A 115343-nucleotide genomic window follows, 5' to 3' on the forward strand; every position below is an offset into this window, starting at 1 on the left:
GCGCCTGCCCCTGTCCGGGACCGGGTGATGACCAATGACTGTGCCGGCCAATTGCTGCGGACCGGCCGGGCACATCCCTCACCTCGTCGACTCGATGAAGGCCGTTGCCGCCCAGCGGCCATCCCTTGTGCCATGCCTCTCCGGTGTGCCATGTCCTTCCGCCAGCCACCCTTCCTCGTCGTCCTCCTGGCCGCCTTCCCCGCCGAGGCAGAAAGAAAGCTCCACGGTCAGGCGGCGTTGCCACCGTCGACGACCAGGTCGGCGCCGACCATGGACGCGGCGTCCGGTGATGCCACGTACAGGACGGCTGCCGCGATCTCAGCGGTGGAGGAAACCCTGCCCAGCGGCGATGAGGCCGCTGTCCGGGCGTCGCGGTCGGCTTCCGTCTCACCCGGCCGCAGCGACATGGTGGTGGCGGACGCGCCGGGGCTGACCGCGTTGATGCGTATCCCGTCGGCGATGTGGTCCAGAGCCGCGGCCCGCGTCAGGGCGGAGACGGCCGCCTTCGTGGCGATGTAGCCGGCCGCACCAGGGACACGCATGTGCGCACCGAGGTTGGAGGCGATGTTGACGATCGCGCCACCGGTCGGCTGTTCGCGCATCCGGGCGATCTCGGCCTGGAGACTCAGGAGTACACCGGTGACGTTGCTGTCGAGCAGGGCGCGCCAGTCCTCCTCGGGGAGATCGGCCAGGGGCGCGCCGCCCCGGAAGATGCCCGCGTTGTTGACGGCGACATCCAGGCTGCCGAAGTGCTCGACGGTCCTTCGGACCAGGGCCCTGACGTCCGCGGAGGGGGTCACGTCCGCGGTGAACGCTGCTGCGGTACCGCCCTCCTTCCCGATCAGGGCGACCGTCTCGTCGAGTGGTGCGGCAGTACGCCCGGCGGCGACCACCGAGGCCCCTTCGGCGGCGAAGGCGAGAGAGACCGCCCTGCCGATACCGGAACCCGCGCCGGTGACGAGGACGGTCCTACCGGTGAAGCGTGCGTCCATGACGATGTCTCCCTGTGCTCAGTACTCGGTTACCTGGTACGGGTGTTGAGGAACGCGGCGCCGACAGGAGCAGCCGTGAGCAGCGCCGAGGAGGACCAAGCAGTCCCGGCGGAACGGCATTTCGCGGCCGGTACGGGACGGCGGCACGTTGGGCGGAGTGGGCGTGGAGATCAGCGGCATGCGCACAGCGCCGAGCAGTGTGAGGGCGGGACCGGGCAAACGCCCGTCCGCGTGGCTGCGGCCGCGGTGCTCCAGGTCTGCGTGCCGGTCATCCCTCCCCTTCCTGTATTCTTGACCGAACATTCCGTAATTTGCCCCTGGAGACCCTCTCGCGAGGGCGCGTCACTCAGTCCAGCAGCTCCAGCGCCTGCTCGGCCGCGTCCCGCACCAGGCCCGGGTCGTTCGACGCCTTGCCGACCACCCGGAGCCCCTGCATGAGCACCAGCAGCATCCGCGCGAGCGAGCGCGGATCGCGGGCTTCGGGCAGCTCACCCTGTGCGCGGGCCCGTATCAGCGCCGAGTGCAGCAGGGTCTCGAGATGACTCCAGCTCGCCTCGACCCTGCGGGCCGCCGCCATGTCGTGCGACCCCAGCTCGGCGGCCGTGTTGGTGACGAAGCACCCCCGCAGGCGCCCATCCTCGGCGCTCGCCTCGACCGCGAATCGCCGCACCACCGTACGCACGGCGGGCAGCGCGGGGCCCGGCTGGGACAGTTCGGACAGAAGGCCCGGGTCACGGTTCTCGTTGTACCGGTCCAGCGCTTTCAGGTACAGGTCGTGCTTATTGCCGAAGGTGGCGTAAACGCTGGCCCGCCCGACGCCGAGATGCTCGACGAGGTCCGCCATCGAGGTCGCCTCGTACCCGCGCTGCCAGAACAGCTCCAGGGCTGACTGCAGTGCGGCTTCCGGGTCGAATTCCTTGGTCCTGGCCATGCCTGGACTCTAGATAATAGTGGAACGAACGGTCAAGTATTTTCTGACCGGACGGTCCACAGGAACTGGACGGTCCCCAGGAGAAGAGAGGGGAGTAAGTACCGGTGAGTCAGGACCTACTGCGGCGCTCGCCGGTCGTCGGTGGGCCAGGTCACGACATATACCGGCGGCGTCGGCAGTTCCTACGTATGCGGGCGGCGGTTGCTTCGTCCGCCGGGCAACGGGGCTCCACGCCGGCTCGGACAGTGACACGTCGGCCGGCGCGCCGAACGCCGTGATCACACAGAACAGCGACACGTCGCCGTACGGCGGCGAGCCAGCGCCCCGGCGATGACCAGCAGCAGCACACCACCTGCCGCGTACCGGAGTACTGACGGGCCGACCCTGACCAGCCCGTGGCGCGACGTGGCCCTGGGCTCGGCCGGCGCGGATACCGGCGGCCGGTGCTCGCGTCCCGCGCTGAGCACTCGCGCCGGGCTCACGGACGCGGGTGCGGGTGCGGCCGTGAACTGTCGTACCACCGAAGGGCTTCCGGTGGCTGACGCCACGATGTCCCTCAGGTGGGCGCTGGATACAGCGGCGGCGGCTTCCAGCACATCACCGCCTGCCGCACTCCGACCGGTCGTTGCACGGGACGGGGTCCATGGCCTGTACGAGCACCGCTCGCCCGGAATCCGGATGTATTCGGGGGCGCGCCAGGTGTCCGCGTCGTTGATCACCGCACCGGTCGGCGGCGCCCCGTGGGAGCGTCCTTCCCCCCGTGTGGTGTGCGACCGCGAACCGGGGATGAGACCGTGCCGGGCGAGTGGCGGCCCGCCGTCGGTGTCACCGCTGCCCGCCGCGGTCAGCAACGCGGTGGGGTGGTAGTCCTCAGGCCCGGTCAGCACACTGGGGGTGTGCAGTGCGACGTGGTAACCGTGCCCGGCGGGGTCGCCACCACCGGCCAGTGCCAGGTCGCGCTCGGTGGGAGCGGCGGCCGGGCACATGGCACAGGCGGTCACGGAGACAAGACTCGTGCGGCTCATGCCCGGCACGTTAAGCACACGATTCACGGCCGATCGGAGTGTCGGGCCTGTCGGGCGCGAACGCCCTCCGCACGGGTGTGCCGGGTCCGCCGGATGGCCGCCGCACCAGCGGCCATGGAGCGCCAGCACACCCCTTCCACCCGCGAGGGCAGCACAGCGTGGAAGGGGAGCCGCCTTCCACCGTTCAGGGCCGTCGGCCCGGAACCGTGACCGGCCCCGCCTCTCCCACCGCCCTTGAGGAGTTGTGGCGCACCACCCACTACGGTCTGGCCGGTACCCCCGGCGTGGGCAGGAAGCCGGTTCGGTGGAAGTAGGTCAGATAGCGGTTCAGTACCTCGTCGGTCAGGGGCGGCCGGTGGACGCCCACGGCCGCTGCGGCCTCGGCTGTCCGGCGGGAGTCGAAACGGCGTCGGTCGCTCACCTCGTGCCGGGGACGGCCCTCGTCGCCGAGGAACAGCTGCGCCGCGTTGTCGGGTCGCGCCGCGACGCGGGCCTGCCACTCGGCCGCGGGGACGGTTCGCAGCTCGTGGCCGAGTCCTGCCGCCGCTTCGAAGACGCGGTCCAGGCCCGGCGCGTCCGGATTGGTGAAGTGGTAGGTCTGCGCACCGCCGGGGCCGGACACCGCGAGCGCCACCACCGCGGCGCTCACGTAGTCCACGGGCACCCAGTCGGTCGACCCGTACGGAAGGTCGGGCACCGCTTCCGCCTGGAGGCACCCCTTGATGAGCTGCCACAGCAGGTCCCGGTCCTGGCAGGCGCCGGTGGCGGTGTCCCCGCTGATGCGGCCGGGCCGGTGGACGGTCACCGGCAGGCCGCGTTCGCGGGCCAGGCCGACCAGCCCCTCGGCGACCCACTTGCTCTGCGCGTACCCGTCGGGCAGGCGGTGCGCCGGACCCGTCGGGGTCGACTCCGTGATGGTGACGTCGCCGGGCGCCGGAGCGTGGACGCTGGTGGTCGAGATGTAGTGCATCCCGGGTGAGCTGGAATCGGCGAGCAGCCGCAGCAGTTCCTCGGTCCCTGCCACGTTGGGGGCGCGCACATCACCGTACGCGGCGGCGAAGTTGACGCGCGCCCCGTTGTGCAGGACGAGGCCGAGCCTGCGGACCAGGGACGCCCTGTCCTCGGGAGCCAGCCCGAGCCCCGGAGCCGCGAGGTCGCCCGGGACGGGGTTGACCAGGTCCGCGTACCGCGGGCGCCACAGGCCGTAACGCTCCATGTTGGCGCGCAGCCGGTCCGCCGCCCGGTGCGTGTCCTCGGCCCGTACGAGGCAGTCGACCGGCCCTTCGGTGGTCTCGATGAGGTCGCGCAGGAGGAAGGCGCCGAGGAAGCCGGAAGCGCCGGTCAGAAGGGGCCGGGCGGACTGACGGACGGACCCGCTCGCGGGGGCGGGCACCCGGCCCGCGCCCGCACGGCCGGTGCGCGAGATATCGGCGGACAGCCGGACCTCGGCGGTGAGGTCGGGCGCTGCCGCGTGTTCCCCGCCGGCGACTTGACCGTGCTCCTGGTCCTGCTCCCCCGCCGTGCCTCCCAGCAGCCGGTCGACGCCCTCGACGGTCGGCGCCGCGAACACCGCCCGCAGGGAGGGACGTCGGCCGCACCGTTCTCCGATCCGCCGCGCCAGGGTGACGGCGAGCAGCGAGTGGCCGCCGAGTGCGAAGAAGTCGTCCGTGACCCCCACTTCGGGCATCCCGAGCGTCTCAGCGAACACCTCGCACAGGACGCGCTCCCGCTCGGTACGCGGTGCACGGCCCCCCGCCGGTGCCTCACGTCGGGGAGCGGGCAGGGCGCGCCGGTCGGTCTTGCCGTTGGGAGTGACGGGCAGGGCGCCCAGACTCACGTGGGCGGCGGGGACCATGTGGTCGGGCAGGGTCGCGGCGAGATGCGCGCGCACCTCGGCCTCGTCGGGCCCCGGCGCACCGGCCGCGGCCACGGTGTACGCGACGAGACGCCGGTCGCCGGGCCGGTCCTCGCGGACGGCGGCGCAGGCCGCCGCGACGCCGGGCAGCGCGCTCAGCGCCGCCTCGATCTCACCGAGTTCGATGCGGAAGCCGCGGAGTTTGACCTGTTCGTCGACCCGCGAGACGTAGACGAGCTCCCCGTCGGCCGTCCAGCGCGCCAGGTCACCGGTGCGGTACATGCGGCCGCCGGCACGGTCGAACGGGTCGGCCACGAAGCGGGACGCCGTCAGGGCGGCCCGGCCGTGGTACCCGCGGGCCACTCCCTCTCCGGACACGTACAGCTCGCCGGTGACACCGGGCGGGACGGCTGCCAGCCGGTCGTCCAGGACGTGGACCCGGGTGCCGTTGACGGGTGCGCCGATGGGCACGGTGCGCCCGGGGGCGAGCGGCCCGTCCGCGTGCTGGAACGCGCTCATCGTGGCGCAGACGGTGGTCTCCGTGGGGCCGTAGGCGTTGACGAGGAACCGGTCGCGGGCCCAGGCGTGCACCAGCGCGGGCGGGCACGCCTCGCCGGCGAGGACCATGGTGGCGCCGGCGGGCAGCGAGCCGGGCGGCATCACCGCGAGCGCGGCGGGCGGCAGGGTGAGGTGGGTGATGCCCCGCTCACGGACCAGAGCGGCGAGAGTGGGGCCGGGCAGCAGGGCGTCGCGTTCGTCGATCTCCAGGCAGGCCCCGGAGAGCACCCCCATGCACAGCTCCCAGAACGCGGCGTCGAAGCTGACGGACGCCATGTGCAGCACCCGGCTTCCCGGCCCGACGCGCAGCCGTTCGCTCTGGGTCCTCGCCATGGCCCCGGCGCCCCGGTGGGTGACCACGACGCCCTTGGGGCGGCCGGTCGACCCGGACGTGTAGATGACGTACGCAGGCTGCGCCGGGAGCAGGGCCGGGACGTGACCGGCCGGGGCGGCGGCGCCCGGCACAGCGCCCGTGGCGTCTCCTGCACCGTTCCCGAGGTCACCGGCGTACAGATACGGCACGGCGGACTCCGGCAGGCGGCGGTGGATGCCCGGTGTGGTGAGGAGCAGTCGCGGCGCAGCGTCGTCGAGCATGTAGGACAGGCGCTGGGCCGGGTAGTCGGGGTCGAGCGGCAGGTAGGCCGCGCCCGCCTTGAGAACGCCGAGGAGGGCCACGACGAGGTCATGGGTACGGGGCAGCGCGACGGCCACCCGGTCCTCCGGGCCGATCCCCCGGGCGACGAGGTCGCGGGCGAGGGCGTCGGCCCGGACGTCGAGCTCGCCGTAGGTGAGGGTGGTGTCCGCGTCGCGGACCGCGGGGGCTTCGGGGGTGCGCCGGACCCACTGCCCGAAGAGCGCGGGGACCGTCGATCCGGGCAGGCTCCCGACGGGCCCGGTCCCCCAGTCCGCGGCACGGGCCCGTTCGGCTGCGGTGAGCACGTCGTAGGTGCGCAGCGGGCGGCCGGGGTCGGCGGTGACCGCGCCGAGCAGCAGGACGAGCCGGTCGGCGAGGTCGCGGACGGTGGTCGCGTCGAAGAGTTCCGTCGCGTAGTCGACGACGGCCCGCATACCGCTGGGTGCGCCGCTGTCGTCGTACGTCTCGGCGAAGGTGAACGACAGGTCGAACTTGCTGACCCCGGCGTCGACCGGCATGCCGGTGACGGTGAGGCCCGGCAGGTCGGCGGCGGCGGGCGCGTGGTTCTGCAGGACGAGCATGGTCTGGAAGAGCGGGTGGTGGTTCTGCGAGCGCGCCGGGTTGAGCAGTTCCACCAGGCGCTCGAAGGGCACGTCCTGATGTGCGTACGCGGAGAGGTCGAACTCCTTCACCCGGTCGAGGAGTTCGAGGAACGTCGGGTCGCCCGACAGGTCCGTGCGCAGCACGAGGGTGTTCACGAAGAAGCCGACGAGGTCCGCGGCCGCCTCGTCGGTGCGCCCGGCGACGGCCGTGCCCAGTGGGATGTCGTCGCCCGCGCCGTGCCGGGAGAGCGCGAGGGACAGTGCGGCCTGGAGCACCATGAAGACGCTGCTTCCGCTGGCGCGGGCGAGGTCCGTGACCCGCCGGGCGGTGGCGGGGTCGACGGCGAAGTCGTAGGTGGCTCCGGTGTGCCGGGGCACCGCGGGGCGCGACCGGTCCCACGGCAGCTCGACCATCTCCGGCAGCCCTGCCAATGCCGCCTTCCAGTGCGCGAGTTGACGGGCGATGAGGCTTTCCGGGTCGTGCTCGTCACCGAGCAGGCGCCGCTGCCACAGCGTGTGGTCGGCGTAGTCGACGCGAAGCGCGGGCAACACGGGTGCCTCACCGCGGACACGGGCCCGGTAGGCGGCGCCCAGATCGTGGACCAGGGGCGCGAGGGACGTGCCGTCGGCGGCGATGTGATGGATCACCAGCACCAGGACGTGGGCGTCGTCGGCCAGTCGCAGCAGGGTCGCCTGGAGCGGAAGCCGGTTCTCGATGTCGACCGGTTCGGCCGTGGCGGCTCTCACCCGGTCGGGGAGCTTGCCCTCCTCGACGGTTTCCACGGTGAAGGCAAGGCGCACGTCTTCCGGGGCGGTGATGTGCTGGCGCGGCCCGTTCTCGTCCTCGGGGAAGACGGTGCGCAGCGCGGCGTGCCGGGTGACGACGTCGTGCAGGGCCCGGCGCAGCGCTTCCGCGTCGAGCGCCCCGTCGAGGCGTACGGCGAAGGGGATGTTGTACGTGGCGGACGGGCCTTCGAGCCGGTGGAGGAACCACAGCCGCTGCTGGGAGTACGACAGCGGGAGCGCGGCGGGGCGCTCCCGCGGGACGAGCGCGGGCCGGGCGGGGCGGCCCGCGTCCTTGAGGGCTGCGGCGAGCGCGGCGACGGTGGGGTTCTCGAAGAGGGTGCGGATCTCGGTCTCGGTGCCGAGCGCCGTGCGCACGCGGCCCACGAGGCGGGTGGCGAGCAGCGAGTGGCCGCCGAGGGTGAAGAAGTTGTCGTCGCTGCCGACGCGGGCCACGCCGAGCACGTCGGCGAAGAGCCCGGCGAGGATCTCCTCGTGTGCGCCGTGCGGCGGCCGGCCCGGCGCACCGGGTGCGGCGGCGGGCGCGGGCAGGGCCGCCCGGTCGACCTTTCCGTTGCCGGTCAGCGGGAGCGCGTCGAGCGGCTGGATCGCGGCCGGCACCATATAGGCGGGCAGCCGGCGGCCGAGGTGCGCGGCGAGCAGGCCGGGCTCGGGGGTGTGCCCCGGTGCGGGGACGACGTACGCGGTGAGGGTGCGGTCACCCGGCAGGTCCTCGCGGACCATGACGCAGGCGGCACGTACGGAGGGATCGGTGAGGAGCGCCGCCTCGATCTCGGCGGGTTCGATGCGGTGACCGCGCAGTTTGATCTGCTGGTCGGCGCGCGCCACGTAGTGCAGTGTGCCGTCGGCTGTCCGGCGGACGAGGTCGCCCGTGCGGTACATGCGGCCCCCCGCGCGGTCGAACGGGTCGGCGACGAACCGGGTGGCGGTGAGGGCGGGCTGCCCCAGGTAGCCGCGCGCGACGCCGGCGCCCGCGACGTACAGCTCGCCCTCGGCCCCGGCGGGTACGGGACGCATGGCCGCGTCCAGGACATGGGCGCGCACGCCGTCGAGCGGCCGGCCGATCGGGGGCACGCTGCCGGGGGCGCCTTCGGGGCGGACGCGGTGGAGGGTTGCGAAGGTGGTCGTCTCGGTGGGCCCGTAGATGTTGAGGACGGTGGTGTCGGGGTGGGCGGCCGCGACTCGCTGGTGGACGCCGGGTGCGGCGGCCTCGCCGCCGGCCGCGGCCAGGCGCAGCAGGCCGAGAGCGCCGGGGTCGGTCTCGGCGATGACGTTGAAGAGGGCTGTCGTCAGGAACGCGGCCGTCACGCCGTGCCGGGCGGCGAGGTCACGGAGCACGGCGGGCTGCAGGGGGCCGTCGGGGGCGACAACCACGCTTCCGCCGTTGAGGAGGGGCGCCCAGATCTCGAAGGTGGAGGCGTCGAAGACGTAGGCCGAGTGCAGCAGGACGGCGTCGGCGACGCCGTCGTCCCACGTCCGGTCGGCCGCCAGAGCGGTGATGTCGGCATGGGTGACTCCGACGCCCTTGGGCAGACCGGTGGAGCCGGAGGTGAACATCACGTACGCGAGCCGGGCGCCGCCCGTGACGGCGGGGAGGGCTCCCGGCGTTGCCGGTGCGCCCTGCCCGACACGGCCCGCGGTGTCGACCGTCAGCACCGCCACGTCCGGGCCGAGTGCGCGTACCCAGGGGTGGGCCCGGGTGGTCCCGTCGACGATCAGGGTGCGCAGCGCGGCGACCCCGGCGACCCGGCCGAGCCTTTCGGCGGGCCAGCGCGGGTCGAGGGGCACATAGGCGGCCCCCGCGCGCAGGGCCGCCAGCGAGGCGGTGACCAGGGCGGCCGAGCGGCCCATGAGCACGCCGACACCGTCCTCGGCGCGCGTCCCGAGCCCCACCAGGCATCCGGCCAACTCATCGGAAGCAAGTTGCAGTTGGCGATAGCTCAGCTGCTCCCCCGCGCCGGAGACGGCCGGCGCGTCCGGGTGGCGGGCGGCCTGCCGGGCGAAGGCCTCGGGGACGCTCATGCCCCCTTCGGGGAGGACCAGTTCGGCGCCGCGCCCCTGCGAGATCAGCGTCTCGCGTTCGCCGTCGAGGAGGACGGGGACGGTGTCGGCGCGGCGGTCGAGCCCCTGCGCCATCTCCGTCAGCAGGCGCCGCACGCGGGCTACCGTACGGGCCACCTCGTCGCGGCCGAGGGCGGCGGCCCGGTGACCGAAGGTGATCCGGAGGGAGTCGCCGGGAGCGATGGTGAGGGTGAGCGGGTAGTGGGCTGCGTCCGTGCCGCTGAACCCGGTGACGGCGATGCCGGGCAGCTGCTGCTGGGCGGTGCGCAGGGCTTCGGCGTCCATCGGGTAGTTCTCGAACACGGCCAGGGTGTCGAAGAGTTCGTCCAGGCCGGTGACTCCGCGGATCTCGGTGAGCCCCACATGCTGGCTGCCGAGGAGGCGGCCCTGCTCCTCCTGGAGCCGGGTCATGAGCGCGGCCAGGCTCTCGCCCGGCACCGGGCTGAGCCGTACCGGCACGGTGTTGATGAACAGGCCGACCATCGACTCGATACCCGGGACCTCCGGTGGCCGCCCGGAAACGGTGGTGCCGAACACGACGTCGGGGCGCCCGGTGAGGTGTGCGAGTACCAGTCCCCAGGCGCCCTGGACCAGGGTGTTGAGGGTGAGCCGGTGGGCGCGGGCCGTCTCCCGCAGCCGGTGCGTCGTGGCCGCGCCCAGGTCGAGTACGAGGGTCTCGGGCAGTTCCCCGGCGCCGGTCGCGTCCGCGCCGCGCCGCCCGGCGAGCAGGGTCGGCGCCTCGATTCCGGCGAGAGCGGTGCGCCAGGTGTCCAGGGCGGCGGAGTGGTCCTGCTGCGCCAGCCAGGCGAGGTAGGTGCGGTAGGGGGCGACCCGGGGCAGGGTGCTGTCGTCGCCCCGGTGGGCGTACAGCTCGAAGAGCTCCCGCACGAGAAGCGGCATCGACCAGCCGTCGAGCAGGATGTGATGGCTCGTCATGACGAGCCGGTAGCGCTGCGGCGCGGTGCGCACCAGTGTGAACCGCATCAGCGGCGGGGTACTGAGGTCGAACCGGCGAGTGCGGTCGGCGGCGAGGAAGGCAGCGAGCCGCTGCTCCACCGTGTCCGTACCGTCCGCCACGGACAGGTCCAGCTCCTCCAGCGGCACCGGCACCTCGGCGGCGACGGCCTGTACCGGCTCGTCCAGGTCCTCGTGCAGGAAGCCGACCCGCAGGTTGGCGTGGCGCCGCAGCAGCCCGCCGACAGCGGCGTGCAGCGCGGGGGCGCTGACGGGCCCTTCGAGGTCGAAGACGAACTGCGCGGTGTAGACGTCCACTGCTCGGGAGTCGTACAGCGCGTGGAAGAGCATGCCTGCCTGAAGCGGCGTCAGCGGCAGTACATCCTCCAGCTGGAACCCGGTCACTTGCGTCCACCCCATCTGTTCTGCAGTCGGTCGATCTGGGCCTGGTTGAGCGAGACCAGGGGAAGGTCGGACGGTGTGTAGCCGCCCGCGTCGGGTCGTTCGGCGTGTTCGGCGATGGCGCGCAGTGCGCCGCCGAACAGGTCCGAGAGGGCGCCCACGTCCTCCTCCTTGAGGAGGTCGCTGGGCCAGGTCCACCGGGTCACCAGGCGCGGGCCGTCCGGCAGGTCCTCGGTGTGCGCGTTGATGTCGAGTACGTGGTGGACGGACATGTCCGGGTCCTGGCTGCGCGGCCCGCCGCCGTCCAGGAGTACGTCCCAGTCGGCGCCACCGCCCCCGTCGGATGTCTCGTGCGAAGCTGCGTACCGCCCCAGGTAGTTGAAGCCGATCTGAGGTTCCGCTCCGGTGGCCAGCCGGGGGCGGGTCGCCGGGTTGAGGTGGCGCAGCATCCCGAAGCCGACACCCCGGTCGGGCACGGCCCGCAACTGCTCCTTGACCCGCTTGACGGCGCGTTCCACCAGAGCCCCGTCGAAGCGTCCGGGGTCGCGGGCGTCGACGGGTCCGGGGTCGAGACGTACCGGGTAGAGGCTGGTGAACCAGCCGACCGTACGGGACAGGTCGATGTGGTCGGCGATCTGCTCGCGGCCGTGGCCCTCCAGGTCGAGGAGAACGGCGGTGCCGTCCGGACGGGGCCCGCCGGGGCCGGCGGTCCGTTCCTCGCGCCAGGCGCAGACGGCGAGCGCGAGGCCCGTGAGCAGGACGTCGTCCACTCCGGCGTGGAAGGCTCCGGGGGCTGTGGTGAGCAGTGCCTTCGCCCAGGTGGCGGGCAGGTGGGTGACCAGGGTGCGCGTCCCGTCCGCGGTGTCCAGGTCGGGGTCGAGCGGCCGGTAGGCGAGCTGAGGGTCCGAGGTGGCCAACGCTGTCTGCCACAGCGGGATTTCGGCCGCGCGGGAGGCACCGCGCGCCTGTGACGCGAGGAGTTGTGCCCAGCCCCGGTAGGACGTGGTGACGGCGGGCAGCACGGCTGCCGCGTCGGGGCGCTCGTCCGTGCCCGCGCCGTCGGTGAGCGCCTGCCATGCGGTGGCGAGGTCCGCGGCGAGGATGCGCCAGGAGACCGCGTCGACGGCCAGGTGGTGCACCACGAGCAGCAGACGCCCGCGCGCGTGCGGACCGGCGTCGCACCAGACGGCCTCGATCACGTTCCCCTGTGCGGGCCGCAGCCGTGAACGGGCCTGCTCCCCGGCCGCGGTGACGGCGGCCCGGGTGGCGTCGGCGCCGAGCCCTTCGACGTCGACACGGGTGAAGCGGCGGCGGGCCTGCACCGCGCCGGGCGGCAGAGCTTCGAGGACCGGCTCTCCCCCGGCCGGCCGGGCGACGCGCAGTCGCAGCATGTCGTGGTGGTCGACGAGGAGTTGGAGAGCTGCGACCAGGATGCCCTCGTCGGCGCCCGCGGGGGTGCGGAGCACCCCCGACTGGTTGTAGCCGTCAGTGGCACCGGGCCGCTCCAGGAGCCAGGCCGCGATGGGTGTCGGCGGCATCTCGCCGGTGCCCTGTTCGGCCGGCGCAGCGCTGTTCCCGTCGAGCGCGGTCGCGACGGCCGCGATGGCCCCGGGGGTGCGGTGGACGAAGACGTCGCGCGGGGTGACGCCCAGACCGGCCTCGCGGACCCGGCTGACGAGCTGGATGGAGAGGATGCTGTCGCCGCCGAGCGCGAAGAAGTCGTCGTCCGTGCGGACGTCGGGGGCCCGCAGGACGGAGGCGAACACGTCGCACAGGACGCGTTCCTGCGCGGTGCGCGGCTGCCCGCCCGGCCGGCCGGTGGCAGGGCGCGCCGGGGCGGGCAGAGCGCGCCGGTCGGTCTTGCCGTTGGGCAGCAGGGGCAACGCGTCGAGCGTCACGAAGACGGCGGGCACCATGTACGGCGGCAGGGCCGACGTCAGCCGGGCGCGCAGTTCGCCGTCGGCCGGGCAGGCGGCGGCGCCGGCTCGGCCCGGAACGGTGTAGGCGACCAGACGCCGCTCGCCCGGCTGGTCCTCGCGGACGAGGACGCAGGCCGCGCAGACTCCGTCGACGGCGGTGAGGGCGGCCTCGATCTCACCGGGTTCGATACGGAAGCCGTTCAGCTTGACCTGGTCGTCGGCGCGGGAGACATAGCTGAGCAGCCCTTCGGAGTCCCGCCTGACGAGGTCACCCGTGCGGTACATGCGGCTTCCGCGGGTTCCGTACGGATCGGCCACGAACCGCCCGGCGGTCAGACCGGGGCGTCCCAGGTATCCGCGTGCGAGGCCGTCGCCCGCGACGTACAGCTCGCCGGTGACGCCCGGCGGCACCGGCCGGAGCCCGGCGTCGAGGACGTAGGCGCGGGTGTTGTCGACGGGACGGCCGAGCGGCACGGTCCCCTCCTCCGCGGCGGCCCCGGTCTCCCCGCCCCGGTGGTGGTGGGCGGTGGCGTCGATGGTCGTCTCGGTGGGCCCGTACAGGTTGTGCACCTGGGTCCGCCAGGTTTCCCCGACGCGCTGCGCCAGGGACCGCGGCAGCGGTTCGCCGCCGCACAGGACGGCCCGCAGGGCCGGGGGCGCCTCGTCGGGGCCGGTCTCGGTCAGGATGAGCGACAGGTGTGAGGGCACGAACTGGGCGATGGTCGCGCCCACTTCGCGCATCCTGGCCAGCAGCCCGGCCGGGTCGTGGTTGGCGGCGGGCGGCACCGGGCAGGTGGAGCCGCCGTGCAGCAGCGGCAGCCAGGTCTCCCAGACCGAGGCGTCGAAGCTCGGTGAGGTGCGCGCGAGCACGCGGTCGTCGTCGGTGAGTCCGAGGTGTTCGGCCATCCACGCCATGTGGTTGGTCAGCGATCCATGGGTGACGACGACGCCCTTGGGGCGGCCGGTGGAGCCGGAGGTGTAGATGACGTACGCCGCGTCGCGCGGGTCCGGCGCTGCGGCGGGAGGCGCCGTGCGCCCGGTGGACCATGCGGCCCGGTCGTCGAGGGAGAGGCAGGGCAGCGACAGGCCGAGCCGTGCGGTACGTGCCGTGCCGTGGGTGAGGAGCAGCACCGGGCGGGCGTCGTCGAGCATGTGGGCGATACGCGCCTCGGGGTACTCCAGGTCGACCGGCAGGCAGACGGCGCCGGCCCTGGCCACCGCCAGCATGGCCACGGCCTGGTCGGCGGTGCCCTCGACGGCGAGAGCGACGAGGTCGCCGCGCCCGATACCCCGGCTGTGCAGATGATGCGCCAAGTCACCTGCGAGGACGTCGAGTTCGCTGAAGGTGAGGCGCCGGGCGCCGTCCCGCACAGCGATCGCGCCGGGGGTACGGGCGCACTGCGCGAGGAACGCCTCGGGGGCCGTGCGCGCCGCCACCGGCCGCACCGCCCCTTGTGCGGCGCGCTCCAGGCTCCGCAGTTCGGCCGGTTCCAGAACGCCGACGGCATGGACGCGCGCGCCGGGGTCGGCGGCGAGGGCGGCGAGCAGCCCGGTGAGCCGGGTGGCGAGGCTGTGCGCCGTCGCGGGCAGGAAGAGTTCGGTGGAGAACTCCAGGACGCCGTCGATACCGGAGGGCCGGCCCGCGCCGTCGCGTGTCTCGGTGAAGGTGAAGGTCAGGTCGAACTTGCTGATGCCGGTGTGTACCGGCTGTTCGGTCACCGTGAGTCCGTGCAGGTCGAGCACCGTGTCCGCGTGGTTCTGCAGGACGAGCATGGTCTGGAACAGCGGGTGGTGGTTCTGGGACCGGTCCGGGCTGAGTACATCCACGAGACGCTCGAACGGCACGTCCTGGTGGGCGTAGGCGGCCAGGTCGAACTCCCGCACTCTGTCGACCACTTCGCCGAATGTGGGATTTCCGGTCAGGTCGGTGCGCAGGACGAGGGTGTTGACGAAGAAGCCCACCAGATCGTCCAGGGCTTCGTCGGTGCGTCCGGCGACGGCGGTGCCCAGCGGGATGTCCTCACCCGCGCCGTGCCGGGACAGGAGCACCGACAGCGCCGCCTGCAGCACCATGAAGAGGCTGCAGCCGCGGGCACGGGCAAGATCCGCCAGGGCCCGGTGGGTGTCCGCGCCGACGGGGAAGGCGAACGCGTCGCCGCGGTACGCCGTGACAGCGGGGCGCGGGCGGTCGCACGGCAGATCGAGCAGGGCGGGTGCGCCGGCGAGTGCGGTGCGCCAGAAGTCCAGCTGGCGGGCGGCCTGGCTGGACGGGTCGTCCTCGGAGCCGAGCAGCGCGCGCTGCCACAGCGTGTAGTCGGCGTACTGGACGCCCAGTTCCGTCCAGCCGGGCTCCACGCCCTCGACGCGCGCCCGGTAGGCGTCCCCGAGGTCGCGGGCGAGCGGGGCGAGGGACCAGCCGTCGCCCGCGATGTGGTGGACGATCAGCACGAGGACGTGGGCCTCGGCGCCGAGGCGCACCAGCCGCGCTCGAACGGGGAGTTCGGCGCTCACATCGAAGGTGTGCGCCACCTCCGCGGTCAGGACCTCGTCGAGACGGGCCGGCTCGGTGTCGCGGGGCGTCAGGTCGAGATCGGCGCCACCGGCGTCGAGGACGAGCTGGCGCGCCACCCCGTCGGTGTCGGGAAAGACGGTGCGCAGGCTCTCATGGCGTTCGACGACATCCGCGAGGGCGCTCTCCAGCGCGTCCGCGTCGAGCGGCCCGTCCAGGCGGAGCACCAGGGGCACGTTGTACGTGGCACTGGGCCCCTCGAACCGGTTGAGGAACCACAGGCGCTGCTGCGCGAAGGACAGCGGCAGCGGATCGGGGCGGCTCCCGGCGCGCTCCAGCGGCGTCCTGGCCGCTTCGGCACCGTCCAGCGTGGCGGCGAGCGCGGCCGGAGTGGGGTGCTCGAAGAGGGCCTTGACCTGGACCTCCACCGCGAGCGTGGTACGGATGCGCGCGGCGAGGCGGGTGGCGAGCAGGGAGTGGCCGCCGAGGGCGAAGAAATCGTCGTCGGCACCCATCCCGTCGAGGCCGAGTACGTCGGCGAAGAGGCCGCAGAGGATCTCCTCGCGCGCGGTGCGGGCGGCGCGGCCGCGGGCCGGAGCCTGCTGCCCGGGTGAGGGCAGCGCACGCCGGTCCACCTTGCCGTTGACAGTCAGCGGAAGCGCATCCATCAGGACGAACACGGAGGGCACCATGTAGGCCGGCAGGGACCGGCCGACGGCAAGGGCGAGTTCGCCGGGCTCGGGGTGCGCCCCGGCGGCGGGCACCACGTACGCGACGAGCCGCCGGTCGCCCGGGGCGTCCTCGCGGACGACGGCGAAGGAGTCGGCGACGCCGTCGCAGGACGCCAGCACCGACTCGATCTCGCCGAGTTCGATGCGGTAACCGCGCAGCTTCACCTGGCTGTCGGCGCGGTTGACGTACGCGATCTGCCCGTCGCGGGTCCACCGTACGAGGTCGCCCGTGCGGTACATGCGCCCGCCTGCCGGGTCGAACGGGTCGGCGACGAAGCGCGCGGCGGTCAGGCCCGGAAGCCCGGCGTACCCGCGTGCCACCCCGCGTCCTGCGAGGTACAGCTCGCCCACGACGCCCGGCGGAACCGCGCCCAGGGAGCCGTCGAGGACGTACAGGCGCATGCCGTCCAGGGCGCGCCCGATGGGCGGCGGGCCGGACGGCAGATCGGCCGGCACGTCGTACCGGGTGGCGAAGGTGGTGGTCTCGGTGGGCCCGTACACGTGGAGTACGCGCACGCCGGGCGCGGTGCCGGCCACCCGCTGCATCGCGTCGGGCGATGCCAGCTCGCCGCCCGCGCAGACGAGCCGGAGGCCGGCGAAGGCGCCCGGATCGGTGTCGGCGATCACGTTGAACAGTGCTGTCGTGAGGAAGACGGCGCTCACTCCGTGCTCATGGACGGCGTCGCCGAGGACGCGCGCCTCCAGGACGCCCTCCGGCGCTACCACGACGCGGCCGCCGTTCAGGAGCGGAGCCCAGATCTCGAACGTGGAGGCGTCGAAGACGTACGCCGAGTGCATCAGGACCGCGTCGGCCGCCCCGCCCTGCCAGGACGAGTCGGATGCCAGCGCGACCACGTCGGCGTGGGTGACCCCGACCCCCTTGGGCAGGCCGGTCGAGCCGGAGGTGAACATCACGTAGGCGAGGGCCCCGGGGCCCGGCACCGCGGCCGGACTGCACGGCTGCCCGTGCGGGCCCCGCAGGATCCGGCCGAGCCGGTCCACGACCAGGACGGGAATCCGGCGCGCCGTCGCGGTCACCCAGGGGGAGGCGAGGGCGTCCTCGTCGACGACGAGGATCCGCACATCCGCGACACCCGCGACCTGTTCGAGCCGCTCCGCGGGCCAGCGCGCGTCCAGCGGGACGTAGGCCCCGGCCGCACGGACAGCGCCGACGGACACCGACACCACGGCGGGCGACCGGGTGAGCAGCACGCCGATCCCGGACTCGGGGCCGGCGCCGAGGCCCGCCAGGGCGCGGGCGAGACCGGCGGAGATCCGGTCGAGTTCGGCATAGGTGAGGGCGGTGTCGCCGCCGGTGACCGCCAGGGCGTCCGGTGTGCGGCGCGCCTGGGCCGCGAAGAGTGCGGGCAGGGTGGCGTCCACGGCGGGTGCGGGCAGCGCGCGGCCGGCCCCCCAGTGTGTGACACGGGTGTGTTCGTCCGGCGTCATCAGGTCGTAGTCGTCCACGGGCCTGGCGGGGTCGGCCGCCACCTGCGCCAGGAGGCGCACCAGCCGGTCCGCGAGGGCTTCGGCGGTGCTCCGGTCGAAGAGCGCGGTGGCGTACTCGATCCCGGCGGTCAGGCCGCCCCCGTCCTCCTCCTCGTCGAAGGCGAAGGTGAGGTCGAACTTGCTCAGGCCGTTGTGGACCAGCCGGGCGTCCACGGTGAGGCCCGGCAGCTCCGGGCGGACGGCGTCCTGGTTCTGCAGGACCAGCATCGTCTGGAACAGCGGGTGGTGGTTGCGCGCCCTGACAGGGTTCACGCTCTCGACGAGACGCTCGAAGGGAACGTCCTGGTGCGTATAGGCGGCCAGGTCGAACTCCCGTACTCTCAGCAGGAGTTCGCGGAAGGTCGGGTTGCCGGACAGGTCCGTGCGCAGGACCAGTGTGTTGACGAAGAACCCGACCAGATCCTCCAGCGCTTCGTCCGTCCGCCCGGCCACCGGCGAGCCGAGCGGGATGTCGTCACCCGCGCCGTGCCGGTGCAGCAAGGTGGCCACCGCCGCCTGCAGCACCATGAACAGGCTGCTGCCCGACTCCCGTGCCAGACGGAGGAGTTGTGCGTTCAGGGCGGGCGGAACCTCGAAGGTGTGGACGGCTCCCGCCGGGTCGGTCGTGACCGGGCGCGGCCGGTCGAGCGGCAGGTCGATCAGTCCGGGCAGGCCCGCGAGCGCGGTGTGCCAGTGGTCGAGCTGCCGGCGCAGAACGCTCTGCGGCGCGACACCGTCGCCCAGGGCGTCGTGCTGCCAGAGCGTGTAATCGGCGTACTGGAGCGGGGTCCCGGCCGCCGGCTCGGGCTCCCGGCCCGCGAGACGGGCCCGGTAGGCGTCGCCGAGATGGCGGGCGAGCGGAGCGAGGGACCAGCCGTCGCCCGCGATGTGGTGCAGGACGAGCACCAATACATGGTGGGCCGGCGCGGAGCGCAGGAGCAGGGCACGCAGCGGCGGGTCCGCCATGACGTCGAACGGCTCCCGCACGGCGGCCACGACGGCTGCCTCCAGGTCGGTCGGCGCGGTGCTGACGACCGGCAGGCGGGGCATGGCCGCGTCGGAGGAAAGAATCAACTGGTGCGGCGCGCCGTCCCGTTCGGGGAACAGGGTGCGCAGCGACTCGTGCCGCTCCACGACGTCGCGCAGCGCGGCGCGCAGCGCGTCCGCGTCCAGAGCGCCGCCGAGTTCGAGGACGAGCGGGATGTTGTAGGCGGAGCTGGGGCCTTCGAGCCGGTTGAGGAACCACAGGCGCTGCTGGGCGAAGGACAGCGGCAGCGGGTCGGGCCGCTGCGCCACGGCCGCCACCGGCGACCGGGTCAGGCCCGGTGCGTCGATGACGCGGGCCAGGCCCGCGACGGTGGGGTGCTCGAAGAGGGTGCGTACGGCGATCTCGGCGCCCAGGACGGTGCGGACGCGGCTGACGACGCGCATGGCGAGGAGCGAGTGCCCGCCCAGGTCGAAGAAGCTGTCGTGCGGGCTCACTCGCGGCTGGTGCAGGACGTCGGCGAAGATACCGGCGAGCAGGTCCTCGCGGAGGGTTCGCCGCCCTCCGCCCGCAGCGGTGTCGTCGGGGCCCGCGCCGGGCTCCGGCAGTGCGCGCCGGTCCACCTTGCCGTTGGGCAGCAGCGGAAGGTCGTCGAGGACGACGACAGCGCCGGGCACCATGTAGTGCGGCAGGGTCTCGGCGAGCGCGTCACGCAGCGCGACGGGGCGCAGAGCCTGGTCACCTGTGACGGCGTAGGCGACGAGGCGGCGCCTGCCGGGCGCGTCCTCGCGGATCACGGCGCACGCCGCCGTGACGCCGGGGCGCGCCAGGAGCGCCGCCTCCACCTCCCCCAACTCGATGCGGAAGCCACGGAGTTTGACCTGGTCGTCGGCGCGGGACACGTAGTCGAGGAGGCCCTGCCCGTTCCACCGCACGAGGTCGCCCGTCCGGTACATGCGTCCGCCCGTGGCGTCGAACGGGTCGGCGACGAAGCGCGCGGCGGTCAGCCCCCGGCGGTCCAGGTAGCCGCGGGCGAGGTTGGGGCCCGACAGATACAGCTCGCCCGTGACGCCCTGGGGTACGGGCCGCAGGCGGCCGTCGAGTACGTAGGCGCTCATGGCGTCGACGGGGCGGCCGATCGGCACGGTCTCGTACGGGGTGACGGAGCAGGCGGTCCCGCCGCTCCCCGGACCGCCGACCCGGTGTGCGGTCGCGTCGATGGTCGCCTCGGTCGGCCCGTAGAGGTTGTGCACCTCGGCCCGCCACAGCTCGGCGACGTCGTCGGCGAGGGCGCGTGGCAGCGGTTCGCCGCCGCACAGTACGGCGCGCAGGCCTGGAAGCGGTGCGGCATGCGCCGCTTCGGTGAGGACGAGGGTCAGGTGGGACGGGACGAACTGGGCGACAGTGACCCCGAACCGGCTCATCCAGGAGACCAGGGCGCCGGGCTCCGTGTTGGCGCCGTGCGGCAGCACGCAGACCGCTGCGCCGTTCATCAGCGGGAGCCACAGCTCCCACACGGAGGCGTCGAAGCTGGAGGAGGTACGGGCGAGGACCCGGTCGTCCGGCGTGATCGCCAGGTGCCGCGCCATCCAGGCCATGTGACTGGCCAGGCCGGCGTGGGTCACGACAACACCCTTGGGACGGCCCGTCGAACCGGACGTGTAGATGACGTAGGCCGGGTCGGTACGGCAGGGGGCGCCGGGCAGAGGCGTGGTGGGGCCCGTGGGCCGGACGGACGCGTCGTCCAGGGCCAGCCACGGCACGTCGCAGCCGGGCAGCTCCGCGTGGGTGTCCGCGGTGGTGAGCAGCAGCACGGGACGGGCGTCGTCCAGCATGTGGCGCACGCGCGCGGGCGGGTACTGCGGGTCGACGGGCAGGTAGGCGGCGCCGGACCGCAGGACGGCGAGCATGGCGACGACGGTGTCCACGGACGGCGGCGCCGCGATGGCCACTCGCTCCTCACGGCCCGCGCCGCGCTCACGCAGGACGTGGGCGAGGGCGTCGGCGCGTGAGTCCAGTTCGGCGTAGGTGAGGCTGGTGTGCGCGTCGCGCACGGCGACAGCGTGGGGGGTGCGCGCCGCTGTCTCCCGGACCGCTTCGGGGACGGTACGGGCGGGCAGCGGGAGCTCGGCGCCGCGCCCCTGGGCGAGGAGGTGGTCCCGTTCGTCCGGCGCGAGCAGGTCCAGCTCGCTGATGGTGCGGGCGGGGTCGGTCACGGCCAGGGTGAGTACACGGGCGAAGCGGGCGCACAGGGCGCGGGCGGTGGCGGCTTCGAAGAGGTCGGTGGCGTACTCCAGGTAGCCGCCGATGCCTCCGGTACCGGAGGCGGTGGGGCAGGCGGAATCCGTACCTTCGGTGACTTCGGTGACTTCGGTGACTTCGGTGACTTCGGTGACTTCGGTGAGCGAGAACGTCAGGTCGAACTTGCTGCCCCCGCGGTGCCGGGACCGGTCGTGGACGGTGACACCCGGCAGATCGAGCTCCGCCCGCTCCTGGTTCTGCAGCACCAGCATGGTCTGGAAGAGCGGGTGGTGGTCGCCCGACCGCTCGGGGTTGAGGGCCTCGACGATCCGCTCGAAGGGGAGGTCGCCGTTGCTGAGCGCGGCGATGTCGAACTCCTTGACCCGGTCGAGGAGTTCACCGAAGGACGGGTCGCCGGACAGATCCGTGCGCAGGATGACGGTGTTGACGAAGAACCCGACCAGATCGTCGAGTGCCTCGTCGGTGCGTCCTGCCACCGCCGTGCCCAGCGGGATGTCGGGCCCGGCGCCATGGGCGTGCAGTGTCACGGCGAGCGCCGCCTGGAGCACCATGAAGGGGGTGCAGCCGACGGAACGGGCGAGCCGGGTGAGCGCGGCGTGCGCGGGAGCGGGCAGCTCGAAGGGGACGGCGCCGCCCCGGTGGCTGGGTACGGCCGGACGGGGCCGGTCGAGGGGCAGGTCCAGCAGATCGGGTGCGCCGCCCAGCGCCTCCTTCCAGAAGGCGAGCTGGCGTGCGGCCAGGCTGTCCGGGTCACCGTCGTCGCCGAGCAGCCGCCGCTGCCAGAGGGCGTAATCGGCGTACTGCACCCGCAGCGGGGCCCAGTCGGGCGTGGCCGTCCGCCCGGTCCTGGCGCGGTAGGCGGCGCCGAGGTCACGGCTGAGCGGGGCGAGGGACCAGCCGTCGGCGACGACGTGGTGCAGGACGAGGACCAGGATGTGCCGGGCGGGGTCCAGGCGGAGCAGATGGGCGCGGACGGCGGTCTCGCCCGTGAGGTCGAAGGGCGCTGCGGTCAGCCGGCCCACCCTTTCGTCGGACCAGGCGCCGGCGTCCTCTCCGGCCGGGAGCGGCTCGACGACGAGCGGGACGAGCGACGCGGCGTCACCGGCGTCGAGTGCCTCCTGCCGGGCGACGCCGTCGTGTTCGGCGAAGACGGTGCGCAGGCTCTCGTGGCGGCTGACCACGTCGGCCAGGGCGCCCCGCAGGGCATCCGCGTCCAGCGGGCCGCCGAGTTCGAGTACCAGCGGAACGTTGTAGCTGTCGCCCGGGACCTCCACCCGGTTGAGGAACCAGAGCCGCTGCTGCGCGAAGGACAGCGGTACCGCTTCGGGCCGCGGCTGCGGGGAAAGAGCGGGCCTGGCCGCCCCGGCGGTGTCGAGCACTGCGGCCAGGGAGGCGACCGTGGGGTGATCGAAGAGCGTGCTCAGGGCGAGTTCGGCATCCAGGGCGGCCCGCACCCGGGCGGTGAGGCGGGTGGCGAGCAGCGAGTGGCCGCCCAGCGAGAAGAAGCTGTCGTCGATGCCGACCGAGGCCACACCCAGGACGTCGGCGAACAGCCCGGCCAGGACCTCCTCGTAGGCCGTGCGCGGGGCGCGGCCCGTGGTGGTGACGGCCCGGGGGGCGGGCAGGGCGCGGCGGTCGATCTTGCCGTTGGGGTTCAGGGGCAGCACGTCGAGGGGTACGAACACGGAGGGCACCATGTACGCGGGCAGGGCGCGCCCGGCCCGGCGGGCCAGGGCGGAGGCGTCCGGCCGGGTCCCGGCGGCGGGCACCACGTAGGCGACGAGCCGGCGGTCACCGGCCGTGTCCTCACGGACCATGACGCAGGCGGCGCGCACATCGGGGTCGGCGAGCAGGACGTTCTCGGTCTCGGCGGGCTCGATGCGGAACCCGCGGATCTTGACCTGCCCGTCCACGCGCCCGACGTACTCGACGGCGCCGCCCGCGGTCCAGCGCACGAGGTCGCCGGTACGGTACATACGGCCACCGTCCGCGCCGTACGGGTCGGCGACGAACCGGGTGGCGGTCAGGGCGGCACGTCCCTGGTAGCCGCGGGCCACGCCGTGGCCACTCACGTACAACTCCCCCACGACGCCGGGCGGCACCATGCCCAGGGCGTCGTCCAGCACGTACAGGCACATGCCGTCGAGAGCCCGGCCGACGGGCGGCACGCCCGCGGTACCGGCGTCGACCGGATGGCGGGCGGCGAAGGTCGTGGTCTCCGTCGGACCGTACACGTGCAGGACACGCGTGCCGGGCGCGGCGGCGGCCACCCGCTGCATCAGGTCCGGGGTCGCGGCCTCACCGCCCGCGGCGACCAGGCGGAGCCCGGCGAACGCCACCGGGTCCGTCTCGGCCACCACGTTGAACAGCGCCGTCGTCAGGAACAGCGCGGTCACCCCGTGCCGGTCCACCATGTCGTGCAGGACACGTGCCTCCAGCACGCCGTCGGGCGCGACGACCACCCGGCCGCCGTTCAGGAGCGGCACCCAGGTCTCGAAGGTGGAGGCGTCGAAGACATAGGCCGAGTGCAGCAGCACCGCGTCGGTGACGCCGCCGCCCCAGGTGGTGTCGGCGGCCAGCGCGAGGACGTCGGCGTGGGTGACACCGACGCCCTTGGGCAGACCGGTGGAGCCGGAGGTGAACATCACGTAGGCGAGCTGCCCGCCGCCGTTCACGCGTGGCAGCGGCCCCGGCCGGGGCGGAGCGCCGCTCAGGACCCGCCCGGTTCTGTCGACGACGACCAGCGGCAAGGTGCGGGCCGCCTCCCGCACCCATGGCCGGCCGGCGGTTGCCTCGTCGGCCACCAGGGCGCGGACACGGGCGACTTCGGTGACGCGGGTGAGCCGTTCGGCGGGCCACGCGGCGTCCATCGGGACGTACGCCGCGCCCGCTCCGGCCGCGCCGAGCGTGGCGGCCACCACGGCCGCGGAGCGGCCCACGAGGACGCCGACACCGTCCTCGGCACCGAGCCCCCACCCGGCCAGGGCGCCGGAGAGGTCCGCCGACACCGCTGCCAGCTCCCGGTACGAGAGCGTGACGGCGCCGTCCACCAGCGCAGGGGCGTCCGGTGTACGGCGTGCCTGCGCAGCGAACGCATCCGGCAGAGTGGACGCCACGCTCTCCGGCGGCAGGCCGGTACCGCGCCCCTGGGCTCGCAGAGCCCCGGCGGTGGCCGCGTCGAGGAGCGGCAGGGCCTGCAGGGGGGTGTCGGCGTCCGCTTCGGCCAGAGCCGACAGGAAGGACACGACGGCCTGCTGGTGCAGCCGCACGTCCTCGGGGCGGTACAGCTCCGGATTGGCGTCGAAGCCGATCAACGGCCCTCTGCCCTCGGACCGTTCGGAGACGAAGAGCGACACATCGTCGACGGGGCCGATGGACAGCACCCGCGAGGCGCCGGGGCTGCCGGCGAAGTCGAGGTCGTAGTCGTAACCCATGATGTTGACGACGACACCGGCCAGTCGGGCCGCGTCGTCGGCCATGTTCAGTTCACGGGCCAGCTGTTCGCGGGAGAAGCGGCGGTGCCGCAGGGCGCCGCGCATCTCGGTGGCGACGGCCCGCACGAAGGCGCCGACCGTCATGCCGTCGCTGATGGACAGCCGTAGCGGCAGGATGTTGGCGGTCATGCCGACGATGTGCCGCAGCCCGCCGTGACGGCCGTTGGAGGCGAGACCCACGGTGATGTCGCGGGTTCCGGTGACGCGGCCGGTGTAGGCGGCGACCGCGCTCACAAGGACTGCGGTCCAGCTGGTGCGATGCGCGGACGCGAGCCGGCGCAGGCCGTCGAGGACAGCGACGGGCAGGGTCTCACCGGTGTGCAGCCGGGCGTCCGGCCCGTCGGCGACGGCCGGAGCCGGAGTGTCGGTGCGCCTGCGGATGAGCGGCCTGCTGCCGTGTGCGTCCGCTTCGTCCCCGCCGGGGGCCAGGTCCGCGAACTTGCCGGTCCAGTAGGCACGGTCGGCCTCGTAGCGGTCCGAGTTGCGATAGGCCGCCTCGTCCGCGACGAGATCGCGCAGCGCCGCGGCGGGCTGCCCGGCCGCGCCGAGGTCCTCACCGCGCACAGCGCGCCCGTAGAGGTCGGCCACGGCGCGGGCGAAGACCGCGCCGCCGAGGCCGTCGGCCGCTATGTGGTGAAAGCGCACGTACCAGTAGTGCAGCCGGCGGTCGAGACGCAGCAGCGCGAAGTGGTGGTGCGGAGCGTCGAGCCTGTCGACCGTGGCCATGTCACCGGCCAGGTAGCGCTCCGCCGCGGCAGCGGGATCGCCGGCTCCGGTCAGGTCGACCACGTGGAGCCGGCTGGGGCCGTCCGGCGGACGGCGGACGACCCGCTGACGGACGGTGTCGCCTCTGACGGTGAACTCGGTGTTGAGGCTGTCGCACAGGTCGACGGCCCGGTCGAGCGCTGCGGCGAATAACGGCTCGTCCAGGTCGCCACGGATCTCGAAGCATTCGCCGATGTTGTATTTGGGGCTGTCCGGGTCGACCAGTTGCCCGTACCAGACACCCTGTTGTGCCGGGGTGATTTCGAAGAATTCTTCGGGAACTACGCGTGATGAGACGGAGCCATTTTCGTGCATGCCGATCCACACCTTCGAGGAGAGTTTTCGGGACGGCGAAGAAGGCGTAACGAAACGACCACGCCGGTGCAGCACCCATCGCCGACGACGGTCCGGGTGAAAGCGGAGAAGGACATCGCCGTGCCCATGGCATCAGGCACCGACGGGGGCCCGCCGGCATGGAATCCGGCAGGGCACTCCGCTGTCTTCGCGCATTGATGATGCGCCACGCGGCAGTTCACCGTTGGTTCATGAAAGCCACATGAGCACTAATCAGCGAGGCATGACCGAATACCGTCCCCACCTGATCGATTCTGCTCAAACAAGGAGCGAGGTCGATCAGATGGGGGCGTCGGCATCCACCCGACCTGGGGCGATGCGCGACACCTCGACGGCTCGGCCGCCGGCCTATCCGGCGTCGGCCTCCATCGCCCGCACCAGACTGGCGGGCCGCATATCGCTCCACGCGCCTTCGATCGCGTCCAGACACTCCTGACGCGACCCCTCCGGGCCATCGGCACGCCAGCCGCCCGGAATATCAATATGCGCGGGCCACAGTGAGTACTGACCCTCACCATTCACCAGCGTCACGAACCGTCCCGACTCGTCATCGAAAGGATTGGCCACGACCGTCCCCCCACCTGTTTTCGCACTTTCCACGGCATGTTCATCATTTACTTCCGGGCACGCTGCACCGATCACTTCAGCCGCACCGCCGAACCACCCGCCCCCCGGCGTTTCGATCTCGACCATGCGGAACGGAGATACGTTACGCCTCCGGATATCGGCGACAGCCGAGCCAGGCTTCCCCTGACTCCGCCCGTTCATGCCAATCACACTAGAGGACCTTCGGTGGCCGGTGATGCCAATTCGCCCCATTACTTATGGGTACTAAATCGAACAGCAACCGGAGAGATGCGCCTGAGACATATGCCAACTCGCCCTCGGTGGAAATATCCAGCCACTCCATGTCGATTTTGCCCTGATATCGACATATACGAACCGCGTGAATCCGGATAACCGCGGGCGGGTTCCCGCAGACTCTGTGACACACAGCGATTGGATCGCGCTCCCATGCGCCGGGCGCGCGCCCCGCCCTGCCCCACGCCCGCGCGAAGTGCCGGGTGGCCTTCGCCGTTCGTCAGGTCCGGCGCCGGCCAGGCTGCTCCCCGTGCCGGACGGCACGGAGAGCAGCCCGTCCGTGGCGGCAGCCCCGGGTCAGAGGAGCTGCCAGAGGTGGTCATCGGTGCCGTTGTCGTCGAACTGAACGACGCGGGCGCTGTCGGCGGTGGACATCTGGTCAACGCCGAGAACCTTGCCGGAGTGACGGTTACGGATACGGAACCAGCCGTCGGCGTCGGGGACGAGCTGCCAGAGGTGGTCGTCCGTGCCGTTGTCGTCGAACTGAACGACGCGGGCACTGTCGGCGGTGGACATCTGGTCAACGCCGAGAACCTTGCCGGAGTGACGGTTACGGATACGGAACCAGCCGTCCCCCTCGGCGATCAATCCCCATTCGTGGTCGTCCGTACCGGTATCACCGAACTGCACGACCTGCGCACTGTTGGCCGTGGACATGGCGTCGACACCGAGGACCTTGGCCGAGTGCCGGTTACGTATCCGGTACCAGCGGGCGGCGAGCCACGGCTCCCCGTCCGGGCCGGCCGTGGGGAACGACGTGATGCGCAGCCGCGCCGCCCCCATCGGGACGAGTGTGATCTCCTCCACGGGCTCGGCGCTGCGGGCGGGGCTGTTCTGGAGCGGTGTGACGACGTGCTCGTCGTCCGCCGTCCACTCCGGGATACGGCGCGCCCGAGCCGTCATGGACAGCGGGGTGCCGTCGAGGGTGAACGGATTGGCGTCCCCGGCAGGACGGCCGCTCCGGGGGCGCAGCGACGCGGCCGGATCCATGTCGTCCAGGACGAGGCCGTAGTTCCAGGGGCCAGTCGCGTGCACCGCGTACTCCGGGAACTGATCGGTGCCGCCGATGCGCTCGTACGCCTCACCGATCCGCAGGGAGTAGGTGAGCGGCCCTCGGTCCACGGTCACGGCGTCGTGGTTGTGCTCCCAGGTGCGGACCGCGGTCTTCTGCGGGAAACGCAGGGTCACCCGGTCGCCGTCGGCCCAGGTGCGTTCGACTCGGGTGAAGGCAGGTCCGGCCGGGGCGTTCACACCCTCCCCGTTGACCTGGATCTGCGGGCTGTCGCACCAGGCGGGGACACGGAGCACCAGCGGGAAGCTCAGCGGCCCCGGTGCCTTCAGGGTCAGCGTGACCGTGTCGGTGAACGGGTAGCCGGTCTCCTCGGTGAAGGTGACCTCGGTGCCGTCGGCGACCTTGGCGGTGACCTCGCAGCTCGCGTACATCGCGGCGGCGAGGCCTCCGTCGGGGGTGGCGAGCCACAGCTCTTCGGTGAAGTACGGCCAGCCCATGCCGTAGTTGTGCGGGCAGCAGCGGTACTGGTCGACGCCGGGCAGGAACGCCTGCATGGCGAAACCGTTCTGGAACTGCCGCTGCGTCTTGGGGACGTTGTCCAGGTCGACGCTGTTGGCGCTGGTGATGTAGTGGGTCGCCCTGCCCGAGGGGTCGAGGGAGGCGGGCAGGGAGTTGAAGGCCAGTTCCTCGCAGCGGTCCGCCCACAGCGGGTCACCGGTGATCCGGGTGAGCAGTTGGTGGCTCGCCATGAACTCGACGATCCCGCAGGTCTCGAAGCCCTGCCGGGCGTCGCCGTGTGCGGGGCGTGCGTTCTCGTCCCCGGCGAAACCGCCGCCGGGGAACTGCCCGTACTGGTCCATGGCCTTTCCGTATGTCCCGTACGTGTCGCGTGTGTCGTCGGCCGAACCGCTGCGCACCGCGTACTGGGCAGGTTCACGGAAGCCCTGAGCGATGTTCACGTTGTGGAGGCTGACCAGGTTGTCACCCCAGTCCGCCCCGTTCGCGTGCATCTTGTCGGCGAGGTCGAGGAGGAAGGTGTCGCCGGTGCGGTTGAAGAGCCAGAAGGCGCTGTCCAGTGCGTCGCCGCAGCGCAGCGAGACCCAGCTGGTGCTGAAGGCGCCCGGCCCCTGCGCGTTCATGTAGCGGAAGAACTTGCTGAGGAACGGGATGACGCGGGTGTCACCCGAGTACTCCTGCCAGGAACGAAGAGCCTGGATCAGGGGGAGGAAGGGCCAGAAGTCCGGGCCGCCGTTCAGCGACGTACGCAGGGACTTCGGGCCGAAGAAGCCGTCGGACTGCTGGGTGGCCACAATCGCGTCGAACCAGCGGCGCACGGCCGCCAGCGCCTTGGCATCGCCCGTGACGATCGCGAGGTCGGTGTATCCGCGCAGCCAGTACGGGACCTCTTCCCAGCCGCCGAGGTCGGGGCGGACCCATCCGGTGGCCGTGAAGTCGAGGAAGTGCGAGAACTCCTCGTAGCGGCCGCAGAGTCCGTCCAGCTGGAGCTTCAGCTGTCCGGCCAGCCAGCCGCGCGCGGTGACACGGCCGGGCGGGAGCCTGAGGAAGGCCGTCGGGTGGAGGGGGGCAGCGTTGGGCGCGTAGTGGCCGCCGTGTGCGGGGCTCGACCGGTGTCCGGCCGCGGTCGCCGTAGTGGCCCAGCGGCTGCCGGCCACCGTCGTGGCCACGGCTGCGGCCAGCGCGCCGGTCATCAGCTGTCTGCGGTCCAGGGGCATGGGGACTCCTTCTCTCAGTGGGCCGCACGGGGCTCCGGCGGGCGGCCCATGGCGCATGGGGGCTGCCAGGCGCCCGAGGCGCTCGGCAGGGAGCGGCACCGATGACGGGGAGGGAGCGCGACGCCATCCTTCCAACGTTGGAAATCGGATAACGGCGTCATGACAGCACGCCGTCAAACGGCTGTCCAGGCATGCGGCAGCAACTCATGGGCCGGGGGCCGCTCCTGGGCGGTTCCCGGCTCCGGGCCGGGAACCAGGCCGCCCGGCTGGGGCTCGGAGTGCGGATCGACGAGGAGCTGCGGGAGGCGGACTTCGGGGCCTGGGAGGGTCTGGCGTACGCCGAGGTACAGCAACGCTGTCCGGACGCGCCGTGGCTGCGGTCCCCGGCGGCCGCTCCTCCGGGCGGTGAGTCCCCCGACGACGTGGCGGACCGGGTGGGCCCGGCACGGGACGAGCTGCCGGGCACGGTACGCGGGGAAGACCGTGCTGGCCGTCTCGCACGTGGTGCCGGTGAGGCGGCTGATCCGGCCTCCGCCCGGCGCGCCGGGCGGAGTCGCTGCTCCGCATCGAGGTCGCACGGCTTCGGTGCCGGATGTCCCGTACTACGCGAAGGGAAACGCGTCTGTGCGCTCGCTCAACGAGACGTCGCACATGCGGTGAGTCCACAGCCTCGGGCAGGACCGGGAAGTAAGGAGCGGTGGCCCGTCCTGGCCGCGCGGTACGGACCGCGGCCCGGACGGGCCGGGCGGCCGTCCCGGAAGTGGCGGAGCCTTCCGCAGGGGCCCTGTACGAGCACCGGCCGGACCACGGCGCCGTCGCCTCCGTGCCCGGCGTCGCGATCACCGGCGCTCAGGATCCGAAGGGTTCGCCGCCTCCTGCCTCTCATAGGAATCTACGAGAGGGGCCGACCGACCAGCCAACTCCTTCATGGCTTCGGTGACTGCCCCCGGCGGAGCCCGGCGGATGTACTTGCGCTATTCCGTTAACAGCACGTGAACGACGCACGGAAGGGACAGCGGAGGTCTCCTGATGAGCACCCTGACTTCTCCCGCCCGTACCCGGCGGGGCCTCAATGAACCGGTCACCGGTGGGGCCGGCGCCGGGCCGCGCCCCTGTGCGGGGCCGGGCCCGGCCGCGATGGAGGAGATCGGGGCCTTGAGGAGCAAGATCCGCGACCTGTCGTTCACCGCCCACCTGTCCCCGGCCTTTCCGGACACACCGCCGATGCGGAATGTGGCCGGAAGGGCTGTCCCTCGCCCACCGCACAGCGTGCGGGGTTACGGCGAGCCGCCCGCCATTTCCGCCACCCCGGCGGTCGTGAACGCCATCCGCCATGCAACGGGGCTGAACCTGACCCACACACCGGTCCCACCGGAACGCACGGCCGGCCCCCGGCCGCGCCGATCCCACACAGGTGTCGCCGGCCGGGCCGGTCATGAGGCGGCACCCGCGTAGCCCCACTTGTTGCCCCGGTGTCCGCCCGTGCGGTGTCTCGCACAGGCAGCCCAGCCGGGGAGTCCCGACCGTCTGCAACAAAGGAGTGACCATGACCGCGCACGCCCAAGAGAAGAGCATCCAGGAACTCGAGCGCACCTGGATGGACGAGGCCATCAGCCTTGCCACCACCAGCGTGCAGAACGGCGGCGGACCGTTCGGCACGCTGATCGCCAAGGACGGCGAAATCGTCGCGATCGGGAACAACAAGGTCACGTCGAACCTGGACCCGACGGCCCACGGCGAGGTGACCGCGATCCGTGCCGCCTGCCAGAAGCTGGGCACCTTCTCGCTGGACGGCTGCGTCCTGGTCACCTCGTGCGAGCCGTGCCCGATGTGTCTCTCGTCCTCGCTGTGGGCGCGGGTCGACCGGATCATCTTCGCCGCTGACCGGCATGACGCTGCCGTGGCCGGTTTCGACGACCGCAAGTTCTACGAGCTGTTCGAAAAGAAGCCCGCGGAGCTGTGGCCGCTCGCGATCGCGCAACTGGACATGCCGAACCGTACGGCGCCGTTCGACGCCTGGCTGGCCAAGTCCGACCGCGTCGATTACTGAACACCCGGTTCACCGCGCACTCGCGTCGGGTGGAGCGATACCCGCTCCGTAGAAGCCTCAGGACTCACTTGCCGAGACCTGGGGCTTTTGCTTTTCACTCGGCACGCCGGGGGCGGCGCCGCGACCGTGAGCACCAGGCGAACCAGCCGGGGCGCGACACGGGCTACTCCAGGCGGGGGGACCATGCGGGGCGCCGAAGTGCGCCGGCCGGTCCTGCCCGGTGAGGCGGGCGTCCGCCGGGCCCCGCCGGCGGCGGCGCCTGCCGGGGCGAGGGCCCCGTACATGCCGAAGGGGCGCCCCGCATACGTGCGTTCGCACGAGCGCAAGGCGCCCCTTGGCGCACCCCTGACGGGGTCCTGGCCGGGAATCAGTTCCCGTCGGCCTCGAAGGTGAGCAGCAAGTCGGCGGCGACGCTCACGGCGATCGTCGCGGGTTCCTTGCCGGTGATGTCGGCCATCCCTATCGGAGTCTTGACCCGATCGATGGTGGCGTCGTCGAAGCCGCCCTCGGTCCGGAGGCGCTTGCGGAACCGCACCCACTTGGCAGCCGACCCGATCAGCCCGATGGAGCCGAGGTGGGTGGTACGCAGGGCGGAGTCGCACAGCGCGGCGTCCTCGGCGTGATCATGGGTCATGATCAGGATGTGGGTGCCGCGCGGCAGCTCCTCCAGCACCTGCTCGGGCAGCAGCGGTGTGTGATGCACATGCACCTGCGCCACCGCGTCGTCCAGCACGGCGAGCCGCTCCTTGCCGAGCATCTCGGAGCGGGTGTCGATCAGATGGAGGTCGAGGTCCTGACGGGCCAGGATGCGCGCCAGTTCCAGTCCGACGTGTCCGACGCCGAAGACCGCCACGGCCCGCACGACCGGCAGGGGTTCGAGCAGCACCGAGACCGTGCCGCCGCAGCACTGGACGCCGTGCTGGTTGGTCACTTTGTCGTTCAGGGCGAAATCGATGAGCTCCAGCTCAGGCTTGGCCGCGGCGATCATCTCCCGGGCCCGGTCGATCGCGACGGCCTCGACGTTGCCGCCTCCGATCGACCCCCACGCGTCGCTCTGCCCCACCACCAGTTTCGCACCGGCGTCGCGCGGGGCATGGCCGCGCACGGTCGCGACGGTCACCAGCACACCGGACTCCCGGCGTGCCCGCAACCGCGCGACCGCGGCGACCCACGTCATGTCAGGCACCGCTCAACGCTGCTGCGTCGGTACGGACCTTGCCGTTGGACTTGCCGTTGGAGGCGTGCCCGTTCGCGGCGGCGTGGCCGTTGGAGGCGAATCCGTCGAGGCTCTGACCGTTCTGCAGGGCAGTACCCCGGCGGGCCTCCTCGATGGCCCAGTACACCGCTTCGGGTGTCGCGGGAGAGGCCAGCTCCACGCCGACCCCACCGGGGCCGAAAGCGGCGGCTGCCTGCCGGAGCGCCTCCCGTACCGAGAACGCCAGCATCAGCGGAGGCTCGCCCACTGCCTTGGACCCGTAGACCGCACCCTCTTCGGTGGCGTTCTCCAGGAGCGTGACGTTGAACTCCTCGGGCATCTCAGAGAAGCTCGGCAGCTTGTAGGTGCTCGCTGCCTGGGTCTGCAGCCGGCCGCGGTTCGGCCCGTCGGAGGAGTCCCAGCGCAGCTCCTCGAGCGTCAGCCAGCCCGCGCCCTGCACGAACCCGCCCTCGACCTGACCGATGTCGATCATCGGCGAGAGGCTGTCGCCGACGTCGTGCACGATGTCCACCCGCCGGATGCGGTAGGCGCCGGTGAAGCCGTCGACCTCCACCTCGGTCGCGGCGGCACCGTTGGCGAAGTACTTGAACGGGGAACCCCGGAACGACTTCGCGTCCCAGTGCAGTCCTTCGGTCCGGTAGAAACCGGACGCCGACAGCTGGACCCGCTGGAAGTACGCGGAGTGCACCAGGTCGTCCCAGGCCACTTCCGCGTCGCTGCCCAGGGCGCGCGCGATGCCGTCGACTATGCGTACGTCCGAGGCGTTCGCACCCAGCTTGGTGGCGGCCACCTGCAGCAGCCGCTCGCGCAGCTGCTCACAGGCGTTCTTGATCGCCCCACCATTGAGGTCGGCTCCGGAACTGGCCGCGGTGGCGGAGGTGTTGGGCACCTTGTCGGTGCGCGTCGGGGCCAGGCGGACCTTGTGCAGCGGGATGCCCAGCGTGGTCGCGGCCACCTGCATCATCTTGGTGTGGAGGCCCTGGCCCATCTCGGTGCCGCCGTGGTTGATCAGGACGGAGCCGTCCTTGTAGATCAGCACCAGCGCGCCGCCCTGGTTGAAGGCGGTGAGGTTGAACGAGATGCCGAACTTGATGCCGGTGATCGCGAGTGACCGCTTGACGTTCGGATGCGCGGCGTTGAAAGCGGCGATCTCGCGGTTGCGATCGGCGACGTCGCCGACCTTCTGCACCTGCTCCCAGACGGTGGCGATCCGGTCGGCCTGGGTGACCGGCTGTCCGTACGGCGTCGTCTGGCCCTGACCCGGCTGGTAGAAGTTCCGTTCCCGCAGCTCCATGGGGTCCAGTCCGAGCTGCGGCGCGCAGCGGCCCAGGATGTCCTCGATCACCAGCATGCCCTGCGGTCCGCCGAAGCCCCGGAAGGCGGTGTTGGACACCGTGTTGGTCTTGGCGATCCGACCGGCGACGCGGGCGTTGGGGATCCAGTAGGTGTTGTCGATGTGGCACAGCGCTCGGGCGAGGACCGGCTCCGAGAGGTCCAGGCTCCAGCCGCCGTCCGCGACCAGGGTGGCGTCCAGGGCCTGGATGCGGCCGTCGGCGTCGAACCCGATCTTCCACTTGGAGTGGAACCCGTGGCGCTTGCCGGACATCGTCAGGTCCTGAGTCCGGTTGAGCCGGAACCTGACCGGCCGGCCGGTCAGCTTGGCGCCGAGTGCGGCGATGGCCGCGAATCCGTGCGGCTGCATCTCCTTGCCGCCGAAGCCGCCGCCCATCCGCAGACACTGCACGGTCACCTCGTGGGCGGACACGCCGAGCACGTGCGAGACGATTTCCTGGGTCTCCGACGGGTGCTGGGTGCTGCTCTGGATGAACACCTGGCCGTTCTCGTCGACCAGGGCCAGCGCCGCATGCGTCTCGAGATAGAAGTGTTCCTGCCCGGCGAACTGGAACTCGCCGGAGATCACATGCGCGGAGTCCGCGAAGCCGGCGTCGATGTCGCCGGCCACCATCAGGGGCTGGGCTCCGTGATAGCTGCCCGCCTCGATCGCGTCCTGAAGCGTGACCAGGGAGGGCTTCTCGTCGAGTTCCACCTCGACGGCCGCCGCACCGAGCCGGGCAGCCTCCAGGGTCTCTCCGAGTACCCAGGCGACCGCGTGGCCGTGGAACATGACCTCGTCGGGGAACAGCGGTTCGTCGTGCTTCATACCGGCGTCGTTGACACCGGGCACGTCGGCACCGGTCAGCACGCGGACCACGCCGGGCACGGCGAGCGCGGGCTCGGTGCGCAGCGCCGTGATCCTGCCGTGGGTCTTCATGACCTGGACCGGATAGGCGTGCAGCACGTCCTTGGTGCGGTAGACCAGGTCATCGGTGTACAGCGCGGTACCGGTGACGTGCTGGACGGCACTCTCGTGCGGCATCGAAACACCGACGACAGGCTTTTCGGGGCGTTCGGACAGATGACTCATGACGACACCGCCTCAGTGGTTTGCGCGTACAGCTTGAGCAGGCTCTGGCCGAGCATCGCGGAACGGTAGAGGGAGCTGGCGCGATGATCGCTCATCGGTGTGCCCTCGCTCCGCAGCTCCCGGGCCGCGGCCTCGACGGTCCCCGCCGTCCAGGGCTTGCCCTCCAGGGCGGCCTCGGTGGCGAGCGAGCGGATCGGGGTGGCAGCCACGCCGCCCAGACCGATGCGTGCCTTGCGGACGATTCCGTCCTCGATGTCCAGCGCGAAACCGACCGCCACGCTGGAGATGTCGTCGAAACGCCGCTTGGCGATCTTGTGGAAGGCCACGACCGGCGACAGTGGCAGCGGGATGCGCACCGCGCGGATCAGCTCATCGGGACGCCGCACACTCTGCCGGTACCCGGTGAAGTAATCCGCCAGCGGGACCTCGCGCTCACCGTCGGCGTCGGCGAGCACCAGCGATGCCTCCAGCGCGAGCAGCACCGGCGGGCTGTCACCGATGGGAGAGCCGGTACCCAGGTTGCCGCCGAAGGTCGCACCGTTGCGGATGAGCCGCGACGCGAACTGCGGGAACAGCTCCGCCAGCAGCGGGACATCGCCGTCGAGACGGCGTTCGATCTCGGTGAGTGTCAGCGCCGCACCGATCAGAATGGAGTCGGATTCGACGCGCAGCTCCCGCAGTTCGGGCAGCCGGTCGATGGCGACCACGCAATCCGCCCGGCGGGAGCGGATGTTGACCTCGACGCCGTAGTCGGTGGATCCGGCGACCACCACCGCGTCGGGCCGCTCACGCAGCAACTGCAGTGTTTCGGCGAGCGTGTTCTTCCGCAGGAACGAGCTGCCGTCCTGGGTGTATTCGGTGGCGACCGGTGCGGGCGGGGACTGCTCGCGGCGCTGCGCGAGCGGGTCCTCGTCGGCGGGCGCACCGACGGCGAACGCGGCATCGCGAATGGGGCGGTAGCCGGTGCACCGGCACAGGTTCCCGCTCAGCGCGTGCAGGTCGAAGCCGTTCGGACCGTGCTCGGCGTCGCCGCTGCCCGCCGAGTCCGCGCCGTCTGCCGGCTCCTCGTGCGCGCAGCGGTTGGGCCGGTAGTACTCGGCGGCCATGCTGCAGATGAATCCCGGGGTGCAGTAGCCGCACTGGGACCCGCCGCGGACCGCCATCTCCTCCTGCACGGGGTGCAGGGCGACCGGCGTGCCGGGGTCGCCGACGGTGGCGAGCCCCTCGGAGGTGATGATCTCCTGACCGTCGAGAGCCGCGGCCGGGACCAGGCAGGCGTTGACCGACACCCAGTCGGTGGGCTTGTTCACCCCGGGGCGTGCCACCAGGACCGAACAGGCACCGCACTCACCCTCGGCGCAGCCCTCCTTGGTCCCGGTGAGGCCACGCTCACGCAGGAAATCCAGCGCTGTGATGTGGGGTGCAGCCGGTGATATCGGCGCTTCTTTCCCATTGACCGTGATCCGCGCCGCTACCATGACAGACCTTCGCTTCCGTGCATGACCGGTCGATTCATCATGTTCGCCAATTTCAGGCAGCTTTCTGTGTTCAGAGCGCCACGTGAACGGAGCGGGCGCAGCAAGGCACGCGACAGCGACGTGCCGGAATGTGGTGACGGGAAACCCCGGAATGTGCCGCGAGCGGGCACATCAGAACGGCGTGATTCAGCAGCCGTGCGCGATCCGGCCCGGAACCCAGGCTGTGCACTGGGCGAGGCGACCAAGGTCAGAGCTGGTGTACATCCGCGGGTCGCCTCCTTCCGGGAAAAATATGGACCTACAACTACCGCAAACTAGTGGCTCGGACCATAGAGGTCAATAGGTTGACCTCTATCTCCCCAGAATCGATCGAATTCGACCTCCCACGAAGCGATCGCTTTCGGCTTTAGAGGTCCGGTTTAGAGGTCCGGACGCCATCACCGGACGGCCGAACGCACGGCGGCCCGGCCCGCAGCCTGCCGTCGCACCGCCGCCACCAGCTCCGGGCCGCGCCCTTCCGCACACCGGCCGATGCGCTCCGGACCGGGACCGAGGGAGCAGGATCGGCCACGGTGCGCCGTACAGGCCCGCGGCGCGCTGCGCCACGAGTGCCGCGCCGCATGACCCGCCCGCTCCTGCCGAAGCCCGGAGCGTCTCCGCCGGCCTGTGCGCCGTCCGGCCAGTACGCCTGCCCCCGAATGGAGCCCGTGCACCCGCGGAACGCCGGAGCCCGGCCCGTGGCACGGGACGGCACAGCTGCCCGACAGCCGGCGACGGTCCCGCTCCCCCTGCGGAGCGGGACCGTCGCCGCGCCGAGCGGGACCGTCGCCGCGCGGCGGAGCGGCCGGGGCCCCTGCGGCCGGGGCTTCCCGGAGCGCTGTAATGCCCGAGTAACGGCGGCTCTCTAGCGTCCGGACTCCCCCGTACCGTTCCTGGAGGAGCACTCCGATGCACCTGCCCCCACCGCCCTGGCGCAGACGCACAGTCCGGGCGGCGGCCGCCTTCACCGCGGCCGCCCTGCTGACCGCGCTGCCCCTGGCCGACACCGACGCTGTCGCCGCCCCGTCGGCCAAGGTCGACCCCGCACTCTCCGCCGCCGTTGCCGAAGCGGGCGACACCTCCTTCTTCGTCGTCCTCAAGGACCAGGCGGACCTGTCATCCGTCCGGAAGCAGCAGACCCATGCGGCAAAGGCAAGGGCTGCCTACGGCGCGCTGACCGCGCACGCCAGAAAAAGCCAGAAGTCGATCAATTCCTTTCTCGACAGAGCGAAGGCCGGCCACCAGGACTACTGGATCGCCAACGCCGTCAAAGTGACCGGTGGGCAGGACCTGGTCGATCAGCTGGCCAGGCGTTCGGACGTCGCGCGCATCGTCAAGGAGCAGCACTACAGGCTCGACGACATCGAGACCGCCGACAAGAAGATCAGCGCCTCGCGCACGGAGTCCTCGGCCACCGGTGACGATGGCACGCCCGAGTGGGGTGTCGCGGACATCAAGGCCGACCAGGTGTGGAAGCAGTACGACGACCGGGGCGAGGGCATCGTCATCGCCAACGTCGACTCGGGTGTCCAGTACGACCACCCGGACCTCGTCGCCGGCTACCGGGGCAACAACGGCGACGGCACCTTCACCCACGACTACAACTGGTACGACGCGACCGGCCAGTGCGGGACGAGTGGTGTCCCGTGCGACAACAACGGTCACGGCACCCACACCATGGGCACAATGGTCGGCAAGAACGGCATCGGCGTCGCGCCGAACGCGAAGTGGATCGCCGCCAAGGGCTGTGAGACCTCGTCCTGCTCCGACGAGTCGCTGCTCGCGGCCGGCCAGTGGATCCTCGCCCCGACCGACCACAACGGGCAGAACCCGCGCCCCGACATGGCGCCGAACATCGTGAACAACTCCTGGGGCGGCGGGGACACGACGTTCTACGAGGACATCGTCGACGCCTGGAACTCCGCCGGCATCTTCGAGGCGTTCGCGGCCGGCAACGACGGTGACGGGACCACCTGTTCCACCGCGCACGCCCCGGGCTCACAGGCACCCGCCTACGGTGTCGGCGCGTACGACTCGTCCGGCGCGATCGCCTCCTTCTCCGGCTTCGGCCCGTCCCTGGTCGACGGTTCGATGAAGCCGGACATCGCCGCGCCGGGTGTCGACGTCGAGTCCACCTGGCCCGGCTCGTCGTACAACACCGAGTCCGGTACCTCGATGGCCACGCCGCACGTCGCCGGCGCGGTGGCCCTTCTGTGGTCGGCGGCGCCGTCCCTGATCGGCGACATCGACGCGACGCGCAAGCTCCTCGGCGAGGGCGCGCGCGACGTCGACGACACCCACTGCGGCGGCACCGCCGACGCCAACGACGTATGGGGTGAGGGCAAGCTCGACATCCTCGCGGCGGTCGGCAGAGCCCCGCACACCGCGGGCACCACGAGCGGCAGGGTGACGGACAAGGCGACCGGCGCCGCCCTGTCCGGTGTCACCGTCGAGGCGACGGACGCCGCGTCCGGCACCCGTTCGGTCACCACCGGCACCGACGGCACGTACCGCCTGCCGCTGAACCCGGGCACCTACGACTTCGCGGTCAGTGACTACGGTTACGCGGCAGGTTCGGCCACCGGGGTCGTGGTCGGGGCGAATCAGGACCTGACGCAGGACTTCGCCCTCTCCGCGGTGGCCTCGCACCAGGTCTCCGGCACCGTTCTCGACGTCACCGGCAAACCCCTGGCCGGCGCGAGCGTGGAGCTGACCGGTGCCCCGGTGCCCGCGGTGACCACCGGCTCCAGGGGCACGTACACCCTCCCGAAGATCGCCGAGGGCACCTACTCGCTGACCGTGAAGCCCGCCGCTCCGACCCTGTGCAACGGTGTCTACAACGGATCGGTCACCGTCACCGCCGACCTGACGCAGAACGTTCGGGTCCCCGCCCGCGCCGACGTGTCCGGCAACAGCTGCGCCCCGGCCGCGTACTCCTGGATCCCCGGGTCCAGAAAGGTCGCCCTGAGCGGTGACGAGGACGCCGCGACGATCCCGCTGCCGTTCTCGGTGAAGCTGTACGGGGTCGCGTACTCGACCACTTCGGTCACCACCGACGGCATGCTGAACTTCCTGGCGCCACGCGTCGGTGACTACGCCAACACGTCGCTGCCCACAGTGAACAACCCCAACGGCTTCATAGCCCCGTTGTGGGACGACCTCACACTCGACAAGAAGTCGTCGGTGCAGACCGCCACCACCGGCAGCAAGGGCAGCCGTAAGTTCGCCGTCGTCTGGAACAAGGCCGCCCTCGCGGACGGCGCTTCGGGCCGTGCCACCTTCGAGGCCGTCTTCGACGAGGCCACCGGGGCTGTGACCTTCCAGTACGAGACGGTCCCGGGCCAGGGTGCGAGCGCCACCGTCGGCATCCAGAACCAGGCCGGTACCGACGCCCTCCAGTACTCCTTCAACCAGTCGGTCCTCACCGGCGGTTCGGCCGTCCGCTTCACGCAGGGAGCCAAGTGATGAGAGCCCACCACTCGCGGCGGAACGTCCAGCTCGCCGCCGCCCTGATCGCGGCAGGGCTGTGCCTGAGTGCCGCCCCGCACGCCCTGGCCGCCGACGAGGGCGCCGGCTCGGCGATGAAGCTGAGCAGCGCCCGAGCCAGGACGCTGGCAGCCCACGCCACGCTCGATGCGTACGGGGACGCCGACGCCTCCAGGATCAGCCCGAAGGCCGAGGACACACCCGAGGCGAACGGCGCCGGGCCCGCGGCCGGCGGCGACGGCAAGGTCACCTTCACCGGCACGTCCACGCTGGAGGGCGTGCAGGGCATGGGCGCGACCGTGCCCGTCGGCAAGAAGGGCGACTACTTCACCGTCAACAGCCTCGGCGCCGTGCAGCGGCACGCCGCGGACGGCAGTGCGGTGTGGGCGCGCACCAACGCCTCCTTCTACGCGGACTGGCAGGTCAAGCCATCCCGGGTGTACCAGTCCGAGCCGTACCCGGCCCGGATCCTGATGGGCTACAACGCGGTCTCGCCGTTCTCACCCACCTCCGACTCGGGCTACAGCACCGGCGATCTGACCGGCGACGGTACCGCCGACCTGGTCCTCTCGGCCGGTGTCGGCTCGGTCCCCTACCGTCCGTTCACCTCGCCCGGATCGTCGCTGCCCACGGGCACGTTCGTGACGGTGGTCGACGGCAGGACCGGCAGGACGCTGTGGTCGAAGCTGTACGACAACGCGTCCATGGTGAAGATCGTCGACGGCACGCTGCTCGTCGCCGACGCCCCGCGGATGAACATGAACGCCCCGGCCGCCGATACGGCGAAGCTGTCCGGCATCCGCTTCTCCTACGCGGGCGGCGCCCTGACCCCTTCGACGACGTGGACGTACGACACCGAGGAGGCGGGTGACGTCAACTGGGGCGACATCCAGGAGCTCGGCGGAGGCAGCGCCGCCGTCTCCTGGGACCTGGCCAAGGCCGCCGGGGCCGCCGGCCGCGGGCGCACCCTTGTCCTCGACACGGACGACGGTTCTGTCTCCTGGCAGACCGACAGCATGCTCTACAGCCGTCAGATCCGCTTGGACGCGGGCCGCAAGCGCATCGTCGCCGTCGAACAGGCCGACGCCACCGACGGTGTGCGCTACGAGATCGCCTCGTACGACCTGAGGACCGGGCGGCGCTCGACCCTGGACAGCCGGGTCAACGTGCTTCCCACCGCCCTGACGATCGGTGACCTCGGCGCCGGGGCGGGCGACGAGTACGCCGTTGCGGAGTCCTCGCTGGACAACGACCTCTATGTGAACGCCGGCACCGTTCGTGCGCTGAACGGCGACGACCCCGCCAAGGTGCTCTGGTCGCACACGGTCAAGCGCGATTCCGGCAACGCCGACGACGGGGCCAGCATCTGGCGCCTCCAGGTGGCAGGCGGCAGGCTCATCACCTCCGCCCAGGACGACGAGAAGATCAGCACGTCCCAGAACCCCGGCGGCAGCTCCCTCGCGACGCTGACCGTGTTCTCCGGCAAGGGCCAGGTCGCATGGGAGGAGAAGGGACCCGGCGCCTCGCCGATGTACCAGGATGTCTTCTCCGACGCCCGGGGTGCCCACGTGCGGGTCATCGACCAGGGCGAGAACATCCGCACGTACAAGCTGGCCAACGGCAAGCAGCAGCAGGTGACGCCGCTGCAGGGCGACATCTCCTCGGCCAGGGCGGCGGACCTGGACAAGGACGGCAAGTCCGATGTCGTCATGGGCGGTTCGTCGAACGGTGTGTGGGCCTACTCCGGTCCGTCGCTCGCCGCCGGCAAACCGGAGAAACTGTGGCAGGCCACGGTCCCCGGCGCGGTCCACGACATCGAGACGGGTGACGTCGACGGCGACGGCAGGCCCGAGATCGTCGTCGCCGCCGACAGCGCGGTGGCCGTTCTCAACGGCAGGACCGGCAAGACACTCGCCACGATCAGCGGCGGCGGCCAGTTCGTGCACTCCGCGAAGGTCGCCGATCTCGACGGGGACGGGAAGGCCGACATCCTCGTCGCGACCAACGCCCTGAACGCCTACCACGGCGACGGGCACAAGCTGTGGTCGTACACGGCGCCCAAGGCCCTCGGCGACGTGGTCTTCTCGGACCCGTCGGTCAATGACGGCCGGGTCTACACCTCGTACTCCAAGGCGGACTCACTCGAACAGGCCGACCCGGCGGCGGACGCGGTCGCGCTGAACGCCCGAACCGGCCGGAGCGATTGGGACGTCGCACCCAAGGCCCCTGCCGTGTCGAGCGACGGAATCATCCACGCCGCCATCACGTACAACGGGACCTTCGCCTCCAAGGAGATCCCGTATGCGGACGGCCACGCGGTGGTCTACATGTGGGACATCCAGGCGCAGGCCGGTGTCGGCTCCGCCGACTCCGACGCCCCGCACGACTACATGGAGATACGGGACGGCCGCACTGGTGAGGTGCTGCACTCCGGCACGGCCGGCGGCCTGTGGACGCACGGCGGCTTCTGGGCCGACAACGGGACCCTGTATCAGGCCGGCACCTCCTCCTACCGGTCCTACGGGGCCGACGGCGACGACCACATGGCCCTCGTGATCCCGCAGTCCTACACCGGCGGTTTCGCCACCGGGCCCGGCGGGCGCAAGCTCCTGGTCGGCGGCGTCGAAGGCGGAGTCGAGTCCTGGGACCCGGACATCATCGCCAACGACTCCGTCTATCCGGACAGTGTGGGCGAGGCGGGTCTCATGGGCGGCCGCAACTTCCTCACCGCCGACCTCGACGGTGACGGCGTCGACGAGGCTCTCTCGCTGAACGGTGACGACAGCGGTCCTGACCGGATCGCCGAGAACCTCGGCGGCCGCTACCTGGTCCAGGACAACGCCATCCACCAGGTCACCGCGTACAAGCTCTCCTGAGCCGGTCCGGTGTCCTGACCTGAGACGGATCCCCCGGGCCTCGCCCGGGGGATCCTCCGTGTGTTCGATTACAGTGCGCCCCCATGGACGCGCAACGCCCGCACGGCAGCACATCCGCCGCGCCGCTGCTGCGTCTGCACCTTTTCGGAGGGTTCAGGGTGACGCGCGACGGCGGACCCGCGCTCGCGGAACGGTGGCCGCGGCCCGGCGCCCGCGCCCTGGTGAAACTCCTCGCTGTCGTCCCCGGTCACCGCCTCCACCGCGAACAGGCCATGGACATCTGCTGGCCGGACGCCGGCCCGAAGGCAGCCGCGGGCAGCCTGCGCGTCGCCCTGCACGCCGCACGCCGCGCCCTGGAACCCGAGCTCGCCCCACGCGCCGGCTCCTCGTACCTGATCTCCGACGGAGCGCTCCTCTGGCTCGGCCCGGCAACGGTATGGATCGACGCCGACGACGCCGAACGATCGGCCCGGACCGCTCTCGCCGAGGGCGGAGTGGACGAACTGAGGGGCGCCCTGGGCCGGTTCACCGGCGAGATGCTGCCCGAGGACCGCTACGCGAGCTGGGCCGACGACCGGCGCGGGCAGCTCACACTGCTGCGCGAGCAGTTGCTTCTGCGGGTCGCCCAAGCGCACTTGGAGCGGGACGCCCCCGACGACGCGGTGGCCGCCGCGCAGGAGGTACTCGCGACCAGCCCCGCCGAGGAGCTGGCCCACCGTGTCCTCATCGACGCCTGGCTGCGCCAGGGGCTGCGCCGGCGTGCGGTGCATCAATACCATGTGTGCCGCGAGCTGCTCGACGCGGAACTGGGCGTGCGGCCCGGACCGGAGACAGAACGGCTGCACAAGGCTGCACTGGCCTCGGCCCCCGCCCCGGTCCCCGCCGCCCCGCTGCTCCCGGCCCCCCTGCGGGCCGTGCGCACCGCACCGCCGTTGCGGGGGCGCACCGCGGCGCTCGAACGGCTCCTCACCGCTGACGGGCCGCCGGTCACGCTGCTCAGCGGCGAGGCGGGCGTAGGGAAGACCCGCCTGGTGAGCGAGGCCGCACGGCGCGCCACCGCGGTCGGGACGGCAGTGCTGTGGGGCGGCAGCCAGGACGCGGAGGGGCACACGCCGTACGGCGCGTTCGCGGACGCGCTCGACGGCTGGCTCGCCGGGCACAGTGCGGCCGAACGTGCCCGGACCGGCGCCGAGTATCCCGAACTGGCCTCGTTCCTGCCCTCGCTCGGGCAAGTGGGGACTTCCGGGGAGCGCAGTCCGGAGGAGGAGAGGGACCGGCTCTTCCGGGGCAGCACGGCGCTGCTCGGCGACCTGGCCTCGCTGCGCCCGGTACTGGTCGTGCTCGACGATCTGCATGCAGCCGACACGGGCTCCTTCCAGCTGCTCGGCCACCTCGCCCGCCGGGCCGTGGAGCGGGGGACGGCCCTGCGCTTCCTCGTGACGTACCGCGAGGAGGAACTCCCCGACGGCGATGCGCGCCGGGTGGCCGTGGCCTCACTGGTGCGCCAGCGTCTCGCCGTGCGAGAGGAGTTGGGGCGGCTCGGCAGGGACGCGTGTCTGGCGCTGGTGCGCGACGCGGCCACGGACGTGTCGCACGACGACCGCATCCACCGGGTGTGGGAACTCTCCCTCGGCAACCCGCTGTTCGCCCTCGAACTCGCTCGCGATCTGGCCGGGGGCGACACCGGTGGCCTCGCCCCCGAAGGGGTGCGGGAACTGGTGGCCGACCGGCTCGTACGGCTCGGCACGGACGCACGCCGCATCGTGGAGGCCCTCGCCGTGGCCGGGGACGAGGCCGCGCTGTCGGAGCTGCTCGACGTCGCGGAGCACGGGCTGCGCCCGCCGGTCTCGGGCGGCGCGGCAGCCGACGCCCTGGAACAGGCCATCGGCGCCTCGCTCATCGAGGAACGGCATGTCGTGGTGGCCGGGCGGCCCGAGGAGGGGGTGGCCTTCCGGCATCCGCTGGTCCGGCTGACCTGCTACGAGCAGCTGGCCGCGGTCCGCCGCAGACAACTGCATGCGGCGTTCGCGCAGGCCGTGCGACGGCGTCGGCCCGACGCCGTCGACACCCTGGCCTCCCACTTCGCACGGGCCGATGACCCGCGCGCCGCCGAGTACCTGCGCCGGGCAGCCGAACGGGCCGCGGCCCTGTACGCCAATGACACGGCGGACCGTTACTACCAGGACCTGGTGGCCCGGCTGGACGTCGACGCGGCACGCGCCCGGCTCGCACATGCCCATGTCCTTCGCAGGATGGGCCACTTCGAGCAGGCGGCCGGCACGGTGCGGATCGCCCTGGCCGAGTTCGAGCGGCGCGGCGACCACGACCACGCGGTCCTCGCAGCAGCGCTGCTCGCGGAGACGCTCGTCAAGACGAGCGCCTCCGCATCGGCCCGCCGTACGCTGCGGGAACACCCGGTGACCGCGGAGACCTCACCGGAACCGGCGGCCGGCCACTTCCTCGCTCTGGCCGTCGTGCGCTGTGTCCAGGGGCGGTACGCGGCCGGCGCGGAGGCCGCCCGGAACGCCCTGGCTGCCGCCCGGCGCATGCCGGGGATGCGGGGGCAGGGGCTGATGGCCCGCGCCTACGCCCTCCAAGCCGCCAATCTCGGACTCGCCGGCCGCTTCGACCAGGCACGCGAGGCGGGCGACGAGGCGCTGGCGCCCGCCGAGGCGTACGGGGACCCGACGCTGCTCGGCTCGGTCCTGTCGACACTTCGCGAAAACGCGCGGCGAGCCGGCCGGCTGGGCGAGGCAGTCGAGATCGGGACCCGCGCCCTGGGTCTGGCGGAACAGTCCGGTGATCCGACCGCCGCCGCGTTCGAGCGGGCGAACCTGGCCGAACTGCGCCTGCTGCTCGAAGAACCCGAGCCCGCCCGCGCGCTGGCCGAACAGGCGGTGGCGGGCGCGGAGGCGTACGACGCCTGGTGCCTCGCGTACGCCCTCGCGACGCTGGCGCGCGTGCGGGTGTTCCTGGGTGAGACGGCGCAGGCCACAGCGGTCCTGGACCGAGCCGAAGCAGTCGCCACCGCGCTCGGGGACCGGCAGGCGGAGCACGAGGTGCGCACGGCCCGCGCCGAACTCGCGCTGTACGCACGGCGCCCGGACGACGCCCTGCGCGCCCTGGACGGCCATGCCGGCGAGGCGCCGGTACTGGTGGCCTGGGCAGAACTCCTGTCGGGGCGCGCCGAAGCCGCGCTGCACCTCGCGCGCGCCGAGGTGGTACGGGCGCGGCAGACCGGGGAACGCCTCGCCGAGGTGGAGGCGCGGATCGCGCTGGGAGCGTCCCTGACCCGGCTCGGCCGGACGCCGGAGGGCGTGCGGGAGCTGGCACGGGCCGAGTCGGCGGCCGGGGCTCTTCCGTACCCGGCCGGGACCCGTCGGGCGACGTGGGCGCGGGAGGTACTGCGCGGGGCATAGTACGGGTTGCGCCCCCCACCCCCTCCTAACACACTTCCGCATGATGGAATTTTACTTCCGCATTACGACACCTAGATGTTACCTTGCCCTCTACATGAAGATCGTCGCGGCCGGACGGCCGCGCGGCTTCGAGAGTCCTGAGGGGGAGGCATCAGTGGGTCGTCAGGAGGCTGCCCGGCAGCTCCGTGCTGCCATACCTGAGATCGCCGAGGCGTACCGCGCCGCGCTGGGGCGGATCGGCAGTCCGCTGGTGTCCCGTGAGGACATCTGGCGGCAGTGCCGTCATCAGGCGCAGAACATCGTGGCCGAGTGCGCCCAGATGCTCGAAGCCGGCATGCACGCGGAGCTGCCGGGGGGCGGCGAGTACACGCGGCTGCTCGGGGCCCACCGCGTCGTCCAGCAGATTCCGGTGTCGGAGTCGGTGCGGGCGGCGGACGTCCTCTGGCAGGTCATGCAGGCCGTGGTCACGGAAGCGGTCGACCAGGTCGAGGCCGACGAGCGTGTCGCGGCGGCGCAGACGGTGAGCACCGCCTTCCGGGTCGCCGCAGGCAGCCGTCTGTATCAGGGGATCCGGGCGTACGAGGAGGCTCAGCGGCCGGCCGTTCCCGAAGAGCAGCAGATGCCGGACCGCGGTCTGGGGGCGTCCGCGGGCGCCCCGGGCGCACAGGTCCTCGATCTGCTGACGCAGCGCGAGCGGGAGATCCTGGAGGCGGTGCGCGCGGGGCTGTCCAACCGTCTGATCAGCAGGCGGCTGGAGATCAGCGAGGCGACCGTCAAGCGGCATCTGCACAACGTGTACCGCAAACTCGGCGCCAGTTCCCGGGTACAGGCCATCAACATGGTCTTCTCCGGGCACGGCTGACCTCTACGCCCCCTCACCCCGCGCGTCCGGTGCACGGTTCACACGGTCGCGAACGCGTCCAGTACGAGCAGATTCGCGGCGTACTGCGTGACCATGAACGCCCGGTAGGCACCGCGCCGTTGGCGGCGTCCGGCGTACTGCCTCCGGGCATCGCGCACCACCCGGGTGACCACCCACGCCGCCCCGGCCGTGACCGGCACCGTTCCCACCAGCGCGAGGGGGGCCCACAGGGCCGCCGCCACCGTTCCGGCCAGGCCGACGAGTACGGCACCGGTCACGGCCAGGGCCCGCGCCGCCGCGATTCCGTGTACGACAGCGACGGTGCGCCTCCCGCCTTTCGCGTCTCCGCCGGCGTCGCCCAAGTCCTTGACCACGGAGCCGACCAGGGCCATCCAGGCTGCCATCACGCATCCGAACACCGCACCCGGCACGGTCCACCCGGAGCCCGCCGCCGCCACTCCGCCGGCGTACGAGGTGGCGCCCAGACCGAACACCACCAGCGCGCAGAGCGCACTCGACCGCTTCGCCTGCACCGGACGGGCGGAGTAGACGAAGCCGAGCAGCAGAAAGACCGCCACCCACATCAGCACCCCGTCGCCCGCGATCGCCCCGGACGCCAGCGCGGCGCCGGCGAGCACACCGGTGACGGTCGCGGCGGTGCGAACCGGGAGGTCACCGCGGGCGATCGGGCGCCGTGAGCGGTTCGCCCGGTCCTCCCGTACGTCCGTCACGCCGTTGAGCAGGTACGCGCAGGCGACGGCGCACCACCAGGACGCCAGGCCGAGCACGGTCCGCCCGAGAGCCTGCGGCGGCTGCCCGGTGGACACCGCGCCCACCACGAACCGCAGCAGAAAGACCAGCTGCACCGACGGTCGCGCTTCCGACCAGCACAGACGTGCCGTAGTTGCCGCAGCGCGCCAGCGGGCATCCGGGGTTCCAGCCGGACCGGGGACATTCGGACAAGCAGCGGAGTCGATCACGACAGAAGCCTAGAAACGACCCGGGCGCGCCGCCATACAACCATCGGCGTACAAGGCGTACAAGGCGTACATCTCCCTGACTCCTTGGTTGCAGAGGCGTTGTGGTGCCGGGAATTCGCAGGCAAGCATGGGGCCGGACCGCGGACCGGTGGAATCGATCCGGATCCCGCGGCAGGGGCGCGAACGGAATCCGTACCCGGATCTCCGCACGGCGGCGCTCCGGCGCACGGGGAAATCCCTGGGAAGTCCCTGGAAAATCCCATGGACCCGGAAGTCCCGGCAAGGAGAGACGGCTTCCTCACGTCCGAACACGGAGCCAATGCGCCCGTATTGAAACGAGCAAGGAACCGTAGAAAAGGATGCCCACGTGGAAAGGTCGCATCAGACCACGAAGCTGATCTCCCAGGCGCAGGCCGTCGACGACGCGGACGGATGGCACCGGGCCGCCCTGGAGGAGGTCACATCACGTCTCGCCGATCCGGGCTTCCCCTGTGTCTTCTCCCGGAATGCCTTCCGGAAGCAGTTCGTGAGGTTCGTCTTCGTGGAGGACGCCGGGAGCGACGGCATCCGGCACCTGGCGGAGGCCCTCACCGAGTACGTCGAGCTGTCCAGGGCCTGGGACGGCAGACTGGACACCGCTTATCCGCTGGTCGTGTTGTTCTCGGCGGACGCCGTGACCGCGAGCACCGTGGCGGATTACCACTCCTTCGGCTGGCGCGTACTGCAGGAACTGCACCAGGCCGATCCCGAGCCCTGGCCCGAGGACGTCGGAAAGAGCCCGGATTCCGAGAACTGGTCCATGTGTTTCAACGGAATGCCGCTCTTCTGCAACATGAGCAGCCCGGCCCATAAAAATCGTCGCAGCAGGAACCTCGGTAATCACTTCGCACTCGTCGTGAATCCGCGGGAGCGGTTCGACGTGTTCGCCGGGGAGACACCGAGCGGACGCAAGGTCCGCGCCAACATCCGCAAGCGAATACACCGTTACGACGGGTTACCGCACTCACCGCAGCTGGGCTCCTACAGTGCCGGCGCACTCGAATGGTTCCAGTACGGGCTCATCGACGAGAACGCCGAACGCAGCGGTACATGCCCATTCCAGCCCCGGACGGCTGTCGAAACGAACAGGAGCTCCTGACCAATGATCGAACTCATCGTGTCGCAGGGCCGGGTGGCCGACCGGGAGCCCCGGATGATCGAGGGCGCCGCCCGCATCGCACGGGCCCTGGAGGACCGTTACGGTCTCACCGGCCGCTTCGTCGGAGAGCCCGCGCCGCCCGCCGACGACGACTGGACCGTCAGTCTTCCGCAGGCGGAGCGGACGCTGGCCGGCCTGCGCCGGGCCGTCACCGACAGCATCACCAACGGCAGCCGGACAGTCATGATCTCCAACACCTGCTCGGCGAGTCTCGCCACGCTGCCGGTCGTGGCCCGCGAGCACCCGGACGCCGTGGTGCTTTACATCGACGGGCACGGCGACTTCAACACGCCGGAGACGACCGGCACCGGCTACCTGGGCGGGATGGTACTCGCCGGGGCGTGCGGCCTCTGGGACAGCGGACACGGCGCCGGCCTGCGCCCCGAACAGGCTGTCCTCGTAGGCTCACGCGACATCGACGACGCCGAGGGCGAACTGATCGCACGTCACGGGGTCCGGATCATCTCCCCTGCGCGGACGACGGCCGAGAACATCCTGGACGCCATCGGGTGCGCCCCGGTGTGGGTGCACATCGACTGGGACGTGCTCGAACCCGGACATGTGCCCGCCGATTACACCGTGCCGGACGGCCTGCTCCCCGAGCAGATACGGGCGATCTTCGCGGCGATCCCTCCGCACCAGCTCCGCGGCATCGAACTCGCCGAATTCAACGCACCGCTGGACGACGAACTCAGCGAGCGCGCGGTCGAAACCATCCTCGGCATGGTCGCGCCCGCCTTCGAGAACGCGCCGGCCGGCTAGGCCGGCCGCCCCCGCCACGCACACGACAGGCACCGCCCTCCGCCGGACTCCCCGGCGGCCCGGCCCCCGTCGGCCCCTTCCCCCGCGGCCAGCACCGCTGGTCCGCCCGCCTAGGAGTATTCCCGATGCCTCTCCACGACAGCATCCTCGACACCATCGGCCGCACCCCGATCGTCAGGCTTCACCGTATGGCCCCCGCTCACACCACGGTCTACGTGAAGGTGGAGTCGTTCAATCCCGGCGGCTCGGTGAAGGACCGCCTCGCGCTCTCGGTCGTCCTCGACGCCGAGGCGAAGGGACTGCTCAAGCCCGGTGACACCATCGTCGAGTGCACCTCCGGAAACGTCGGGATCGCCCTGGCGATGGTGGCCGCGGCCCGCGGCTACCGGTTCGTGGCGGTGATGGGCGACACGTACTCGGCGGAACGGCGGAAGCTGATCCGGGCCTACGGCGGCAAGGTGCTCCTCTTCCCCGGACACCTCGGCAGCAGCGGCGGTAACCGGATCGCGGACGAACTCGCAGAGAAGCACGGCTGGTTCAGGGCCCAGCAGTTCGACAATCCGGCCAACCCGGCCTACCACCGCGAGACAACCGCTTCGGAGATCCTCGGCGACTTCGCCGGCAGCCGGCTCGACTACTTCGTCACCGGCTTCGGCACCAGTGGAACGCTCACCGGTGTGGGGCAGATGCTCAGGACAGCACGCCCCGGGGTGCGGATCGTCGCAGCGGAGCCGGAGAACGCCGCCGTGCTCGCCGGGCAGGGGTGGAACGTCCACCGGATCCAGGGCTGGGCCCCCAACTTCGTACCGGGTGTGATGGACCGGAGCGTCATCGACGACCTGGTGACCGTGAACGAGGTCGAGGGACGCGACACCGCGCGCAGGCTCGCCGCCGAGGAGGGGATCTTCACCGGCATCTCGGCCGGTGCCACCCTGGCCACCGCACTGCGTGTCGCCGAGACCGCCCCGGCCGGCTCGGTGCTCCTCGCCATGCTCCCCGACACCGGCGAGCGCTACCTCTCCACGTTCCTCATGGAGGGCGTGGTCGAGGGCTCGGACGATGAGTGGCTGGCCTCACTGGGCACCGGCGGCGACGGGGCCTGACCCCGGCGGTCGGACCTCGCGCTACTACGGCACACCATCACCGGCAGGAATCAGAGACATGAGGGAATTCATCCCGCCCGCGGCCCGGTTCGTCGAGCTCCCCGCCGAGTTCCCCATGCGGCGGGGCGGGCGGCTGACAGGTGCCCGTATCGCGTACGAGACGGTGGGACGACTGGCCCCGGGACGCGACAACGCCGTCCTGGTCCTCACCGGCCTCTCGCCCGACGCCCACGCGGCCTCCCATCCCCAGGACACCAGCCCCGGCTGGTGGGAGGCGATGGTGGGGCCCGGAAAGCCTCTCGACACCGACCGCTGGTACGTCATCTGCATGAATTCGCTGGGCAGTTGCAAAGGCTCGACCGGGCCCGCATCGGTCGACCCCGGCACCGGCCGGCCCTACGGCCCCGACTTCCCCGAGCTGTCGATCGAGGACATCGCCGACGCGGCAGCCCACACGGTTCGCGCCCTGGGCGTCGACCGGCTGGTGTGCGTGATCGGCACCTCCATGGGCGGCATGACCGCACTGTCGCTGCTGGCCCGCCACCCCGGCCTGGCCCGCACTCACATCAACATCTGCAGCGCGGCGCACGCCCTGCCGTTCTCGATAGCCGTCCGCTCCTTGCAGCGCGAGGCGATCCGGTCCGACCCGAACTGGAACGAAGGCCGTTACGACGACGCCCGCTACCCCCAGCGCGGCATGTTCACCGCGCGCAAGCTCGGCATGATGACCTACCGGTCGGCCCGGGAATGGGACAGCCGTTTCGGCCGGACGCGCCTGGCACCGGAAGACCGTACGGACGACGACCCGCTCGGCCACGAATTCCAGGTGGAGGGCTACCTGGAACGCCACGCCCGGCGCTTCGCCCGCCGCTTCGATCCCAACAGCTATCTCTTCCTCAGCCGTTCCATGGACCGGTTCGACCTCGGCGATTCGGGCGCAGGCACCACCGAAGAGGCGCTTTCACGCATCGAGCTGGAGAAGGCCCTGGTGATCGGGGTCGAGACCGACATCCTCTTCCCGCTGCGGCAACAGCGGGAGATCTCCGACGGCCTCTCCGCGGGCGGCACGGACGTCGCGTTTCTGGCATTGGAATCCCTGGAGGGACACGACGCCTTCCTGATCGACACCGCACGTTTCGGAATGCCGGTAGCGAAATTCCTGACCGTCCTCTAGGTCCTGTCACCGACGCGCCGTCTCCTCCCCCGCTCCCCTCACCTCTCCCCCCGTCCCGCACTTCCCTGGAGCACCAGATGCCCGACCTTTCCACCAAACTGGCCCTCGTCACGGGCGCCAACCGGGGCATCGGCCTCGAGACCGCGCGTCAACTCGCCTCCGCCGGTGTCCACGTGCTGGTCGCCGGCCGCGACAGCGAAGCCGTGACCAGAGCCGCGAAGGCACTGCGGAGCGGCAGCCTCGCCGCCGACCCCCTCGTCCTGGACGTCACGGACCCGGAGAGCATCCGGGCCGCAGCCGCGGAGGTCGACAGCCGGCACGGCCGCCTCGACATCCTGGTCAACAACGCGGGCATCCGGACCGAGGAGTACGGAAGGCAGCCGTCCGAGCAGCCGATGGCCAAATGGCACGAGAGCTTCGACACCAACCTGTTCGGGACCGTCGCCGTGACCCGGGCATTCCTCCCGCTGCTCCACAGGTCGGCCGCCGCACGCGTCGTCAATGTGTCCAGTCTGCTCGGTTCGCTGAGCACGCACTGCGACCCGGAGTCGTACGCGTACAGCCCCATGTTCAAGTCGCTCCCCGCGTACAGCGCCTCCAAGAGCGCGCTCAACTCCTGGACCGTGCACCTGGCCTACGAACTGCACGGGACACCGATCAAGGTGAATGCCGTGCACCCCGGCTACACCAGGACCGGGATGAACGACGGCGCGGGCGACCTCGACGCCACGGACGGAGCCAGGACCAGCGTGACCATGGCCCTGCTCGGCGCCGACGGCCCGACCGGAACCTATACCCACCGAGGCGAAACCGTCCCCTGGTAACCGACGCGGAACCGGGGCTCAGCCCGTCGTTCCCACTCACCCCTATTTGGAGTCGCCCGATGGGCAGCCACCTGGCCCTGGTCACCGACGAGACCAGCCTCGCGATCGATTTCGACATGCCCCTGCTGCTCGATGCCTGCGGGGCGGCGGGCATCAAGGCCGAGATATGTTCCTGGCGAGACCCGGACATCGAATGGGACCGCTTCGACGCAGTCCTGCTGCGCTCCCCGTGGAGCTATGTGGAGACACTTCCGCAGTTCCTGGGATGGTGCGAGTACGTCGCCGATGTGACACCCCTGTTCAACCCGTTGTCGGTCGTGCGGTGGAATCTCGACAAGCACTACCTGGCAGACCTGGCGGCGTCCGGCGTGCCCGTGGTGCCGAGCTGCTTCGTCGCCCCCGGAACGGACCCCGCGGCGGCCCTGCGCGCGTTCCTCGCGAGGCACGAGGAGGCTGCGGAGATCGTCGTCAAGCCGACGGTCGGCGCCTACTCCAGGAACGTGCAGCGCTTCGCGCGGTCACAGCCGGCCGAGGCAGCCGCGCACATTGCCAGGCTGCTCGACCAACAGCAACACGTCATCCTGCAGCCTTACTTGAGCGCGATCGACCACGACGGCGAGACCGACCTCATCCACTTCGACGGCGTGTACAGCCACGCCATCCGCAAGCGCGCGCTGCTCCTGCCGGACGGCACGGTCGACGAACCGACGCAGGACGCCCGCACGGCGCGGGAGGCCGCCGAGGACGAGCGCGCGGTCGCCACGGCCGCGCTGAACGCCGCAGCCGCCCACCTGAAGCTGCGGGAACCGCTGCTCTACGGCCGCGTCGACCTGGTCCGCGGGGCCGAAGGAGAACCCATGGTCCTCGAACTCGAGCTCTGCGAACCGTCGTTGAGCATGCCGTTCTCGGAAGCCTCCGCCGCACGGTTCACACGGGCCATCTCCCGGCGCCTGGAAGAAATCACTCAGAAGCGGAGCCCACAGCAGTGACAGCACAACAGAGTTCGCTCGCCCCCACCACCACGAAGCCGTCCTCCGCAGGCACCCTCTACGCGGCGCTGGGAGTCACCAGCTTCTCCTTCAGCTTCCCCGGAACCGCGTGGGCTCTCGATGGCTTCGGCCCCTGGAGCGCCATCGGTGTCCGCGGCGTCCTGGCCGCCGTCATCGCGATCGCCGCTCTCCTCATGACCCGGGCGCCGCTGCCGGCGCGCGCCGACTGGCCCGCGCTCGCCGTCGTCGCGGGCGGCTGCGCGATCGGCTTCCCGCTGCTCACCACACTCGCCCTGCAGACCTCGTCCACCGCGAACTCGGCGATCGTGATCGGCGCGCTGCCGATGGCCACGGCGGCGTTCTCCGCGATTCTCACCCGGCGCAGCCCTTCGAAGGTCTTCTGGGCCGCCGCCGGCGTCGGAGCGGCGACCGTCGTCGTATACACGCTGTCGCAGAACCACGGCCGCCCGACCGTGGCGGACCTCTACCTCTTCGGCGCCCTGCTGGTCTGCGCGGCGGGCTACGCCCAGGGCGGGCGTCTCTCTGCCCGCATGCCTGGCTGGCGCGTCATCGCCTGGGGCGTGGCACTGGCGGCCCCAGTCAACCTCGTCGTGGCCCTGGCCGCACTCCCGAACGAGCCCGTACACCTGACCACGAAGGCCGTGGCCGGCATGGCCTACATCGCCGCTGTCTCACAGTTCGGCGGATTCGTCGTCTGGTACAAGGGCATGGGCCTCATCGGCGTCGCGAGGGCGAGCCAACTCCAGCTCGCACAGCCACTGCTGACCCTGGTGTGGGCGGTGCTGCTGCTCGGCGAACACTTCACCGCCGCCGTACCGGTGACGGCGGCCATCGTCCTTACCTGCATCGTGGTCACTCAGCGGGCCAGGACGTCCTGACGGGGCAGGGCTTCGGGGGTGCGGGGCTTGCTCGTGCATTTCGGTCCGGGGCCCTCGACCCCGCCCAGCAGGCGGTCCGCTCACAGGCGGTCCGCCGCCGTGGCGTGTACTGATGCCCGGCTGCCGGGGGCCCTGGACTACGCGTGGTTCCAGCGCGTCCTGGCGCAGTCAGACGCGGCAGGGCTGACATCCTTCGCGTCCGCGGGACACGCCACGCCCATCATGCTCGCCGAACGACAGGGCGGCATACCCTCCTGGGGCTCGATCACCGTGAACTTCGACGCGACGGCACCGTTCGGCGCCCGCGCCAAGGCTCACCGCGTGCGCGACACCCACTCGTATTGCCATTACACGGCATTCGCCTACTCCGGCTGCGACGGAGAAGCCCTGACGAAGGGCATCGTCATGTGCAGCGGCGTCCAACCAGGAAGCCTCACGGGCTTGTCGACCGGGTCAGCCCGGATCAGCGCGCCGTCCGCGAGGCCGGGAACTGTGCCGCCACGACCCGCTGCCTGGACCGGCGGCCATCCCGTCGCAGCGCGTCGAGGGCACCCGTCATCCCGGCCGCCGCCCCGACGAAAAGCTGCTCGTGGCCTGGAACGCAGGCACTATCGACAGCTGGGACGGCAGGCTCAGGCACCGCCCTGGCAGGGACCTCACACACGAGCAGGCGGTGTCGGCCCGGGTGTGGCTGGCGCAGAATCATGTGTTGCTGCCTCTGCTGGACGATGCCCGGGACCAGTTCACCGCCACCGTCCGGCTCCGTGCACGCGTCCCGCTGGCCCGGCTCGCGCAGGACTACGGCCCGCGGCGCGAACCCGTCACGCCCGCCGAACCCGTCGGCTCCGCCGTCGACATGATGGAGCTCGGCACGATGTGGAGCGCTCACAGCGACGGCGCCATCAGGCTCACCCCCGCCGAGCGCCGCCGGCTTGCGTCTGCACTATCGACAAGGGAGAGCTGTTGGTGTCGGGGCGTACGGCGCCTGACTACTGCAGCAGAAGGGCCCGACTCCGTGGAGTCGGGCCCTTCCGCCCTGCCCGCTCGCTTGCAGCAGCGGCAGCGGTCGGACGTTGAAGCAGTCGGTTCTGCCACTCGATCATCCCCCCCAATCACTCTGTCGGTGATGGTCGGGATGATGGACTTCGAGACCTCGGCGCCACACATTTCAGCCAGGTACGCAACAATAACGCCATATACTGGGCCCTTCACCGACAGCTACAAGACCATCTCGTCGAAGCCGCCCAGACGCCGCTGCCGCTTCTTGGCCAGCGTCGGCTCGAACAGGCCGGCCTGGTCCCGGGGAGACGGTGACCTCCACCGGCCCGGCCTCGGTGTCCACCGTCCTGGCCGGTTAGCGTTGTGGGAGTCCCCCGGCCGCCCTCGGCCTGCTAGCCGTGTTCATGGCCCAAGCGATCCAGTGCACAGCGCCGATTCCGGCCTGATGCGAGCAAGCCGGACTACGCGTGAGGGCCGGGCGCGCGCGTGCCCACCCCATCCGTCGTCGTACGTCAGGAGACGGGGAACCAGGCCGACAGGCGCTTGGCGATGACCGGTACATCCATGTTGTCCTGCGCGACTTCCTCGACGAACGGGCCGGCGGTGGAGGCAGGTGGCGGGACGGTACCGGCGCTGACACCGTTGAGCCGCAGGAAGACGCGCATGGCGAGCCAGGCGGTGCGCTTGTTGCCGTCGATCAGGGCGTGATTTCGGGCAACGGAGTGCAGCAGTGCCGCCGCCTTCTCGTGCAGCGTGGGATACAGCTCGGCTCCGAACACGTTGGTCCGGGGCCGTTCGATCGCTGACACCAAAAGTCCCATGTCACGCACGCTGTGGTCGGTACCGTTGACCGCGCGAGCGATGGCAAGGACCTCGTCAATCTGGATGTAGCGCACTTCGGTCACTTCAGGTAGTCCAGGATCTCCGCATCGCTGTCCATGAGCTCGGCCAGGACATCGTCGACCTTCAGCTCGGCCCGGTCCTGGGCGTCGCGGATGGCCTCGACAGCGAGTTCCTGCTTGCTTCGGCCCTCTCGACGAGCACGCTCAGTGAGCTTCGCATCAAGATCGTCGGGGAGTCGGAGTGTCATCGCCATACAGCGATGATACCTGACTGGTATCTGGGTGTGGCGAGGCGATACCAGCCACTCAAGACCTCGGATCACGGCGCCACGTTCTGCCGCTTGGACTGGCGCACTCTGGGCTCCAGGGAGCCGGGGACCTGGATGGCAGCTCGCGCCGCCTCCATGAGGAGTTCCTCGCTCTCCATGCCGACAGTCCGGTCCGCACGGCCCCAGCCGGGGAGGTCCGGGAGGTCGGGACTCTCGCTTCGAGCGTCATCCGAGCGTCAAGAATTTCCGAACGAGGCCCTGAAGGCGTCGCCGATACCAGCGCCTCCCCCATGAATTCGCAGGTCAGGCCCCCTTCAAGGGGCGATCCGTCCACCCGGCCCGCTGCACTTCCGGAAACAGGTCGAGCACCACCGGCCACATCTGGAAAACACAAGCAAGCCGCAGGTCAGAGCCCCTTTGCAACAGGCTCCAGAATCGCCACGCACTCCACATGATGCGTCATCGGAAACAGATCGAAAGCCCGCAGCACCCGCACCTTGTACCCGCCCTCCCGGAAGTAAGCCAGGTCCCGCGCCAGCGCCGCCGGGTCGCAGGCGACATACGCGATACGGCGGGCGCCCAGGCCCGACAGGTGCTTGACCGTCTGCTTGCCGGCGCCCGCGCGGGGCGGGTCCAGGACGATCAGGTCGGTCTCGGTGATGCCCGTGCGGGGCAGGGCCGCCTCTACCTTGCCGTGTTCGATGCGGACCCGCGGGAGGTCCTTCAGGTTGTGCCTGGCGTCCTCGCACGCGCGCTTGGAGGACTCGATGCCGAGCACCGCGCCCTGCTCGCCGATCCGTTCGGCGATGGCGCCCGCGAACAGGCCGACCCCGCAGTACAGGTCGAGCGCCGAGTCGCCCTTGCGGGGCATCAGGCCCTGCATCACGGCCTTCAGCAGGGTGTCGGCGGCCTGCGGGTGGACCTGCCAGAAGCCGCCCATGCCGACGCGGTACGTGCGCTCGTCGGCCCGCTCGCGGACGAAGGGGCGGCCGTGGACGCGGTGCACTCCCCCGTCGTGCTCCTCGACGCGCAGCACGGAGACCGGCTTGTCGAGTTCGACGATGGGCAGCCGGCCGCCCGGCTTCGGGGTCAGGACGACCTGGCGGTCGCTGGAGCCGGTGGCCGCGATGGCCTCGACGGATGCCAGCTGCGGCCACTCGCGCTTCTCGATGCCCAGCTCGGTGACGCCGGGCGCCGCGATCATGCAGTGGTCGATCGGCTCGACCTCGTGCGAACGGTGCTTGCGCAGGCCGGCCCGGCCCTGCTCGTCCACCGTGTACTGGACCCGGGTGCGCCACGCCGGCACCTCGCCCGGCGGCAGCTTGTCACCGGCGGCCGGCATCACCGTGCCGTCCCAGCCCGCTTCCTCCGGAGTCAGGCCCGCCAGCCGCTGGAGCTGCTCGGTGATCACCTCGCCCTTGAGCCGGCGCTGAGCGCCCGGCTTCGCGTGCTGCCAGTCGCAGCCGCCGCACTTGCCGGGGCCCGAGTAGGGACACGGGGCCTCGACACGGTCCTTGGACGCCTCGATGATCCGGACGGCGTCGGCCCGCAGGAAGCGCGAGGTCTCCTCGCCGTCGGTGACCCGGGCGACGACCTTCTCGCCGGGCAGCGTGTGCCGTACGAAGAGGACCCGGCCCTCCGCGTTACGGGCGATGCAGTGACCGCCGTGCGCGACGGGGCCGACCTCGACCTCATACTCCTCCCCGACCAGCGATGACGTGGGTTCTGTCTGCATGGCGGGGGGCTCCAGAAGATCAAAAAGGGGACAGCCGGACAACGACCCACCAGTCTACGTGGGTGCTGTCCGGCCGTTCACCAGCCGGATGCCGCTGACGGGCTGCGGCCGTCCGCTCAGCTCTTGCCCTTCGTACCCTTCGTGCCCTTCGCGCCCTTGGCACCGGCCGTTCCCTTGCCGGACGGGCCGGCGGACTCGTCCACCCGCCTGGTCACCGGCCCTCGGCGCACCGCACCCGGCGCGTTCCAGTCGGCCCGCTTCCTCGCCCGCTTCTTGGCGAGCTCCGAGGACTCCAGCTGGTACGGCACCGAGGTGACCATGACACCCGGGGTGAAGAGCAGGCGTCCCTTCAGGCGCAGGGCGCTCTGGTTGTGCAGGACGTGCTCGTACCAGTGCCCCACCACGTACTCGGGAATGTAGATGGAGACCACGTCCCGCGGGCTCTCGCGCCGCAGACCCCGCACGTACTCGATGATCGGCCGGGTGATCTCCCGGTACGGGGAGTCCAGGATCTTCAGCGGCACATTGATGCCGCGCCGCTCCCAGTCCTCCCTGAGCGCCTTCGTCTCGGCCGGGTCGACGCCGATGGAGAGCGCCTCCAGACGGTCGGAGCGCATCAGCTTCGCGTAACCGAGAGCACGCAGCGTCGGCTTGTGGACCTTGGAGACCAGGACGATCGAGTGGACGCGGGACGGACGCAGGCTGTCGTCCGACGGGGCGTCGGGGGCCGCGATCTCCTCGGCCACCCGGTCGTAGTGCTTGCGGATCGCCGTCATGGTCCCGAAGAAGATCACCATGCCGAGCAGGGCGACCCAGGCGCCGTGGGTGAACTTCGTCGCCAGGACGACGACCAGCACCAGACCGGTGAAGAAGGCGCCGAAGGTGTTGATCGCGCGCGAACGGATCATGTGGCGGCGCTTGGTCGGGTCCTTCTCCGTCGCCAGGTGGCGGTTCCAGTGCCGGACCATGCCGGTCTGGCTGAGCGTGAAGGAGACGAACACACCGACGATGTACAGCTGGATCAGGCGGGTCGAGTCGGCGCCGTAGATCACCACGAGCAGCACGGCCGCGCCCGCCAGCAGCACGATGCCGTTGGAGAAGGCCAGCCGGTCGCCCCGGGTGTGCAGCTGGCGCGGCAGGTAACGGTCCTGCGCGAGGATCGAGCCGAGCAGCGGGAATCCGTTGTACGCCGTGTTGGCCGCCAGGAAGAGGACCAGTGCGGTCGCGGCCGCCAGGACCACGAAGAGGAAGGTGCCGTTGCCGAACACGGCGGCGGCCACCTGGGAGATCACCGGGTCCTGGTTGTAGCCGGCTCCCACCGGGACCCCGTGGTTGAGGAGGTCGGTGCCGGGGTTCGACGCCATCCGGACCTTGGTGGCCATGGCGAGGCCGATGATCCCGCAGAACATGGTGACGGCGAGGACGCCCATCAGCGCCAGCGTGGACGCGGCGTTCTTGCTCTTCGGCTTGCGGAAGGCCGGTACGCCGTTGCTGATCGCCTCGACACCGGTGAGCGCCGCACAGCCGGAGGAGAAGGCCCGCAGCAGCAGGAAGACCATGGCGAAGCCGCCGAGGCCGCCACGCTCGGCGTGGACCGTGAAGCCCGCGGTGGGGGCCTTCATGGTGTCGCCGAGCACGAACCCGCGGAAGGCTCCCCAGACGATCATGATGAAGACGCCGGCGACGAAGACGTACGTCGGAATGGCGAAGAGCTTCCCCGATTCCTTCACACCGCGCAGGTTCATCAGGGTCAGCAGCACGATGGTGCCCACGGCGCAGAGCACCTTGTGCTCGACGACGAAGGGGATCGCCGAGCCGAGGTTCTCCACGCCGGACGCGATCGACACGGCGACGGTGAGGACGTAGTCGACGAGCAGCGCGCTGGCCACGGTGAGCCCGGCTTTCGGCCCCAGGTTGGTGGTGGCGACCTCGTAGTCACCACCCCCGCTGGGGTAGGCGTGCACGTTCTGCCGGTAGGACGCCACCACGGTGAACATCAGCACCACGACCGCGGCCGCGATCCACGGGCTGAAGTGATAGGCCGACACACCCGCTACGGAGAGGACGAGCAGCACTTCTCCCGGGGCATACGCCACCGAGGACAGGGGGTCGGAGGCGAAGACGGGAAGCGCGATGCGTTTGGGGAGAAGGGTCTCTCCCAGCTTGTCGCTGCGCAGCGCCCGGCCGATCAGGATGCGTTTGGGCACGTCGGTCAGTTTGGACACGGTGAGGATCGTAAGCGTTCGATATAGGGAGCGCGCACCCCCCACCCCCTCATCGCCACAGACTCGTCACCGCGGAATCCTCCGCTCCTGCGCAGAGCCTCCCGTACAAGGCTCCCCAGCCGCACCGTGCGTGTGTAGCTTGGCCGCACGTCTGAGAGTCTTTATTCCTCGACCGGGCCTTTTCCGGTGGAACAGTTATGACCGAAAATTTACGGACGTGTGGAAGGACGGTCGTGCACATCGTCATCATGGGCTGCGGGCGAGTGGGAGCCGCTCTCGCGCAGACCCTGGAACAGCAGGGGCACACGGTCGCAGTCATCGACCAGGACCCCACGGCCTTCCGCCGTCTGGGCGCCGGGTTCGGCGGCCGCCGGGTCACCGGAGTCGGTTTCGACCAGGACACCCTCCGTGAGGCGGGTGTCGAGGAGGCCGGTGCGTTCGCCGCGGTGAGCAGCGGGGACAACTCCAACATCATCGCGGCGCGGGTCGCACGCGAGATGTTCGGGATCGAGAACGTCGCCGCCCGCATCTACGACCCCCGTCGCGCCGAGGTCTACCAGCGCCTGGGCATCCCGACCGTCGCCACCGTCCGCTGGACCGCCGACCAGATGCTGCGGCGTCTGCTGCCGTCCGGCGCCGAACCGCTGTGGCGCGACCCGAGCGGCGGTGTGCAGCTCGCCGAGGTGCACACGTCCGCCGCCTGGATCGGCCGCAAGATCAGCCAGCTCCAGGAGGAGACGGGCGTACGCGTCGCGTTTCTCACACGTCTGGGTGAGGCGACGCTCCCCACGTCACAGACGGTGCTCCAGGAGGGTGATCTGGTGCACGTCATGATGCACACGGCCGAGGTCGAAAAGGTCGAGGCGGCCTTCGCCCGAGGTCCCGAGGAAGGCGGTCACTGATGCGTGTGGCTATTGCCGGGGCCGGCGCGGTGGGACGTTCCATCGCGGGCGAGCTGCTGGAGAACGGGCACGAGGTCCTGCTGGTCGACAAGGCGCCCACCGCCATCTCGGTGGAGCGGGTGCCGCTGGCCGAGTGGCTGCTCGCGGACGCCTGCGAGATCACCTCGCTGGACGAGGCGGCGTTGCAGCGGTGCAACGTGGTGATCGCCGCGACCGGTGACGACAAGGTCAATCTGGTGGTCTCGCTGCTCGCGAAGACGGAGTACGGGGTACCGCGGGTCGTGGCCAGGGTGAACAACCCCAAGAACGAGTGGCTGTTCAACGAGTCCTGGGGGGTGGATGTCGCGGTCTCGACTCCGCGCCTGATGTCGGCGCTGGTGGAGGAGGCGGTGAGCGTCGGTGATCTCGTACGGCTGCTGCGCTTCAGCCACGGCGACGCGAACCTCGTCGAGCTGACGCTGCCGCCCGAGTCGGCGCTGGCCGGAACCCAGGTCAGCGACGTGGCATGGCCCGAGGACACCTCGCTGGTCACCATCATCCGCGGTACCCGCGTCCTGACGCCCAGCCCCGAGGAGACCCTGGAGGCGGGCGACGAGCTGCTGTTCGTGGCCGCGCAGGCGCGTGAGGAGCAGCTGGAGGACCTGCTGTCGGTACGGCGGGAGGGCGCTGCCGGATAGAAGGTTCCGGCCGCCGCCGGGCGGGCCCGGCGGGGGAACCATCGGCCGGGCCCCGCTCGGAGGAAGCACCGCCGGAACGGCGGAACGCCGTACCGGGACTGTCCGGTACGGCGTTCCTCCTGTGCGGGCGGCTGCCGCGCCCTACGCCTCGCCGCGCTGTGCCTCGGCTGCGGCCGCCTTGCGCGCCTTCTCGGCGTTCTCCTCCGCCTCCATCTCCGCGAACACGTCGATGGGCGGCGGCGCCTTCGCCAGGAAGACCCAGGTCAGGTAGACCGCGAGCAGGAACGGCGGGATCTTCAGGGCGATCAGCACCCAGCCGAACTGCGTGGTGTCCGCCCACCAGTACAGCGGGAAGAGGATCGCGCACTTGGCGAGGAGGAGCAGCCCCCAGGCCCAACTCGACTTCGTGTAGGCGGCCTTGCGGCCGGGGTTGCGGTTGCGCCAGGAGAGGTTCTCCTTGAAGACCGGTCCGAGGATCACCCCGATCAGCGGGAAACCCACCGCGGCCGTGACGATGTAGGCGAGCGCCAGGCCCAGCGTGTAGAGCATGCCCGGCAGATAGAAGTCCTTGGCGTTGCCGGTCATCATCGCGAAGACCACGCCGAAGGCGACGCCGAAGACTCCGCTGAACGCGTGCTTGACGGTGTCCCTGCGGACCAGCCGCACCACGACGAGTACCAGGGAGACCGCCACCGCGGCGATCGCCGAGGTCTTCAGGTCCTTGTTGATCGTGAAGATCGTCACGAACAGCAGGCCGGGGAGCACGGTCTCCACCATGCCCCGCACCCCGCCGAAGGCTTCGAAGAGGGCTGCCTCCGTGACAGCCCTTGCATCGGTGTCCTGGTGGGTTGTGGTCGGCTTGTCGGGAGACGTCACCGGCTACTCCTGTCCGAGCGGTCGCAGTTCGTATTTGGGGTTGAACAGCACCCGCCGGCCGTGGCTCATCGAGATCCGGCCGGAGGCGATCAGCTTGCGGCCGGGCTCTATGCCCACGATCGAGCGCCGCCCGAGCCACACCACGTCCAGCGGAGCCGTGCCGTCGAACAGCTCGGCCTCCAGGGCGGGCACACCGGCCCGGGGACGCAGGGTGACCGTGCGCAAGGTACCAGTCACCTTGACGATCTGGCGGTCGGTGCACTCGGAGATCCTGGTGCACCCCGTGGCCTGCGTGTCCTCCTGCAGCTCCGCGGAGTGCAGATCCTCCTGCGAGGTCGACAGCCGGTCGATCATCCGGCGGAAGCGGCCGGTCGGCTTAACACTCATAACTGAAGGGTACCGGGGGCCCGCCTTCCGCGGTCCGGGTGGCCGGGCCTGGGACCGGCCACCCGGACGCCCCGCCCGTGATCAGTGCTCGAAGCGGTACCCCATGCCGGGCTCGGTGACGAAATGCCTGGGGTGCGAGGGGTCCGCCTCCAGCTTCCGGCGCAGCTGGGCCATGTACACCCGCAGATAGTTGGTCTCCGTGCCGTACGAGGGGCCCCAGACCTCCTGGAGCAGCTGCTTCTGGCTGACCAGGCGGCCGGTGTTCCGTACGAGCACCTCCAGGAGGTGCCACTCGGTGGGCGTCAGGCGGACGTCGCGGCCTGCTCGCCGGACCTTCTTGGCCGCCAGGTCGACCGTGAACTCCGCGGTCTCCACCAGGGACACATCCTCGCCTCCCGCGCCGGAATCGGGCCCGCCGGGCTCCGCCCTGCGGACCGCGGCGCGCAGCCTGGCGAGCAGCTCGTCCATGCCGAAGGGCTTGGTGACGTAGTCGTCGGCGCCGGCGTCCAGTGCCTCGACCTTCTCGTCCGACGTGTGGCGTGCGGAGAGCACCAGGACCGGCACCCGGGTCCAGCCACGCAGCCCCCTGATCACCTCCACACCGTCCATGTCCGGCAGCCCGAGGTCGAGGAGGACCACGTCGGGGTGGCGGGCGGCGGCCAGCCGGAGCGCGGTGGCTCCGTCGGGGGCCGCGTCCACGTCGTACTTGCGCGCCTTCAGGTTGATCACAAGGGCGCGCACGATCTGCGGATCGTCCTCGACCACGAGCACCCGGGTCATAGCGGGTTCTGCCTTTCTGCCGGTGATACGGCCGGTGCGGTGCCGGCCGGCGGTGCGGTGCCCGTCCCCGGCCGCCCCACGACGGCTCGCAGGGTGAGGACCATGGTCATGCCGCCGCCGGGGGTGTCCTCGGCGCCGAGCGTGCCGCCCATGGCCTCGGCGAAGCCGCGGGCGACCGCGAGGCCGAGTCCCACTCCCACGCCGCGCGGGGCGTCGCCGAGGCGCTGGAAGGGTTCGAAGATGCGCTCCTTGGCCTCGTCGGGGACGCCGGGCCCCCGGTCGGCGACGCGCAGCTCGACACGGTCGCCCAGCGCGCTGGCCGCCACCGTGACGGGCACGTCGCCCGGGTTGTACTTGACGGCGTTCTCGACGACGTTGGCGACGGCCCGCTCCAGCAGGCCCGGATCGACGGCCACCATGGGCAGCGTCTCCGGGATGTCCAGCTCGGCACTGCCTTCAGGGACCCCGCCCAGCGCCATGGGGACGACCTCGTCGAGGTCGATCTCCCGGATCAGCGGGGTGACGCTGCCGGTCTGGAGCCGGGAGACGTCGAGGAGGTTGCCGACGAGGTGGTCGAGGCGGTCGGCACCGTCCTCGATGCCCGCCAGCAGCTCCGCCTCGTCCTCGTCGGACCAGGAGACGTCGTCGGAGCGCAGCGAGCTGACGGCCGCCTTGATGGCGGCGAGCGGGGTCCGCAGATCGTGGCTGACAGCCGCGAGGAGGGCCGTACGGATGCGGTTGCCCTCGGCCAGCCTCCGGGCTTCCTCGGCCTCGCCGACCAGGCGGCTGCGGTCCAGTACGACGGCGGCCTGGGCGGCGAAGGCGCCGAGCACCCTGCGGTCCTCGGCAGGCAGCACCCGTCCGGTGAGCGCCATCGCCATGTGGTCACCGATCGGCATGTCCACGTCCGCGTCCTCGGGGCGGGCGAGCGGCCGGGGCCCGACGCTGCCCGCACAGACCCACGGGTCGACGTCGCTCTTCCGTTCGAGGAGGGCCACCGAGTCCATGGCGAACGTCTCCCTCACCCGTTCGAGCAGGGCGTCCAGCGAGGTGTCGCCGCGCAGGACGCTGCCGGCCAGGAAGGAGAGGATCTCCGACTCCGCGCGCAGCCTCGCCGCCTGATGGGTGCGGCGGGCCGCCTGGTCGACCACGGAGGCCACCGCGACAGCCACCGACACGAAGATCACGATGGCGACGATGTTCTTGGAGTTCGAGATGGTCAGCAGGTGCAGCGGCGGCGCGAAGTAGTAGTTCAGCAGGAGCGAGCCGAAGGCAGCGGACGCGAGCGCGGGCAGCAGGCCGCCGAGCAGTGCGGCGGCCACCGTCAGGGACAGGAACAGCAGCATGTCGTTGGCGAGACCGAGATCGGTGTCGATGTTGGTCAGCAGCACGGTGAGGCCGGCGGGCCCTGCCACCCCGGCCAGCCAGCCCCAGATGATCCGGGCGCGCCCGAGGCGGGCCCCGCGGGCGACGGGAAGCCCGCGCCCCTTGGCGGCCTCCTCGTGGGTGACGATGTGGACGTCCAGATCGGGGCCGGACTCCCGGGCGACGGTCTGTCCGACGCCGGGCCCGAAGATGTACTGCCAGGTCTTGCGGCGGCTGGAGCCGAGCACGATCTGGGTCGCGTTGACCCCGCGGGCGAACTCCAGCAGGGCGGAGGGGACGTCCTCCCCGATGACGTGGTGGAAAGTGCCGCCCAGGTCCTCGACCAGGGTCCGCTGGACCGCCAGTTCCCTGGGCGAGGCGGAGGTCAGGCCGTCGCTGCGGGCGATGTAGACGGCGAGGATCTCGCTGCCCGATCCCTTCGCGGCCATCCTCGCCGCGCGGCGGATGAGCGTACGGCCCTCGGGGCCTCCGGTGAGCCCCACCACGATGCGCTCGCGGGCCTGCCAGGTGGAGCGGATGTTGTGCTCGCCGCGGTACTGCTGGAGGTACTCGTCGACCCGGTCGGCCACCCAGAGCAGCGCGAGCTCGCGCAGCGCGGTGAGGTTGCCCGGCCGGAAGTAGTTGGACAGGGCCGCGTCGACCTTGTCGGGTTTGTAGATGTTGCCGTGGGCCATCCGGCGGCGGAGCGACTGCGGCGACATGTCGACCAGTTCGAGCTGGTCGGCCCGGCGGACCACTTCGTCGGGGACGGTCTCGCGCTGGGCGACGCCCGTTATCGACTCGACGACGTCACCGAGCGACTCCAGATGCTGGATGTTGACGGCCGTGACGACGTCGATACCGGCCCTGAGCAGCTCCTCGATGTCCTGCCAGCGCTTGGCGTTGCGCGAACCGGGGACATTGGTATGGGCCAGTTCGTCGACCAGCGCGACGGCGGGCGCGCGTTCCAGGACCGCGTCCACGTCCATTTCGGTGAAGACGCCGCCGCGGTAGCCGATCTCACGGCGCTGGATCTGCTCCAGACCGTGCATCATCACCTCGGTGCGGGGCCGGTCGTGGTGCTCGACGAAGGCGACGACGCAGTCGGTTCCCCGCTCCACCCTGCGGTGGGCCTCGGACAGCATCGCGTACGTCTTGCCGACGCCCGGCGCCGCGCCGAGGAATATTCGAAGCTTGCCTCGTGCCATGAACCCATTGTCTTTCGGAGAACAGCTGAGCACTCTCCGTCGACCTTACGGCCAGGTAATCCGGCATAACGGACGGAGGGCCGCCGGCGGAGGTGTCTTGACGCGATCCTGATGGCGCCGCTTCCGGCGGCCCGCAACGGACTGGACGGCCCAGTACCGTGGCGCGCCGCCGGCCGGCCGCCCTCAGCCTGTGGCCAGCTTCCGCAGCGCCACATTGAGCTCCAGGACGTTGACGCGGGGTTCACCGACGAAACCGAGGGCGCGGCCGGTGGTGTGGCCGGCGACCAGCCGCTCCACCCGGTCGACCGCGAGGTGGTTGCGCGCGGCGATCCGGTGTACCTGGAGCTTCGCGTACTGCGGGGAGATGTCCGGGTCCAGCCCGGAGCCCGACGAGGTGACGGCGTCGGCCGGCACGTCGCCCGGCCGCACCCGGTAGCCGGGGACCGAGTTGTCCTTGATCACCGCGGACTTCGCGTCCTTGACCCATTCGATCAGTTCGGCGTTGTCCCCGGACCGGTTGGTCGCACCGGACACCAGCAGCTTGTACTGCGTGTTGACGCTGTTGGTGCCGAGGCCGTTGGAGGGGCGCGGCTGGAACCACCGGAGATCGGGGGCGGGCGTCTGCCGGCCCTTCTTCAGCGGCAGGGTGTAACTCTGCCCGATGAGGGACGAGCCGACGACCCTGCCGCCGTCCCGTACCTCCGAACCATTGGCCCGGTGGCCCATGACCGCCTGGGCGACACCGGTGACGGCGAGCGGGTAGATCACACCGCAGACGACGGTCAGGACGAGAAGGGCGCGCAGGCCGGCCCAGAGCAGGCGGCCGGTTCCGCTCACGGAGCTGTTCATGATGATCACCCGATGCCAGGTATGAGGGAGATGAGCAGATCGATGATCTTGATGCCGATGAACGGGGCGACCAGGCCGCCGAGCCCGTAGATCCCGAGGTTGCGCCGGAGCATGCGGTCCGCGCCGGCCGGCTTGTACCGCACGCCCTTCAGCGCGAGCGGCACCAGCGCGACAATGATCAGCGCGTTGAAGACGACGGCCGAGAGGATCGCGGTCTCGGGCGACGAGAGTCGCATGATGTTCAGCTTGTCGAGGCTCGGATACGCCACCGCGAACATCGCCGGGATGATCGCGAAGTACTTGGCGACGTCGTTGGCGATCGAGAACGTGGTGAGCGCGCCCCGGGTGATGAGCAGCTGCTTGCCGATCTCGACGATCTCGATCAGCTTGGTCGGGTTCGAGTCCAGGTCCACCATGTTCCCGGCCTCCTTGGCGGCCGAGGTGCCGGTGTTCATCGCCACTCCGACGTCCGCCTGGGCCAGCGCAGGGGCGTCGTTCGTCCCGTCGCCGGTCATCGCGACGAGCTTGCCGCCCGCCTGCTCGCGCTTGATCAGCGCCATCTTGTCCTCGGGCGTGGCCTCGGCGAGGAAGTCGTCGACGCCCGCCTCCCGGGCGATGGCCCTGGCGGTCAGCGGGTTGTCGCCCGTGATCATGACGGTCCTGATGCCCATCCGGCGCAGCTCGTCGAACCGCTCCCGCATACCTTCCTTGACGACGTCCTTGAGATGGATGACGCCCAGTACCCGGGCCCCCTCCCCGTCCTCGACGGCGACGAACAGCGGGGTGCCGCCCGCCTCCGAGATCGCGTCGGTGAGCGTCTGCGCGTCCTCGGAGACCTCGCCGCCGTTCTCCGCCACCCAGGCGGCCACGGAGCCGCTCGCGCCCTTGCGGATCCGGCGGCCGCCGGTGTCCACACCCGACATCCGGGTCTGGGCGGTGAAGGCGATCCAGTCCGCCGCGGACAGTTCGCCGCGGCTGCGCTCGCGCAGCCCGTACCTCTCCTTGGCGAGTACGACGACCGAGCGGCCCTCCGGCGTCTCGTCGGCCAGCGAGGAGAGCTGTGCCGCGTCGGCGAGCACGGCCTCGGTGACACCCCTGACGGGGACGAAGGCGGCGGCCTGCCGGTTGCCGAGGGTGATGGTGCCGGTCTTGTCGAGCAGCAGGGTCGACACGTCGCCGGCGGCCTCGACCGCCCGTCCTGACATGGCCAGCACATTGCGCTGGACCAGCCGGTCCATGCCCGCGATACCGATCGCGGACAGCAGCGCGCCGATGGTGGTCGGGATCAGGCAGACCAGCAGCGCGGTCAGCACGATCATCGACTGTTTCGCACCGGCGTACGTGGCGAACGGCTGGAGGGTCACGACCGCCAGCAGGAAGACGATGGTGAGTGAGGCGAGCAGGATGTTCAGCGCGATCTCGTTGGGCGTCTTCTGCCGTGCGGCGCCCTCCACCAGTTTGATCATCCGGTCGATGAAGGTCTCCCCGGGCTTCGTCATGATCTTGATGACGATCCGGTCGGAGAGCACCTTCGTACCGCCCGTGACGGCTGAGCGGTCTCCGCCCGACTCCCTGATGACGGGGGCCGATTCACCGGTGATCGCGGATTCGTCGACCGATGCGACCCCCTCGACGACGTCTCCGTCCCCGGGGATGGTGTCACCTGCCTCGCAAACCACCAGGTCGCCGACGCACAGCGCGGTGCCGGGCACCTGTTCCTCCGCCGTGCCCTCGATGCGCCGCGCGACGGTGTCGCTCTTGGCCTTGCGGAGCGTGTCGGCCTGGGCCTTGCCGCGGCCCTCGGCGACCGCCTCCGCCAGATTGGCGAAGACGTTGGTCAGCCAGAGCCAGCCGGTGATGGCCCAGCCGAACCAGTCACCGGGATCCTTCAGGGCGAACCCTGTGGTGACCACGGAGCCGACCTCGACCACGAACATCACGGGCGACTTGACCATGATCCGCGGGTCGAGCTTGCGCAGCGCGTCGGGGAAGGACCTGAGCAGCTGCCGGGGGTCGAACAGGCCGCCGCCGACGCGCCCCTGGGGCTTCGGGCCCTGCGGGGCGTCCTGACGGGGGACGTGGGCCGGGGTGAGGGTACTCATGACGCCAGCCCTTCAGCGAGCGGGCCCAGCGCGAGCGCCGGGAAGTAGGTCAGACCAGCGACGATCACGATCGTGCCGACAAGGAGCCCGGAGAAGAGCGGCTTGTCGGTACGGAGGGTGCCGGAGGTCTCGGGGACCTGGCGCTGCTCCGCGAGCGAGCCCGCGAGCGCCAGGACGAACACCATCGGCACGAAGCGGCCGAGCAGCATGGTGAGCCCGATGGTGGTGTTGAACCACTGGGTGTCGGCGCCGAGTCCGGCGAAGGCCGAACCGTTGTTGTTGGCGCCCGACGTATAGGCGTAGAGGATCTCCGAGAAGCCGTGCGCCCCGGAGTTGGTCATCGAGTGGCCGGGGGTCGGCAGTGCCATCGCGGCGGCCGTGAAACAGAGCACGAGCGCCGGAGTGACGAGGATGTAGCAGGCCGCGAACTTGATCTCGCGGACGCCGATCTTCTTGCCGAGGTACTCGGGCGTGCGGCCGACCATCAGCCCCGCGATGAACACCGCGATGACCGCCATGACCAGCAGCCCGTAGAGACCGGACCCGACACCGCCGGGCGCGATCTCGCCGAGCTGCATCCCGAGCATCGTGATGCCGCCGCCGAATCCGGTGAAGGACGAGTGGAAGGAGTTGACCGCACCGGTCGAGGTGAGCGTGGTCGCCACCGAGAAGATCGACGAGCCACCGATCCCGAAGCGGGTCTCCTTGCCCTCCGTGGCGCCGCCCGCGATGTCGAAGGCGGGGCCGCCGTGGTGGAACTCGGTCCACATCATCAGAGCGGTGAAGACGATCCAGATGGTCACCATCGTCGCCAGGATCGCGTAACCCTGCTTGAGGGAGCCCGCCATCCGGCCGAAGGTGCGCGTCAGCGCGAAGGGGATGACCAGGATCAGGAAGACTTCCAGGAGGTTGGAGAAGCCGTTCGGGTTCTCGAAGGGGTGGGCGGAGTTGGCGTTGAAGTAGCCACCGCCGTTGGTACCCAGCTCCTTGATGGCCTCCTGGGAGGCGACGGCGCCGCCGTTCCACTGCTGTGCCCCGCCGGCGAACTGGCCCACCTCGTGGATCCCCGCGAAGTTCTGGATGGCGCCGCACGCCACCAGGACCAGAGCGCCGACAACGGCTATGGGGATCAGAATGCGGACGGTGCCGCGGACCATGTCGGCCCAGAAGTTGCCCAGTTCGCCCCCGCCGGACGCGGTGGTGCGGGAGCGGGCGAAGCCCCGTACGAGGGCGATCGCGACGGCCATGCCCACAGCGGCCGAGACGAAGTTCTGCACCGCGAGGCCGCCGGTCTGCACGACATGGCCCATGGCCTGCTCGCCGGAGTACGACTGCCAGTTGGTGTTGGCGACGAAGGACGCGGCCGTGTTGAACGCCTGGTCCGGGTCGATCGAGCGGAAGCCCAGCGAGCCGGGCAGGCCGCCCTGCACCCGCTGGAGCAGATAGAGGAAGAGGACGCTCACCAGGGAGAAGGCGAGGACCCCGCGGAGGTACGCCGGCCAGCGCATCGCGGAGTCGGGGTTGGCGCCGATGGCCTTGTAGATCCACTTCTCGACCCGCAGATGCCGGTCGGACGAGTAGACGCGGGCCATGAAGTCGCCCAGCGGTCGGTAGACCAGACCGAGCGCCACGATGAGCGCGAGCATCTGGAGCACACCGGCGAGTAGGGGGCTCATCAGGGCTCAGAACCTCTCCGGGTGGACGAGGGCGAGGACGAGATAGCCCAGCAGGGCGACGGCCACCACGAGGCCGACCACCGCTTCCACAGCAGAACCGGTCACAGCTTCGACACCCCCTTGGCGATGAGCGCCACCAGCGCGAAGACCGCGACCATGGTGACGACGAAGGCCACATCGGCCATCGTGAGCTCCTGAAGAGTTCGGGAATTCGAAAGAACGGACTCCCCGAGCAAACCCCCTCGAACGCCGCCCCAGCCGTTCGTTGACGCCTCCCATACGGCGAGCCGCCCGCCCTTGACGCGATCCCTACGCGGCGCCCCACGTCCCCCCATCCGTCGCTTTGACCAGCACAAAGGCCGGTGGCCCGCACTCCCGTCGGGGAGTGCGGGCCACCGGCCCTCGTGATGCGGGTCAGCGGATCTCGGTGATCTCCGGTCCGCGCTGGAGCTGGCCCATGCCACCGGAGAAGCGCGAGCCCTCCTGCTCCTCCTGCTGGACGCCGTCGGGCATCATCTGCGCGTCGTCGGGCAGCTTGAGGACGATCGGGTCGCGGGGAGCCATCGGCCCCTCGCCCCGGACGACCACGGTGTCCCGGAAGATCTGCTCCAGCACCCCGGCCGCCTCGGGCTGGACCGCGCCCTGCCCCGAGATCACGCCGCGCAGGAACCAGCGCGGCCCGTCGACGCCGACGAAGCGCACCAGCTGCACGCCGTTCGTGCCGTCCGGGAGCTGTACGGGCACCTGGGCCCGCAGCTCCCAGCCGAGCGGGCCCTCGACCTCGTCGATGATGCCGCCCTGCTGGGTGATGCCCGAGGCGATCTCCTCGCGCACCTCGCCCCAGATGCCTTCCTTCTTCGGTGCCGCGAAGCCCTGGAGCTGGACGGCACTGTCACGCAGGACGACCGTGGCGGCCACGATCGCGTCTCCCGCGACCTCGACGCGCAGCTCCATGCCCTCGACCCCGGGGACGAAGAGACCGCCGAGGTCCACCCGCCCCTCGGCAGCCTCACGGACCTCGGAGATGTCCCACGGACCGTCCGGGCGCGGCGCGGGGGGCAGGCCGGACCTGCGCACACCGCTCACGTCTGCCGACTCATCGCCGCCGGCGCCGTCGGAGTCGAACTGCCCGGCCTCGCCCGGCGCGTCCTCGTCGGAACCGCTGTTCTTGCGACGTCCGAACACGTCACTGTCCTTCCCGGTCGGATACGACCGATGCGTATCGATTCCCACCCTGTGGCCCGCCCACAGCGGCATGTCCGCCGGTGGACCCGAAGCCCCCTCCGGCCCGTGCCGAGCCGGGAAGCTCCGCCACCTCGTGGAAGCGCACCTTCTCGACCTGCTGCACTACCAGCTGGGCGATCCGGTCGAAGCGCTCGAACCGCACCGTCTCGCGCGGATCGAGATTGACCACGATCACCTTGATCTCTCCACGGTACCCGGCATCCACCGTCCCCGGGGCATTCACCAGGGCAACTCCGCAACGGGCCGCGAGCCCGGACCGCGGGTGCACGAAGGCGGCGTACCCGTCGGGCAGCGCCACCGAGATCCCCGTGGGGAGTACGGTCCGCTCCCCCGGCGCGATCTCGGCGGCCTCGGTGGTCATCAGATCGGCGCCGGCGTCGCCCGGGTGCCCGTAAGCGGGGAGCGGCACCTCGGGGTCGACTCGGCGGATCAGTACATCTACGGGGTCACGGCTCACGGGTTCACCTCGAAGGCGCGGGCGCGCTTGATCTGGTCGGGGTCGTCCATCGCGGCCCGGATCTCCTCAGGACGTCCGTTCTCGGTGAAGTGGTCGACCTTGACCTCGATGAACAGGGCGTCGGCGCGCACGGCCACAGGTCCCTCGGGGCCACCGATGCGGCCGGTGGCGGTGGAGTAGATCTTCCGGCCGCTCACCGCGGTGACCCGGGCCTCCAGGTGGAGCGCGGTGCCCACCGGGACGGGCCGCACGAAGTCGGTCTCCAGCCGGCCGGTCACCGCGATGACGCGCAGCAGCCAGTTCAGCGATCCGAGCGTCTCGTCGAGTGCGGAGGCCAGGACACCGCCGTGCGCGAGGCCCGGTGCGCCCTGGTGCGCGGGCTTCACGGTGAATTCGGCGGTGACGGTCACACCTTCGCCGGCCCTCGCCTGGAGGTGCAGCCCGTGCGGCTGCCCCTCACCGCAGCCGAAACAGTGCGCGTAGTGCGCTCCGAGGAGCTCCCCGGGGGCCGGGGCATCGTGGTGGCGCACGGGCGCTATGGCGTCGGCCGGGGGCGTCAGCCCTGAAGATGTTCGTGTCACAGCCGCAGACATTACCCGCGCGGCAACGCAGGCACCGCACCGTGCCAAGCTTGGCTTTATGCAGCCTTACGAAGAACGTCTCACCGCGCCCCGTTCCTGGTGGCTCATCGCCCTGCTCGTCGGGATCGCGGGCGGGCTGATCACCCTGCCGCTCGGCACCCTGCCGATGCTCGGCGGCCTGGTCGGGGGCGCGGCGGTGGCGGGCGTCATCGTGAGTTCGTACGGCTCGGTCCGCATCCGGGTCGTCGCGGGCGCGCTCGTCGCGGGCGACGCGAAGATCCCGCTGACGGCGCTGGGTGAGGCCACCGTGCTGGACGCCGAGGAAACCGTCGCCTGGCGCTCGTACAAGGCCGACCCGCGCGCCTTCATGCTGATGCGCAGCTACGTACGGACAGCCCTGCGGGTGGAGATCACGGACCCGACGGACCCGACGCCGTACGCCTATCTCTCGACCAGGGACCCCGAGGCGCTCAAGACCGCGCTGGCGGCGGTGCCCGCCGCGTAGGTCCGGCACCCGCCGGAGCCCTGCGCGGCCGGGGACGGCGCTGCTAGTGCTCGCCGGACTGCCCGCCCGGAAGCTCCTTGGGCTGCGTGAGGGGTGGCAGCTCGGGGAGGGCGTCCCAGGGGACCTGGCGCTTGCGCATGTCCTTGCGGACCTTCTCGGCGAGTTTCCTGGTGTCCCTGCGGTTCATCACCGCACCCACTGTGGCGCCCACCATGAACGGCATCAGGTTCGGCAGATCGCGGACCGTGCGCTTCATGATCTGCTGCCGCATCTCGCGCTTCATCTGGCCGCCGAGCGCGGTCACCGTCGCCGGTTTGGTGATGTCGAAGCCGCGCTCTCCCGACCATGCGTGCAGATAGGCGGTTGAGCGGTCCTTGAGGCCGCCCGGCGGGCGCATGCCGTAGACCTCGTGCAGTTCGGCGATGAGCTTCAGCTCGATCGCGGCGACTCCGGTGATCTCCGCGGCGATCTCGGCCGGCATCGCGAGCGGTACGGGCAGCATCGCGGCGGCTCCGATGCCCGCGCCCACGGTGGAGGTCGCGTTGGCCGCGCCCGCTACGAGCTTGTCGGCGATCTCCTCGGGGCCGAGGCCGGGGAAGTGCTTGCGCAGCGTCGCCAGATCGCGGACCGGGATCCGGGGCGCGATGTCGATGATGCGGTCGGCGATGTACGCGAGCCCCGCCTTCGCGCCTTCGCCGCCCTTCCGGAGTCCGTGCTGTATGCCGTTCCTCAGGACGCCCGGACGACGGGCCCCGGTCGTGGGTCCGTCCTGCACGCCCCGCGCCACCGCATCGAAGGGTGCCGCTTCGTCGAGCGAGGCCGGGAGGCCCCGCTCGTCGTCACGTGCGCTGCTGACGAGCGCGGTCGCCCCGTGGTCGTTCTCCTCCGGGGGCCGGGGGGCGAGGGGCTCGGCCGGCGCTTCCGCGCCTTCTGCCGGGCCCGTGACGCCCTGCTGGTCCTCGGGGGAACCCTTCCGCCCGAAGCGTCGCTTCCGGGGCGGTGTCGCGCCTGCCACGCCGACTGCCTCAGTCGCAGTCGCGGCAGATGGGCTGGCCGTTCTTCTCGCGCGCCAGCTGACTGCGGTGGTGCACGAGGAAGCAGCTCATGCAGGTGAACTCGTCGGCCTGCCGGGGCAGGACCCGGACCGACAGCTCTTCGTTGGACAGGTCCGCACCGGGCAGCTCAAGGCCCTCGGCCTGCTCGAACTCGTCGACGTCAACAGCCGCCGTCGACTTGTCGTTCCGACGTGCCTTGAGCTCTTCCAGACTGTCCTGGTCGCTGTCGTCGTCGGTCTTGCGTGGAGTGTCGTAATCCGTAGCCATGTCGCGCTCTCCCCCTCTGGGTATTTGCGGTGTCTCCAGCGCACGTAACGCGTGAGAGGCCGGACTTGTGCCCGACCCGAGGCGGAGATTTTGCCTCACATCAAGGTCTGTTACTCAATCGACACCCAACCGGATCCCCGGAGAGAGATCGATTTGGATGGCGATCGGGACCGTACACGGTCCCCGGGTGGCGCTTTACGGGTGCCACCCCGTGTACTTCCCGTGATCACACCCCCTGGAAACCCAGGTTTTTCCCGGTTTTTCGCGGATTTGGGGATCACGGAGAGTAGGTAGAAGAAAAATCGGCCCTGTGACTGATCGCACATCCGTTTCACGGGAACCCGTCCCGAAAATTCCGCGCAAAGCGAACATCTGGACTGCCCCGCCCTACCCGCTCAGACAGGCAACGTGACACGCATCACGAGGCCACCACCCTCGCGGGGCTCCGCGATGATACGGCCTCCGTGGGCGCGCGCGACGGAGCGCGCGATGGACAGACCGAGCCCCACGCCCTTGTCACTGCCTGTCCGCTCGGTGCGCAGGCGTCTGAACGGCTCGAAGAGGTTGTCGATCTCGTAAGCGGGAACCACGGGACCCGTGTTCGAGACCACCAGAACCGCCTGGCCGGACTGCAGCTCGGTGGTGACCTCCACCCAGCCGTCGTCCGGAACGTTGTAACGCACCGCGTTCTGCACCAGGTTCAGGGCGATCCGCTCCAGCAGAATGCCGTTTCCCGGGACGACGGCAGGCGACTGCTCCCCGCGGATGTCCACCCCCTTCGCCCCTGCCTCGGCGAGCGTCTGATCGATGGCGCGGGTCGCCACCTCGGCCAGGTCGACCGGTTTGCGCTCGACGATCTGGTTGTCGCTGCGGGCCAGCAGCAGCAGGCCCTCGACGAGCTGCTCACTGCGCTCGTTGGTGGCCAGCAGCGTCTTGCCGAGCTGGGTGAGTTCGACGGGCGCACCCGGATCGGAGAGGTGCACCTCCAGAAGCGTGCGGTTGATAGCCAGTGGCGTGCGGAGTTCGTGCGACGCGTTGGCGACGAACCGCTGCTGCGCGGTGAAGGCCCGTTCCAGCCGGTCGAGCATCTCGTCGAAGGTGTCGGCGAGCTCCTTGAGCTCGTCGTCCGGGCCGTCCAGCTCGATCCGCCGGGTCAGATCCGTACCGGCCACCCGGCGGGCCGTACGGGTCATCCTGCCGAGCGGGGACAGCACCCGGCCCGCCACGGCGTATCCGAAGGCGAAAGCGATGATGCTCAGCCCGACGAGCGCGTAGAGCGAGCGGGTCAGCAGATTGTCGAGGGCGTGCTGGCGCTGGTCGCTCATGCAGGCCTTCAGCACGCTGTTCAACTGGTCGCTGGTCTGTGTCTGCCCGAGATTGGGACAGGTCGGGCTGGCGATGGACACGTTCTGGCCGGAGACCTGGAAGGCCGGCGTACTGCTGCCGTTGTGCAGCGCCTGGGCGGCCAGCATGTAGATGATCGTGAGCAACAGGATCCCGGCGATCAGGAACATCCCCCCGTAGAGCAGGGTCAGACGTATCCGGATGGTCGGCCGCAGCAGCGGGGAGAGGGACTCCGACGACTTCGGGTCCCAGGTCGGTTTGGGCGGCGGCGCCGGTGCCGCCGGGCTGTTGGCCACGGGGCGGTCAGATCCGGTATCCGGAGCCGGGCACGGTCACGATGACCGGCGGCTCACCGAGCTTGCGGCGCAGCGTCATGACGGTCACCCGTACGACGTTGGTGAACGGATCGGTGTTCTCGTCCCAGGCCTTCTCCAGGAGCTGCTCGGCCGAGACGACCGCACCCTCGCTGCGCATCAGCACTTCGAGCACCGCGAACTCCTTGGGGGCGAGCTGGATCTCACGGCCCTCACGGAACACCTCGCGGCGGTTGGGGTCCAGCTTGATGCCCGCCCGCTCCAGCACGGGCGGCAGGGCGACCGTCGTACGGCGCCCCAGTGCCCGGACCCGCGCGGTCAGCTCGGTGAAGGCGAAGGGCTTGGGCAGGTAGTCGTCCGCGCCGAGCTCCAGGCCCTCCACCCGGTCGCTGACGTCTCCCGAAGCGGTGAGCATCAGGACGCGGGTGGGCATGCCCAGTTCGACGATCTTGCGGCAGACGTCGTCGCCGTGGATCACGGGAAGGTCCCGGTCGAGTACGACGACGTCGTAGTCGTTGACGCCGATCCGCTCGAGGGCCGCGGCGCCGTCGTACACGACGTCGACGGCCATGGCCTCCCGGCGGAGTCCGGTGGCCACCGCATCGGCGAGCAGCTGCTCGTCCTCGACGACGAGTACGCGCACAGCGCTTGTCCTTCCGTCACAGCCCATGTCCAGGGCAGGTATGGCATCGAGTGTGTGCGTCCATCCTGCCCCGTACGGCCATAAACCGGCTGTAAGGCAGTGCCCGGCACCGGGCTGCGGGGAATTCGGTGATTCCCGGTGCGGTTGAGGTTTCTCCGAGGCGGAGCAAGGGGAGGACGACTGCACACCCGCCGATCACGCCCTTGCAGGGGCGCGCCACACCCCGCTCCGCACCACCGGGGAAGCGTGATCGGTTGATGACCCTCGGCACACCCCCGTGCCACCGACCCACGACGAGGGGGCGCACCATGGACGCATTCACCGCAGGTCTGCTGCAGCGTATAAAGGCCACCCAGACCGACCTGACGCGTGCCCGCGAGTCCGGCGACGACTTCCTTGCCGAGGTCGAGCAGGGCGAGCTGGACGATCTTCACCGGCTCGCTGCCGAACACGGCGTCACGGTCGAGCCCGGCCCGGCTGCCGAGTGCGGCGCGGACATCCACACCGCGGGCGTCTGACCCGCACGGCGCACGAGGGCCCCGGCACCGCGGGACGGTGCCGGGGCCTTCGTGTGCTGTCAGTCGTGCCAGGCTCCGTACTGTTCGAGCAGTGCCTGGAGCGGCTCGAAGACACCCGGTGAAGCGGCGACCGTCAGGTCGTCCGTCGGGCGCTCCCCCGGCCGCCCGCCGGTCAGCGCCCCCGCCTCGCGGGCGATCAGGTCACCGGCCGCACGGTCCCACGGGTGCAGCCCCCGTTCGTAGTAGCCGTCGAGCCGCCCGGCCGCCACGTCGCACAGGTCGATCGCAGCGGACCCTCCGCGCCGGATGTCCCGCAGCTGGGGAATCATCCGCTGGGCCACGGCGGCCTGGTGGGCGCGCACCGACGTGACGTAGTTGAAGCCTGTCGAGACCAGTGCCTGGTCGAGCGGGGGCGCGGGCCTGCACCGCAACCGCGCGTCGCCGAGGTGGGCCCCGCCGCCGCGCACCGCGTGGAACGTCTCTCCGCGCATGGGCGCCGCCACCACCCCGGCTACCGTCTCGCCGTTCTGCTCGGCCGCGATGGACACGGACCAAGTGGGCAGGCCGTAGAGGTAGTTCACGGTGCCGTCCAGCGGGTCGATGACCCAGCGGATACCGCTGCTGCCCTCGGAACTCGCGCCTTCCTCGCCCAGGAAGCCGTCGTCGGGGCGCAAGCCGGTGAGGTAGCCCGTGATCAGCTTCTCGGCCGCGATGTCCATCTCCGTGACGACATCGATGGGGCTGGACTTGGTCGCTGCCACCCCCAGATCCGCGGGGCGCCCGTCCCTCAGCAGCGCCCCCGCGCGGCGGGCGGCCTCCAGGGCCAGTTCGAGCAGTTCGGTGTGGAGCGGGTCGGTCACGGCTCTCTCCTTCTGCCCGCGCATGAGGCTTTCTGCGCATGAGGGCGTTGGGTGTCAGGCGTACGGGCTGTCGGCGCCCGCGGCGGCGGGCCTGGCCGTGCGGGCCGGGCAGCAGCCGACCGGGCAGACGTCGTGCGAGGGGCCCAGCGCGCCCAGGGCGCAGCGCTCCGCCGGGTGGCCCCGCTCGGCGGCCGCCCGCTCGAGGAGCAGGTCCCGCACCGCTGCGGCGAAGCGCGGGTCGGCGCCGACGGTCGCCGAGCGTACGGCGGGCAGGCCCAGTTCGGCCGCCTTCGCGACCGCCTCGGTGTCGAGGTCGTACAGGACTTCCATGTGGTCCGAGACGAAGCCAATGGGAACCATGACGACCGCGGGCACCCCGGCCTCGTGGAGCTCCGTGAGGTGATCGCAGATGTCCGGTTCCAGCCACGGGGTCTGCGGGGCGCCGCTGCGCGACTGGTAGACGAGCTCCCAGGGGTGGCTGACACCCGTCTCGGCACGGATCCTCTCGACGATCACCCGTGCCACGTCGAGGTGCTGGGCGACGTACGCCCCGCCGCCGGGGCCGGAGCCGGCGGCCGCGGCGGTGGGGATGGAGTGCGTGGTGAACGTCAGGTGCGCCCCGGCCCGCACCGCCTCGTCCAGCTCCGCCAGGGACGTCAGGACTCCGTCCACCATGGGCTCGACGAACCCCGGGTGGTTGAAGTAATGGCGCAGCTTGTCGACGCGCGGCAGCTCGAGGCCTTCCGCCTCCAGAGTGGCCAGCGCCCCCGCCAGGTCCTCGCGGTACTGGCGGCACCCGGAGTACGAGGCGTACGCGCTGGTGGCCAGGACGGCGATACGGCGGTGTCCGTCGGCGGTCATCTCGCGCAGGGTGTCGGTCAGGTACGGCGCCCAGTTCCGGTTGCCCCAGTGGACCGGCAGATCCAGGCCGTGCTCCGCGAAGTCCTTGCGGAGCGCGTCGAGCAGGGCACGGTTCTGGCCGTTGATGGGGCTGACCCCGTCGAACAGGAAGTAGTGCTGCCCCACCTCCTTGAGCCGTTCCTTCGGGATGCCACGGCCGCGGGTCACGTTCTCCAGGAACGGGACCACGTCGTCCGGGCCCTCCGGGCCGCCGAAGGAGAGCAGCAGGAGGGCGTCGTAGGGAGCTGGATCACGCTGATCGGACATGCCTCAGATCCTGCCACCCGGGTCCGACAGGCTCCGGGACCCCCCACGGATCGCCTGGACAGGGGCTCCCCCGGTGCCCGGAGCCGATCACCGCCCGTAAGCTGCGCAAACCATCAGTACGCCTTACCGGAGCCCTTCTTGACCAGTCCCTACCGCGCGATCTTCGCCGCCCCCGGCACCAAGGGGTTCTCGGCGGCCGGACTCCTCGGCCGGATGCCGCTTTCCATGCTGGGCATCGGCGTGGTGACCATGATTTCCCAGCTCACCGGGCGGTACGGGCTGGCCGGCGCGCTCTCGGCGACGCTGGCGCTGTCCGCGGCGGCCATCGGGCCGCAGATCTCGCGGCTCGTCGACCGGCACGGACAACGGCGGGTGCTGCGCCGGGCGACTGCCGTCGCCGCCGTCGCCGTCGCGGGGCTGCTGGTCTGTGCCCAGCAGGGGCTGCCGGCCTGGACGCTCTTCGTCTTCGCTGCGGGGGCGGGGTGTGTCCCGAGCATCGGCTCGATGGTCCGGGCCCGCTGGGCGGCGATCCACCGCGGGTCTCCGCGCAGCCTGCACGCGGCGTACTCCTGGGAGTCGATCGTCGACGAGGTGTGCTTCATCTTCGGTCCGATCCTCTCCATCGGGCTCTCCACCGCCTGGTTCCCTGAGGCCGGCCCGCTGATGGCCGGTGGCTTCCTCGTCCTCGGCGTGTTCTGGCTGACCGCGCAGCGCGCCACCGAGCCGGCCCCGCATCCGCACGGGCACGGTCCCAGCGGCTCCGCACTGGCCTCCCGGGGGCTTCGGCTGCTGGTGCTGACGTTCGTGGCGACGGGCGCGATCTTCGGGTCGGTCGATGTGGTGACCGTCGCGTTCGCGGACGAACGCGGCCACAAGGCGCTGGCCAGTCTGGTGCTCGCCGTGTACGCCCTCGGTTCCTGTCTGGCCGGGGCGGTCTTCGGGCTGCTGCATCCCCGGGGAGCCGCTTCCCGCAGGTGGCTGGTGGGGGTGTGCGCGATGGCGCTGAGTATGATCCCACTCCAACTGGCCGGGAACCTGCCGTTTCTGGCCGGGGCGCTCTTTCTCGCGGGGCTCTCCGTGGCACCGACGATGGTGACCACGATGGCCCTCGTCGAGCAGCACGTACCGCGCAGCAGGCTGACCGAGGGCATGACCTGGACCAGTACCGGGCTCGCGGTCGGTGTGGCACTCGGCTCTTCGGCCGCGGGCTGGGTGGTCGACGCGGGCGGGGCACGCCAGGGATATCTGGTGCCGCTCGTGGCGGGAGCGCTCGCGGCCGTGGTGGCGTTGCCCGGGTACCGCCGGCTCAACGCGCCGGCGTCACTGGAGGGGAGCGGGGCTGATGACCGGTACATCACGAACACCGGCTGCGGCACGGACGGCGACATCGGCGGCGGGGACCTGGCGTAACTGGGCGGGGAATGTCACCTCCCGTCCGGCGCGGGAGGTGACCCCGGCCTCCGTCCCCGAGCTGGCCGACGCCGTCAGGCGGGCCGCGGGGGAAGGGCTGAAGGTCAAGGCCGTCGGCACCGGGCACTCGTTCACCGCGGCCGCGGCGACCGACGGCGTGCTGATACGCCCCGGCCTCCTCACCGGCATACGGCGGATCGACCGCGCGGCGGGCACGGTGACCGTCGAGTCCGGAACCCCGCTGAAGCGGCTCAACCAGGCACTGGCGCGTGAGGGGCTCACCCTCACGAACATGGGCGACATCATGGACCAGACGGTGGCGGGCGCCACCAGCACCGGCACCCATGGCACCGGCCGTGATTCCGCCTCGATATCCGCGCAGATCCGCGCGCTGGAACTGGTGACGGCCGACGGCTCGGTGCTCACCTGCTCGCGGACGGAACACCCCGACGTCTTCGCGGCCGCCCGGATCGGCCTCGGCGCGCTGGGTGTGGTCACGGCGATCACCTTCGCGGTGGAGCCGGTCTTCCTGCTGACGGCCCGCGAGGAGCCGATGGCCTTCGACCGGGTGACCGCCGACTTCGACCAGCTGGTCGCCGAGAACGAGCACTTCGAGTTCTACTGGTTCCCGCACACCGGCAACTGCAACACCAAGCGGAACAACCGCAGCGCGGGCCCGGCTGCCCCGCCCGGCAGGGTCGCCGGCTGGATCGAGGACGAGCTGCTCTCCAACGGGGTCTTCCAGGCCGCGTGTTCGCTGGGCCGGGCCGTCCCTGCGACGATTCCCGCGATCGCGAAGATCTCCAGCCGGGCCCTGTCGGCCCGCACCTACACGGACATCCCGTACAAGGTCTTCACAAGTCCGCGCCGGGTGCGCTTCGTGGAGATGGAGTACGCCCTGCCCCGCGAGGCGGCCGTCGGGGCGCTGCGCGAGGTCAGGGCGATGGTGGAGCGCTCACCCCTGCGGGTGAGCTTCCCCGTCGAGGTCCGTACGGCCCCCGCCGACGACATCGCGCTCTCCACGGCCTCGGGCCGGGACAGCGCCTACATCGCGGCGCACATGTACCGGGGCACTCCGCACCGGGCCTACTTCACCGCGGTGGAACGGATCATGACCGCGCACGGCGGCCGGCCGCACTGGGGCAAGCTGCACACCCGCGACGCGGCATATCTCGCGGAGGTGTACCCGCGCTTCGGCGAGTTCACCGCGGTACGCGACCGGCTCGACCCGGAGCGGCTGTTCGGCAACGACTATCTGCGCCGGGTCCTGGGCGACTGACCGGACCCCGGGGGAAAGCTTGCTCCCGCGGGGCCCGGCCGGCCGGCGGGGCGCTACCCCGCCGGGTCGCTCGCACCCGGTTCCGGTGCGTTGTCCTGCCGGCCGGTGCCGTCGTGGCCCGGCGTGGAGTCCGCGCCGTCCCCCGAAGGGCCCGTGTGCGTCGGGTCGGGAGTCCCCGCCCCGTCACCCGCCGAGGAGTGCGAGGGGCTGGGCGTCGGCTCGGCCGATGTGCCGCTCCTGCCGGGATCGGGCTTCGACCGACCGGAGTCGGCGCCGGAGCCGGTGCTCGGCGACGGGTCCGGGCTGGGGCTCTGCCCCTGGCCGTGCTGGTGCGGGTCCTGGCTCTCCTGCGGGTCCGCCGGCTGCGACGGCGCGGGCGCGTGGTGCGACTTCGCGCCGCCGCCCTGCACCGCTGATCCCACCGTCGTCCCCGAACCGCCGCTGAGGCCGTGGCCCGAGAGCACCTCGAAGCCGGTGATCCCGCCCATCGCGACGACGAAGACGACCAGGGCGGCGAGGGAGGAGCGCTTCCAGCCCCGCACACGCGTCCCATGGGTCGTGGCCTCGGTGAACCCTTCGCCGGTGACCGGCGTCAGCAGCCTCGTCGCGTCCGGCCCGGCGTCACCGGGCACGCGCGCGTTCCACTCCGTACGGTCCGTGCCGTTCGCGCCGGGCTGCCCCGGCCACGGCGCCGCGATCGTCGGTGGCGCCTCCCCGGGCTCCTGGGCCCCCGGCACCTGCCGCACCGGGACCTTCAGGACCCTGGGTTTCACCTGGACCGTCACTTCACGGATCTGCTCCCCGGTCCGCCGGAAGACATGCTGGAAGACCGTGCCGCCACAGGTGGCGATCACACTCACCACGCCGGCGCCGATGATCGTTCCGTACACACCCAGCGTCGACGCCAGTACGGCCGCCACCACGGCGGCGAAGGCACTGCCCGCGACCTGCGGGACGCTCAGGTCGAGCTGTCTCCTCTTCACGCTTGCGGTCTCTGTTCCGCCGTCCGCCTTCTGCTCCATCACCAGCCCCTGTTTGCCCATCTGGTTACACCCTGCACCAGAAAGGGACATTTGAGCGAAGTGGATAGTTCCGTTTCAGAAGATTGTGTGAAGCACAACACCGGCAGGCATACGCTGACGGCAAATCCGGACCCCCAACTCCTCCGGACCACCGGAAGTTCAGCGGCGAGCCGTCCACCCGCTTGGCCCGAATGGAGTACTGTTGCGAGCCCTGGGCCCGGCCTCCCTCAGGGGTGTCCGGACCGACGGGAGGGGGCCTAAGGCGGCACTCGAACCGGCGGCGTCATGGCACCGCACGGGCGCCTGCTGCACAGAGTGACCGACGGTCGCTCTGCGTTGCGAACAGGTAACCGTGCCATAACGGCGCTCCAGGGCCGAGGCCCGACACGCCGGATAACTCGGCAAGGTTGTGGCGTGCTGTACCCGGGCAGGCCACACTCGACTAGCGGAAGCAGCGACGCACGTGACGTCGGCAGGCACCACCCGGGAGGTTCCCATGCCCGAACTGCGTGTCGTGGCCGTCTCGAATGACGGCACACGACTGGTGCTCAAAGCTGCGGACAGTACGGAGTACACGCTTCCGATCGATGAGCGGCTGCGTGCCGCGGTCCGTAACGACCGCGCCCGCCTCGGCCAGATCGAGATCGAGGTGGAGAGCCACCTCCGTCCGCGCGACATCCAGGCGCGCATAAGGGCCGGCGCCTCCGCCGAAGAGGTCGCCCAGATGGCCGGGATCCCGGTCGACCGGGTCCGCCGGTTCGAGGGCCCCGTGCTCGCGGAGCGCGCGTTCATGGCGGAGCGGGCCCGCAAGACACCCGTACGGCGAGCCGGTGAGAACACCGGCACCGGCCCGCAGCTCGGCGAGGCGGTGAACGAGCGGCTGCTGTTGCGCGGCGCCGAGCGCGAGACCGTGCTCTGGGACTCCTGGCGCCGCGACGACGGGACCTGGGAGGTCCTGCTGGTCTACCGGGTCGCCACCGAGACGCACTCGGCGAGCTGGAGTTACGACCCGCCGCGCCGCCTCGTACAGGCCATGGACGACGAGGCACGATCGCTGATCGGCGAGTCCGACGACTCGCTGGCCGCGCCGGAGCCGAGCTTCCCGTTCGTACCGAGGATCGCCAGGCTGCCTCGCGACCGGCCGCTCGACCGCGCCCTGGACCGGCAGATGGAGCGGCCCACCGCGCCCGTGCCCGCACCGCCGGAGCCGGACGAGAGCAGCAGTGGTGAGCGGGACTCGCTGACCAGCCTGCTGGAGGCCGTACCGAGCTTCCGGGGCGACATGGTCGTGCCCGAGCGCCCCTCTCCGCCCGAACTCCCGCCGGCCGAACCCGTGCAGGAACCGGAGACCGAGGAGGCGCCCGCGGCATCGGCCGGGGCGGGTTCGGCGTACGCGGACGTACTGATGCCGCGCGCGGTGGCCGGTCACCGCGACCGGCTGACCGGCACGACGGACCGGCAGGCCGAGGCGGACGGCGTCCGGCCCGGCAGGCGTGCGGCTGTACCCAGCTGGGACGAGATCGTCTTCGGTACCCGGCGCAAGAAGCAGGAGTAGCGGGAACAACAGCGCAGCCGGGGCCCGTACGCAGCGCGTACGGGCCCCGGCTGCCGGTCGGTGCAGCGCTGCCCGCTCGGCCCTACGGCGTCGGGCCCGTGGCGACCGGGCGGGACTCGTCGGACGACCACTGCGACCAGGAACCCGCGTAGAGCGCGGCCCGGACACCGGCGATCTCCAGGGCCAGCACTTCATGCGCCCCCGAGACACCGGACCCGCAGTAGACACCGACCTCCGCATCCGCGCCGGTGGCCCCCAGCCGGGCGAACCGCGCGGTCAGTTCCCCGGAGGTGAGGAAACGCCCGTCGGCGGCGGTGTTCTGCGACGTCGGGGCCGACACCGCGCCGGGGATGTGCCCGCCGACCCGGTCGATGGGCTCCACGTCGCCCCGGTACCGCTCGGCGGCACGGGCGTCCAGCAGGACCCCTTGCCGGGCCAGCTCCGCGGCGCCGTCCGCGTCGATGAGCGGCAGGGCCCCCGGCTCCGGCACGAAGTCGCCCTGTGCGGGCGCGGGCGTCCGCGTGGAGCGCGATCCGCTCCAGGCCGCGAGGCCTCCGTCCAGCACCCGCACGTCCGGGTGGCCCGTCCAGCGCAGCAGCCACCAGGCGCGCGCGGCGGCCCAGCCCTGACCGCCGTCGTACACGACGACCGGGACGTCCCGCGAGACGCCCGCCCTGCGCAGTACCGCGCCGAGATCCGCGGGGTCGGGCAGCGGATGACGGCCGCCCGCGCCTGGCTCCCCCGCCAGCTCCGTGTCCAGGTCGACGAAGACCGCGCCGGGAAGGTGGCCGGCCTCGTACTCGGCGCGGAGGTTCGGGCCGCCGAGCTGCCAGCGGATGTCGAGGAGCACCGGCGGACGCGGTCCGGCCAACTCGCTCGCGAGATCGGATGCGGTGATGATCGGTGTCATGGCTGCCATCCTCGCTCAGACTCCGGCCCGCACATAACGCCGAAGAAAAAGGGTGAATGCTATCAAAACAGGCATCCTCCTGTTGGAACGTGCAAAATGCGGCGCGGCCGGGGCGCGGCGCGCGTCAGGTGGTGGAAGCATCTGGGCGGGGGGCGGCCCACCGGCCCCCGCACGGCCACCACCGATGGTCCGAGGAGAGAGCGAAAATGACCGAGGCAGCCTCGCGGCACAGGCCCGGAACCCCTTGCTGGGTGAGTCTGATGGTGCACGGCCTGTCGGAGACCCAGGAGTTCTACGGCGACTTGTTCGGCTGGGAGTTCCAGCCGGGGCCGGGGCAGCTGGGACCGTACGTACGCGCGCTGCTGGGCGGCCGCGAGGTCGCGGGGATCGGACAGATGCCACCGGACCGCCATCTGCCGATCGCCTGGACGACGTATCTCGCGTCCGACGATGTCGACGCGACGGCGGCCACGGTCAGGCACTGCGGCGGGACCGTCGGAGTGGGGCCGCTCGATGCCGGAGAGGCCGGGCGGCTGGCCATAGGGTCGGACCCCGACGGTGCGGTCTTCGGCATCTGGCAGGCAGCTGACCACCTCGGCACCGCGCAGGCCGGAGTTCCCGGAACACCGGTGTGGAACGAGCTGGTGACCAGGGAGACCGGCTCGGTCGGCAAGTTCTACGAGGCGGTCTTCGGCTACGAGACGGAGGCGGTCGTCTCCGCCGACTTCGACTATCTGACGCTGCACCTGGAAGGCCGGGCGGTGGCATCGCTGCACGGAGTCGGCCAGGCGCTGCCCCGCGACAGGGGCGCGCACTGGATGACGTACTTCGAGGTGGCCGACGTCGACGAGGCCGCGCGCCGGGTGACCGAGCTCGGTGGGCACGTCCTGCAGCCCCCGCGGCAGGGTGAGACCGGGCGCCTCGCCACCGTGGCCGATCCGGAGGGCGCGGTCTTCACCGTCGTCCGGTCGGAGAGCTGACGCCCACGGGACGGACGGCGCCGCTCCGGGGCCCCGTCGGTCCCGTGGGCGCCGCCGCCGGGCCGCTCAGGCGCCTTCGGGAGCGGCCGCACGGAGATGGCCCCCGTGAAGCCGGAGAGATCGCCGCTCAAGTGGCGTACTCAGGACGGCAGTTCAGCCTGAGAATCGGTACGAGGTGGTGCAGCGGCGCTCGCGGGAACGCCACGCCGCGCGGCCGGCCGGCGATCCGGCAGCACGCGCACATGTCACGACGGGAGCCGTGACCGGCATCCTCGACCGCCTTGAGCGGGGCGGGTTCGTGACCCGCCGGCCGGACCCCGCGGACGGACGCCGGGTGCGAGTCAGCGCGGTTCCGGCCGCGTACGGGCCGTCCACGGGCCCTGCTGCGCGCGCCTCGCCGGACACTGCGCGGACTAACGGAAGTCGGTGGTGATACCGAAGGCGAAGACATCCAGGTGCAGCTCGTCCACCGCCCGGGCCAGCTGGTCGATCTGGACCCGGAACACGATCCCATTGGTCACCGCAATGGCCGCCACGTCGTGGCTTCCCCTCTGGACCGCGCGTCGTCGACGACCACGATGAGCCGCTTGTCCCGGGTACGTGTCCGGTGCCGCTTCGAACGGCCTGCGGAAGGACCTCTCCAATCACTCGGGCGTGACCCCAAGCCCGCTCAGCGACGTTGAGTGGCAGCCTCGTCGTCGTTGCGTTCACTGGCGAAATCTAGCTGCCGGAAAGCTGACCGGTTGACTACCCGCCACTCCTGCCAGAAGGCATCCTCTGGATCACTGGCTTCCGGCAGAATCGGGTAAGTGTCGAATAACATCGAAGGCGGGGAGTTCCACAGTCCGGTGGTGCAGGCCGAGATCGTGGGCGAGGTACACATTCACAACCACGGTGAGGGGGCCGTCGGACAACAGCTTACCGAGTGCGAACCACCCTTGGCCGGGGATCAGATCGCTCGCCGCGTCGACCTCGATCGCAAGGCGCTGGCTACGGCGCGCAGCATCCGCCGGGGTACCGTCGCTGATGGGCTGCAGACTCCGTGGCTGCATACTCCGCTCAGCGATGTCCTCGAGGAGTTGGCCTCCCCCGGGACAGTTGCGGCTCGCATCCGGTCAGCGGCCGAAGCATTGCGGCGCTGGGTCGACTGGGATCCGCCTGCCGAAGGATTTCGACAGCCAACGGCCAAGCGGGTCGAATCAGCCCTTGCGGTGTGGCGTAGCCAGGAGCATGACCGCGCGGAGTGCCTTCTGGGGGTCGAGGAGCTGGCAACCATGCTCGAAGACGCGTCGCCCGAGTCCGCGAGGGACGACGGCAGCACCATCACCCCGGTTCTGCAACGGGCAGCCTCAGTGGCGGAGTCCATGGGAGTCGTAATCCGTGAGCTGTGTGCAGCGTTCAATGCATCAGGGCCGCGTGACGACTTGCCTGTCGACCACGTTTCTACTGAGCGGAGGCTGTTCTCCGCGTTGGAGGACCTACACGCATGCCAGCGCCAGTTGGCTGGTATCGGCATCGACGCTTCCTTGCTCACCCGAGCGACTGGTGCTCTGCTGATTGCCGGAGCGTGGGGCACCGGCAAGTCCTATGCCCTCGGGGCCTGGGCGGAGGCCCGAGTCGCGGCCGGGGCCCCGGTGGCGTTCGTCAGTGGCCGGGAACTCGGCGGTGAGCAATGGGAGGAGGAAATCGCCGGCACGGCTGCGCCGGGTGGTCGGGGTGGTCCCGTTCGGAACCTGCTGGCGGCACTTCAAGGGCATGCCCGTGCCAGCGGGAAGAATGCCACGCTGGTGATCGACGCCCTCAACGATGTTGCCGCTCTGCGCGGTCATGAGCTGGACGGATTCGCGTCCCTGACGGTGTTGCTGAGGGAGTTCCCCGAGGTCTTGCTCGTGGCATCCACTCGCCTGGACCGGCGCATGTCATGGGCCGAAGATGCGGACGGGCGCTACGGGATCCACTGGGCGAGCGGTGTGGCGGCCCCGGAGAAGGCCTGGGAGGTCCTGCGGGATGTCTACCAGGTGCCCGCGCTGGTTCTTCCACCTGATGTCGCCGAACTGCGTCGTCCGTTGATGCTTACCGTGCTCGCCTGGTGTCTGCATCGCGAGCGTGACGCAGTGGATGGCGATGCACCCGTACCAGCGCCCAGCATCGGCGACCTCTTCGAGCGGTGGCTGAAGATCCTCGACAAGGACTACTTCCGGTACCTTCATGGTCGGCCGTCCACCGTCGGCCAACCCTTGGTGGGCCGGGCCTGCGCACTCATCGGCGAGCGTCTGGGTCTGCAAGATTCCCTCGACCACGGCTCGGCATGTGCGGCTCTGCGCGGCGAGCCTGAACTGGGAGAGCCCGTGCAGCTCCTGGAATGGCTCCTCCAGGCCGGTGTATTGGCGTCGGATCCACAGAATCAGCGGATCGGATTCGCTGTGCAGAGGTTCGCCGAGCACGTCTGGGCCCGCAACCTGATGGTCGAACCCGCGCACCGGCGTCAGCTGGCTTCCCTGGTGAAAGATCTGTCCGGCCCTGATGAGAACTCCAATCGGGCCTACCGATTGCTGTCGGCTTTGGCCGGAGCTGTGCCCTACACCCACCCGAAGAAGGAGCTCCCGCACTTCCTGCCGAAACGGTTGCCGTCGGCAGCCTCCATGGCGGTTCTGGATTCTCTCGAAGGCAGGCGTCGTGATCAGATCACTGGCCAATCGCTCCGTTTCCTGAGGCGCTGTACGTCCGACCCCGAGCTGGCTCCGTGGGTCTGGTACACAGTGTTGGTGAACTCGGCCTGCCGGGAACATGAAGCTGGTGCCAGCTTCCTCCACCGTGAGCTTAGCGGGCTGGAGAAGCACCAGCTGGCACGCCGTTTCACCGTGCCGATGCTGCACCTCTTGGAGGATCGCGACGGAATGGCGATGGTCCAGCAGTTCATTCGCTGGGCAGGCTGTGGGACCGGCGAGGTGCGGAAGAATGCCACGGATGTGACCAGAGTGCTGCTGTGGCTGGCTGCAGTTCCCAGTCCTCCACTGCGCGCTCAATGCGTGCGTGCAGTGTCACAGATCTGGCGAGACGTGCCCGGGGCGGCGATCGAACAGGTGGAGATCTTCGGGAAGCACCACGATTCATATATTGCCGGGGCGAGTTGGCTGGCCGCTCACGGTGCCCTCTTGATGGGCTGTGAGGCAGTTCCAGTGGAGCAGTGGAAAGCCGTCGTAATGCGTGACCAGTTCAGGGCACACAGAGGCATCCAACAGACGATCTCCAGCGTGCGGACGTTGCTCTGGCCGTCGTCGACCATGCCGTGCCAGGAGCCCAGGGTCGGACTGCCATGGGCCCCTCCGCTGCCGGTCTCCCGGCGAAAACTGGAGCGGTGCAAAAGCTACTTCGGGTCGATGGTCGAAAAGACCGACAGCCATCCACGGCGCTATCGGTGGCTGGTCCAGCGGTCTCGGATTCTCAAGCCGAGGCGGCTTGAGGTGAAGATGCGCAACCGGCCGGGCTATCGCCTTGAGGAGTGGCCGGCCTATGCCCAGCAGCAGAAGGTCCTCGAGACCGCCCTGGAGGAATGGCACGGTGCGACCAAGTCCGGCCTGGGCGGGCTGCGCGCTTGGTCCGAGCTCTCCGTGCTCGACCGGCGGCACGGGATCGACCCGACCATCCCACCCAGGTGGCCGACGTCCTCGGCCCACCTGAGTCGGCGATCCGACTCCTGGTGGTGTGCCCCGGTGGGCGAGGGCGACATCGCCGACGTGCTGAGAGGCGTGCAGCCACCCCGGTTCGCGATGGTGCAAGACCCCGAGGGGGTGGCCTGGTACGTGCTGCGCGCCGAATACAACCTTGACCGCCGTGACGACGCGGAGGGAGAAGGCCCACTTCCGGTTCTCGTCACAGACCCGTACACCGTTCTGCGACTGGACGAGGGCTCGTCAGCGCCCGCCAAACCGGGTACCAGCCAGGGGTATGTGCAGGTGGAGGTAGAGACAGTCCTTGTACGGAGCGACACACGGGCGGGCACCGTCGCGACTGTGCTGGACACTGGGGAGTCACCACAGCTGAGCGAGCGATTGCCGCCGCAGATGTACCTCGCGGAATACTTCCGGCGGCCGGGAGCCACCACAGAATCCTCATCCGACGGTGAAGCCACGTCCCCCAGCACGGCGGAATACGAGGATGCCTACCTCGTACGCCTACCGGATGGCGCCAAGGGCAAGCCGGAGAACCGGGCGGTTCCATCACGGGCGCTGGCCGACCTATTGGACCTGCGTTGGAGCGGCCGACACCTCGACTTTCACCTTCCCGGGGAACTCCAGCCAGTCCTCCACGACCCGGGCATCGAACGCCACGGGCCTCCGGCCTTGCTGCTGGCGGCGACTGCCATGGACACTCTTGCCGCCAAAGGCTGGAACCTGGCTTGGAGAATCAGGGTGACAGAGGGCCATCTCTTCGGCCGGACAACGTGGACTGGCATTTGCAGATCCGGTGGCGAAGACTTCTGCGGTCAGGAGGGCTTCGGTGAACGGAGCGGTGATTGGCAGGTCGAACGTCTCAATTACTGGCGCCAGTACTAACGGTCCCGCATGGGCACCGGCGTCCTCAAGGCTGATCGACTCGGGTGCGCTGCTGAGGCTTTCGGCGCCGGGGGCCTTCTCGTCCGGGGCAGCGGCCGTGCCGCGCGGACCGTGGTGTTCGAGCAGGGGCGCTGTCGGCGTGCCTGCCCAGAACACTTGCATACGCCGAAGCACAATGCGGAGTGGCGGCGAAGGCGCCCGCGATCCAGGATCACCAGCATGGAGGAACCCAGACGGAGCAGTATCGACTTGCTACGTCAGTCCCCACCCGTCTCGGCTCGAGCGCCATCCTCGCGCTAGCCGCGTTTGAAGCTGCTCCCTATCGGCGGCCCTGCCCCTGGCCGTCAATATGCAACGGCCCCACTGTGCCGGTCTGGATGACTGTGCCGTGCTGTACGCCGCCGTTGATGACGTTATGCACATCCCCGCCTCGGCGCGCGGCTTCGGAGCTCAGCTCCTCGAGCAGGGCGCGCAGTTCAGAAGCTGCTGCCGGATCATTACGCAAAGTGCGACGCAGCCGGGTCCGCCAGACGGCTTCCACGTCGCCCGCAGCTTCCGGATCCTCAAGATCGGCTCGGGACTCCTCCAGCTCACCGTCGAGGACCTCCTCTTCACCCCGTCGGCCACGCGAGAAGAATGCAGCGACACGTTGGCGGGTGCCAGCCCAGGCATCCGTCGTCATCTGCTGGACCAGGGCGGAAGCCCCGGCGGCGGCCAAGGCGGCCAACTCCGGTTCCACGTAGGCTCCTTCCGATAGATTTGTGCCTCTACAGCATCTCAGCTGGACGCACCGGGCTCGATGCAGCCACGCCCATAGAGGCGTGACGACCTGCAGTCACCTGCTCAGAAGTGCGAGGACCAGGGGTACGGACGGCCGTAACGGATCTCATATTTGGCCCCGGCGTAGCCCAAAAAGAGGAGCCCCACGGCGAAGAAGCCCACAAAGGCCACTTGGATGTCTGTTTCCCCGCGCTCCTTCCCCTGTGTCAGCTTGACCCATGCTGCTCCAGCTGTGATGGACACCCAAAACAACCAGGAGCAGACTCTCTTGCGTCGCATCACCTTCTGCAGACGTTTGGATCTTGCCCGCCTCGCCGCCGCCTCCGCTGCGTCCTCAGCGTTCATCTGCGCTTCTGCCCTGGCTGCCAAGCGTTCGAAGGTCTCCGCGTACCTCGGCATCGGGCCCTGGACGGGTGCGTGGAAGACCACGTCACCGTGGACTGCCCCTGTCTGCACTACGGGTCCTTCAACATTGCCGCTCAACTCGTTGCGCGTAGAAGGCTTCTCAGTCATGAGTCGGAAGATACGCCAGAGGCCAGCGGGGGGGCATGCGGTGCGGGCTACCTACTCATCATGTATGGCCGAACTGCACCTCAGCAAGACAACCATCACAACACGCATGGTGACCGACTGGGCGCCCGCCCAAGCAGCGGCTTGTGTCATCGACGGTGGCAGCGACCAGGGAATCAACGCGATAGCCGTCGACGCGGACGACGCTCACATCTACCTCGTTCAGGCCAAGTGGAGCCCGACGGGAACGGCCAGGGCCGACGAGACTGCTGAGCTGAAGCTCTTCGCCGACCTCACACTGATAGATGCCGGAGAGTCAAGACAGTTCAACCCGCGAGGCCGGGCGATGGCGGACCGGGCCAAGAACCTGATGGACTCGGATCTCACCAAGGTGACCCAAGTGATCAACCTCATGGGAACGAAGAAGCTCTCGCCCGGGGTGCGCCAGGTCATCGTGAACGGGGAGAAGGACTTCAACCACGACGGAACTCATGTCTACCAATGCACGATCCACTCGCCTGAGATCCACGCAAGGGCCCGAGCCGATCAGCGGCGCGGGCCGATCACACTCGACGTGACACTGTCACCGTGGTTCGCCTTCTCGCCCTCCGATCAGCAGGCCTACCAGGGTGTGGCAGGTCGTGCAGTGGGTGACGTACGGCAACCGGCTCTTCGACCACAACATCCACAACCCCCTCAGCCTAACGCCCATCAACAACGAGTTGGTGGAGACCCTAACTGAAGAACCTTCCAACTTCTGGTACTTCAACAACGGCATCACCATCCTCTGCGACTCCGCCGGTTCACGGCCCGGCTAGTCGCGGCGGACTCCACCGACGTGCTGTGGGAACGCGGTGGCAGTGGAAGTTACGACCCGTTGTTTCGTACCGTGCCCGGTGTCTTCGAGACCTGGAACGCAGTCCGTGTCCTCCGCGAGAACCGCAGAGCCCTGCGCCCAGTCCGTGAACAGCACGAGCAGCGCGGAGCAGCGGTCATCGACGACGGCATCTCCCTCCTCACTCACCTCGTCTTCCGGCAGCTGCTGGACGAAGACGCCCACATTGGCGAACCCGACCCTTCCGATCCGGAAGCCGCCTGGTTTGCCAAGGCGGGGCCCCGGGTCCCCGGCCTCCTGGCCCGCACGGTGCCCGTACTGCTCGGCGTTCTGGACGCCCGGCACGGCGCCCGCTCCGACCTCAAGCGGTGTGTATCGAGGACGCGGAATGCGCTGCGCTCGTGTCCGACATCCTGAACGTTCTGGCCGCGGGCGGCGAGACGCAGGACGTCTCCCAGTACCTCCGCAAGAAAGAGTGGGCGCGTAAGCCGCGCCGCCCCAACTCGGTCCACGTGATCGTGAACCAGCGCGCGCTGCCGGAGGGCGCGCCACTCCGTCTCAGCCTCTACGTCCCGGCCGAGCAAGAAGCGTTGGAGGCATGGCTCGTGGCGGACCCGGCTCGGTCCCCTGCCACCTGAACCGGAAGCACCAGCAAAGCCCTCATCTGGGAGTACGACCACCAGCACTACTACCCCCGCGGTCTGGTCTCCAGCATGTGGGAGCTGGCCACTTGGGAGAGTCGCCCCGTCTCCAACCAGGGCACCGCCCGCTGGATCACCCAGGACGGAGAGACTCTCGTAGAACTCGCCGAGCGCCTCCTCGGAAGCCTCGAAGGGAATGGCGGCGAGTGAGCCCCAAGTAGCCCACCCCTCGCCGGAGCACCGGTGCCGAGCGCACCCGGCCCCCACAAAACCCTGGCGCTCGGTACCGACTGTTGGGGGCAGCCCTGAGTGACCTCCTAGACGCCCCCAACTGGCCGTGGTGCACACCGTCGGAACAGCGGCGCTGCCGACGGAAGCACCCGAACCAACCACCATCACAATGAAACCGTCTCCGCGACCACCAGCGACCCGCTGCAGGCGGGCGGCGAGCCGGCTTCCCCTGCCCCCTGTCTCACGCCGGGGACTGGAACCTACGGCAAGCACCGCTATCCGGCCTGCTTCTTCCACAATGACTAACACCCGGGCCCGCGTGCACAACGCGTGCACCCTCGTGCGGGAACTTCCAGGAAACCGCAGGTAGAAGCGGGAAGACTCACACTCAACGAAATATGGCCGTGCCCAAGGGAAAACCCCTTTTCAGGGCCACAATGGCAGACGAGCCGGCTTATACGCCGGTACAGCCCGCTTTGGATCCCTGAGCGTTGACGCTTCTCCTCGACTCAGCCGGAGGTAACTGGCAAGACGTCCGGGGATAGCACCCCGGCCTGTGCCGACGCACTCGTCATCCGCCTGCGGTGATGGCGTCGGCACAACACCTCGTACCCCACGGCCTCCGCCGGATGGTCCACGTCACCGACCACGACCTGCTCGCCCTCGACGACCATCTCGCCGCCGACCGTGCGGGCGTTGTGCGTCGCCCGGGCGCCGCACCAGCACATCGCCTCAACCTGCAAGGTCTCCAACCGGTCTGCCAGCTCGACCAGACGCTGCGAACCTGGGAACAGTCGCGTCCGGAAATCCGTCATGATCCCGAACGCGAACACATCCAGATCCAGATCGTCCACGATCCGCGCCAACTGGTCGATCTGGTCCGGCCCGAGGAACTGCGCCTCGTCCACGATCACGTAGTCGACACGACCGCCCCGCGAGACCTGGTCCACCACGTACCCGTACAGATCCCGCTCCGGACCCGCTTCCACGGCCTCGGTCACCAGCCCCAGACGGGATGACAGCTTCCCCTCACCCGCCCGGTCGTCACGCGTGAAGATCACGCCCTGGAGACCGCGCGCCGATCGGTTATGACCAATCTGTAGTGCCAAAGTTGACTTTCCACAGTCCATCGTCCCAGAAAAGAAGGCAAGTTCGGACATCAGGAACGCGGGGCCTTTCGGATCTGCGGGTGGCGCGACGCGGCGCGCGAAGCGGTTACGAGCGTACTTCGAGCAGCGGCACCAGCTGCTCCGCGGGGGTCATCGAACCGTGCATGCCTGCCATGGCCGACTCGTTGGGCTCGCGGCGGGACGCGGTGATCACCACATCGGCGTGGGCCGCCGCGACGACGTCACCGATCCGCCCGTACACCCGCTCGTCGATCTCCGGGCCGAACCAGCCTGCCGCGATGGCCTCGTCGCGGCCTGCCACCCAGAACTGCTCACCGAGCACCTCGCGCCAGACGGTCAGCACGTCGGACTGGGCGCCGGGTACCGCGTAGACGTGGCGGGCCCGGCCCTCGCCGCCCAGCAGGGCAACGCCGGCGCCGAGTTCCCAGTCCTCGTCGAAGTCGATACGCGACTCCTCGTCGAACGGGATGTCGATCATGCCGTGGTCGGCGGTGACATACAGGGCCGACCGGGGCGGGAGCTGCTCGGCGAGGCGCTGGACGAGCCGGTCGACGTACATCAACTGGCCGCGCCAGGCGTCCGAGTCCATCCCGAAGCGATGCCCCTTGCCGTCCACCTCGCTGTAGTAGGTGTAGATCAACGAGCGGTCGGCGGCGCCCAGTTGCGCGGCTGCGAGGTCCATCCGCTCCTCGCCCGTGAGCTTGCCGAGGAAGGAGCCGCCGCTCAGCGCGATCTTGGTGAGCGGGGTGTTCCGGAAGTCGGGTGAGGAGACCTGAGCAGTGTGGACACCCGCCGCGTCGGCGAGCTGGAAGACCGTGGGGTACGGCTGCCACACGTGCGGGTCGGTCCAGGGCCGCCAGCGCAGCTGGTTCATCAGCTCGCCGGTCGCCGGATTGCGGGTGGTGTACCCGGTGAGACCGTGCGCGCCGGGCGGCAGCCCGGTGCCGACCGAGGCGAGCGAGGTCGCCGTCGTGGCGGGGAACCCGGCGGTGAGCGGACGGCCGCTGCCACCGCGCGAGGTCGCCAGCAGAGAGTGCAGGTACGGCGCCTCGTCCGGGTGGGAGCGGATCTGCTCCCAGCCGAGCCCGTCGATGAGGAAGACGCAATTGCGGTCGGCGGGTGTCAGCTCCGGGATGGCTGCGGTGAAGTCCGGAACGCCCAGTCCGGCGGCGAGAGTCGGCAGCAGGTCGGCGAGCGAGCCCGAGCCGTACTCGGGGACCGGAGCGGTGGACAGTGCGAGCGGGGCGGCGTCGTCCTCGTACCGCCAGTCGGGCAGGGCCATCAGCGGCCGGCCGCCGCGGTCGCCTCGGAGAGCGCCTGGGAGAAGGCGAGGGTCTGGCGGACGGTGTCCGGGCCGTCGCCCGCCTCGCTCACGCGCAGGCTCAGGTCGTCGGCGGTGGAGCTGCCGGTGTAGCCGTGGTCCGCCTCGCAGTTGGGGTCGCCGCAGGCCGCGGGCTCCAGATCGAGCCGGGCGACGGCGCCCCAGCCGATGGTCAGGACGACCTCGCGGGGCAGGGTGCCCGGGACGTACTTCTCCGGGTTCGCCACGACACGGCTGAGCACAACCGACGAGATCCGGCCCAGCTTGACCGACTCGGTGGACGTGGTGGCGAACGGAGTCGGGGAGCTGCCGTCTGCGGCCTGCTCGTCGGTGTGGCTGACGATGAAGCGGTTGCCCGTCAGGACGAGGACCGTGACATGGCGGCGGACCTCGTTGGAATCGAACGTCGTCTCCTGGTGCACCAGGTACGAAGAAACCGGCTCACCGCCGACGGCGGCCTCCACCGCCTCGGCCACGAGGGCCGGGTAATAGCCGCTGCGCTCGATCGCCGCGCGCAGCCCCTGGGTCGTTGTACCGGTCTTCGCCATGGGCTCCATCTTAGACCGCCCGTTGGAGGAGGAGAGGCCGCAGGAGCCCGGCCCCCGGCGCCGGAGCAGGCCCCTCAGTAGCTGGGCAGCCGGCGCGGGCCGAGGTCACCGAGCGCGTTCGGGGGCGCGAGACGGACGGCGGCTCCGAGCACGGAGAGCCCCTTCGGTCCGACCACCACGGGTTCGAGGGCCACGGACACGATCTCGGGGTGGTCGTCCACCAGCCGGGACACCCGGAGCAGCAGCTCTTCGAGAGCCGCGGTGTCGACGGGCGCCGAGCCGCGCCAGCCGAACAGGAGCGGCGCGGTCCTGATGCTCCTGATCAGTTCGGCCGCGTCCCGGTCGGTGGCCGGGACCAGCCGGTGGGCGGTGTCGCCGAGCAGTTCCGACGGTGCCCCGGCCAGGCCGAAGGAGAGGACGGCCCCCACAGCCGGGTCGATCGCGGACCGTACGACGGTGTCCACGCCCCGCCCCACCATGGCCTGGACCACGGGCCGGACCTCGGCCGGGCTGCCGAGAGCGCCGGACAGTTCGGTGTAGGCGCGGCGCAGCCCCGCCTCGCTCGCGATGTCGAGCCGCACACCGCCGAGATCGGGGCGGTGGCGGAGGTGGGGCGCGGTGGCCTTGAGCGCGACGGGGTAGCCGAAGTGTTCCGCCGCCGCGACGGCGGCGTCCGCGTCCGGCGCGGGCCGGGCGGCCAGGACGCCGATGCCGTAGAGACCGAGGAGTTCGCGTGCGTCGTCGGGCGAGAGCGCGAGCCCGCGTGCGACGTCGACGTGGGCCGTGGCGAGGAGCGCCTCGATCCGGCCGGCCGCGCCGTTCTCGTCGATGTCGTCGTACTGGGGGACCCGGCCCGGCTCGGCGGCCTGGCGGCGCCACTGCGCGTACCGGACGGCCTGGGCGAGCGCGCGGACGGCTCGCTCGGCAGCCGGGTACGCGGGAATGCCCCGGGCGCGGGTGGCCGCGGGGGCCGGCTCCGTACCGGCGGCATCCGAGGAGGCCGCGTCCCCGCCGCCGTCCGGGGCCGGGGACGCGGAACCGGTGGCCGGCTCGCGGGGGCCGCGCACCGTGCCGGTGGCCGCGGCCAGGGCCTCGGCGAGACCGCCGATCTCCAGATGCACCACGGCGACCGGCTTGGCGGGGGCGTCCGCGGCCGCTTCGCGCAGGGCGGCGGCCAGCACCTCGCCGTCGCCCGACTCGGTCACGCCGTTCTCCCCCACCCAGGGGATCGCTGTGACCAGGACAGCGTCGCACCCGTCGTCCGCCAGCGCCCGGCCGAGCGCGGCACGGAAGTCCTGGGGGGCCGCGCCCGTCGTCAGGTCGACGGGCGGGAGCGGACGCAGCCGCTCCGTGAGGCAGGCGTCGTAGGTCAGCAGGCCGAGCGACTCGGAATTCCCGAGAATCGCGACACGCGGCCCAGCGGGCAGCGGCTGGTCCGCGAGGAGCAGCCCCGCGTCGACGAGTTCGGTGACGGTGTCCACCCGGATCACACCGGCCTGCCGCAGCAGGGCGGAGACCGTGGCGTCCGGGACCCGGGTGACCGGGACCGCGTGGCCGGGCGGGGCGCTGCCGCTGTGCCGGGCGCCCTTGACGACCACGACCGGTTTCACCGCCGCGGTGCGCCTGGCGAGGCGGGTGAACTTCCGGGGGTTGCCGATCGATTCCAGGTAGAGCAGGGCGATATCGGTGTCCGGGTCGTCGTGCCAGTACTGGAGGAAGTCGTTGCCCGACAGGTCGGCGCGGTTGCCCGCCGAGATGAAGGAGGAGAGCCCGGCGCCGCGCCGGTGCAGCGCGGAGAGCAGGGCGATACCGATGGCTCCGGACTGGGTGAAGAGCCCGATACGGCCGCGCGCCGGGGACTCGGGGGCGAGCGAGGCGTTCAGCCTGACGGACTCCGCGGTGTTGATGAGGCCGAAGGCGTTCGGCCCGATGATGCGCATGCCGTACGAACGCGCACGGCGCAGCAGGTCGCGCTGGCGCTCAAGACCGCCCGGCCCGCTCTCCGCGTAACCGGCGGAGATCACGACGAGTCCCTGCACCCCGCTCTCACCGCAGTCGGCGACGACGTCGGGCACTTGAGCGGCCGGTACGGCCACGACCACCAGGTCGACCGTCTCCCCGGTGGCGGCGACGGATGCCACGGACCGGTGCGCGGGGGCACCGTCCACTTCGGTGAGGCTGTCGGGGAAGGCGCGGTTCACCGCGTGGATGCGCCCGGTGAAGCCCGAGTCGCGCAGATTGCGCAGGACGGCTCGCCCGACCCCGCCGGGCGCCCGGCCCACACCGACGACGGCGACGGCGCGGGGTGCCAGCAGCCGCTGCACCGAGCGCGCCTCGGCGCGCTGTTCGCGGGCGCGCTGGACGGCGAGCGAGGCCTCGGTGGGTTCGAGGTCGAGGGTGAGGTGGACCGAGCCGTCCTCGAAGCTGCGCTTCTGCTCGTATCCCGCGTCCGTGAAGACCTTGATCATTTTGTTGTTGGCGGGCAGCACTTCGGCGACGAAGCGGCTGACCTCGCGTTCCCTGGCGACCGCCGCGATGTGTTCGAGCAGCGCGGAGGCCACACCGCGCCCCTGGTGCGCGTCCTGGACGAGGAAGGCGACCTCCGCCTCGTGCGCGCCGATCCGGTCGTAGCGGACGGTCGCGATGAACTCGTCCCCCACGGTCGCCGCGAGTCCCACCCGGTCGACGTAGTCGTGATGGGTGAAGCGGTGGACGTCCTTGGCGGAGAGCCGGGGGTACGGAGCGAAGAACCGGTAGTACTTCGACTCGGGCGAGACCAGCTCGTAGAAGCTGACCAGCCGCTCGGCGTCCTCGGTGGTGATCGGCCGGATCCGCGCGGTACCACCGTCGCGCAGCACCACGTCCGCCTCCCAGTGGGCCGGGTACACCTGGTGCGGGTTCTCCTCCAGCGGGGGCTGCATGGTGAAAGCGTACGGGTCGCGGTGGCACGGGGAGCGGTGCAGTCTGGGATCCGGCGGAGCACCGCCGGATCCGCACCGCATGCAAGAATGGTCTAGACAACCGTCGCAGAACTCGGAGGGCAACACCATGGCTGAGCGCCGCGTCAAGGTCGGCTGGGCCGAGGGCCTGCACGCCCGCCCCGCCTCCATCTTCGTCCGTGCCACCACGGCTTCCGGCGTCCCGGTGACGATCGCGAAGGGCGACAGCAAGCCGGTCAACGCGGCGTCGATGCTCGCGGTCCTCGGGCTCGGCGTGGAGGGCGGCGAGGAGATCGTGCTCACCTCGGACGTGGACGGCGCGGACGGCGCCCTGGACCGGCTGGCGAAGCTCGTCGCCGACGGTCTCGACGAGCTCCCCGAGACCGTCTGAGTCCGGGCCCGCACATCCAGCACTTCCGGGCCGCGGCGTTCCCGAATTCGGGACGCCGCGGCTCCGCGTTTCCGGCCAATTCTGCGTTCCGGACCTGTGGGCCCGGATATCGTAAAAGCAGACCGCGAAAAGGCAGCGCGGAGCAGCAGGGAGAGAGACGGGCCGAATCGGATAACGCTCTCTCCGTATACAGCAGGTCTGTTATACGGCCGGACTGTTAATCGGCGGTGCTCGCAATGTTTACAGCATGTTGCGAATCCCTCACGCGCCCCGGTTTCCGCAGCCGGTGCGCCTGCGTGGCGTGCTCGGCGTGCACCGCGGTCAGGGCGCGCGCCCGGTCCGCGTCGCCGCGTGCCACCGCGTCCACGATGGAGCCGTGCTCCGCCCAGGACACGACAGGACGGACCGGCTGGTCCACGGCGTACATCCAGCTGATCTTCTGCCGCAGCTGACCGAGCAGCGTGGTCAGCGCCGAGCTGCCCGAGGCCTGCGCGAGGGTCTCGTGGAACCAGCCGCCGAGTGACCGCAGGTCCTCGCCCTGGCCACGCCTGGCCCGTTCCTGGCCCAGTCTGACGAGGCCTCGCAACACCTTCAGGTGGGCTTCGGTACGCCGCTGGGCCGCGCGGGCCGCCCCCATCGGCTCCAGCAGCATCCGTATCTCCAGCAGGTCGGCCGCCTCCCGCTCGGTCGGTTCGGCGACGCAGGCACCGGCGTGGCGGCGGGTGACCACGAACCCCTCCGACTCCAGGGTCCGCAGGGCCTCGCGGACGGGGACGCGGGAGACACCGTAGCGGCGCGCGAGCACTTCCTCGGTCAGCCGGCCGCCTCGCTCGAACACTCCCGAGATGATGTCGTCACGGATTGCCGTGCATACCGATTGCGCGGGAATGCGCATGACCGAACCTCCGCATCGAAGCCCGCATATCGCGGTCTTTCCGCACCTGTGCGGCGACCTTATGACAGCGAAGGTTAATTCCCGAAGGCGCCCGGTAAATCATGGATATCTTTTGGCCATGCGAAAACGGTCCGTGCGAACAGCCGGAACGGGCGGGGCCCCGGCGCGTCGAGCACCGGGGCCTTGCGGGACACAGAGGGTCAGACGTGGACGCCGTGCGAGCGCAGGTACGCGACGGGGTCGATGTCCGAGCCGTAGTCGGGGCCGGAGCGGGCCTCGAAGTGCAGGTGCGGACCCGTGGCGTTGCCGGTGGCGCCGGAGAGTGCGATCTGCTGGTCCGATGTGACGGACTGACCGACCGAGACGCCGATGGACGAGAGGTGGCCGTACTGCGTGTACGTGCCGTCGTGCATCTTGATGACGATGTTGTTGCCGTACGCACCGCCCCAGCCGGCCTCCACGACCGTGCCGGCTCCGACGGCGTGGACCGGGGTGCCGCTCGCGGCGTGGAAGTCGATACCGGTGTGGCTGCCGGACGACCAGAGGCTGCCGCCGGTCTTGTAGCCGGTGGAGACGTACGAGTTGGCCACAGGAGGCACGAAGGCGTTGAGCCGCTTACGGGCCGCGGCGCGCGCCGCGCGCTGCTCGGCCGCCTTGGCCTCACGCTCCCGCTCGGCCTTCGCCTTCGCGGCGGCCTTCGCTTTCGCCACGGCCTTCGCCCTTGCCTCGGCGCGGGCGGCCTCGTGCTGCTGCGCGGTGGCCTGCGCCGATATCCGGTCGGCGACGGTGTCCTCGACGAAGATGGTGCGGTCGAGGCGGGTCTGCTGGGCGGCGGGGACCTCGGGTCCTTCGGCCATCGCGGGTGAGGCGAGGGTGCCGATGACACCGGCCGTGGCGAGAGTGGCGACTCCGGCGACGCTCGCGGTCCTGCGGGTCAGGCGGTTCGGGGCACGGTGCTTCCCGGTAGGGCGGCTGAACGCCATGAAGGGGCTGGTCCTTTCCTTCCCTCTCGCCTACCGGGTTAGCTGACGGGTTCGGAGCAGGAAGGTCTCCTACGGGCCCGCTCCTGGGAAGCGGCCCCGATTCACCCCAGGGACTGAGTGGGTCCCCGGCTCCCCGGGCTCGCGCCTGACGGGGACTCGGCGATCGCTGCCCGGCGCCGCGGTTGCGGCTTACGTCCGGCGGACAGCGAGAGCGACGCTAAACGGTCGGTCCCGGCTGCACCAAACGGGCCACCGTTTTTGTAGCACATGCCACAGGACGGAGCGCCGGCTTATGGATAAGTGGGACAGATGTCGACGTACGCCGCGAAAGGGAAACGGGGTCCCGGTGGGCAGTGCGCCCACCGGGACCCCGCGGGTCCGCCTCGCCGCGGCGGCCCGGCGCCGCCGGGACCTCAGCTCGCGACCACCGTCACCTCGCCGATACCCAGCGCCCTGACCTGCTCGACGATCTGCGCCGCGTCGCCCACCAGCACCGTCACGAGACGGTCGTCGGGGAACGCGCTGACCACGGCGGCCGTCGCCTCGACCGTGCCGGTCTCGGCGAGGCGTGCGTACAGCTGCGCCTGGAAGTCGTCCGGCAGGTGCTGCTCGACCTGGTCGGCGAGCGTGGCCGCGACCGCGGCTGCCGTCTCGTACTTCAGCGGGGCGACGCCCACCAGATTCTGCACGGCGATATCCCGTTCGGCGTCGGTCAGCCCGTCGGCCGCCAGCGTCCTGAGCACCTTCCAGAGGTCGTCGAGCGCGGGCCCGGTCGACTCGGTGTCCACCGAACCGCTGATGGCGAGCATGGCGGCGCCGGTCCCGTCGGCCGCGGAGCGGAGGACCTGGCTGAAGGCCCGCACCCCGTAGGTGTAGCCCTTCTCCTCCCGCAGGACACGGTCCAGCCGGGAGGTCAGTGTCCCGCCCAGGCAGTAGGTACCGAGGACCTGGGCCGGCCAGACCCGGTCGTGCCTGTCGGCCCCGATCCGGCCGATGAGGAGCTGTGTCTGGACCGCTCCCGGGCGGTCCACGACGACCACCCGGCCGGTGTCGTCCGCGGTGATGGGAGGTACCGGGCGGGGTGTGCCCGCGTTGCCCTTCCACTCGCCGAGGCTCTCGGAGAGCACCGCGTCCAGATCGGTCTCCGCCAGGTCGCCGACGACCACGGCGGTGGCTGTCGACGGCCGTACGTACGCGTCGTAGAAGGCGCGGACCGCTGCCGCGTCGATACGCGCCACCGTGTCCTCGGTGCCCTGGCGCGGGCGCGACATGCGGGCGGTGGCCGGGAAGAGCTCCTTGGAGAGCTGCTTGGCGGCGCGGCGGGCCGGGTTGGCCAGCTCGTGCGGGATCTCGTCGAGCCTGTTGCCCACGATCCGCTCGACCTCGCTCGGGGCGAAGGCGGGCGCGCGCAGTGCGTCGGCGAGGAGGCCGAGCGCCTTGGGCAGCCGGGAGACCGGCACTTCGAGCGAGACCCGGACACCGGGGTGGTCGGCGTGCGCGTCGAGAGTGGCGCCGCAGCGCTCCAGCTCGGCGGCGAACTCCTCGGCGCTGTGTTTGTCGGTGCCCTCGGAGAAGGCCCTCGCCATGATGGTGGCGATGCCGTCGAGCCCCTCGGGCTCGGCGTCCAGCGGCGCGTCGAGGCTGATCTCGACAGCGACGACCTGCTGCCCGGGACGGTGGCAGCGCAGCACCGTCAGGCCGTTGGGCAGGGTGGAGCGCTCGGGGGCAGGGAAGGCCCAGGGCCTGGGAGCGCCCGCCTGAGGCTGCGGATGGAAGGTCATGATCACGGCCGCGGGGTCGGTCACTGGTCCGCCTCTGTGCTCTCGGTGGTCGCGGTGGTCTCGTCCGATACGCCGTCCGCACCGGTCTCTTCGGGCTCATCGGCGGTGACGGGCTCGTACACCAGCACGGCCCTGTTGTCGGGGCGCAGCCGCGCCTTGGCGACCTCCTGCACCTCGTCGGCCGTGATGTCCAGCACCCGCCCGACGGCTGTCAGGGCCAGCTGCGGGTCGCCGAACAGCACGGCGTACCTGCACAGTTCGTCGGCGCGGCCGGCTACCGTGCCGAGCCGGTCGAGCCACTCCCGCTCCAGCTGCGCCTGGGCGCGCTCCATCTCCTCGGCCGTGGGGCCTTCGGCGGCGAAGCGGGCCAGCTCCTCGTCGACGGCCGCCTCGATCTGCGGGACCTCGACACCGCCCGACGTCTTGACGTCCAGCCAGCCGAGCGAGGGTGCGCCGGAGAGCCGCAGCAGGCCGAAGCCGGCCGCGACCGCCGTACGGTCGCGCCGCACCAGGCGGTTGTGGAGCAGCGAGGACTCGCCGCCGCCCAGGATGGTCAGCGCGATGTCCGCCGCGTCGCACGCGCGGGTGCCGTCCTCCGGGAGCCGGTAGGCGGCCATCAGCGCACGTGAGGGCACCTCCTCGTACAGCTCCTCGCGGAGCTCGCCGCCGAGCGTGTCGGGCAGCGAGCCGTCCCGCGGCGGCTGCTTGCCGTCGTGCGAGGGGATCGTGCCGAAGTACTTCTCGATCCAGGCGAGCGTCTGCTCCGGGTCGATGTCGCCGACGACCGACAGCACGGCGTTGTTGGGCGCGTAGTTCGTACGGAAGAACGCGCGCGCGTCCTCCAGCGTCGCCGCGTCCAGATCCGCCATGGAGCCGATCGGCGTGTGGTGGTACGGGTGTCCCTCGGGATAGGACAGGGCGGTCAGCTTCTCGAACGCCGTGCCGTACGGCACGTTGTCGTAGCGCTGACGGCGCTCGTTCTTGACGACGTCCCGCTGGTTCTCCATCGACTCCTCGTCGAGCGCGGCGAGGAGGGAGCCCATCCGGTCGGCTTCGAGCCAGAGCGCCAACTCCAGCTGGTGTGTGGGCATCGTCTCGAAGTAGTTGGTGCGCTCGAAGCTGGTGGTGCCGTTGAGCGAGCCCCCGGCCCCCTGTACCAGCTCGAAGTGGCCGTTGCCCCCGACCTGCCCCGAGCCCTGGAACATCAGGTGCTCGAAGAGGTGGGCGAGCCCGGTACGCCCCTTGACCTCGTGGCGTGAGCCGACGTCGTACCAGAGGCAGACCGCAGCGACCGGGGTCAGGTGGTCCTCGGAGAGCACCACCCGCAGGCCGTTGGCCAGCCGGTGCTCGGTCGCTGTCAGGCCGCCGGAACCGGCCTCGGCTGTGGCCGTGTGACCCATGGGCATGTACGTCCCTTCGATCGCGTGTGTTGACCGCGTGGAAATGCAGTCCTGCCACTGTATGCAAGCGCGCCGACACCTGGCAGCCATCCCGGTGTGCACGGGTCGCGGTCGGTGTTGTCGGTGGGACAGTCCACAATGGTCGGCGTCAGTACCGGACCAGGCACGTGAAGGAGCCGCAGCAGCGATGGCCCGCCGCAGCACGAAGACCCCGCCTCCGGAGGACTTCGAGGAGAAGATTCTCGACATCGACGTGGTCGATGAAATGCAGGGCTCCTTCCTGGAGTACGCGTACTCGGTGATCTACTCACGGGCCCTGCCGGACGCCCGTGACGGTATGAAGCCCGTACACCGGCGCATTCTCTACCAGATGAACGAGATGGGGCTGCGGCCCGACCGCAGCTACGTGAAGTGCGCCCGGGTCGTCGGCGAGGTCATGGGCAAGCTGCACCCGCACGGCGACGCGTCGATCTACGACGCCCTGGTACGGCTCTCCCAGCCCTTCTCCATGCGGCTCCCTCTGGTCGACGGGCACGGCAACTTCGGCTCGCTCGGCAACGACGACCCGCCGGCCGCGATGCGGTACACCGAGTGCCGGATGGCTGACGCCACGTCACTGATGACCGAGTCGATCGACGAGAGCACGGTCGACTTCGAGCCCAATTACGACGGCCAGGAGCGCGAGCCCGTCGTACTTCCCGCCGCCTACCCGAACCTGCTGGTCAACGGCTCGTCCGGGATCGCGGTGGGGATGGCGACCAACATGCCCCCGCACAATCTGGGCGAGATCATCGCGGCGGCCCGCCATCTGATCAAGCACCCGGGCGCCGACCTCGACACCCTGATGCGCTTCGTGCCGGGTCCTGATCTGCCGACCGGCGGCCGGATCGTGGGCCTCGACGGCATCAGGGATGCCTACGAGCGCGGGCGCGGCACCTTCAAGATCCGCGCGACGGCCACCGTGGAGAACGTCACCCCGCGCCGCAAGGGCATCGTCGTCACCGAACTGCCCTTCGCTGTCGGGCCGGAGAAGGTCCGCGCCAAGATCAAGGACCTGGTCGGGTCGAAGAAGCTCCAGGGCATCGCCGACCTGAAGGACCTCACCGACCGGTCGCACGGGCTGCGGCTGGTCATCGAGATCAAGAACGGCTTCGTGCCCGAGGCCGTGCTCGAACAGCTCTACAAGCTCACCCCGATGGAGGAATCCTTCGGTATCAACAACGTGGCGCTGGTGGACGGACAGCCGCTCACGCTGGGCCTCAAGGAGCTCCTGGAGGTCTACCTCGACCACCGCTTCTCGGTCGTCAGGCGGCGGAGCGAGTTCCGCAGGACCAAGCGGCAGGACCGGCTGCATCTCGTCCTCGGGCTGCTCGTGGCGCTGCTGGACATCGACGAGGTCATCCGCCTCATCCGGTCCAGTGACAACTCGGCGCAGGCCAAGGAGCGGTTGATCTCGCACTTCTCGCTGAGTGAGATCCAGACGCAGTACATCCTGGACACGCCGCTGCGCCGACTCACCAAGTTCGACCGGATCGAGCTGGAGAACGAGCGCGACCGGCTGAACGGCGAGATCGACGAGCTGACCCGGATCCTGGAGTCGGACGCGGAGCTGCGCAAGCTGGTCTCGGCAGAACTGGCGTCGGTGGCGAAGAAGTTCTCCACCGACCGCCGCACGGTCCTGCTGGAGTCCGCGGGTACCCCGGTCGCCGCGGCCTCGCTGGAGGTCGCGGACGACCCGTGCCGGGTCCTGCTGTCGTCCACGGGGCTGCTGGCGCGCACGGCCACCGCCGAGACGCTGAGCACGGAGGGGCAGAAGCGCACCAAGCACGATGTGGTGGTCTCGGCCGTAGCGGCGACCGCGCGGGGTGACATCGGTGTGGTGACATCGGCCGGCCGGCTGCTGCGGGTCGCGGTGATCGACCTGCCGCAGCTGCCGGACACCGCGTCCGCGCCGAGTCTGGCGGGCGGCGCGCAGATCGCGGAGTTCGTTTCGCTCGCCGACGGTGAGCGGGTGGTCTGTCTCACCACGGTCGACGAGTCGTCGCCCGGTCTGGCCATCGGCACCGAACAGGGCATCGTCAAGCGAGTGGTGCCCGACTACCCGGCCCACAAGGACGAGTTGGAGGTCATCGGCCTGCGGGACGGCGACCGGATCGTGGGCGCTGCCGAGCTGCGGAGCGGCGAGGAGGACCTGGTCTTCATCACCGACGACGCGCAGCTGCTCCGCTATCCGGCCGGGCAGGTGCGGCCGCAGGGCCGGCCGGCCGGCGGTATGGCCGGTATCAAGCTGGCCGAGGGCGCCAAGGTGATCTCGTTCAACGCGGTGGATCCGGCGGCCGACGCACTGGTCTTCACGGTCGCGAGCTCGCACGGCACGCTGGACGACTCGGTGCGTACGGCCAAGGTGACCCCGTTCGACCAGTACCCGCGCAAGGGACGGGCGACCGGCGGGGTGCGCTGCCAGCGCTTCCTGAAGGGCGAGGACCTGCTGGTGCTCGCCTGGGCGGGCGAGACCCCGGTACGGGCCGCGGCGGCGAACGGCGCCCCGCTCGAACTGCCGGAACCCGACCCCCGCCGGGACGGCTCGGGCCTGCCGCTCACCTCCGCGGTGGCAAGGCTCGCGGGGCCGGCGTAGCCGGCGTCAGTACGGAAGCCCGGCCTCTTCGGGTCCTTCGGAGAGGCCGGGCACGTACCGCAGGACACCCCACATGGATTCCGCGGGGGCGTCGCGCGGTGTGTGCTCCCTGCAGCCGTCGAGCCGGTCGCGCACCGCTCCGGCGTCGATGCCCGATCCGATCAGGACGAGCTGGGTGAGCGGCTCGTCGCCCCCGGCCCGGGGCGAGGGGTAGAAGCGCAGGAAGCTGCCCACCGCGTGCAGGGTGTACTTCTCCGGGTGGCCGGGGACCCCGAAGTGTACGAACCCCTTGATGCGGTACAGGCCTTCGGGCCGGGTGTCGAGGAACTCCATGAGCCGGCGCGGATTCATCGGCTCCGCCGACACGAACCCGATGCTTTCGTAGCACGCGTGCAGATGGTGGCTCTGCCCGCAGCCGTCCGCGCAGGGCGGCCCCGCACCGCGCTGTGTACCGTCCGCCCCGCCCGTCCCGCCGCCCGCCGCGTCGTCGTCGCGCAGATCGTCGAAGGAGAGCTGGCCGACGCGCTCACCGGCCGGTCTGCGGTCGATCAGCAGGCCGGGGTCGATCTGCCCGTACTCCGCGCTCACCACCGGAACCCCGACGGCATGCTCGCCGACCGCTGCGCGGATCCGGGCGCGCCCCCGCTCGTCCACCCGGTCGGCCTTGTTGAGGACGACCAGATCGGCGAGGGTCAGGTGCCGGTCGGTCTCCGGGTGCCGGCTGCGGGTCGCGTCGAACTCGGCGGCGTCGACGACCTGGACGAGCCCGCCGTACACGATGTGCGGGTTGCCGCTCGCCAGGATCATCCTGATGAGCTCCTGGGGTTCGGCGAGACCGCTCGCCTCGATGACGATGACGTCGATCCGCAGGTCGGGGCGGGAGAGCCGGCCCAGATACTCGTCGAGTTCGCTGGTGTCGACGGCACAGCACAGACAGCCGTCGCCGAGCGAGACCATCGAGTCGACCTGCCCGGCGACGGTCATCGCGTCGATCTCGATGGCACCGAAGTCGTTGACGACGGCGCCGATCCGGGTGCCTCTGCTCTGCCGGAGCAGATGGTTGAGCAGAGTGGTCTTGCCGGATCCGAGGAATCCCGCGAGGACGACGACGGGCACGGGTTTCCTGGACATGGGCACCGATCCTAATCGAGCCGGCCACGGCACGGACCGCCCCGGACCGGGCCGCCGGCCACCTGTCCCGCCCCCGGCCGGGTCGAGCCGGTGTGCGGGTCAGCCGATGTCCGGCACGGGCTGCGGAGGGGGCGGTCCCACATAGCGGGCGGCGGGACGGATGATCTTGGAGTCCGCCGCCTGTTCCAGGATGTTGGCGCTCCAGCCGATCACCCTCGCCACGCAGAAGGTCGGCGTGAACATCTCGCGCGGCAGCCCGCAGAGCTCCATGACGACCCCGGCGTAGTACTCGACGTTGGTGTGCAGTTCGCGGCCCGGCTTGAGCTCGGCGAGCAGCTCCTCAACCCGGCCCTCGACCTGGACGGCGAAGTCGGTGAGCGGACCGCCGAATCCCTGGGCGATCTCGCGCAGCATCCGCGAGCGCGGGTCCTCGGTGCGGTACACCGGGTGCCCAAAACCCATGATCCGCTCCCCCGCCAGTACCTTCTCGCGGATCCACGGGTCGATACGGTCCGGCGTGCCGATCTCGTCGAGGGTGTCCAGGGCCCGGCTCGGCGCTCCGCCGTGGAGCGGCCCGGAGAGCGCGCCGACCGCTCCCACCAGACAGGCCGCCACGTCGGCGCCGGTGGACGCGATGACCCGCGCCGTGAAGGTCGAGGCGTTGAATCCGTGGTCGACGGTGGAGACGAGGTACTGCTCGACGGCGCGCGCCCGTGCCGGGTCCGGCTCCGAACCGGTGATCATGTAGAGGTAGTTGGCCGCCGCCGGCAGGTCGTCGCGCGGCTCGACCGGCTCCAGTCCCCGGCCTGTCCGGTACAGCGCGGCCAGCAGGGTGGGCACGACGGCGCAGGCGGTGAGCGTGTCGGCGACCCGGCGGTCCGCGCCGATGTCGTAGACCGGCCGGAAGCCCGACTCGGCGCCGAGCAGGGACAGTGCGGTCCGCAGACCGGCGAGGGGGCCCGATCCGGCGCCGGCGATGGCGGGCAGCGCGTCCCGGACCCCGGCGGGCAGCCTGCGCAGTTCCGCGGTCCGTGCGGTGAAGGCCGCGCGCCGGACGGCGTCCGGGAGTTCACCGTGAACCATCAGGTACCAGACGTCCTCGAAGGTACGCAGACGCGCGAGGTCGACCGCCGAGTACTGGCGGTAGTGGTAGAACCCCTCGCGGCCCCGGACGTCGCCGAGTTCGGTGTCCGTGACGACGACGCCCGCGAGACCCCGGGGGGCGGTGATGGTGGACATGGCTGTCTCCTTCGTCATGAGGGCCTCTTCAGCTGCGGCTCACGGCCGCCCCTCTTCATTGATTCGACTGTCCATGCTTGACTATTATCCTGTCAATGTTGATTGAATCAATGTAGATACGGTGAACCACATGAGCGATCAACCAGCGGCAGCGGAACCCGGGCGGCTGACCACGAGGGAGGCGGCCGGCCGGCTCGGGGTGAAGCCGGAGACCGTGTACGCGTACGTCAGCCGCGGCCAGCTCAGCAGCCGCCGCGCGCCGGGCGGCCGGGGCAGCACCTTCGACGCCGCCGAAGTCGAGGCGCTCGCCGCACGCGGCGCCCGGCGGGAGCCACCGCTATCCGGAAGCGACCTCGCCTTCCGTACCGGTGTGACGCTGATCGACCCGGACGCCGGCCACTACTACTTCCGGGGCGTGGACGCCACCGAGCTGGCCGGCCGGTACGGGTACGAGGAGGTCGCCGAATGGCTGTGGACCGGGACGCTCCGCCCCGGTGTGCGGTTCACCGCTCCCCCGGAGGCGCTGGAGGCGGGGCGGCGGGCGGCCGGGGCGCTCCCCGTGCACAGCACGGCGATGGACCGGCTGCGGGCGGCGGCTGTCGCGGCCTCGGCGGCCGACCCCCTGCGTTTCGATCTCTCGCCGGACGCCGTGCTGAGGACGGCGCGCGCTCTGATCCCCGCACTGGTGGGCTCACTGCCCGCCGAGGGCGCCCGGGACGCGGACGCGGATCGGCTGGCCCAGCGGCTCTGGCGCCGGCTCACCGCGCACGAACCCGACGAGGGCTCACTGGCGGTCCTCGAAGCGGCACTTGTCCTGCTCATCGACCACGACCTCGCGGCTTCCACGCTGGCGACCCGTGTCGCGGCTTCCGCGCGCGCCCATCCGTACGCGGTCGTCTCCGCGGGGCTCGGCGCCCTGGAGGGCCCTCTGCACGGCGCCGCAAGCGGACTGGCCCACCGGATGCTGGCCGAAGTACTGGAGCGGGGCGGGGCGGCCCCGGTCGTCGCCGATCATCTGCGTTCCGGGCGGCGGGTACCGGGGCTCGGCCACCGGCTCTACCGGGGTGAGGACCCCCGCGCCGGAGCCCTGTTCGCACTGCTCGACCGGGTACCGGCGGCCGGCCCCGCGCTCGCGGCCGCCCGCGACGTGGTGGCGACGACGGCCCGCCACACCGATCTGTACGCCAATGTCGACCTGGCGCTCGCCGTGCTCTCGGTGGCCTCGGGGATGCGGGCCGAGGCGGGCGAGGCGCTGTTCGCCGTGGCCAGGACGGCGGGCTGGATCGCGCATGCGCTGGAGGAGTACGCGGAACGGCCGCTGCGCTTGCGGCCGAGGGGCCAGTACACCGGCCCGCAACCGGCACAGCCACTGCCGTGAGCCGCACCGGTGTTCCCGCCCGGATCCGGGCGGGAACACCTCGCGAGTGGGAGACGTACGGTCAGGAAACGGGACCTGCCGTGCCCGGCTGCGGCCAGGCCGAGCAGTCGGACCAGAGGCTGGACCAGCCCGTGTTGCCGCCGCCGTCGGTGACGGTGAAGGTGCCGCTGCCGGCCGGGTAGGGGCAGTTGTAGACGCCGGCCCGGCCGACTCCGGTCGCGGTGACATCGCGGAACGTCGCGGCGCCAGGTGTCTCGGCCTGCACCGCCACTGTTCCGACCTTGTTCAGCGTGGCGCCGTCGACCGTCACGTTCCTGATCTCCTTGCCCGTACCGCCGCCCGACACGAACTCGAAGGCGCTGTAGGGGCTGTCGGTGATCGTGGTGTCCGTGATGCCGACGGTGGCCGCGATCTCACTGTCGTACGAGTCGACCCGCAGCGCACCCATCGGATGGCCCCAGTTCGGATTGACGGCGCCGGTGCGGACGAGCGTGTTCCCCGCGATGGTGATGGTCCCGCCGAGCGGGAAGAACGGATCGGCGAACTTCTGGTTGGAGATCGCGATGCCGCTGCCCAGCGCGTTGGTGTCGGATATCAGGTTGCCCCTGACCGTGATGTCGCTGCCGCCGTAGACGGCGATGCCGTTGGCCAGGTTGGGCTGCGAAATGGTGTTGTCCGCGAAGGTGTCGGAGCTGTTGGTGGCGTTGAGCGCCCACATGGCGAGCGCGTCGTCGCCGTTGTTGCGGAGGAAGTTGTTCCGGACCTGCACGCCGTGGGCCGCGCCGTTGAGGTTCAGCCCGTCGGCCGTAGTGTCCTGGATCCGGTTGTTCTCCACGACGAGATCGTCGTTGTTCCCCGTCAGCCAGAGGCCGGCCTTCATGTGCTGGATCCACATTCCGGACACGGACGAGCCGGGGCCGAGCGAACCGTTGACGAAGTTGTCGGGGCTGGAGTCGACGCGCTCGGTGACCTCGCCGAAGACCGCGAAGTCGTGCAGGCCGACCTTGCCGGCCGGAGCGGCGGACTGGTTGATGAAGCTGGAGCTGTGCACCACCGAGTACCAGTTGCCGGCTCCGAGGATCGTCACGTCGTCGACACCGCTGAGCGCCGAAGTGAGCCGGTAGTCGCCCGGCGGGATCCAGACCGTACCGCCCTTCGCGGCTCTGATGGCGTCGCGGAACGCCTGAGTGGAGTCGCCGGCGCCGGTCGGGTCGGCGCCCTTGCCGGTGACCGAGACGGAACCGGCGGGCTGGGCGGCGGCAGCCGCCACCTGCTGGAAATCGGCGACGTCGACGGTGGTGCGGACGGTCGCCTCCAGTTTGACCTTCGCACCCGCCGGCACCGTACGGCCCAGCAGCATCCGGGCGTTGTCGAAGAGGTGGTGGGTCTTGGAGCCCACGATCCACGGCGTGTCCACGTACGAGTACTTGGAGGTGACGGGCAGCGTGCCGGTGAGCTTCTCGCCGTCGACATAGACGTTCAGCGAACCCGACTGCCCGTCGGGAACGTTGTACGAGACGTTCACCGCGTTGGCCGCCTCCGGCAGGGTGAACTCCACGGACCGACCGGCGTCGAGGCTCACGGCCTGCCGCCCGGAGGCCTCCGAAGCGAGTGTCCCCTGGGTGTAGTCGGGGCCGATCCTTGTGCCGTCGGTGGTGGCGCTCTCCGCTTCGACCGAGGTGAACGGGAGAGACGCGCCGGCCGTGGCCGCCGCATGTGCCGTGGGGGCCATGAGCACGAGGCTCGTCGCGGAGACCGCTGCGGCCGTGGACAGCGCGAGTGACATGCGCCTGACATGTTGCTTCATGTGGGGGTCCTGCACCTTCCTGCAAGTGGGGGGATGCCATGCGCGGCGAGGGGGACGGGGGCCGCTTTCGCGGTCGCGCGCCCCGGTCGCCGCAGGCTGTGTCGTTCTCGGGGTGCTCAGCGCAGCGGGCGGCTCCGGCGGGGTGGCGGAAGAGGGGTACGGCGGTCCGGCGGCGGGGTCAGGCCCGCAGCCAGACCGCCGTGTCCTGCGGGAGGTGTCCCGCGCCGTCCAGAGGACCGCTGGCCAGCAGGACGTGCGAGTGACCGGGGAGCACGGCGGGCTCCGGGCCGAGGTTGACGACGCAGACCAGCCCGTCGGACCGGGCGAACGCCAGGACGTCCTCGGCTGCGGGCAGCCAGCTCAGCGGCCCGTCCCCGAAACCGGCCTCCGTGCGGCGCAGCCCGAGCGCCGCACGGTACAGCCGGAGCATCGACCCCGGGTCCGCCGACTGCAGCTCGGCCGCGTAGCCGGTCCAGTACACCGGCTGCGGGAGCCAG

The 115343-nt window shown here is 70.8% G+C and carries 78 protein-coding genes, 3 pseudogenes and 1 riboswitch (1 of these 82 running past the window's edge); of the genes and pseudogenes, 31 read left to right on the forward strand and 50 right to left on the reverse strand.

Annotated elements, in window-relative coordinates; genetic code table 11:
• Nucleotides 1–227 precede the first annotated feature (227 nt).
• The 7 genes from OG584_RS07340 to OG584_RS07370 form a co-directional block, all read right to left on the reverse strand.
• Nucleotides 228–992: an SDR family NAD(P)-dependent oxidoreductase gene (locus OG584_RS07340; RefSeq protein ID WP_405776254.1), complete on the reverse strand. Its 765-nt coding sequence runs from the start codon at nucleotides 990–992 to the stop codon at nucleotides 228–230.
• 346 nt (nucleotides 993–1338) lie between these two features.
• Complete coding sequence (locus OG584_RS07345) at nucleotides 1339–1923, reverse strand: TetR/AcrR family transcriptional regulator (protein ID WP_405776256.1); 585 nt, start codon at nucleotides 1921–1923, stop codon at nucleotides 1339–1341.
• A 278-nt stretch (nucleotides 1924–2201) separates the two neighbouring features.
• On the reverse strand, nucleotides 2202–2948 hold the full coding sequence (locus OG584_RS07350) for a hypothetical protein (RefSeq protein ID WP_405776258.1): 747 nt from the start codon (nucleotides 2946–2948) through the stop codon (nucleotides 2202–2204).
• A 259-nt stretch (nucleotides 2949–3207) separates the two neighbouring features.
• The gene (locus OG584_RS07355; protein WP_405776260.1) at nucleotides 3208–10821 is read right to left on the reverse strand and encodes an amino acid adenylation domain-containing protein; all 7614 of its coding nucleotides are present in this window, start codon (nucleotides 10819–10821) and stop codon (nucleotides 3208–3210) included.
• Entirely contained in the window at nucleotides 10818–25286 is a 14469-nt protein-coding gene (locus OG584_RS07360; RefSeq protein ID WP_405776262.1) for an amino acid adenylation domain-containing protein, read from the reverse strand. Before OG584_RS07360 ends, OG584_RS07355 begins: the two co-directional genes overlap by 4 nt.
• Nucleotides 25287–25673: 387 nt before the next feature.
• Nucleotides 25674–25892 carry an MbtH family protein gene (locus tag OG584_RS07365; protein ID WP_405783915.1) on the reverse strand — a complete coding sequence of 73 codons (219 nt, stop codon included), beginning with the start codon at nucleotides 25890–25892 and terminating at the stop codon, nucleotides 25674–25676.
• Nucleotides 25893–26483: 591 nt separating this feature from the next.
• Nucleotides 26484–28931, reverse strand: coding sequence for an RICIN domain-containing protein (locus tag OG584_RS07370; RefSeq protein ID WP_405776264.1), 2448 nt, complete (start codon nucleotides 28929–28931; stop codon nucleotides 26484–26486).
• A gap of 206 nt (nucleotides 28932–29137) precedes the next feature.
• Here OG584_RS07370 and OG584_RS07375 point away from each other — a divergent pair, with 206 nt between their 5' ends.
• Nucleotides 29138–29917: a histidine phosphatase family protein gene (locus OG584_RS07375; protein WP_405783916.1), complete on the forward strand. Its 780-nt coding sequence runs from the start codon at nucleotides 29138–29140 to the stop codon at nucleotides 29915–29917.
• A gap of 560 nt (nucleotides 29918–30477) precedes the next feature.
• Nucleotides 30478–30981 (forward strand): nucleoside deaminase, encoded by a 504-nt coding sequence (locus tag OG584_RS07380; RefSeq protein WP_405776266.1) that lies wholly within the window; start codon nucleotides 30478–30480, stop codon nucleotides 30979–30981.
• Nucleotides 30982–31348: 367 nt separating this feature from the next.
• On the opposite strand, the gene xdhC is transcribed toward OG584_RS07380, so the two are convergent.
• Genes xdhC through OG584_RS07395 form a run of 3 tightly spaced genes read right to left on the reverse strand, consistent with a single transcriptional unit; the run spans nucleotide 31349 to nucleotide 36100 of the window.
• Nucleotides 31349–32158, reverse strand: coding sequence for a xanthine dehydrogenase accessory protein XdhC (gene xdhC, locus OG584_RS07385; protein ID WP_405783918.1), 810 nt, complete (start codon nucleotides 32156–32158; stop codon nucleotides 31349–31351).
• A 1-nt stretch (nucleotide 32159) separates the two neighbouring features.
• On the reverse strand, nucleotides 32160–34622 hold the full coding sequence (gene xdhB, locus OG584_RS07390; RefSeq protein ID WP_405776268.1) for a xanthine dehydrogenase molybdopterin binding subunit: 2463 nt from the start codon (nucleotides 34620–34622) through the stop codon (nucleotides 32160–32162).
• Nucleotides 34619–36100, reverse strand: coding sequence for a xanthine dehydrogenase small subunit (locus tag OG584_RS07395; protein ID WP_405776270.1), 1482 nt, complete (start codon nucleotides 36098–36100; stop codon nucleotides 34619–34621). Before OG584_RS07395 ends, xdhB begins: the two co-directional genes overlap by 4 nt.
• 948 nt (nucleotides 36101–37048) lie before the next feature.
• Between OG584_RS07395 and OG584_RS07400 the strand changes: the two genes are divergently transcribed.
• From OG584_RS07400 to OG584_RS07415, 4 genes are all read left to right on the forward strand, one after another.
• Nucleotides 37049–39604, forward strand: a complete 2556-nt coding sequence (locus OG584_RS07400; RefSeq protein ID WP_405776272.1) for a S8 family serine peptidase — start codon at nucleotides 37049–37051, stop codon at nucleotides 39602–39604.
• A complete protein-coding gene (locus OG584_RS07405; protein WP_405776274.1) occupies nucleotides 39604–42501 on the forward strand; it encodes an FG-GAP repeat domain-containing protein in 2898 nt (965 codons plus the stop codon). Before OG584_RS07400 ends, OG584_RS07405 begins: the two co-directional genes overlap by 1 nt.
• 83 nt (nucleotides 42502–42584) lie before the next feature.
• Entirely contained in the window at nucleotides 42585–45920 is a 3336-nt protein-coding gene (locus OG584_RS07410) for an ATP-binding protein (protein ID WP_405776276.1), read from the forward strand.
• Nucleotides 45921–45960: 40 nt separating this feature from the next.
• On the forward strand, nucleotides 45961–46782 hold the full coding sequence (locus tag OG584_RS07415) for a LuxR C-terminal-related transcriptional regulator (RefSeq protein WP_405776278.1): 822 nt from the start codon (nucleotides 45961–45963) through the stop codon (nucleotides 46780–46782).
• A gap of 38 nt (nucleotides 46783–46820) precedes the next feature.
• Here the strand turns inward: OG584_RS07415 and OG584_RS07420 are convergent, their stop codons facing one another.
• Nucleotides 46821–47648 (reverse strand): UbiA family prenyltransferase, encoded by an 828-nt coding sequence (locus tag OG584_RS07420; RefSeq protein WP_405776280.1) that lies wholly within the window; start codon nucleotides 47646–47648, stop codon nucleotides 46821–46823.
• A 481-nt stretch (nucleotides 47649–48129) separates the two neighbouring features.
• Between OG584_RS07420 and OG584_RS07425 the strand changes: the two genes are divergently transcribed.
• The 7 genes from OG584_RS07425 to OG584_RS07455 all read left to right on the forward strand — a co-directional run bounded on the left by OG584_RS07425 (nucleotide 48130) and on the right by OG584_RS07455 (nucleotide 54711).
• Nucleotides 48130–48900, forward strand: a complete 771-nt coding sequence (locus OG584_RS07425) for a YqcI/YcgG family protein (RefSeq protein ID WP_405776281.1) — start codon at nucleotides 48130–48132, stop codon at nucleotides 48898–48900.
• Nucleotides 48901–48903: 3 nt separating this feature from the next.
• Nucleotides 48904–49722, forward strand: a complete 819-nt coding sequence (locus tag OG584_RS07430; protein WP_405776283.1) for an arginase family protein — start codon at nucleotides 48904–48906, stop codon at nucleotides 49720–49722.
• Between the two features lie 125 nt (nucleotides 49723–49847).
• Nucleotides 49848–50825 (forward strand): cysteine synthase A, encoded by a 978-nt coding sequence (gene cysK, locus OG584_RS07435; RefSeq protein WP_405776285.1) that lies wholly within the window; start codon nucleotides 49848–49850, stop codon nucleotides 50823–50825.
• A 58-nt stretch (nucleotides 50826–50883) separates the two neighbouring features.
• Entirely contained in the window at nucleotides 50884–51999 is a 1116-nt protein-coding gene (locus OG584_RS07440) for a homoserine O-acetyltransferase (RefSeq protein ID WP_405776287.1), read from the forward strand.
• Between the two features lie 77 nt (nucleotides 52000–52076).
• Nucleotides 52077–52823: an SDR family oxidoreductase gene (locus OG584_RS07445; protein ID WP_405776289.1), complete on the forward strand. Its 747-nt coding sequence runs from the start codon at nucleotides 52077–52079 to the stop codon at nucleotides 52821–52823.
• A 59-nt stretch (nucleotides 52824–52882) separates the two neighbouring features.
• Nucleotides 52883–53812 carry a RimK family alpha-L-glutamate ligase gene (locus OG584_RS07450; RefSeq protein WP_405776291.1) on the forward strand — a complete coding sequence of 310 codons (930 nt, stop codon included), beginning with the start codon at nucleotides 52883–52885 and terminating at the stop codon, nucleotides 53810–53812.
• Nucleotides 53809–54711, forward strand: coding sequence for a DMT family transporter (locus OG584_RS07455; protein ID WP_405776293.1), 903 nt, complete (start codon nucleotides 53809–53811; stop codon nucleotides 54709–54711). Before OG584_RS07450 ends, OG584_RS07455 begins: the two co-directional genes overlap by 4 nt.
• 1511 nt (nucleotides 54712–56222) lie before the next feature.
• On the opposite strand, the gene OG584_RS07460 is transcribed toward OG584_RS07455, so the two are convergent.
• The 4 genes from OG584_RS07460 to OG584_RS07475 form a co-directional block, all read right to left on the reverse strand.
• Nucleotides 56223–56615, reverse strand: a complete 393-nt coding sequence (locus OG584_RS07460) for a type II toxin-antitoxin system death-on-curing family toxin (protein ID WP_405776295.1) — start codon at nucleotides 56613–56615, stop codon at nucleotides 56223–56225.
• Complete coding sequence (locus tag OG584_RS07465; RefSeq protein WP_030703572.1) at nucleotides 56612–56806, reverse strand: ribbon-helix-helix protein, CopG family; 195 nt, start codon at nucleotides 56804–56806, stop codon at nucleotides 56612–56614. The genes OG584_RS07460 and OG584_RS07465 overlap by 4 nt, the downstream gene beginning before the upstream one ends.
• Before the next feature lie 421 nt (nucleotides 56807–57227).
• On the reverse strand, nucleotides 57228–58556 hold the full coding sequence (locus OG584_RS07470) for a class I SAM-dependent RNA methyltransferase (RefSeq protein WP_405776296.1): 1329 nt from the start codon (nucleotides 58554–58556) through the stop codon (nucleotides 57228–57230).
• Nucleotides 58557–58672: 116 nt separating this feature from the next.
• Entirely contained in the window at nucleotides 58673–60781 is a 2109-nt protein-coding gene (locus OG584_RS07475; protein ID WP_405776297.1) for an APC family permease, read from the reverse strand.
• Between the two features lie 233 nt (nucleotides 60782–61014).
• Between OG584_RS07475 and OG584_RS07480 the strand changes: the two genes are divergently transcribed.
• The gene (locus OG584_RS07480) at nucleotides 61015–61683 is read left to right on the forward strand and encodes a potassium channel family protein (protein ID WP_405776298.1); all 669 of its coding nucleotides are present in this window, start codon (nucleotides 61015–61017) and stop codon (nucleotides 61681–61683) included.
• Entirely contained in the window at nucleotides 61683–62360 is a 678-nt protein-coding gene (locus OG584_RS07485) for a TrkA family potassium uptake protein (protein WP_266852181.1), read from the forward strand. Before OG584_RS07480 ends, OG584_RS07485 begins: the two co-directional genes overlap by 1 nt.
• A gap of 141 nt (nucleotides 62361–62501) precedes the next feature.
• Here the strand turns inward: OG584_RS07485 and OG584_RS07490 are convergent, their stop codons facing one another.
• The 12 genes from OG584_RS07490 to OG584_RS07545 form a co-directional block, all read right to left on the reverse strand.
• A complete protein-coding gene (locus tag OG584_RS07490; RefSeq protein WP_405776300.1) occupies nucleotides 62502–63236 on the reverse strand; it encodes a DUF3159 domain-containing protein in 735 nt (244 codons plus the stop codon).
• Between the two features lie 3 nt (nucleotides 63237–63239).
• The gene (locus tag OG584_RS07495) at nucleotides 63240–63590 is read right to left on the reverse strand and encodes an OB-fold nucleic acid binding domain-containing protein (protein WP_203599219.1); all 351 of its coding nucleotides are present in this window, start codon (nucleotides 63588–63590) and stop codon (nucleotides 63240–63242) included.
• A gap of 114 nt (nucleotides 63591–63704) precedes the next feature.
• Nucleotides 63705–64403 carry a response regulator gene (locus OG584_RS07500; protein ID WP_405776302.1) on the reverse strand — a complete coding sequence of 233 codons (699 nt, stop codon included), beginning with the start codon at nucleotides 64401–64403 and terminating at the stop codon, nucleotides 63705–63707.
• Entirely contained in the window at nucleotides 64400–66976 is a 2577-nt protein-coding gene (locus tag OG584_RS07505; protein ID WP_405776304.1) for an ATP-binding protein, read from the reverse strand. The genes OG584_RS07500 and OG584_RS07505 overlap by 4 nt, the downstream gene beginning before the upstream one ends.
• 183 nt (nucleotides 66977–67159) lie before the next feature.
• Entirely contained in the window at nucleotides 67160–67825 is a 666-nt protein-coding gene (locus OG584_RS07510) for a potassium-transporting ATPase subunit C (protein WP_405776306.1), read from the reverse strand.
• A 5-nt stretch (nucleotides 67826–67830) separates the two neighbouring features.
• Entirely contained in the window at nucleotides 67831–69927 is a 2097-nt protein-coding gene (gene kdpB, locus OG584_RS07515) for a potassium-transporting ATPase subunit KdpB (protein ID WP_405776308.1), read from the reverse strand.
• Nucleotides 69924–71603, reverse strand: coding sequence for a potassium-transporting ATPase subunit KdpA (kdpA, locus tag OG584_RS07520; protein WP_405776310.1), 1680 nt, complete (start codon nucleotides 71601–71603; stop codon nucleotides 69924–69926). Before kdpA ends, kdpB begins: the two co-directional genes overlap by 4 nt.
• A 6-nt stretch (nucleotides 71604–71609) precedes the next feature.
• Entirely contained in the window at nucleotides 71610–71693 is an 84-nt protein-coding gene (gene kdpF, locus OG584_RS07525; RefSeq protein WP_405783920.1) for a K(+)-transporting ATPase subunit F, read from the reverse strand.
• A gap of 11 nt (nucleotides 71694–71704) precedes the next feature.
• A complete protein-coding gene (locus OG584_RS07530) occupies nucleotides 71705–71839 on the reverse strand; it encodes a hypothetical protein (RefSeq protein ID WP_405776312.1) in 135 nt (44 codons plus the stop codon).
• A 178-nt stretch (nucleotides 71840–72017) separates the two neighbouring features.
• Nucleotides 72018–72788 (reverse strand): DUF3710 domain-containing protein, encoded by a 771-nt coding sequence (locus tag OG584_RS07535; RefSeq protein ID WP_405776314.1) that lies wholly within the window; start codon nucleotides 72786–72788, stop codon nucleotides 72018–72020.
• 1 nt (nucleotide 72789) lies between these two features.
• Nucleotides 72790–73305, reverse strand: a complete 516-nt coding sequence (gene dut, locus OG584_RS07540; RefSeq protein WP_405776316.1) for a dUTP diphosphatase — start codon at nucleotides 73303–73305, stop codon at nucleotides 72790–72792.
• Nucleotides 73302–73886 (reverse strand): PaaI family thioesterase, encoded by a 585-nt coding sequence (locus OG584_RS07545; RefSeq protein ID WP_405776317.1) that lies wholly within the window; start codon nucleotides 73884–73886, stop codon nucleotides 73302–73304. Before OG584_RS07545 ends, dut begins: the two co-directional genes overlap by 4 nt.
• 58 nt (nucleotides 73887–73944) lie before the next feature.
• Between OG584_RS07545 and OG584_RS07550 the strand changes: the two genes are divergently transcribed.
• The gene (locus tag OG584_RS07550) at nucleotides 73945–74391 is read left to right on the forward strand and encodes a DUF3093 domain-containing protein (protein WP_405776319.1); all 447 of its coding nucleotides are present in this window, start codon (nucleotides 73945–73947) and stop codon (nucleotides 74389–74391) included.
• Nucleotides 74392–74434: 43 nt separating this feature from the next.
• Here OG584_RS07550 and OG584_RS07555 read toward each other — a convergent pair whose 3' ends face one another.
• From OG584_RS07555 to OG584_RS07570, 4 genes are all read right to left on the reverse strand, one after another.
• Nucleotides 74435–75406 (reverse strand): hypothetical protein, encoded by a 972-nt coding sequence (locus tag OG584_RS07555; protein WP_405776321.1) that lies wholly within the window; start codon nucleotides 75404–75406, stop codon nucleotides 74435–74437.
• A 10-nt stretch (nucleotides 75407–75416) separates the two neighbouring features.
• On the reverse strand, nucleotides 75417–75713 hold the full coding sequence (locus OG584_RS07560; protein WP_164260119.1) for a DUF4193 domain-containing protein: 297 nt from the start codon (nucleotides 75711–75713) through the stop codon (nucleotides 75417–75419).
• A 395-nt stretch (nucleotides 75714–76108) separates the two neighbouring features.
• Nucleotides 76109–77353 (reverse strand): sensor histidine kinase, encoded by a 1245-nt coding sequence (locus OG584_RS07565; RefSeq protein ID WP_405776323.1) that lies wholly within the window; start codon nucleotides 77351–77353, stop codon nucleotides 76109–76111.
• A gap of 7 nt (nucleotides 77354–77360) precedes the next feature.
• The gene (locus OG584_RS07570; protein WP_327294825.1) at nucleotides 77361–78014 is read right to left on the reverse strand and encodes a response regulator transcription factor; all 654 of its coding nucleotides are present in this window, start codon (nucleotides 78012–78014) and stop codon (nucleotides 77361–77363) included.
• Nucleotides 78015–78322: 308 nt separating this feature from the next.
• Between OG584_RS07570 and OG584_RS07575 the strand changes: the two genes are divergently transcribed.
• The gene (locus OG584_RS07575) at nucleotides 78323–78532 is read left to right on the forward strand and encodes a hypothetical protein (RefSeq protein WP_405776325.1); all 210 of its coding nucleotides are present in this window, start codon (nucleotides 78323–78325) and stop codon (nucleotides 78530–78532) included.
• A 59-nt stretch (nucleotides 78533–78591) separates the two neighbouring features.
• Here OG584_RS07575 and OG584_RS07580 read toward each other — a convergent pair whose 3' ends face one another.
• Entirely contained in the window at nucleotides 78592–79392 is an 801-nt protein-coding gene (locus OG584_RS07580) for an inositol monophosphatase family protein (protein WP_405776326.1), read from the reverse strand.
• A 54-nt stretch (nucleotides 79393–79446) separates the two neighbouring features.
• Nucleotides 79447–80559 (reverse strand): ferrochelatase, encoded by a 1113-nt coding sequence (locus tag OG584_RS07585; protein WP_405776328.1) that lies wholly within the window; start codon nucleotides 80557–80559, stop codon nucleotides 79447–79449.
• 138 nt (nucleotides 80560–80697) lie between these two features.
• Here OG584_RS07585 and OG584_RS07590 point away from each other — a divergent pair, with 138 nt between their 5' ends.
• Both OG584_RS07590 and OG584_RS07595 read left to right on the forward strand, forming a co-directional pair.
• Nucleotides 80698–81969 (forward strand): MFS transporter, encoded by a 1272-nt coding sequence (locus tag OG584_RS07590; protein WP_405776330.1) that lies wholly within the window; start codon nucleotides 80698–80700, stop codon nucleotides 81967–81969.
• Nucleotides 81902–83248, forward strand: a complete 1347-nt coding sequence (locus tag OG584_RS07595) for a D-arabinono-1,4-lactone oxidase (protein ID WP_405776332.1) — start codon at nucleotides 81902–81904, stop codon at nucleotides 83246–83248. Before OG584_RS07590 ends, OG584_RS07595 begins: the two co-directional genes overlap by 68 nt.
• Before the next feature lie 53 nt (nucleotides 83249–83301).
• On the opposite strand, the gene OG584_RS07600 is transcribed toward OG584_RS07595, so the two are convergent.
• Nucleotides 83302–84291: a hypothetical protein gene (locus OG584_RS07600; protein WP_405776334.1), complete on the reverse strand. Its 990-nt coding sequence runs from the start codon at nucleotides 84289–84291 to the stop codon at nucleotides 83302–83304.
• A gap of 475 nt (nucleotides 84292–84766) precedes the next feature.
• Here OG584_RS07600 and sepH point away from each other — a divergent pair, with 475 nt between their 5' ends.
• Nucleotides 84767–85825: a septation protein SepH gene (gene sepH, locus OG584_RS07605; RefSeq protein WP_405776336.1), complete on the forward strand. Its 1059-nt coding sequence runs from the start codon at nucleotides 84767–84769 to the stop codon at nucleotides 85823–85825.
• An 82-nt stretch (nucleotides 85826–85907) separates the two neighbouring features.
• Here the strand turns inward: sepH and OG584_RS07610 are convergent, their stop codons facing one another.
• Nucleotides 85908–86735: a sulfurtransferase gene (locus OG584_RS07610; protein WP_405776338.1), complete on the reverse strand. Its 828-nt coding sequence runs from the start codon at nucleotides 86733–86735 to the stop codon at nucleotides 85908–85910.
• A gap of 206 nt (nucleotides 86736–86941) precedes the next feature.
• Here OG584_RS07610 and OG584_RS07615 point away from each other — a divergent pair, with 206 nt between their 5' ends.
• On the forward strand, nucleotides 86942–87715 hold the full coding sequence (locus OG584_RS07615) for a VOC family protein (RefSeq protein ID WP_405776340.1): 774 nt from the start codon (nucleotides 86942–86944) through the stop codon (nucleotides 87713–87715).
• A gap of 217 nt (nucleotides 87716–87932) precedes the next feature.
• Nucleotides 87933–88085, forward strand: a pseudogene (locus tag OG584_RS07620) (MarR family transcriptional regulator); the annotation flags it as partial.
• 46 nt (nucleotides 88086–88131) lie between these two features.
• Here OG584_RS07620 and OG584_RS07625 read toward each other — a convergent pair.
• Nucleotides 88132–88209: pseudogene (locus OG584_RS07625) on the reverse strand (thymidine kinase); the annotation flags it as partial.
• 315 nt (nucleotides 88210–88524) lie between these two features.
• Here OG584_RS07625 and OG584_RS07630 point away from each other — a divergent pair.
• Complete coding sequence (locus OG584_RS07630) at nucleotides 88525–92271, forward strand: hypothetical protein (RefSeq protein WP_405776342.1); 3747 nt, start codon at nucleotides 88525–88527, stop codon at nucleotides 92269–92271.
• A 319-nt stretch (nucleotides 92272–92590) separates the two neighbouring features.
• On the opposite strand, the gene OG584_RS07635 is transcribed toward OG584_RS07630, so the two are convergent.
• Both OG584_RS07635 and OG584_RS07640 read right to left on the reverse strand, forming a co-directional pair.
• Nucleotides 92591–93010, reverse strand: coding sequence for a hypothetical protein (locus OG584_RS07635; protein WP_405776343.1), 420 nt, complete (start codon nucleotides 93008–93010; stop codon nucleotides 92591–92593).
• Between the two features lie 104 nt (nucleotides 93011–93114).
• Nucleotides 93115–93564: a hypothetical protein gene (locus OG584_RS07640; RefSeq protein ID WP_405776345.1), complete on the reverse strand. Its 450-nt coding sequence runs from the start codon at nucleotides 93562–93564 to the stop codon at nucleotides 93115–93117.
• 64 nt (nucleotides 93565–93628) lie between these two features.
• On the opposite strand from OG584_RS07640, the gene OG584_RS07645 reads away from it, so the two are divergent.
• From OG584_RS07645 to OG584_RS07665, 5 genes are all read left to right on the forward strand, one after another.
• Nucleotides 93629–94303 (forward strand): hypothetical protein, encoded by a 675-nt coding sequence (locus OG584_RS07645; RefSeq protein ID WP_405776347.1) that lies wholly within the window; start codon nucleotides 93629–93631, stop codon nucleotides 94301–94303.
• Entirely contained in the window at nucleotides 94287–94379 is a 93-nt protein-coding gene (locus tag OG584_RS07650) for an AIPR family protein (protein ID WP_405776349.1), read from the forward strand. The genes OG584_RS07645 and OG584_RS07650 overlap by 17 nt, the downstream gene beginning before the upstream one ends.
• A gap of 20 nt (nucleotides 94380–94399) precedes the next feature.
• The gene (locus OG584_RS07655) at nucleotides 94400–94813 is read left to right on the forward strand and encodes a hypothetical protein (protein ID WP_405776351.1); all 414 of its coding nucleotides are present in this window, start codon (nucleotides 94400–94402) and stop codon (nucleotides 94811–94813) included.
• A complete protein-coding gene (locus OG584_RS07660) occupies nucleotides 94798–95034 on the forward strand; it encodes a hypothetical protein (RefSeq protein ID WP_405776352.1) in 237 nt (78 codons plus the stop codon). Before OG584_RS07655 ends, OG584_RS07660 begins: the two co-directional genes overlap by 16 nt.
• 75 nt (nucleotides 95035–95109) lie before the next feature.
• Nucleotides 95110–95247, forward strand: coding sequence for a hypothetical protein (locus OG584_RS07665; protein ID WP_405776354.1), 138 nt, complete (start codon nucleotides 95110–95112; stop codon nucleotides 95245–95247).
• A gap of 530 nt (nucleotides 95248–95777) precedes the next feature.
• Here the strand turns inward: OG584_RS07665 and OG584_RS07670 are convergent.
• The 4 genes from OG584_RS07670 to OG584_RS07685 form a co-directional block, all read right to left on the reverse strand.
• A complete protein-coding gene (locus OG584_RS07670) occupies nucleotides 95778–96428 on the reverse strand; it encodes a thymidine kinase (protein WP_405776356.1) in 651 nt (216 codons plus the stop codon).
• 55 nt (nucleotides 96429–96483) lie between these two features.
• The gene (locus tag OG584_RS07675; protein ID WP_405776358.1) at nucleotides 96484–97680 is read right to left on the reverse strand and encodes an alkaline phosphatase family protein; all 1197 of its coding nucleotides are present in this window, start codon (nucleotides 97678–97680) and stop codon (nucleotides 96484–96486) included.
• On the reverse strand, nucleotides 97680–98267 hold the full coding sequence (locus tag OG584_RS07680; protein ID WP_164260094.1) for a DUF5998 family protein: 588 nt from the start codon (nucleotides 98265–98267) through the stop codon (nucleotides 97680–97682). The genes OG584_RS07675 and OG584_RS07680 overlap by 1 nt, the downstream gene beginning before the upstream one ends.
• Nucleotides 98268–98341: 74 nt before the next feature.
• Nucleotides 98342–101188, reverse strand: coding sequence for a GNAT family N-acetyltransferase (locus OG584_RS07685; RefSeq protein WP_405776360.1), 2847 nt, complete (start codon nucleotides 101186–101188; stop codon nucleotides 98342–98344).
• A 127-nt stretch (nucleotides 101189–101315) separates the two neighbouring features.
• Here OG584_RS07685 and OG584_RS07690 point away from each other — a divergent pair, with 127 nt between their 5' ends.
• Nucleotides 101316–101597, forward strand: a complete 282-nt coding sequence (locus OG584_RS07690) for an HPr family phosphocarrier protein (RefSeq protein WP_405776362.1) — start codon at nucleotides 101316–101318, stop codon at nucleotides 101595–101597.
• A 217-nt stretch (nucleotides 101598–101814) separates the two neighbouring features.
• Here the strand turns inward: OG584_RS07690 and OG584_RS07695 are convergent, their stop codons facing one another.
• The 4 genes from OG584_RS07695 to OG584_RS07710 all read right to left on the reverse strand — a co-directional run bounded on the left by OG584_RS07695 (nucleotide 101815) and on the right by OG584_RS07710 (nucleotide 106662).
• Nucleotides 101815–102492: a GntR family transcriptional regulator gene (locus tag OG584_RS07695; protein ID WP_405776364.1), complete on the reverse strand. Its 678-nt coding sequence runs from the start codon at nucleotides 102490–102492 to the stop codon at nucleotides 101815–101817.
• 200 nt (nucleotides 102493–102692) lie between these two features.
• Nucleotides 102693–103475, reverse strand: coding sequence for a M23 family metallopeptidase (locus OG584_RS07700; protein ID WP_405776366.1), 783 nt, complete (start codon nucleotides 103473–103475; stop codon nucleotides 102693–102695).
• Nucleotides 103476–103487: 12 nt separating this feature from the next.
• Nucleotides 103488–103647, reverse strand: a riboswitch (cyclic di-AMP (ydaO/yuaA leader).
• A gap of 241 nt (nucleotides 103648–103888) precedes the next feature.
• Nucleotides 103889–105256, reverse strand: coding sequence for a M16 family metallopeptidase (locus tag OG584_RS07705; RefSeq protein WP_405783921.1), 1368 nt, complete (start codon nucleotides 105254–105256; stop codon nucleotides 103889–103891).
• Between the two features lie 20 nt (nucleotides 105257–105276).
• Nucleotides 105277–106662 carry a M16 family metallopeptidase gene (locus tag OG584_RS07710; protein ID WP_405776368.1) on the reverse strand — a complete coding sequence of 462 codons (1386 nt, stop codon included), beginning with the start codon at nucleotides 106660–106662 and terminating at the stop codon, nucleotides 105277–105279.
• 181 nt (nucleotides 106663–106843) lie between these two features.
• On the opposite strand from OG584_RS07710, the gene OG584_RS07715 reads away from it, so the two are divergent.
• On the forward strand, nucleotides 106844–109291 hold the full coding sequence (locus OG584_RS07715; protein ID WP_405776370.1) for a DNA topoisomerase (ATP-hydrolyzing) subunit A: 2448 nt from the start codon (nucleotides 106844–106846) through the stop codon (nucleotides 109289–109291).
• Between the two features lie 6 nt (nucleotides 109292–109297).
• On the opposite strand, the gene OG584_RS07720 is transcribed toward OG584_RS07715, so the two are convergent.
• Together OG584_RS07720 and OG584_RS07725 are read right to left on the reverse strand one after the other, a co-directional pair.
• On the reverse strand, nucleotides 109298–110422 hold the full coding sequence (locus OG584_RS07720) for a CobW family GTP-binding protein (protein ID WP_405776372.1): 1125 nt from the start codon (nucleotides 110420–110422) through the stop codon (nucleotides 109298–109300).
• 99 nt (nucleotides 110423–110521) lie between these two features.
• A complete protein-coding gene (locus OG584_RS07725) occupies nucleotides 110522–111661 on the reverse strand; it encodes a citrate synthase/methylcitrate synthase (protein ID WP_405776374.1) in 1140 nt (379 codons plus the stop codon).
• Between the two features lie 130 nt (nucleotides 111662–111791).
• On the opposite strand from OG584_RS07725, the gene OG584_RS07730 reads away from it, so the two are divergent.
• Nucleotides 111792–113039: a citrate/2-methylcitrate synthase gene (locus tag OG584_RS07730; RefSeq protein WP_405776376.1), complete on the forward strand. Its 1248-nt coding sequence runs from the start codon at nucleotides 111792–111794 to the stop codon at nucleotides 113037–113039.
• A 70-nt stretch (nucleotides 113040–113109) separates the two neighbouring features.
• Here OG584_RS07730 and OG584_RS07735 read toward each other — a convergent pair.
• Nucleotides 113110–114825, reverse strand: a pseudogene (locus OG584_RS07735) (glycosyl hydrolase family 28-related protein); the annotation flags it as partial.
• 199 nt (nucleotides 114826–115024) lie between these two features.
• Nucleotides 115025–115343, reverse strand: partial view of a glycoside hydrolase family 13 protein gene (locus OG584_RS07740; RefSeq protein ID WP_405776378.1) — the 3' portion only. It continues 1271 nt past the right edge of the window; 319 of the gene's 1590 nt are visible here — the last part of the coding sequence; its start codon lies off the right edge, out of view — the gene reads right to left on this strand; the stop codon is at nucleotides 115025–115027.

This window comes from Streptomyces sp. NBC_00859, from assembly GCF_045161865.1.
Lineage (GTDB): Bacteria > Actinomycetota > Actinomycetes > Streptomycetales > Streptomycetaceae > Streptomyces.

Bases quoted from the DNA above. Each gene is read 5' to 3' on its own strand.
- OG584_RS07715 (WP_405776370.1), top strand. From the start codon at position 106,844: ATGGCCCGCCGCAGCACGAAGACCCCGCCTCCGGAGGACTTCGAGGAG.
- OG584_RS07410 (WP_405776276.1), top strand. From the start codon at position 42,585: ATGGACGCGCAACGCCCGCACGGCAGCACATCCGCCGCGCCGCTGCTG.
- OG584_RS07560 (WP_164260119.1), bottom strand. From the start codon at position 75,713: ATGGCTACGGATTACGACACTCCACGCAAGACCGACGACGACAGCGAC.
- OG584_RS07430 (WP_405776283.1), top strand. From the start codon at position 48,904: ATGATCGAACTCATCGTGTCGCAGGGCCGGGTGGCCGACCGGGAGCCC.
- OG584_RS07445 (WP_405776289.1), top strand. From the start codon at position 52,077: ATGCCCGACCTTTCCACCAAACTGGCCCTCGTCACGGGCGCCAACCGG.
- OG584_RS07690 (WP_405776362.1), top strand. From the start codon at position 101,316: ATGGCTGAGCGCCGCGTCAAGGTCGGCTGGGCCGAGGGCCTGCACGCC.
- OG584_RS07450 (WP_405776291.1), top strand. From the start codon at position 52,883: ATGGGCAGCCACCTGGCCCTGGTCACCGACGAGACCAGCCTCGCGATC.
- OG584_RS07575 (WP_405776325.1), top strand. From the start codon at position 78,323: ATGGACGCATTCACCGCAGGTCTGCTGCAGCGTATAAAGGCCACCCAG.
- OG584_RS07595 (WP_405776332.1), top strand. From the start codon at position 81,902: ATGACCGGTACATCACGAACACCGGCTGCGGCACGGACGGCGACATCG.
- OG584_RS07680 (WP_164260094.1), bottom strand. From the start codon at position 98,267: ATGGCGAAGACCGGTACAACGACCCAGGGGCTGCGCGCGGCGATCGAG.
- OG584_RS07645 (WP_405776347.1), top strand. From the start codon at position 93,629: ATGGCCGAACTGCACCTCAGCAAGACAACCATCACAACACGCATGGTG.
- OG584_RS07610 (WP_405776338.1), bottom strand. From the start codon at position 86,735: ATGACACCGATCATCACCGCATCCGATCTCGCGAGCGAGTTGGCCGGA.
- OG584_RS07705 (WP_405783921.1), bottom strand. From the start codon at position 105,256: ATGACCTTCCATCCGCAGCCTCAGGCGGGCGCTCCCAGGCCCTGGGCC.
- OG584_RS07380 (WP_405776266.1), top strand. From the start codon at position 30,478: ATGACCGCGCACGCCCAAGAGAAGAGCATCCAGGAACTCGAGCGCACC.
- OG584_RS07400 (WP_405776272.1), top strand. From the start codon at position 37,049: ATGCACCTGCCCCCACCGCCCTGGCGCAGACGCACAGTCCGGGCGGCG.
- xdhB (WP_405776268.1), bottom strand. From the start codon at position 34,622: ATGAGTCATCTGTCCGAACGCCCCGAAAAGCCTGTCGTCGGTGTTTCG.
- OG584_RS07395 (WP_405776270.1), bottom strand. From the start codon at position 36,100: ATGGTAGCGGCGCGGATCACGGTCAATGGGAAAGAAGCGCCGATATCA.
- OG584_RS07550 (WP_405776319.1), top strand. From the start codon at position 73,945: ATGCAGCCTTACGAAGAACGTCTCACCGCGCCCCGTTCCTGGTGGCTC.
- OG584_RS07440 (WP_405776287.1), top strand. From the start codon at position 50,884: ATGAGGGAATTCATCCCGCCCGCGGCCCGGTTCGTCGAGCTCCCCGCC.
- sepH (WP_405776336.1), top strand. From the start codon at position 84,767: ATGCCCGAACTGCGTGTCGTGGCCGTCTCGAATGACGGCACACGACTG.
- OG584_RS07465 (WP_030703572.1), bottom strand. From the start codon at position 56,806: ATGGCGATGACACTCCGACTCCCCGACGATCTTGATGCGAAGCTCACT.
- OG584_RS07670 (WP_405776356.1), bottom strand. From the start codon at position 96,428: ATGTCCGAACTTGCCTTCTTTTCTGGGACGATGGACTGTGGAAAGTCA.
- OG584_RS07615 (WP_405776340.1), top strand. From the start codon at position 86,942: ATGACCGAGGCAGCCTCGCGGCACAGGCCCGGAACCCCTTGCTGGGTG.
- OG584_RS07685 (WP_405776360.1), bottom strand. From the start codon at position 101,188: ATGCAGCCCCCGCTGGAGGAGAACCCGCACCAGGTGTACCCGGCCCAC.
- OG584_RS07730 (WP_405776376.1), top strand. From the start codon at position 111,792: ATGAGCGATCAACCAGCGGCAGCGGAACCCGGGCGGCTGACCACGAGG.
- OG584_RS07485 (WP_266852181.1), top strand. From the start codon at position 61,683: ATGCGTGTGGCTATTGCCGGGGCCGGCGCGGTGGGACGTTCCATCGCG.
- OG584_RS07675 (WP_405776358.1), bottom strand. From the start codon at position 97,680: ATGGCCCTGCCCGACTGGCGGTACGAGGACGACGCCGCCCCGCTCGCA.
- OG584_RS07405 (WP_405776274.1), top strand. From the start codon at position 39,604: ATGAGAGCCCACCACTCGCGGCGGAACGTCCAGCTCGCCGCCGCCCTG.
- OG584_RS07710 (WP_405776368.1), bottom strand. From the start codon at position 106,662: ATGCCCATGGGTCACACGGCCACAGCCGAGGCCGGTTCCGGCGGCCTG.
- kdpA (WP_405776310.1), bottom strand. From the start codon at position 71,603: ATGAGCCCCCTACTCGCCGGTGTGCTCCAGATGCTCGCGCTCATCGTG.
- OG584_RS07495 (WP_203599219.1), bottom strand. From the start codon at position 63,590: ATGATCGACCGGCTGTCGACCTCGCAGGAGGATCTGCACTCCGCGGAG.
- OG584_RS07350 (WP_405776258.1), bottom strand. From the start codon at position 2,948: ATGAGCCGCACGAGTCTTGTCTCCGTGACCGCCTGTGCCATGTGCCCG.
- cysK (WP_405776285.1), top strand. From the start codon at position 49,848: ATGCCTCTCCACGACAGCATCCTCGACACCATCGGCCGCACCCCGATC.
- OG584_RS07600 (WP_405776334.1), bottom strand. From the start codon at position 84,291: ATGGGCAAACAGGGGCTGGTGATGGAGCAGAAGGCGGACGGCGGAACA.
- OG584_RS07340 (WP_405776254.1), bottom strand. From the start codon at position 992: ATGGACGCACGCTTCACCGGTAGGACCGTCCTCGTCACCGGCGCGGGT.
- OG584_RS07725 (WP_405776374.1), bottom strand. From the start codon at position 111,661: ATGTCCACCATCACCGCCCCCCGGGGTCTCGCGGGCGTCGTCGTCACG.
- OG584_RS07510 (WP_405776306.1), bottom strand. From the start codon at position 67,825: ATGAACAGCTCCGTGAGCGGAACCGGCCGCCTGCTCTGGGCCGGCCTG.
- kdpB (WP_405776308.1), bottom strand. From the start codon at position 69,927: ATGAGTACCCTCACCCCGGCCCACGTCCCCCGTCAGGACGCCCCGCAG.
- xdhC (WP_405783918.1), bottom strand. From the start codon at position 32,158: ATGACGTGGGTCGCCGCGGTCGCGCGGTTGCGGGCACGCCGGGAGTCC.
- OG584_RS07700 (WP_405776366.1), bottom strand. From the start codon at position 103,475: ATGGCGTTCAGCCGCCCTACCGGGAAGCACCGTGCCCCGAACCGCCTG.
- OG584_RS07585 (WP_405776328.1), bottom strand. From the start codon at position 80,559: ATGTCCGATCAGCGTGATCCAGCTCCCTACGACGCCCTCCTGCTGCTC.
- OG584_RS07640 (WP_405776345.1), bottom strand. From the start codon at position 93,564: ATGACTGAGAAGCCTTCTACGCGCAACGAGTTGAGCGGCAATGTTGAA.
- OG584_RS07345 (WP_405776256.1), bottom strand. From the start codon at position 1,923: ATGGCCAGGACCAAGGAATTCGACCCGGAAGCCGCACTGCAGTCAGCC.
- OG584_RS07720 (WP_405776372.1), bottom strand. From the start codon at position 110,422: ATGTCCAGGAAACCCGTGCCCGTCGTCGTCCTCGCGGGATTCCTCGGA.
- OG584_RS07375 (WP_405783916.1), top strand. From the start codon at position 29,138: ATGGGCCGGGGGCCGCTCCTGGGCGGTTCCCGGCTCCGGGCCGGGAAC.
- OG584_RS07415 (WP_405776278.1), top strand. From the start codon at position 45,961: ATGATGGAATTTTACTTCCGCATTACGACACCTAGATGTTACCTTGCC.
- OG584_RS07370 (WP_405776264.1), bottom strand. From the start codon at position 28,931: ATGCCCCTGGACCGCAGACAGCTGATGACCGGCGCGCTGGCCGCAGCC.
- OG584_RS07665 (WP_405776354.1), top strand. From the start codon at position 95,110: ATGTGGGAGCTGGCCACTTGGGAGAGTCGCCCCGTCTCCAACCAGGGC.
- OG584_RS07500 (WP_405776302.1), bottom strand. From the start codon at position 64,403: ATGACCCGGGTGCTCGTGGTCGAGGACGATCCGCAGATCGTGCGCGCC.
- OG584_RS07360 (WP_405776262.1), bottom strand. From the start codon at position 25,286: ATGCACGAAAATGGCTCCGTCTCATCACGCGTAGTTCCCGAAGAATTC.
- OG584_RS07505 (WP_405776304.1), bottom strand. From the start codon at position 66,976: ATGGCACGAGGCAAGCTTCGAATATTCCTCGGCGCGGCGCCGGGCGTC.
- OG584_RS07470 (WP_405776296.1), bottom strand. From the start codon at position 58,556: ATGCAGACAGAACCCACGTCATCGCTGGTCGGGGAGGAGTATGAGGTC.
- OG584_RS07695 (WP_405776364.1), bottom strand. From the start codon at position 102,492: ATGCGCATTCCCGCGCAATCGGTATGCACGGCAATCCGTGACGACATC.